Annotated in this window: 80 protein-coding genes and 1 pseudogene; 50 read left to right on the top strand and 31 right to left on the bottom strand. The window is 63.9% G+C overall.

All coding sequences use genetic code 11. The features are described 5' to 3' along the window. From ACIP1G_RS21800 to ACIP1G_RS21790, 3 genes and pseudogenes are all read right to left on the bottom strand, one after another. Positions 1 to 224, bottom strand: a pseudogene (locus ACIP1G_RS21800) (DotU family type IV/VI secretion system protein); the annotation flags it as partial. 241 nt (positions 225 to 465) lie between these two features. Further along, complete coding sequence (locus tag ACIP1G_RS21795; RefSeq protein WP_400740685.1) at positions 466 to 1,284, bottom strand: phosphatase PAP2 family protein; 819 nt, start codon at positions 1,282 to 1,284, stop codon at positions 466 to 468. Between the two features lie 2 nt (positions 1,285 to 1,286). After that, positions 1,287 to 1,976: a histidine phosphatase family protein gene (locus ACIP1G_RS21790; protein WP_400740683.1), complete on the bottom strand. Its 690-nt coding sequence runs from the start codon at positions 1,974 to 1,976 to the stop codon at positions 1,287 to 1,289. Between the two features lie 271 nt (positions 1,977 to 2,247). Between ACIP1G_RS21790 and ptxS the strand changes: the two genes are divergently transcribed. The 5 genes from ptxS (at position 2,248) to ACIP1G_RS21765 (ending at position 7,395) form a co-directional block, all read left to right on the top strand. Further along, positions 2,248 to 3,267 carry a transcriptional regulator PtxS gene (ptxS, locus tag ACIP1G_RS21785; protein WP_400740681.1) on the top strand — a complete coding sequence of 340 codons (1,020 nt, stop codon included), beginning with the start codon at positions 2,248 to 2,250 and terminating at the stop codon, positions 3,265 to 3,267. A gap of 66 nt (positions 3,268 to 3,333) precedes the next feature. Continuing rightward, the gene (locus ACIP1G_RS21780) at positions 3,334 to 4,116 is read left to right on the top strand and encodes an AP endonuclease (RefSeq protein WP_400740680.1); all 783 of its coding nucleotides are present in this window, start codon (positions 3,334 to 3,336) and stop codon (positions 4,114 to 4,116) included. Further along, positions 4,109 to 5,059 (top strand): sugar kinase, encoded by a 951-nt coding sequence (locus ACIP1G_RS21775; RefSeq protein WP_400740679.1) that lies wholly within the window; start codon positions 4,109 to 4,111, stop codon positions 5,057 to 5,059. Before ACIP1G_RS21780 ends, ACIP1G_RS21775 begins: the two co-directional genes overlap by 8 nt. Before the next feature lie 58 nt (positions 5,060 to 5,117). Further along, the gene (locus ACIP1G_RS21770) at positions 5,118 to 6,410 is read left to right on the top strand and encodes an MFS transporter (RefSeq protein WP_400740678.1); all 1,293 of its coding nucleotides are present in this window, start codon (positions 5,118 to 5,120) and stop codon (positions 6,408 to 6,410) included. Positions 6,411 to 6,420: 10 nt separating this feature from the next. After that, complete coding sequence (locus ACIP1G_RS21765) at positions 6,421 to 7,395, top strand: 2-hydroxyacid dehydrogenase (RefSeq protein ID WP_400740676.1); 975 nt, start codon at positions 6,421 to 6,423, stop codon at positions 7,393 to 7,395. 36 nt (positions 7,396 to 7,431) lie between these two features. Here ACIP1G_RS21765 and ACIP1G_RS21760 read toward each other — a convergent pair whose 3' ends face one another. The 3 genes from ACIP1G_RS21760 to ACIP1G_RS21750 form a co-directional block, all read right to left on the bottom strand. Beyond that, a complete protein-coding gene (locus ACIP1G_RS21760; RefSeq protein WP_400740675.1) occupies positions 7,432 to 8,397 on the bottom strand; it encodes an endonuclease in 966 nt (321 codons plus the stop codon). A 13-nt stretch (positions 8,398 to 8,410) separates the two neighbouring features. Continuing rightward, a complete protein-coding gene (locus ACIP1G_RS21755) occupies positions 8,411 to 8,800 on the bottom strand; it encodes a hypothetical protein (RefSeq protein ID WP_400740673.1) in 390 nt (129 codons plus the stop codon). A gap of 104 nt (positions 8,801 to 8,904) precedes the next feature. Continuing rightward, positions 8,905 to 9,840, bottom strand: a complete 936-nt coding sequence (locus ACIP1G_RS21750; protein WP_400740671.1) for a LysR substrate-binding domain-containing protein — start codon at positions 9,838 to 9,840, stop codon at positions 8,905 to 8,907. 146 nt (positions 9,841 to 9,986) lie between these two features. On the opposite strand from ACIP1G_RS21750, the gene ACIP1G_RS21745 reads away from it, so the two are divergent. Continuing rightward, complete coding sequence (locus ACIP1G_RS21745; RefSeq protein ID WP_400740670.1) at positions 9,987 to 11,363, top strand: L-serine ammonia-lyase; 1,377 nt, start codon at positions 9,987 to 9,989, stop codon at positions 11,361 to 11,363. 232 nt (positions 11,364 to 11,595) lie between these two features. On the opposite strand, the gene ACIP1G_RS21740 is transcribed toward ACIP1G_RS21745, so the two are convergent. The 4 genes from ACIP1G_RS21740 to ACIP1G_RS21725 form a co-directional block, all read right to left on the bottom strand. Continuing rightward, the gene (locus ACIP1G_RS21740; protein ID WP_400740668.1) at positions 11,596 to 12,276 is read right to left on the bottom strand and encodes a DUF3313 domain-containing protein; all 681 of its coding nucleotides are present in this window, start codon (positions 12,274 to 12,276) and stop codon (positions 11,596 to 11,598) included. A 203-nt stretch (positions 12,277 to 12,479) separates the two neighbouring features. Next, complete coding sequence (locus ACIP1G_RS21735) at positions 12,480 to 13,775, bottom strand: NAD(P)/FAD-dependent oxidoreductase (RefSeq protein ID WP_400740666.1); 1,296 nt, start codon at positions 13,773 to 13,775, stop codon at positions 12,480 to 12,482. 13 nt (positions 13,776 to 13,788) lie between these two features. Further along, positions 13,789 to 14,877: a polyamine ABC transporter substrate-binding protein gene (locus ACIP1G_RS21730; protein ID WP_400740665.1), complete on the bottom strand. Its 1,089-nt coding sequence runs from the start codon at positions 14,875 to 14,877 to the stop codon at positions 13,789 to 13,791. A gap of 172 nt (positions 14,878 to 15,049) precedes the next feature. Further along, the gene (locus tag ACIP1G_RS21725; protein WP_400740663.1) at positions 15,050 to 16,408 is read right to left on the bottom strand and encodes a glutamine synthetase family protein; all 1,359 of its coding nucleotides are present in this window, start codon (positions 16,406 to 16,408) and stop codon (positions 15,050 to 15,052) included. Positions 16,409 to 16,560: 152 nt separating this feature from the next. On the opposite strand from ACIP1G_RS21725, the gene ACIP1G_RS21720 reads away from it, so the two are divergent. Together ACIP1G_RS21720 and ACIP1G_RS21715 are read left to right on the top strand one after the other, a co-directional pair. Further along, on the top strand, positions 16,561 to 17,460 hold the full coding sequence (locus ACIP1G_RS21720) for a helix-turn-helix domain-containing protein (protein ID WP_400740661.1): 900 nt from the start codon (positions 16,561 to 16,563) through the stop codon (positions 17,458 to 17,460). Positions 17,461 to 17,649: 189 nt separating this feature from the next. Further along, positions 17,650 to 19,560, top strand: a complete 1,911-nt coding sequence (locus tag ACIP1G_RS21715; protein WP_400740659.1) for a hypothetical protein — start codon at positions 17,650 to 17,652, stop codon at positions 19,558 to 19,560. A 38-nt stretch (positions 19,561 to 19,598) separates the two neighbouring features. Here the strand turns inward: ACIP1G_RS21715 and ACIP1G_RS21710 are convergent, their stop codons facing one another. Continuing rightward, positions 19,599 to 20,984, bottom strand: a complete 1,386-nt coding sequence (locus ACIP1G_RS21710) for an aldehyde dehydrogenase family protein (protein WP_400740657.1) — start codon at positions 20,982 to 20,984, stop codon at positions 19,599 to 19,601. A 107-nt stretch (positions 20,985 to 21,091) separates the two neighbouring features. Between ACIP1G_RS21710 and ACIP1G_RS21705 the strand changes: the two genes are divergently transcribed. The 4 genes from ACIP1G_RS21705 to ACIP1G_RS21690 all read left to right on the top strand — a co-directional run bounded on the left by ACIP1G_RS21705 (position 21,092) and on the right by ACIP1G_RS21690 (position 24,023). Further along, a complete protein-coding gene (locus ACIP1G_RS21705) occupies positions 21,092 to 21,958 on the top strand; it encodes a LysR substrate-binding domain-containing protein (protein WP_400740655.1) in 867 nt (288 codons plus the stop codon). A gap of 124 nt (positions 21,959 to 22,082) precedes the next feature. Continuing rightward, positions 22,083 to 22,526 (top strand): carboxypeptidase regulatory-like domain-containing protein, encoded by a 444-nt coding sequence (locus ACIP1G_RS21700; RefSeq protein ID WP_400740654.1) that lies wholly within the window; start codon positions 22,083 to 22,085, stop codon positions 22,524 to 22,526. Between the two features lie 57 nt (positions 22,527 to 22,583). Next, complete coding sequence (locus tag ACIP1G_RS21695) at positions 22,584 to 23,330, top strand: phytanoyl-CoA dioxygenase family protein (RefSeq protein ID WP_400740652.1); 747 nt, start codon at positions 22,584 to 22,586, stop codon at positions 23,328 to 23,330. Positions 23,331 to 23,501: 171 nt separating this feature from the next. Beyond that, a complete protein-coding gene (locus ACIP1G_RS21690; protein ID WP_400740650.1) occupies positions 23,502 to 24,023 on the top strand; it encodes an acyloxyacyl hydrolase in 522 nt (173 codons plus the stop codon). 87 nt (positions 24,024 to 24,110) lie between these two features. Here ACIP1G_RS21690 and ACIP1G_RS21685 read toward each other — a convergent pair whose 3' ends face one another. Both ACIP1G_RS21685 and ACIP1G_RS21680 read right to left on the bottom strand, forming a co-directional pair. Further along, positions 24,111 to 26,243: a TonB-dependent siderophore receptor gene (locus tag ACIP1G_RS21685; protein WP_400740648.1), complete on the bottom strand. Its 2,133-nt coding sequence runs from the start codon at positions 26,241 to 26,243 to the stop codon at positions 24,111 to 24,113. A 245-nt stretch (positions 26,244 to 26,488) separates the two neighbouring features. Next, entirely contained in the window at positions 26,489 to 27,379 is an 891-nt protein-coding gene (locus tag ACIP1G_RS21680) for a universal stress protein (RefSeq protein WP_400740646.1), read from the bottom strand. Between the two features lie 147 nt (positions 27,380 to 27,526). Between ACIP1G_RS21680 and hisN the strand changes: the two genes are divergently transcribed. From hisN to ACIP1G_RS21665, 3 genes are all read left to right on the top strand, one after another. Beyond that, positions 27,527 to 28,318 (top strand): histidinol-phosphatase, encoded by a 792-nt coding sequence (hisN, locus tag ACIP1G_RS21675; protein ID WP_400740644.1) that lies wholly within the window; start codon positions 27,527 to 27,529, stop codon positions 28,316 to 28,318. A 224-nt stretch (positions 28,319 to 28,542) separates the two neighbouring features. Then, entirely contained in the window at positions 28,543 to 29,274 is a 732-nt protein-coding gene (locus ACIP1G_RS21670; RefSeq protein WP_400740689.1) for a hypothetical protein, read from the top strand. Positions 29,275 to 29,467: 193 nt separating this feature from the next. Further along, positions 29,468 to 30,223 carry an RHS repeat-associated core domain-containing protein gene (locus ACIP1G_RS21665; protein ID WP_400740642.1) on the top strand — a complete coding sequence of 252 codons (756 nt, stop codon included), beginning with the start codon at positions 29,468 to 29,470 and terminating at the stop codon, positions 30,221 to 30,223. A gap of 16 nt (positions 30,224 to 30,239) precedes the next feature. Here the strand turns inward: ACIP1G_RS21665 and ACIP1G_RS21660 are convergent, their stop codons facing one another. Beyond that, positions 30,240 to 31,124 carry an alpha/beta hydrolase gene (locus tag ACIP1G_RS21660; RefSeq protein ID WP_400740641.1) on the bottom strand — a complete coding sequence of 295 codons (885 nt, stop codon included), beginning with the start codon at positions 31,122 to 31,124 and terminating at the stop codon, positions 30,240 to 30,242. A gap of 216 nt (positions 31,125 to 31,340) precedes the next feature. Then, the gene (locus tag ACIP1G_RS21655) at positions 31,341 to 32,321 is read right to left on the bottom strand and encodes a LysR family transcriptional regulator (RefSeq protein ID WP_400740639.1); all 981 of its coding nucleotides are present in this window, start codon (positions 32,319 to 32,321) and stop codon (positions 31,341 to 31,343) included. A 360-nt stretch (positions 32,322 to 32,681) separates the two neighbouring features. Here ACIP1G_RS21655 and ACIP1G_RS21650 point away from each other — a divergent pair, with 360 nt between their 5' ends. The 4 genes from ACIP1G_RS21650 to ACIP1G_RS21635 all read left to right on the top strand — a co-directional run bounded on the left by ACIP1G_RS21650 (position 32,682) and on the right by ACIP1G_RS21635 (position 37,084). Further along, positions 32,682 to 33,842, top strand: coding sequence for a glycine betaine/L-proline ABC transporter ATP-binding protein (locus tag ACIP1G_RS21650; RefSeq protein ID WP_400740637.1), 1,161 nt, complete (start codon positions 32,682 to 32,684; stop codon positions 33,840 to 33,842). A 22-nt stretch (positions 33,843 to 33,864) separates the two neighbouring features. Beyond that, on the top strand, positions 33,865 to 34,818 hold the full coding sequence (gene proW, locus ACIP1G_RS21645) for a glycine betaine/L-proline ABC transporter permease ProW (protein ID WP_400740635.1): 954 nt from the start codon (positions 33,865 to 33,867) through the stop codon (positions 34,816 to 34,818). Between the two features lie 69 nt (positions 34,819 to 34,887). Next, positions 34,888 to 35,916, top strand: a complete 1,029-nt coding sequence (gene proX / locus ACIP1G_RS21640; protein ID WP_400740634.1) for a glycine betaine/L-proline ABC transporter substrate-binding protein ProX — start codon at positions 34,888 to 34,890, stop codon at positions 35,914 to 35,916. Positions 35,917 to 36,028: 112 nt separating this feature from the next. Continuing rightward, positions 36,029 to 37,084 carry a GlxA family transcriptional regulator gene (locus tag ACIP1G_RS21635; RefSeq protein WP_400740632.1) on the top strand — a complete coding sequence of 352 codons (1,056 nt, stop codon included), beginning with the start codon at positions 36,029 to 36,031 and terminating at the stop codon, positions 37,082 to 37,084. Positions 37,085 to 37,378: 294 nt separating this feature from the next. Here the strand turns inward: ACIP1G_RS21635 and ACIP1G_RS21630 are convergent, their stop codons facing one another. The 3 genes from ACIP1G_RS21630 to csiR all read right to left on the bottom strand — a co-directional run bounded on the left by ACIP1G_RS21630 (position 37,379) and on the right by csiR (position 40,325). Further along, positions 37,379 to 38,773 (bottom strand): sensor histidine kinase, encoded by a 1,395-nt coding sequence (locus ACIP1G_RS21630; protein WP_400740630.1) that lies wholly within the window; start codon positions 38,771 to 38,773, stop codon positions 37,379 to 37,381. Beyond that, on the bottom strand, positions 38,751 to 39,431 hold the full coding sequence (locus tag ACIP1G_RS21625) for a response regulator transcription factor (protein WP_012272507.1): 681 nt from the start codon (positions 39,429 to 39,431) through the stop codon (positions 38,751 to 38,753). Before ACIP1G_RS21625 ends, ACIP1G_RS21630 begins: the two co-directional genes overlap by 23 nt. Positions 39,432 to 39,629: 198 nt before the next feature. Next, positions 39,630 to 40,325, bottom strand: coding sequence for a DNA-binding transcriptional regulator CsiR (gene csiR, locus ACIP1G_RS21620; RefSeq protein ID WP_400740628.1), 696 nt, complete (start codon positions 40,323 to 40,325; stop codon positions 39,630 to 39,632). Positions 40,326 to 40,522: 197 nt separating this feature from the next. On the opposite strand from csiR, the gene glaH reads away from it, so the two are divergent. The 5 genes from glaH to hemB all read left to right on the top strand — a co-directional run bounded on the left by glaH (position 40,523) and on the right by hemB (position 46,597). Beyond that, positions 40,523 to 41,500, top strand: a complete 978-nt coding sequence (glaH, locus tag ACIP1G_RS21615; RefSeq protein ID WP_400740626.1) for a glutarate dioxygenase GlaH — start codon at positions 40,523 to 40,525, stop codon at positions 41,498 to 41,500. A gap of 114 nt (positions 41,501 to 41,614) precedes the next feature. Next, the gene (gene lhgO, locus ACIP1G_RS21610; RefSeq protein WP_400740625.1) at positions 41,615 to 42,865 is read left to right on the top strand and encodes an L-2-hydroxyglutarate oxidase; all 1,251 of its coding nucleotides are present in this window, start codon (positions 41,615 to 41,617) and stop codon (positions 42,863 to 42,865) included. 150 nt (positions 42,866 to 43,015) lie between these two features. Next, positions 43,016 to 44,407, top strand: coding sequence for a GABA permease (gene gabP, locus ACIP1G_RS21605; RefSeq protein ID WP_400740623.1), 1,392 nt, complete (start codon positions 43,016 to 43,018; stop codon positions 44,405 to 44,407). Positions 44,408 to 44,494: 87 nt separating this feature from the next. Next, the gene (locus tag ACIP1G_RS21600; RefSeq protein ID WP_400740622.1) at positions 44,495 to 45,388 is read left to right on the top strand and encodes a PA4780 family RIO1-like protein kinase; all 894 of its coding nucleotides are present in this window, start codon (positions 44,495 to 44,497) and stop codon (positions 45,386 to 45,388) included. A gap of 234 nt (positions 45,389 to 45,622) precedes the next feature. Next, the gene (hemB, locus tag ACIP1G_RS21595) at positions 45,623 to 46,597 is read left to right on the top strand and encodes a porphobilinogen synthase (RefSeq protein ID WP_201203840.1); all 975 of its coding nucleotides are present in this window, start codon (positions 45,623 to 45,625) and stop codon (positions 46,595 to 46,597) included. A gap of 147 nt (positions 46,598 to 46,744) precedes the next feature. Here the strand turns inward: hemB and ACIP1G_RS21590 are convergent, their stop codons facing one another. Both ACIP1G_RS21590 and ACIP1G_RS21585 read right to left on the bottom strand, forming a co-directional pair. Then, a complete protein-coding gene (locus ACIP1G_RS21590) occupies positions 46,745 to 48,079 on the bottom strand; it encodes an MFS transporter (protein ID WP_400740620.1) in 1,335 nt (444 codons plus the stop codon). A 60-nt stretch (positions 48,080 to 48,139) separates the two neighbouring features. Continuing rightward, positions 48,140 to 49,459, bottom strand: coding sequence for an NAD(P)/FAD-dependent oxidoreductase (locus ACIP1G_RS21585; protein WP_400740618.1), 1,320 nt, complete (start codon positions 49,457 to 49,459; stop codon positions 48,140 to 48,142). 423 nt (positions 49,460 to 49,882) lie between these two features. Between ACIP1G_RS21585 and proP the strand changes: the two genes are divergently transcribed. Next, a complete protein-coding gene (gene proP / locus ACIP1G_RS21580; RefSeq protein ID WP_400740616.1) occupies positions 49,883 to 51,385 on the top strand; it encodes a glycine betaine/L-proline transporter ProP in 1,503 nt (500 codons plus the stop codon). On the opposite strand, the gene ACIP1G_RS21575 is transcribed toward proP, so the two are convergent. The 3 genes from ACIP1G_RS21575 to treS all read right to left on the bottom strand — a co-directional run bounded on the left by ACIP1G_RS21575 (position 51,386) and on the right by treS (position 55,138). Continuing rightward, the gene (locus tag ACIP1G_RS21575; protein ID WP_400740615.1) at positions 51,386 to 52,087 is read right to left on the bottom strand and encodes a YoaK family protein; all 702 of its coding nucleotides are present in this window, start codon (positions 52,085 to 52,087) and stop codon (positions 51,386 to 51,388) included. 9 nt (positions 52,088 to 52,096) lie between these two features. Continuing rightward, positions 52,097 to 52,726: a riboflavin synthase subunit alpha gene (locus tag ACIP1G_RS21570; RefSeq protein WP_400740613.1), complete on the bottom strand. Its 630-nt coding sequence runs from the start codon at positions 52,724 to 52,726 to the stop codon at positions 52,097 to 52,099. Positions 52,727 to 53,071: 345 nt separating this feature from the next. After that, positions 53,072 to 55,138 carry a maltose alpha-D-glucosyltransferase gene (treS, locus tag ACIP1G_RS21565; protein WP_400740611.1) on the bottom strand — a complete coding sequence of 689 codons (2,067 nt, stop codon included), beginning with the start codon at positions 55,136 to 55,138 and terminating at the stop codon, positions 53,072 to 53,074. 117 nt (positions 55,139 to 55,255) lie between these two features. Here treS and ACIP1G_RS21560 point away from each other — a divergent pair, with 117 nt between their 5' ends. Next, complete coding sequence (locus ACIP1G_RS21560; protein ID WP_400740687.1) at positions 55,256 to 56,485, top strand: 3-hydroxybenzoate 6-monooxygenase; 1,230 nt, start codon at positions 55,256 to 55,258, stop codon at positions 56,483 to 56,485. Positions 56,486 to 56,895: 410 nt separating this feature from the next. On the opposite strand, the gene dmpG is transcribed toward ACIP1G_RS21560, so the two are convergent. The 4 genes from dmpG to ACIP1G_RS21540 all read right to left on the bottom strand — a co-directional run bounded on the left by dmpG (position 56,896) and on the right by ACIP1G_RS21540 (position 60,516). Further along, positions 56,896 to 57,918, bottom strand: a complete 1,023-nt coding sequence (dmpG, locus tag ACIP1G_RS21555) for a 4-hydroxy-2-oxovalerate aldolase (RefSeq protein WP_400740609.1) — start codon at positions 57,916 to 57,918, stop codon at positions 56,896 to 56,898. A gap of 10 nt (positions 57,919 to 57,928) precedes the next feature. Continuing rightward, positions 57,929 to 58,852, bottom strand: coding sequence for an acetaldehyde dehydrogenase (acetylating) (locus ACIP1G_RS21550; RefSeq protein ID WP_400740607.1), 924 nt, complete (start codon positions 58,850 to 58,852; stop codon positions 57,929 to 57,931). Positions 58,853 to 58,873: 21 nt separating this feature from the next. After that, on the bottom strand, positions 58,874 to 59,665 hold the full coding sequence (locus ACIP1G_RS21545; protein ID WP_400740605.1) for a fumarylacetoacetate hydrolase family protein: 792 nt from the start codon (positions 59,663 to 59,665) through the stop codon (positions 58,874 to 58,876). Between the two features lie 77 nt (positions 59,666 to 59,742). Next, complete coding sequence (locus ACIP1G_RS21540) at positions 59,743 to 60,516, bottom strand: glucose 1-dehydrogenase (RefSeq protein ID WP_400740603.1); 774 nt, start codon at positions 60,514 to 60,516, stop codon at positions 59,743 to 59,745. Between the two features lie 199 nt (positions 60,517 to 60,715). On the opposite strand from ACIP1G_RS21540, the gene ACIP1G_RS21535 reads away from it, so the two are divergent. The 5 genes from ACIP1G_RS21535 (at position 60,716) to ACIP1G_RS21515 (ending at position 67,536) form a co-directional block, all read left to right on the top strand. Further along, positions 60,716 to 61,903 carry an acyl-CoA dehydrogenase family protein gene (locus ACIP1G_RS21535; RefSeq protein ID WP_400740601.1) on the top strand — a complete coding sequence of 396 codons (1,188 nt, stop codon included), beginning with the start codon at positions 60,716 to 60,718 and terminating at the stop codon, positions 61,901 to 61,903. Between the two features lie 26 nt (positions 61,904 to 61,929). Beyond that, positions 61,930 to 62,952 carry a 2Fe-2S iron-sulfur cluster-binding protein gene (locus ACIP1G_RS21530; RefSeq protein WP_400740599.1) on the top strand — a complete coding sequence of 341 codons (1,023 nt, stop codon included), beginning with the start codon at positions 61,930 to 61,932 and terminating at the stop codon, positions 62,950 to 62,952. A gap of 20 nt (positions 62,953 to 62,972) precedes the next feature. Further along, positions 62,973 to 64,565 (top strand): FadD3 family acyl-CoA ligase, encoded by a 1,593-nt coding sequence (locus tag ACIP1G_RS21525; RefSeq protein WP_400740597.1) that lies wholly within the window; start codon positions 62,973 to 62,975, stop codon positions 64,563 to 64,565. A gap of 71 nt (positions 64,566 to 64,636) precedes the next feature. Next, positions 64,637 to 66,277, top strand: a complete 1,641-nt coding sequence (locus ACIP1G_RS21520) for a DUF1302 domain-containing protein (protein ID WP_400740595.1) — start codon at positions 64,637 to 64,639, stop codon at positions 66,275 to 66,277. 29 nt (positions 66,278 to 66,306) lie between these two features. Continuing rightward, positions 66,307 to 67,536 (top strand): NADH:flavin oxidoreductase, encoded by a 1,230-nt coding sequence (locus ACIP1G_RS21515; RefSeq protein ID WP_400740594.1) that lies wholly within the window; start codon positions 66,307 to 66,309, stop codon positions 67,534 to 67,536. Positions 67,537 to 67,626: 90 nt separating this feature from the next. On the opposite strand, the gene ACIP1G_RS21510 is transcribed toward ACIP1G_RS21515, so the two are convergent. Continuing rightward, positions 67,627 to 68,460, bottom strand: a complete 834-nt coding sequence (locus ACIP1G_RS21510; protein WP_400740592.1) for an alpha/beta fold hydrolase — start codon at positions 68,458 to 68,460, stop codon at positions 67,627 to 67,629. A 238-nt stretch (positions 68,461 to 68,698) separates the two neighbouring features. Between ACIP1G_RS21510 and ACIP1G_RS21505 the strand changes: the two genes are divergently transcribed. From ACIP1G_RS21505 to ACIP1G_RS21495, 3 genes are read left to right on the top strand one after another with little or no spacing between them, the layout of a single operon-like run. Further along, on the top strand, positions 68,699 to 69,433 hold the full coding sequence (locus ACIP1G_RS21505) for an SDR family NAD(P)-dependent oxidoreductase (protein ID WP_400740590.1): 735 nt from the start codon (positions 68,699 to 68,701) through the stop codon (positions 69,431 to 69,433). Positions 69,434 to 69,447: 14 nt separating this feature from the next. Continuing rightward, on the top strand, positions 69,448 to 70,218 hold the full coding sequence (locus ACIP1G_RS21500) for an SDR family NAD(P)-dependent oxidoreductase (protein ID WP_400740589.1): 771 nt from the start codon (positions 69,448 to 69,450) through the stop codon (positions 70,216 to 70,218). A 5-nt stretch (positions 70,219 to 70,223) separates the two neighbouring features. After that, positions 70,224 to 70,856 carry a nuclear transport factor 2 family protein gene (locus ACIP1G_RS21495; RefSeq protein WP_400740587.1) on the top strand — a complete coding sequence of 211 codons (633 nt, stop codon included), beginning with the start codon at positions 70,224 to 70,226 and terminating at the stop codon, positions 70,854 to 70,856. Positions 70,857 to 71,062: 206 nt separating this feature from the next. Here the strand turns inward: ACIP1G_RS21495 and ACIP1G_RS21490 are convergent, their stop codons facing one another. Next, positions 71,063 to 72,253, bottom strand: a complete 1,191-nt coding sequence (locus ACIP1G_RS21490; RefSeq protein ID WP_400740585.1) for an acyl-CoA dehydrogenase family protein — start codon at positions 72,251 to 72,253, stop codon at positions 71,063 to 71,065. Further along, a complete protein-coding gene (locus ACIP1G_RS21485; RefSeq protein ID WP_400740584.1) occupies positions 72,250 to 73,410 on the bottom strand; it encodes an acyl-CoA dehydrogenase family protein in 1,161 nt (386 codons plus the stop codon). Before ACIP1G_RS21485 ends, ACIP1G_RS21490 begins: the two co-directional genes overlap by 4 nt. Positions 73,411 to 73,715: 305 nt before the next feature. Here ACIP1G_RS21485 and ACIP1G_RS21480 point away from each other — a divergent pair, with 305 nt between their 5' ends. From ACIP1G_RS21480 to ACIP1G_RS21420, 13 genes are read left to right on the top strand one after another with little or no spacing between them, the layout of a single operon-like run. Next, positions 73,716 to 74,606: a VOC family protein gene (locus ACIP1G_RS21480; RefSeq protein ID WP_400740582.1), complete on the top strand. Its 891-nt coding sequence runs from the start codon at positions 73,716 to 73,718 to the stop codon at positions 74,604 to 74,606. A 13-nt stretch (positions 74,607 to 74,619) separates the two neighbouring features. Further along, a complete protein-coding gene (locus tag ACIP1G_RS21475) occupies positions 74,620 to 75,495 on the top strand; it encodes a CoA transferase subunit A (protein ID WP_400740580.1) in 876 nt (291 codons plus the stop codon). Between the two features lie 11 nt (positions 75,496 to 75,506). Then, on the top strand, positions 75,507 to 76,304 hold the full coding sequence (locus ACIP1G_RS21470; protein WP_400740579.1) for a CoA-transferase subunit beta: 798 nt from the start codon (positions 75,507 to 75,509) through the stop codon (positions 76,302 to 76,304). A gap of 10 nt (positions 76,305 to 76,314) precedes the next feature. Then, positions 76,315 to 77,232 carry an enoyl-CoA hydratase gene (locus ACIP1G_RS21465; RefSeq protein WP_400740577.1) on the top strand — a complete coding sequence of 306 codons (918 nt, stop codon included), beginning with the start codon at positions 76,315 to 76,317 and terminating at the stop codon, positions 77,230 to 77,232. Then, a complete protein-coding gene (locus ACIP1G_RS21460) occupies positions 77,229 to 78,353 on the top strand; it encodes an NAD(P)H-dependent flavin oxidoreductase (protein WP_400740575.1) in 1,125 nt (374 codons plus the stop codon). Before ACIP1G_RS21465 ends, ACIP1G_RS21460 begins: the two co-directional genes overlap by 4 nt. Then, positions 78,350 to 79,102 carry an enoyl-CoA hydratase family protein gene (locus ACIP1G_RS21455; protein ID WP_400740574.1) on the top strand — a complete coding sequence of 251 codons (753 nt, stop codon included), beginning with the start codon at positions 78,350 to 78,352 and terminating at the stop codon, positions 79,100 to 79,102. Before ACIP1G_RS21460 ends, ACIP1G_RS21455 begins: the two co-directional genes overlap by 4 nt. A gap of 9 nt (positions 79,103 to 79,111) precedes the next feature. After that, positions 79,112 to 80,275: an acyl-CoA dehydrogenase family protein gene (locus ACIP1G_RS21450; RefSeq protein WP_400740572.1), complete on the top strand. Its 1,164-nt coding sequence runs from the start codon at positions 79,112 to 79,114 to the stop codon at positions 80,273 to 80,275. A gap of 10 nt (positions 80,276 to 80,285) precedes the next feature. Further along, positions 80,286 to 81,344, top strand: a complete 1,059-nt coding sequence (locus tag ACIP1G_RS21445; RefSeq protein WP_400740571.1) for an acyl-CoA dehydrogenase family protein — start codon at positions 80,286 to 80,288, stop codon at positions 81,342 to 81,344. Between the two features lie 3 nt (positions 81,345 to 81,347). Beyond that, a complete protein-coding gene (locus ACIP1G_RS21440) occupies positions 81,348 to 82,499 on the top strand; it encodes an acetyl-CoA C-acetyltransferase (protein WP_400740570.1) in 1,152 nt (383 codons plus the stop codon). 35 nt (positions 82,500 to 82,534) lie between these two features. Further along, positions 82,535 to 83,413: an SDR family oxidoreductase gene (locus tag ACIP1G_RS21435; RefSeq protein ID WP_400740568.1), complete on the top strand. Its 879-nt coding sequence runs from the start codon at positions 82,535 to 82,537 to the stop codon at positions 83,411 to 83,413. Positions 83,414 to 83,447: 34 nt separating this feature from the next. Then, entirely contained in the window at positions 83,448 to 84,233 is a 786-nt protein-coding gene (locus tag ACIP1G_RS21430) for an SDR family oxidoreductase (protein ID WP_400740566.1), read from the top strand. Between the two features lie 11 nt (positions 84,234 to 84,244). Next, positions 84,245 to 84,715 (top strand): MaoC family dehydratase, encoded by a 471-nt coding sequence (locus ACIP1G_RS21425; RefSeq protein WP_400740564.1) that lies wholly within the window; start codon positions 84,245 to 84,247, stop codon positions 84,713 to 84,715. A gap of 6 nt (positions 84,716 to 84,721) precedes the next feature. After that, on the top strand, positions 84,722 to 85,930 hold the full coding sequence (locus ACIP1G_RS21420; protein ID WP_400740562.1) for an acetyl-CoA C-acyltransferase: 1,209 nt from the start codon (positions 84,722 to 84,724) through the stop codon (positions 85,928 to 85,930). A 411-nt stretch (positions 85,931 to 86,341) separates the two neighbouring features. Here the strand turns inward: ACIP1G_RS21420 and ACIP1G_RS21415 are convergent, their stop codons facing one another. Continuing rightward, positions 86,342 to 87,259 carry a LysR family transcriptional regulator gene (locus tag ACIP1G_RS21415; protein WP_400740561.1) on the bottom strand — a complete coding sequence of 306 codons (918 nt, stop codon included), beginning with the start codon at positions 87,257 to 87,259 and terminating at the stop codon, positions 86,342 to 86,344. 120 nt (positions 87,260 to 87,379) lie between these two features. Between ACIP1G_RS21415 and ACIP1G_RS21410 the strand changes: the two genes are divergently transcribed. The 3 genes from ACIP1G_RS21410 (at position 87,380) to ACIP1G_RS21400 (ending at position 90,084) form a co-directional block, all read left to right on the top strand. Further along, positions 87,380 to 88,138 (top strand): 5-oxoprolinase subunit PxpA, encoded by a 759-nt coding sequence (locus ACIP1G_RS21410; protein WP_400740559.1) that lies wholly within the window; start codon positions 87,380 to 87,382, stop codon positions 88,136 to 88,138. 90 nt (positions 88,139 to 88,228) lie between these two features. Beyond that, complete coding sequence (locus ACIP1G_RS21405) at positions 88,229 to 89,116, top strand: allophanate hydrolase subunit 1 (protein ID WP_400740557.1); 888 nt, start codon at positions 88,229 to 88,231, stop codon at positions 89,114 to 89,116. Continuing rightward, a complete protein-coding gene (locus ACIP1G_RS21400; RefSeq protein WP_400740555.1) occupies positions 89,113 to 90,084 on the top strand; it encodes a biotin-dependent carboxyltransferase family protein in 972 nt (323 codons plus the stop codon). Before ACIP1G_RS21405 ends, ACIP1G_RS21400 begins: the two co-directional genes overlap by 4 nt. Positions 90,085 to 90,517: the final 433 nt, after the last annotated feature.

The following is a 90,517-nucleotide window of genomic DNA, read 5'->3' as shown; positions in this document are numbered from 1 at the left end:
AGGCGGATGACCAGGCCGAACAGCTGGGCTGCCGCGTCGAGCATCAGGTTGTCGTAACAGCCGCGCAGGCGGAATTCGGGGTCGGCCGGGTAGCCGGGCAGTTCCGTTACCTGCTCCGGGGCAGTACCGGTGCGAGGTTGCGGGGTTACCTTGAGGTCCTCAAGCAGGATTGGCTTTTTCTTGGCGGGCACTGGTTGGTCAGTGCCATCGATCGGTCTGGACATCCGTAATCCTCGTCTATTGCCAGGTCAAACTTACGCAATGGCCGCGGACTTGCAATACGGTTGGGCGCAAGTAATGAGTGAAGACCTGAAGACTAACGAGAATTAAACTTTCATGGGAGCTTGGAACTTCCTAAAAAGCTGTAGGAAGTTTCGCTGCAAGTTATTTTATAATTATTATATGCAGCCAAAAGTGTGCAGCCATCGGGCCGCTTTGCGGCCCTGTCGCGAGGCAAGGCTGCCCTTACAACGGCTGCGCCAGGGCAGATGCTGGTGTGGCTGGGCTGATCTCCGGCGCCTGCAATGCGACGCGCCCATAGAAGAGCAATGCGGTTGCCCAAGTAGTAAACCAGACAAAGATCCCGGCCCAGAACGTGTGGGACATATAGTGCCAACCCTGCAGCACCCGGGTAGTGCCATACACGAACCCGATCAGCAGAATTGCCACCAACAGCTTGCGGGCATGCACCCAGCGGTGGCGCAAAGACACGAAATACAGTGCCAGCAAAGTAAACCCGCTGGAAGCATGGCCACCCGGCCAGCAACGGCCATCACCCGCCTTGTTCCACCAGGAGAAGTTCTCGAACCATTCGACCCGGGCCTGCGAGCCGCCGTAAAGCGTGGTTTCCACCGGGCAATACACGCTGGTATGGCTTTTCAGGTAGTGAATCACGGTGGTGCTCAGTGCGAACGCCACCACCACGAACAGCAGGTCGCGGCGCTGTTGGGTCGTAAAACGTAGTACCGGTGCAATCCGGGTCTTTTCCAGAAACCGGGTCAGGCCCAGTTGGGGGTGGTTGGCCAGGCGTGGCCAGATGAAAGACAGCAAGCTGCCAATGACCGCCAGCTCACCGGTCCAGTCCGGCAGGATGCGTGGCCACTTGTGGGTGACTTTCTCGAACCACCGGTCGTGCAACAGCGGGAACTGGCCAGTGGCCGGGTCGAGCAGCAAATTGCTGATCCAGCGATCGAGTTCTGTGAGGTCGAATGCCACGAACACAATAGCGGCCAGCAACAGGGGCAGCAGCAGGTTGTTACGGTAGAAGGCGGCGCGGGGCTGCATGTTCATTTCTCCTTGGCATCGACAAGTTTGCGCCACTCACTGGCAGGAATCTGGCCCAGCAGTTCCGCTTTGCCATCACTGCCCTGGGTGATGAACAGGGCGCTGGCATAGTTATTCGAACTCATGTAGGTAGGCACTTCAAGCGCCTGTTCCAGCTGTTCCATGCAGCCGCTGTGGCTGACCAGCACCAGGTTGTGGCCGCTGCGCTTGTGGCTAAAGACATGTTCGGCAAAGTGGTCTTCACACTGGTTAAGCCAGTCTTGCGTGGCAATGGCTTTACCGAACATGGCTTGCGCGGTCTGCTGGGTGCGCACCTCCGGGCTGGCCCACACATCGGCTGTGGCCAGGCCAAGCCGTTGCAGGCCGCGGCCTACCTCGGCGGCCACCTGGCTGCCTGCGACCGTGATGCCGCTGGGGTCAGCCAGGCAGGCGTTGCTGGAGCGATCGCAGCGTTCGGCATGGCGCAGCACGACAATCACCGAACCTTTCGACCACTCGGTATAGAGCCCGCTGCGTTGCAGATGCTGGGGGTTCCCCAGGTTGGGAATCGCCAGGCGGCTATGGGCCCAGACTGCCGCCACACCCAGTGTGAGCAGCAGGCACAAAACCGCAAAAAGCGCCGTGCCGTAAGGCAACCGGTGTAGCTGCGCAAGCCTTGAGGCGGGGGACTTGCCGAAAACGCCGTGCAGCATATTGCTACTCCACTCAGCTCGTTACATACGAGAGCGTCGGCACTTTAGGGAGCAGGATGTCGGTAGAGAGTGAGGCAGATGTGAAAAAAACCTTCAGCAACATGGGCCCCTTGTAGGAGCGGGTTTATCGAGGCGTCGAACCGCCGCGAATGCGTCGGCACATGCAACATCGCATTCGCGGGTAACCCGCTCCCACAGGTTGACAAGCGCTCACGTTTTTGCTGTATTGAAACCGGTTTCATCGCTATCACAATAATCACAAGGACAGCCCATGACCGCCGCGCCTATCCATGCCCGCGAACGGGTCACCATCAGCGAAGTAGCGCGTGTCGCTGGCGTTTCCAAGGCCACCGTCTCCCGTTACATCGGTGGCGATCGCCAGTTGCTGGCCGAAGCCACTGCCAAGCGCCTGGCGGAGGTCATCGAGCGCCTCGGTTACCGCCCCAACCAGATGGCCCGCGGCCTGAAACGCGGCCAGACGCGGCTGATCGGCATGCTGGTAGCTGATATCCTCAACCCCTATTCAGTGGCCGTGATGCATGGCGTGGAAACCGCCTGCCGCCAACACGGGTACAGCCTGGTGGTGTGCAACACCAACCGCGACGACGAGCAGGAACGTCACCACCTGGAGGCCCTGCAGTCGTACAACGTCGAAGGGCTGATCCTGAATACGCTTGGCCATCACCCCGGCGAACTGCTCAACCTGCAGCGTGACATCCCCATGGTGCTGGTCGACCGCCAGCTGCCCGAGCTGAATGTCGACCTGGTGGGCCTGGACAATGCCGACGCGGTCGAACAGGCCCTCGACCACCTGCAAGCGCAAGGCTACCGCGACATCCTGGCGGTCAGCGAACCCCTCGATGGCACCAGCTCGCGACTGGAGCGGGTGCAGGCATTTGGCGCATCCATCAGCCGTCGCCCTGGCATGCGCCAGCAAGTACTGGAAATCAGCGCCGGGCTGGCTGGCCAGCTGGCAGCGTTCCTCGCTGCCAGCGGCCAGGGTCCGCAAGCGATCTTCACTTTCAACGGCGTTGCCACCCTGGCGGTGACCCGGGCCCTGCACGAAGGCGGGCGCAACCTGTTCGCAGACGTTGGGCTGATCGCACTCGATGACCTCGACTGGTACCCCTTGGTCGGCAGTGGCATTACTGCACTGGCCCAGCCCACCGAGCGTATTGGCGTGGCAGCATTCGAGAGCCTGCTCAGCCGCTTGCGCGGCGACAGCGGCGCAGCCCGGCGCATCGACTTCAAGGCCGACCTGATCATCCGCGGTTCAACCCACCCACAATAACCAATTGCAGGCGCAAGCCTGCTTGTGTGGATCAAAAATGAAACCGGTTTCATAAGGACAACAACAATGCATGCGAACCCCGTTTCCATCAGCCTTTCCAGCTTCGGCGCCGACTTTGTGCGGCAACGTGGCCAGGGGCAGTTTCTTGACCTGCTGGCAGCCGCTGGCGTTACCCGTGTGGAGCTGCGCGAAGAGTTGTTTGCCAGTGCACCGGACACTGCTGCGCTGAACGCCGCCATGGCTGCACTGCGCCTGGAGTGTCTGTACTCGACACCCCTTGAACTGTGGACCGCGCAAGGCGTACCCGACCCGCTGCTGGTGCAGAAGCTGGAGATCGCCCAGGCGCTTGGCGCGGTAGCGCTGAAGGTTTCCCTGGGCCACTACCATGAGCGCTGCGACGTCGCGGCCCTGGCGGCGCTGTTGCCTGCACACGGGCCGTTGCTGTTGGTGGAAAACGACCAGACCGCACAAGGCGGGCGCATCGAACCGCTGCAACAGTTCTTCCAGCGCGCCGACCAGCACGGCTTGAGCCTGGGCATGACCTTCGACATCGGTAACTGGCAGTGGCAGGGCGAGCCCGCCAGGCAAGCCGCACGTCAACTGGGCCGCTGGGTGCGTTATGTACATTGCAAGGCCGTGCAACGCCTGGCCGATGGTCGCCTGGCTGCCGTACCCCCGCAGGCTGCGGACCTGCAGGAGTGGGCCGCGCTGATGGCCGAATTCGTCCCCGGCGTGGTGCGCGCCGTCGAGTACCCCTTGGTCGCTGACGACCTGCTGGCATTGACCCGCGACCAGGTGCGCAGCCTGTCCGCGTTGGGCGCGGCGGCGCAGGAGGTGGCCCATGCATGAGCATGACGTGCTGTGTTTTGGCGAGACCATGGCCATGTTCGTCGCCGAGCAGGTCGGCGACCTGGCCAGTGTCAGCCAGTTTGGCAAGCGTATCGCCGGCGCAGACAGCAACGTTGCCATAGGCCTGGCGCGGCTGGGTTTCAAGGTGCGCTGGCTGAGCCGGGTAGGTGACGATTCGCTGGGTCGTTTCGTGCTAGACAGCTTGCGCCGCGAAGGCCTGGATTGCTCTGCCGTCGAGGTAGATACCAGCAGCCCCACCGGTTTTCAGCTCAAGGCACGCTGCGATGATGGCAGCGACCCGGCGGTGGAGTACTTCCGCCGTGGTTCGGCGGCCAGCCGCATGTCGCCAGCGCTGGTTCGCCCGGCCTGGCTACAGGCCCGCCACCTGCACGCTACCGGCATCCCGCTGGCGCTGTCGGAAGGCTGCCGGGCCTTGTCCCATGCGCTGGTAGACGGTATTCGCGCCGCCGGGCGCAGCATCTCGTTCGACCCCAATCTGCGCCCTTCGCTGTGGCCTGACCAAAGCAGCATGGTGCGTGAAATCAATGCCCTGGCAGCCAAGGCCAACTGGGTTTTACCGGGCCTGGAGGAGGGCCGCCTGCTGACCGGCCAGGATACCCCGGCGAACATCGCCGCGTTTTACCTCGACCAAGGGGTGGAGCTGGTGGTGATCAAGTTGGGCGATGCCGGTGCCTACTGGCGCAGCGCATACGGTGAAGGCCAGGTCGCGCCAGTGCCGGTCAGCCGTGTGGTGGACACCGTCGGTGCGGGCGATGCCTTTGCCGTGGGCGTGCTCAGTGCACTGCTGGAAGGCCGCGCAGTGTCCGAAGCGGTGGCGCGCGGCAACTGGTGTGGCAGCCGCGCCGTGCAGTCCCGCGGCGACATGGAGGGCCTGCCGCTGCGTCACGAACTGGAGGCCCACGAGCTGCGCAGAAGCGCGTGAAGGCCTGACCCCGAATTACCTGTTGCAACAAAAACAACAAGCTCAGGAGAAACAAACCATGCAAAGCCAAAGCCTGGCATCTCGCCGCTGGTGGTACATCATCCCGATTGTGTTCGTCACCTATAGCCTGGCGTACCTGGACCGCGCCAATTACGGCTTCGCCGCCGCCTCCGGCATGGCCGAAGACCTGCACATCACCCCCGTGCTGTCTTCGCTGTTGGGCGCACTGTTCTTCCTCGGCTACTTCTTCTTCCAGGTGCCCGGCGCCATCTATGCTGAAAAGCGCAGTGTGAAGAAGCTGATTTTCGTCTGCCTGATCCTTTGGGGTGGCCTTGCCACGCTCACCGGTATGGTCAGCAATGTCTACATGCTGATCGGCATCCGCTTCCTGCTCGGGGTGGTGGAGGCGGCGGTGATGCCGGCGATGCTGGTGTACCTGTGCCACTGGTTCACCCGCGCCGAGCGTTCGCGCGCCAATACCTTCCTGATGCTTGGCAACCCGGTGACCATCTTGTGGATGTCGGTGGTGTCGGGTTACCTCATCAAGCATTACGACTGGCGCTGGATGTTCATCATCGAAGGCTTGCCCGCAGTGATCTGGGCGTTCTTCTGGTGGCGCCTGGTGGATGACCGCCCGGCCCAGGTGAAATGGCTGAGCGAGCAGGAGAAGGCCGACCTGCAGCAGGCGCTTGCTGCCGAGCAGCAGGGTATCAAACCGGTGAAGAACTACCGCGAGGCGTTCCGCTCGCCGCAGGTGATCATCCTGGCGCTGCAGTACTTCTGCTGGAGCATCGGCGTGTATGGCTTCGTGCTGTGGCTGCCGTCGATCCTCAAGCAGGCAGCCAACGTCGATATCGTGCAGGCGGGCTGGCTGGCCTCGGTGCCTTACCTGGCGGCGGTGCTGGCCATGGTTGGCGTGTCGTGGGCGTCCGACCGCGTGCAGAAGCGCAAGCGCTTCGTCTGGCCGCCGCTGCTGCTCGCCGCCGTGGCGTTCTATGGCTCGTACGCCTTGGGCAGCGAGCATTTCTGGCTGTCTTACGCGTTGCTGGTGGTTGCCGGTGCCTGCATGTACGCACCTTACGGCCCGTTCTTTGCGATCGTGCCCGAAATCCTGCCGGCCAACGTTGCTGGCGGTGCCATGGCGCTGATCAACAGCATGGGCGCGCTGGGTTCGTTCGGTGGCTCGTGGCTGGTGGGTTACCTCAATGGTGCTACGGGCGGGCCGGGTGCCTCTTACCTGTTCATGTGCGGCGCGCTGCTGACCGCCGTGGCGCTTACCGCCGCACTCAACACTTCCCAGTCGTCCGGCCGGACCAAGCGCGGCAGTTCGCGCCTGGCCATGAACCCTTAGGAAACCTGCAATGAAAAAACGCATTGTCCTTTACAAGCGCCTGTCCGACGACTTGATGGCACGCCTGCACGAGCGTGTCGACGTGACCTGGGTGGACACCGCCCAAGCCGATGGCCTGGCTCGCCTGCGCGACGCCTTGCCGGGTGCGCACGGGCTGCTGGGGGCCAGCCTGCGCCTGGATGCCAGCCTGCTTGACCTGGCGCCACAGCTGGAAGTGGTTTCCAGCGTTTCGGTGGGCGTGGACAACTACGATATCGCTGAGCTCACGCGGCGTGGCGTGATGTTGACCAACACGCCCGACGTGCTGACCGAAACCACCGCCGACACCGGTTTCGCCCTGATCCTGGCCACTGCCCGGCGGGTTGTGGAATTGGCGAACTGGGTACGTGACGGCCATTGGCAAGCCAACCTGGGCCCTGCGCATTTCGGCAGCGATGTACATGGCAAGACGCTGGGCATCGTCGGCATGGGCCGCATCGGCGAAGCCTTGGCCCGGCGCGCAGCGGCCGGCTTTGGCATGCGTGTGCTGTATCACAGCCAACGCAGCAAGCCCGAGGTGGAGGCGCGCCATGCTGCACGCCAATGCAGCCTGGATGACTTGTTGCAGCAGGCGGATTTCGTTTGCCTTACCGTGCCGCTGAGTGCCAGCACCGAGGGCCTGATTGGCGCGCGGGAACTGGCGTTGATGAAGCCGGAGGCGATACTGGTGAACATTTCCCGCGGGCGGGTAGTGGACGAAACCGCGCTGGTGGAGGCGCTGCGCGCCCGGCGCATACGCGGTGCCGGCCTGGATGTGTTCGTGCAGGAGCCGTTGCCGGTGGATTCGCCGCTGTTGCAGCTGGACAACGTGGTGGCGACCCCGCATATCGGCTCGGCGACCGAGGAAACCCGCCAGGCCATGGCGCGCTGCGCGGTGGACAACCTGCTCAGTGCGCTGGCCGGGGAACAGCCGGCGAATCTGGTGAATGAGGTGTGTAGACCTTGAGTGCAAGGGGCTGCGTAGCAGCCCCCATTTCAGCGCTTAGCGGCAATTACCCGCCTTGCGATAACCCGCCGCCTGCGCCTCACCTTCGGTGGCAAAACTGACCTGGTTCTTCGCCGCAACCTGGTTGTAACCCGGGCAACCGACCGACAGGTGATAGACATGGCTGTTGCGGTTGCCAAGCACCGCACCCACCGACTCGGTGCTGGCCAGGCTCGGCTTGGCCTCTGCCTTGGCCGCTTTCGCCGGCACCGCTTGCACCACACCACTGCCAACCGGCTTGTAGTCGGCGGTCCATTTGCGTTCCCCGGTCACGAACGGGTTGGCATGCCCCATGATCGCCGCAATGCGTCGGTCACGCTCCTTCTCCCAGGCCGACACCGGGTGCTGTTTGTCCCAAGCCATCAGCAGCTGTTGCTGCTGGCGCGACATGCTCAGCTGGTAGCGGTCGAACATGTAGAACGTGGTACGCGCCACCAGGCCTTTGACTTCGTCACGCGGCTCGGCGGCACGCTGGACGAAATCGACCTTGGTGGTGCACTGGCCATATTCGCCGGCATTGCCGGCAACCATGCCGTAGTTGAAGTTGCTGCGGTCGCCGTTGACCTCACCCACGGCCGGGTACAGGTTGAACAGGTCGGCTTCCATGGCGCGGAACACCGGGTCGTCATCCACGCAATGCTCTCGACCGCCGTTCTTCCAGCACTGGCGCTGGTTGCCGAAGGTGTAGGCAGGCACGATGTGTTCCCACTCGGTGCGTTCGGCACGGTTTTGCTGCTTGCGGGTCTGGTAACCGCACGAGGCAGCATCGATACGCCCGCCCGACTTGCCCACCCAGGTCCACTTGCAGCCACAGTACAGGTCGCCCATGGCACTGCTGGCCTGGTCCATGTACACCTTCTGCTTGGCAACCACCTTGGCCTCGGTGAAAGTTGCTGGCGGGCTTGCCAAGGCTGGCAGGGTGAAGGAAAACAGTAACGTTACGGCGTAAAGCAGTGATTTCATGGGAAAAACATATTTAGAGAGGGGCGCGTATTGTAATCGTTTCCCCAGGGCTGACCAGTTCGCTGATCCATACCAGCGTCCGGCCTGGATCGTCGCCACCCATCTGGCTGAAGGTGGGCGAGTCGAACATGCCCCCAAGCTGAGCGCCCATGCGCAGCAGGCGATCGATGAACCCGGCGCTGACGTTGCCGTTTTCCTCCAGGGACACGCCGCTCTGGTTATGCTGAATGGCCAGGTGGTAGTGGCTAACCCCGGTGCCATTGCCGTTGCCGCTGCCAGCCAGCAGCACTGTGAAGCGTGAGCCAAGCAGGCTGGCCAGGCGCTGCTGAATCAGGTCCAGCAGCGCTACCGGGATTTCTTCGTGCATCAGTGCAGTGGGGAAGCAAGGTGTAAACGGCGGCATGGGCATGTCCGGCTTGGCGTGGTTCGAAGGGTGGCCAGCTTAGACAAGGGGACTGTCAACTTGGGTTAAGCGAGGGTAAAAGCGGGTAATGTGCAAAGGCCTGCTCAGCCCATCGGGTGCAACTCCCTGAACCCGCGCGCTTCCTCCACCAGCCAGTCATGCACCGCCCGTGCCCCGGGCTGGTTCAACCCGCCCGGCGGGTAATGCACCACATAGCGTTTGTGATTGGCGATCGGCACGCCGAACGGCACGATCAACGCGCCGCGCTCCAGTTCATCATTGAGCAGCGTGCGCCGGGCGATCGCCACACCAATGCCGGCAATCGCCGCCTCGATCGTCAGGTGGTTGCGGTTGAAGGTGTGCCCACGCCGCACATCCAGGCCTGGGGCGCCGATGCCCTCCAGGTAGAACTCCCACTCTGCATACTCCGAGCTGCCGCGCCAGGCAGTGATGTCATGCAGCAGGGGGTAATGCGCCAGGTCTGCCGGGCCGTGCAGCGGCGGGCGCCCACGCAGCAAGGTGGGCGAGCAGACAGGGAAGATCTGCTCGTCCAGCAGCGGCGTCGACAGCATGCCGGGGTAGCTGCCATCGTTCAGGTCGATGGCCAGGTCGAAGTCGCCCGGGTGCAATGCCTGGGCACTGTCTTCGGCCACCAGGCGCAGCTCGATGTCCGGGTAGCGCTGTTGAAAGCGTGGCAGGCGTGGCGTGAGCCATTTGGCCAGGAACGACGGGATCGAGCGCAGGCGCAAGGTGCCGCGGATTTCACCCGCGTCCAGGCGCAGCAGTTCGGCTTCGATGCTGCCGTAGGCCTCGGCCACCGTCTGCGCCAGGCGTTGCCCCTCGGCACTCAGCTCCACGCCGCGCGCCCGGCGCAGAAACAGCCGATAACCCAGGCGCTCTTCCAACTGGCGCATCTGCTGGCTGACCGCGCCTGGGGTGATGTGCAGCTCTTCGGCGCAGCGGGTAAAGGACAAGTGCCGGGCTGCACAAGCGAATACATGCAGCCAAACGAACATCTGGCCATTGAGTTGTCGTCTCATCGTTTAGTACCACTAAAGCCTTGCTTAGGAAGTTTCGTTGGTCATCCGTGAGTCAGCACGGCAGTATCGCGCAAAATCGCATTATCGCTCAATTTATCCAGATAACCGTGCTGCGGCTTCATCCCCGGGCACGCTAAGGTATTAGCATGGCTATCAGTGTCTTCGACCTCTTCAAAATCGGCATCGGGCCGTCCAGTTCCCACACCGTCGGCCCTATGCGGGCAGCGGCTACCTTTGCCCAGGCGCTGCGTGAGCAAGGGCTGTTGGCCCAGGTAAACCGTGTCGAAGTGCGGCTTTATGGCTCGTTGTCGGCCACCGGGGTAGGCCATGCCACTGACCGCGCCTGCCTGCTCGGCCTGATGGGACAGTGGCCAGACCGTATCGACCCGGCCACCATCGACTCGCGCATCGGCCAGGTGATGCAAGAGCATTGCCTGATGCTTGACGGCAGCCATCCGCTGGCCTTCGACTACAGCCGCGACATGCTGCTGCTTGACGAAAACCTGCCGTATCACCCCAATGCCATGAGCCTGGAGGCCATGGACGGGCAGGGTAGCCTGTTGTGCCAGACCTACTATTCGGTAGGCGGTGGTTTCATCGTCGAACAGGCGGAGATCGATGCTCCAGCCAGTACCTTGAACGCGGTGGTACTGCCCTACGAGTTCGACAGTGGCGCCCAGTTGCTCAGTTTGTGCAAGGCCCATGGTTTGAGTGTGGCGCAGCTGATGATGGCCAACGAATGTGCCTGGCGCCCGGAGACCGAGGTGCGTGAAGGTTTGCTGCGCATCTGGGCGGCCATGCGTGACTGCGTTGACAATGGCCTGCGCAACGAGGGCATCCTGCCTGGCGGGTTGCACGTGAAACGCCGTGCGGCGAAGTTGCACCGCAGCCTGCAGGAACTGGGCAAGCCCAACGTGATCGGCTCGACCCTCAGTGCGATGGAATGGGTCAACCTGTTCGCCCTGGCCGTCAATGAGGAGAACGCCGCGGGTGGTCGTATGGTCACCGCGCCCACCAATGGCGCGGCGGGCATCATTCCAGCTGTGCTGCATTACTACATGAAGTTCAACCCTACCGTTTGCGATGCAGATGTAGTGGACTTCTTGCTGGCGGCAGCGGCTGTCGGCATCCTGTGCAAGAAGAACGCGTCAATTTCGGGGGCCGAAGTCGGTTGTCAGGGGGAGGTGGGCTCGGCCTGCTCGATGGCGGCCGCCGGCCTGGCCCAGGTGCTGGGTGCCACGCCGCCGCAGCTGGAAAATGCCGCCGAAATCGCCCTGGAACACAACCTGGGGCTGACCTGCGACCCGGTTGGCGGCCTGGTGCAAGTGCCGTGCATCGAGCGCAATGCAATCGCTGCGGTGAAGGCGATCAACGCCGTGCAGATGGCGTTGCGGGGGGACGGCGAGCACTTTATCTCGCTCGACCGGGTGATCCGCACCATGCGTGATACCGGCGCGGACATGCATGCCAATTACAAGGAAACCTCGCGCGGCGGGTTGGCCGTTGCGTTTGTCGAGTGTTGAACAAAGTCACCGGCTGACGCGGACTGTTGTGGGGGCAACTGTCTTGCTCAATTGCTAAAAGCAGACGCGACCCCTGTGGGAGCGGGTTTACCCGCGAATACGATGGTGATTTAACCGCCGCATTCGCGGGTAAACCCCACAAGGTCTGCAGTACGCTTGCGGGCCCTGTTCTCTGCGCGACAGCGCAGCCTGAAGGGCTGGGTGATCTCCCACAAGTTCTGAGTTCAGGCTGCTATTTTGGGGCTTTTTGCTTGGCCGCCAGGAAGCTCGCACGCATGTCCTTGGCCCAGCCATCCAGCACCGGCTTGACGTCTTTCAGGGTCAGCTTCGTTTCCTTGTTCTCCAGTTCCTGGCCGGTACCTTTGCGCACCACCTGGGCCAGCACCTTCTGGTTGGCACCATCGAGGAATGCCGCTTCTACCCCGACATCCACTTCCTGGTCTCGGCCCCCCATGGCAGTGTTCACCCCTGCCGAAATCAGCGCGATAGGGATCACCTCATAAGGCTTGAGGCCCTCATTGCTGGTCGACACCGCCGTAATGGCCGGGCGCACCACGATCACGCCTGGGCCTGGGCCTTGGGCCAGGGGCACTACGCTGCCCATTTCACGGCGCAGGGCTTCATTGAAATAGCGGGTGATTTCCCCCAGTGTCTGCTGCGAGATGACCGCTGTCGGCTGCGGCTTGGGGTAGAACTGGCTGGGTTCGATGAACACCTGGCTGTACTGGTTGATGTTGACCTTGGGGTCGATCCAGCGCATCACCGGGTCACCCGAAGGGCTCTTGGCTTCTTGCAGCCGGCTGTAATCCTTGAGGAAGCCTGAGTAGTCCTCGGGGTCCACGCGATTGCTGGAGCAGGCGGCCACAGTAAGCAGTGCTGCGCACAACAGAGTAAGGCGGGGCAATGATTTCATGATGAATGCGCATCCATGATAGGTCGGCCAGAACAACGCTAGCAGGTGCGCGACAGATGGCCAGTGGCTGAGTTCAATCCTCTGTGTAAATTAGAAAAATTGGGTGCTGAAAGGTGCCCGCCTTGGATCAACCGGCACCTTGCAGATCGAGCGCCGCCCGCGCGGCGCTCGATCTGCAAGGCACCGCAAAATCTGCGGCGAACTCAACCCAACGCTTCGCGTAGCCGATACCACAACATCCCCAACGCCAGCAGTGGCGAGCGCAGTGCCTTGCCGCCTGGGAAGGTCAGGTGCGGCACGGCGCTGAACACATCCAGGCCGTGGCTGTGGCCGAGGGCGATGCTTTCGGCCAGCAGTTTCGCCGTCCAGTGGGTCACGTTCAGCCCATGCCCGGAATAACCCTGGGCGTAGTACACGTTGGGGTGCTGGTTAAGGCGCCCGACCTGGGGGAAGCGGTTGGCGGTGATGCCGATCATGCCGCCCCACTGGTAGTCGATGCGCACATCGGCCAGTTGTGGGAACACTTTCAGCACCTTGGGCCGCATGTAGGCCGCGATGTCCTTGGGGTCGCGGCCGGAATAGTGGCAGGCGCCGCCGAACAGCAGGCGGCGGTCCGCGGTGAGGCGGTAGTAGTCCAGGCCGACTTTCTGGTCGCACAGCGCCATGTTCTGCGGGATCAGGCTGCTGGCCAGCGCTTCGGGCAGGGGTTCAGTGGCCACCACGTAGCTGCCGGCTGGCAGCACCTTGCCGCTCAGGCGTGGCTCCAGTTCATCGAGGTGGGCGTTGCAGCCCAGCACCAGGCTGCTCGCCCGCACCTTGCCGCGGGCTGTGTACAAGGTCACGCTGGGGCCGTGCTCGATGCGCAGCACCGGGCTCTGCTCGAATATGCGCACGCCCAGGCCGTGGGCGGCGCGGGCCTCGCCCTGAACCAGGTCGAGCGGGTGCAGGTGGCCGGAGCCCATGTCCACCAGGCCGCCGGCGTATTGGTCGCTGGCGACGATCTCGTGCAGCTGATCGGCGCCGACCAGGCGGGTTTCAGGGCGATAACCCAATGTGGCCAGGTCATCTTGTTCGTCCTTGAAGGCGGCGAACTGGGCGGCTGTGTTGGCCAGTTCGCAGAAGCCCCAGCGCAGGTCGCAGGCAATGCCGTAGCGGGCGATGCGGCTGGCCACCAGCGCCACCGAATCGATGCCAGCCTGCTTCAGGTAGCGTACGCCGTCCTGGCCGACATAGCGGGCAAAGCCGCTGACGTCATGGCCGATGCCACGAATCAGCTGGCCGCCGTTGCGCCCGCTGGCGCCCCAACCGATGCGCCGGCCTTCCAGCAGCACCACTGAGAGGCCGCGCTCGGCCAGCTCCAGGGCGGTGTTGACCCCGGTCAGCCCACCGCCGACCACGCACACGTCGGCTGTCAGTTCGCCGTCCAGGCTGGGGTAGGGCGCTGCATCGCGTGCCGTGGCCGCATAGTACGAAGCGGTATGTTGGGTATTGAAAGACATGGGCGTTCTCGGCTCAGCGGTTGGACTTGATCTTGCTCCAGGAGCGGGTCATGACGCGCATGATCTTCGGGCTCGGGGTGCTGGAGATGTACAGCTTGTCCAGCACGTCCTGGGGTGGGTAGATCTCGGGGTTTTTTACCAGCGATGCATCCATGTAGGCCTGGGCATCGGGGTTGGCGTTGGCATAGCCGACCGTGGCGCTGACCTTGGCGATCACCTTGGGGTCGAGCAGGTAGTTGATGAAGGCCAGGGCCTGCTCAGGGTTGTTGGCGTCCTTGGGGATGGCCAGCAGGTCGAACCACAGGTTGCTGCCTTCCTTGGGAATGCTGTAGGCGATTTGTACCCCGTTTTTGGCCTCTACGGCGCGGTTGGCGGCCTGGAACACATCGCCGGAATAGCCGAAGGCCACGCAGACGTCGCCGTTGGCCAGGTCTGAAACGTACTTGGAGGAGTGGAAGTAGGTGATGTACGGGCGCAGTTCCAGCAAGCGCGCTTCGGCCTTGGCGTAGTCGGCCGGCTTTTCGCTGCGCGGGTCCATGCCCAGGTAGTTGAGCATGGCCGGGAACAGCTCGTCGGGCGAGTCCATGAATGCCACGCCGCACTGCTTGAGCTTTTTCAGGTTCTCGGGCTCGAACAGCACCGCCCACGAGTCGATATGGTCGACGCCCAGTGCCGCCTTGACCTTGTCGACGTTGTAGCCGATGCCATTGGTGCCCCACAGGTAGGGCACGGCGTACTGGTTGCCGGGGTCGTTCTGTTCAAGCTGCTTGAGCAGCTTGGGGTCCAGGTGCTGCCAGTTCGGCAGCTTGCTGCGGTCCAGCGGCAGGAAGGCCCCGGCCTGGGCCTGGCGCGCCAGGAAGTGGTTGGAGGGCACCACCACGTCATAGCCGGTACGGCCGGCAAGCAGCTTGCCCTCCAGGGTTTCGTTGGAGTCGAACACGTCATAGACCACCTTGATCCCGCTGCTGGCCTGGAAGTCGGCCAGGGTGGTGTCACCGATGTAGTCGGTCCAGTTGTACACACTGACCGAAGGCATGGCCTGGGTGGCGGTGGCGAACAGCAGGGTGAATGCAGAGGGGATCAGGGCTTGCAGATGACGCATGGGGACACCTCGTTGGTCTTGTTCTTCGAGTTCGGTGTTTCGGAGCGCGATGCGTTCCTTGTAGGAGCGGGTTTACCCGCGAACACCGGCGAAGCCGGTGCCATGCACCGCGCCGCATGCTTCGCGGCTAAAGCCGCTCCTACACAGGTATTTACACAGGTACTGCGAAAAGTCAGACGCTCATCATCAGGAACTCACGCTCCCACGAACTGATGACCCGCTTGTAGTTCTCATGCTCGGCGCGCTTGACCGCCACGTAGCCCTGGACGAACTGCTTGCCCAGGTACTGCTGCACGGTCTCGCAGTCTTCCATGTGCTGCAGCGCGTCTTCGATGGTGATCGGCAGGCGCAGGTTGCGCCGCTCGTAGGCGCGGCCTTGCACCGGGGCGCTGGGGTCGATCTGCTCGATCATGCCCAGGTAGCCGCACAGCAGGCTGGCGGCAATGGCCAGGTACGGGTTGGCATCGGCGCCCGGCAGGCGGTTTTCCACGCGCATTGCCTCGGGGCTGGAGGTAGGCACGCGCAGGCCAGCGGTGCGGTTTTCCTCACCCCACTCGACGTTCACCGGTGCCGAAGTGTCCGGCAGGAAGCGGCGGAACGAGTTGACGTTGGGCGCGAACATCGGCAGCAGCTTGGGGATGTACTTCTGCAAGCCGCCGATGTGGTGCAGGAACAGCTGGCTCATGCTGCCGTCTTCGTTGGCGAAGATTGGCTTGCCGGTGGCGATGTCGACCACGCTCTGGTGCAGGTGCATGGCACTGCCCGGCTCGTCGGTAATCGGCTTGGCCATGAACGTGGCAGCAACGTTGTGCTTGAGCGCCGCCTCGCGCATGGTGCGCTTGAACACGGTGATCTGGTCGGCCAGGTCCAGCGCGTCGCCGTGGCGGAAGTTGATCTCCATCTGCGCCGGGCCGTCTTCGTGGATCAGCGTGTCCAGGTCCAGGCCCTGGATCTCGCACCAGTCGTAGACGTCTTCGAACAGCGGGTCGAATTCGTTGGCGGCATCGATCGAGAACGACTGGCGGCCGCTTTCGGCACGGCCGGAACGCCCCAGTGGCACCTGCAGTGGCAAGTCCGGGTCTTCGCAGCGCTTGGTCAGGTAGAACTCCATCTCCGGCGCCACGATCGGCTGCCAGCCTTGGTCGGCGTAGAGCTTGAGTACCTTCTTCAACACGTTGCGCGGCGACAGTTCGATGGGCTTGCCTTGTTTGTCGAAGGTGTCGTGGATCACGATCGCGGTCGGCTCGATTGCCCACGGGATCTGGTACACCGCAGTCGGGTCAGGGCGGCAGACCATGTCGATGTCGGCGGCATCGAGCAGGTTGTAGTAGATGTCATCGTCAACGTAGTCGCCGGTGACCGTCTGCAGCAGGACGCTCTCGGGCAGGCGCATGCCACGCTCGTGGAGGAACTTGGCAGTGGGCGCGATCTTGCCGCGGGCGATGCCGGTCAGGTCGCTGATCACGCATTCGACTTCGGTGATCCGGTGTTCTTTCAGCCAGGTGGACAGCTGATCGAAGGGGGCGTTCATACAGACCTCTTGGTTGGGTTTTTATGTGCGCGGCAGGTGCCGGTGACTTCCCAGGTGACGCGCTGGAGACTATCTTGGCCTCAGGCCCACACAGCCATCTATCCACTTTCTTCGGCAATGAATGCACCAAAAGAGTGCAACTAGGACCAAGCGTGACAACGCCCAATGCCTTGCAGGTTCAAGCTTTCCATACCTCGGATGTAACCGAACAGGTCCGCGCCACCCCCGGCTGGCAGCAGCAATACCGGCAAATGTCGCCAGGGCATTTCAGCGGCCAGCTGCGCTGCCTGGGGCTTGAGGGCGTGCAGGTTTACGAGGAACGGCTCAATACCCGCGTGGAGCAATTCTTTCGCGCGCCCAGCGGATCGCTGGCGTTCTGTTTCGACCAGAGCGAAAACAGCCTTTATCTGCTCAATGAGCAGAGCCGCAACATCTGGATCACACCCGAGAACTATCAGGAAGTGGCCGTGGTGTTCGACCAGGCCTTTCTCGCCAGCCATGGCCTGGACCCGCAACGCCTCGACGGCTTGTTCATGGTGCCGCTGGGCAGCGGCCAGAATGCGCTGTTCGGCAGTTGGCTGAGTGCCACCCTTACCCGCCTGGGCGAGGCCGATTGCCCGCTGCAAGGGCAGGCCTTGGCAGAGCAGTTGCTGGAAGATTGCCTGTTCATCCTCGACAACGCCTGCCAGCGATTGCAGGGCGTGGCTTTGGGCCGGCGGGACGAGGAGCGGGCGATCATGCGTCGGGTCAGCGAATGGGCGGCCGACTGCCCGGAGGAGACGCTGAACCTGGTGGAGTTGGCGGATGTCGCCGGGGTTTCACTGCGCCAGTTGCAGCAGGCGTTCAAGGCGTTTACCGGTATGCCGCCGGCGCATTGGTTGCGGTTGCGCAGGCTCAACGGTGCGCGGCGTGATTTGTTACGCGGTGGCGGGGTGACCGTGGCCGAGGTGGCGATGCGCTGGTCGTTCTGGCATTTGGGAAGGTTTTCAGAGAGTTACCGGCAGTTGTTCAAGGAGTTTCCCAGTGAGACCTTGAAGCGGGGCAGGGGTTGAGGTTGGGCGGTGGGGCTGCTGGCCTCTTCGCGGGTAAACCCGCTCCCACAGGGGGCCTCACAATCTTGAGCCTGAGGTGATCCTGTGGGAGCGGGTTCACCCGCGAAGAGGCCAGCCCAGGCAACACTGAACCCAGCATCCAACGCCGAAAATTGCTATCGTGCCACCCTGTTTCCACCCGAGGTGCCGATGTTCTACCTGCCTTTGCCCAGCGACCAGGCCGACCGCCTCGCCAGCGAGCCCACCACCGAATTCTTCACCATCGCAAGCGTCCTTGACGCCGCCACCGTGCTGTTCGTGCAAAACCTGCCCCGCCAGCCCGCCACAGCTTCGGCCGACGCACAAGAGCGGCGTTTCGCCGAAATCGTGCGTATCGCCAATGAAGTCGAAAGCGCTGCCCCCGGGCGCTTCCAGGGCCAGGTAGCGCAGCACTTCGACCGTGAGGCCTTCGCCATGGGCCTGGGCATGCTGGGCGAAAACGGCATCGCATTGCTGGCCAGCGAAGTGGAGTACAAGGCCGACGAGCTGGTGGATGCCGAAGGCCAGTGGAACTTCCAGTTCGCCGACACCTACCGCCAGCGGGCAACGCCATTGCACCCGGTGTACCTGCCGTCGCTGGCCAGCGACCTGCTGCTCAGCGACCAGCAGAACCGCCTGTTGCGCGAGTTCCTCAGTGGCATCGACGAGTCGGTGGCCGTGCAGGGCTTCGCCGGCACCGGCAAGACCTTCCTGATTCACCAGTTCGCCCGCCTGCTTGAGCCGCAACGTACCTTGCTGCTGGCACTGACCGAGGGCCAATTGCGCGCCCTGCAGGCACGGGTGAAGGATGCCGCAGCCTATACCGCACTCACCTTCGGCCAGCTGGCAGACGAGCTGCTCAACCGCGACCTTACCAGTAACGGCTGGCGCCTGCGCGACCCATACCGCACCAAGCTGTCATGGCGGCCGCAGGACGCGCAGGTGGTGCGCTGGCTGGCCATCCCCGACATCGGGCCGCTTGCCGCACGCGATGTGGTTGCCCTGTGCATCCGTGCCGTACGCACCTTCTGCCACAGTGCGGACACCCAACTGCAGCTGCACCACCTGCCATGGGCCGGGCCGGGCACCTCGCCGCTGGATCAGGAAGTGCTGCTGGAAAAGGCCCGCCTGTACTGGCAGGAGCTGATCCGCCCGTCAGCGCGGGAAATTCAGTTGCCGGTACGCGACTACCACCGGGTCAAGCTGTTGTCGTTGACCGGCTATGTGATCGACAGCCGCTACACCCATGTGATTGTCGACGAGGCCCATGAACTGTCGGCCCCCATGCTTGCCGTGCTCGACCGCAGCCCGCAGTCGATCATTGCCCTGGGCGACGAGCTGCAAAACCTTAACGGCCTTAGCCCGCACCATGGCAGTTTCATCCGCCAACGCTGCATCGACCATTCCCTGCGCGCAGGGCCGGCGATGGACAATGTGCTCAACCCGCTGATCCAGGCACACCCGGCGGCAATCCAGGCGGCCTTCAGTGGCAGTGCCGAGCATTACACCCGGGTCAGCTTCTTCGACGCGGTGACGGTGCCTGAACAGCCCACGGCGCTGATCGTCGATGACGAATGGGGCCTGTTTGGCTGGTTCCAGCGCCTCACTCACCAAGGCGTACCGTTCATATTGCTGAAAAGCGCGCGCAAGGACTTCGAACTGTTCGTCGAGGATTGCATCGAGTTGTACCGCTATGGCACCCGGGCGCGCCATCCGATGCTGTTTCGCTACCCCAGCTGGCAGGCGCTGGAGCAGGACAAGGGGGACGACAAAGCGTTTCTCGCGGTGGCCAGCATGCTGCGCAAGGGTTACACGCCGGAGCACTTTGCCAAGGCCAAGAGCCGTTACCGCTGGGACAAGGCGCCCAAGTTGTTCCTGGGCCGGGTGCGGGATGTGAAGAACATGGAATTCGCCCGGGTGATGGTATCGCCGGAGCTGATGGTGGCGCCGCAGGTGGCGGGTAACCGCAATGAACGGGCGCGGATGCTGGCGGGGTTGTATACCGCCTGTTCGCGGGCGCGGCATGAACTGATCGTGCCGGGGGGGATGCTGGACTGGGTCAAGGATCAGGTTCGGGATTGATATTTTTGGGGCTGCAAAGCAGCCCCAAATTTTTCAAATCAGTTACGGTCCAGCCACACGGTCTGGGCATTGGTGAACTCACGCACCCCAAAGTGCGACAGCTCACGGCCGAAGCCGCTCTTCTTCACGCCACCAAATGCCACACGGGGGTCGGAAGCGCAGTAGCCGTTGATGAACACACCACCGGTATCCAGCGCCGTGGTCATGCGCTCGGCCAGTGCATAGTCGGCGGTGTAGATGGTCGCGGCCAGGCCGAATTCGCTGTCGTTGGCCAGCTCCACCGCATGCTCGGCATCACGGGCGGTAATGATCGCCGCCACCGGCCCGAACAGCTCCTGCTTGAACGCGGTCATGTCCGGGGTGACGTTGGCGAACACGGTCGGTGCGTAGAAGTTGGCCACGCCTTCCACCTTGTTGCCGCCCAGCAGCAGGGTGGCGCCTTCGGCGAGGGTCGCCCGCACCTGGCCATCCAGCTCATCACGCAGGTCGTAACGGGCCATCGGACCGATGTAGGTATCGTCCTCCAGCGGGTTGCCGACCTTCAGCTCGCGAGTGGCCTCGACGAACTTGCGGGTGAATTCTTCGACGATGCTTGCTTCCACGATCAGGCGCTTGGCAGCCGCGCAGACCTGGCCGGTGTTCTGGTAACGGCCGATCACGGCAGCCTTCACGGCAGCATCCAGGTCGGCGTCGGCCAGCACGATGAACGGGTCGGAACCGCCCAGTTCCAGCACACACTTCTTCAGTGCGGCGCCGGCTTGCGCACCAATCGCCATACCGGCACGCACGCTGCCGGTCAGAGTCACGGCGGCGATGCGTGGGTCGTTGATGGCACGGGTGACGCCGTCCGGGGTCACGTTCAGCACTTCGAACACGCCTTGCGGCAGCCCGGCGTCCTTGAACAGCTCGCCCAGCAGGTAAGCGCTGCCCATCACGTTCGGCGCGTGCTTGAGTACGTAGGTGTTGCCCGCCAGGATCGCCGGTACGGCGCCGCGCAGTACCTGCCAGACCGGGAAGTTCCACGGCATCACTGCCAGGATCGGGCCCAGCGGGCGGTATTCGATACGGGCTTTTTCAACCTGGGTCGGTTCGGCGGCGAGCATGGCCGGGCCATGTTCGGCGTACCAGCGGCACAGACCGACGCACTTGTTGACCTCGCCACGGGCCTGGGCGATCGGCTTGCCGATTTCACGGCTGATCATTTGCGCGAAGGCTTCGGCCTTGGCTTCGAGGGTGCTGGCCAGGGCGAGCAGGTACTCGCTGCGCTGACCCAGCGACACCTGGCGCCATTGGCTGTAGCCAACCTTGGCACGTTGCAGCGCCGCTTCCAGTGCGGCGTCGGTGTCGAACGGGTAGGCGCCAATCTGCTCGCCGCTGTACGGGTCGAGGGAGATGGCGTGGGTCAGGCTGCTGATCGCGCTCATGGCGGGACACTCTCGTTGTTGTTAATCAGTGACGCCAGACTAGTGGGCTATGGCTTTAATGAAAACTGAATAATAATGAGCGAAACATTCACGTTTGGAGAAAGGCTGTGGACCTGGTGCAACTGGAGATCTTCAAGGCCGTGGCAGAGCAGGGCAGCATCAGTGCCGCCGCGCAGCACATCCATCGGGTGCCGTCGAACCTGACCACGCGCATCAAGCAACTGGAAGAAGACTTGGGCGTGGAGCTGTTCATTCGTGAAAAAAGCCGCCTGCGCCTGTCGCCTGCGGGCTGGAACTTTCTTGAATACACCCGGCGTATCCTCGACCTGGTGCACGAGGCACGCTTGACCGTGGCCGGTGAAGACCCGCAGGGCACCTTCGCCCTCGGTTCGCTGGAAAGCACCGCAGCTGTGCGCATCCCGGCCTTGCTGGCTGCGTACAACCAGCGCTACCCCAAGGTTGACCTGGACCTGTCCACCGGTCCTTCGGGGACCATGCTTGAAGGGGTGCTGTCTGGCCGCCTGGTAGCGGCGTTCGTCGATGGGCCGGTGCTGCACCCGACGCTGGAAGGCATGCCGGTGTTCGAGGAGGAGATGATGGTGATTGCCCCGCTCAACCATGCGCCGGTGACCCGTGCCCAGGATGTGAACGGCGAAAGCATCTACGCCTTCCGCGCCAACTGTTCGTATCGCCACCATTTCGAGAACTGGTTCGTGAAGGACCAGGCGGTACCGGGCAAGATTCACGAAATGGAGTCGTACCACGGCATGCTGGCCTGCGTCAGCGCCGGTGCTGGCCTGGCCATGATGCCGCGCAGCATGCTCGATAACATGCCGGGGTGCAGCACCGTCAGTGCCTGGCCGATGTCGGAGGACTTCCGCTACCTGAAAACCTGGCTGGTATGGCGGCGGGGCACGGTATCGCGCAGTTTGAGCATGTTTGTGAAACTGCTTGAAGATGCACGTACAAGTTGATGTTTCAGATAAAGAAAATGCTCCATAAAGCGAATTTCATCCAATGACCATGCATCAGCACGAACACCGTTGCAGCAGGAGGATCAGATAATAGGTAAGCCATCCTCGAAAGGAGGGTCGTACCATGCGTAACCATCACTATGCTCTCGGCGCGGCACTGTTGATCACCTTGGCCATGCCATGGACCCTGGCGGCCGCAGCCGACCTCAATGCCCCCATCAACATGCAGGCTGTGCAGCTGCAACCGCAGGAACAGAACGGCGTGCGCTATGTGCAAGGCGGTATCGGCCAGGATGAAGCCAATGCCCTGCGCAAGACCCCGGGCTACGACCTGCACGTCGAGCTCTCGACTGGCCCTGGCGGCGAATTCGAGAGCGGCGCAAACGTCGACATCTATAATGCCCAGGGCAAACCGGTACTCAGCGTCCCGGATGCCGGGCCGCTGCTGTATGTGCAATTGCCACCGGGCCAGTACAAAGTCACGGGTAACGCCCAAGGTGAAACGCGGCAGCAAATGGTGACCGTGAACGGCAAGACACCTGCCACCGTGAACCTGAACTGGCGTTGATGATGAAAAGGCAGGCGGGGGTACAGATGTGCTCTCGCCTGAATGGAGCGCATCGCCATGAGCCTGGACCTTCAGCTGGAGATGTTGGACGAGCGGGGCTATGTGTTGCTCCCCGGTGTGCTCGAACCCCTGCGTATCGCCTTGTTGCGCTGCGCCATCGATGACCTGCAGCCCATCCACTGGGACTACCAAGGGCTGCTGGAACACTACAAATGCGTGTTCAACCGCAACCCGTTGTGGTTGCCTTTTCTCGACCTGCCACCCCTGATTGCGCTGGCTGAAGCGGCACTGGGCGCCGACTGCCATGTGATCGGGCAAACCGCCTGGCGCAGCCACCCCGGTTACCCCGGCGTGGCCCTGCATCTTGACCACCTGCCCATGCAGTTGCCCGGCTGGCTTAGCGAGCGGGGCGACTTTACCCAGCCCATGCAGATCCTGACGGCACAGTTGTACCTCAGCGATATCGACCATCACATCGGGCCGACCTGGATCGTGCCTGGTAGCCACCGCGCCGCGCGCCCACCCCAAGCCGGTGAAGACCAGTGGCAAGGCCGCGAAGCCCACCCGGTGTTGTGCAAGGCGGGTGACGCACTGGTGTTTCGCAGCGATGTCTGGCACAGCGGCGGGGCCAACTGCACACAGTCACGCGAGCGCGACATGCTGCAAGTGCACTATGGCCGGCGCATGGTTGCGCAAAAGTTTTCACCGTATTTGAACTGGCAATTCAACCCACACGTACTGGCAGAGGCCACGGCCCGGCAGAGGCGCTTGCTTGGCGAGCACGAAGAAGCGGAATACGACTGAGGGTGCTGCACGGAATTTAGCCAATAGTGGCAATTAACTTTCAACTTTCTGTTTAACTGGACAATAATCAAAAGATTATTACTTCGTATGACCGGGTGGGATGCACCGGTCAGCGCATAAAACGAGGGGCCCAAGCCCCCGCTGCCGTGTAGACCATCAGGAGAGTCGTTGATGAAAACCCGTCTAGCAGCTTCGCTGGCCGCTGCAGTGCTGGCCTTTGCCGGGGCGAATCTGGCCCAGGCCATGCAAGTGTCCGGCGCCGTTGGCGCTACTGGCCAAGGCGACATGACCTACCGTATTGGCATGTCGTTCGAATGGGACAAGAAATGGCTGGAAAGCAGCACAGGCCATGTGACTGGTTACTGGGATGCGGCCTACACCTACTGGGAAGGCGGTGATGCCAGTGGCGCGCATTCGCTGTCGTTCAGCCCTGTGTTCACGTATGAGTTCAGCGGTTTTACCTACACGCCATACATCGAGGCCGGCATTGGCCTGGCGGCGTTTTCCAAGACCGACGTGGGCGACCATCGCCTGGGCTCGGCGGTCAACTTCGAAGACCGCATCGGCTTTGGCCTGAAGTTGCCAGGGGCACAGAAGGTGGGGATCCGAGCGATGCATTACTCCAATGCCGGGCTCAAGCAGCCTAACGACGGGATCGAGTCGTACTCGCTGTTCTACAGCAAAGGCTTCTGAGATTTTGGGGCCGCTCCTACAGGGAATCGCATACCCCTGTAGGAGCGGCCTTGTGTCGCGAAAGGGCTGCACAGCAGCCCCGGCAATTCAGAAGGTATAGGAAATCCCGGCCTGTACGGTCCGCGGAGCGCCCGGGTAGACGTAGCTGTTGAACGCGCCCTCGTCATAACCCTTGTTGAACACGTTCTTCACATCCAGGTTCAACCGCACGTGCTCGTTGACCTTGTAGAAGCTCAACAGGTCGACCACGCTGTAGCGCTCCATGGTGTAGGTAGTCGCCTGGGTCTGCCCGGCGCGGTCATCCACATACTTCACGCCAACCCCCAAGCCCAGCCCCTTGGCCAGGCCATCCTGGAACTCGTAGGTGTTCAGCAAGCTGAAGGTGTTGCGCGGGATGTTGGCCAGGCGCGTGCCGGTGGGAATGTTGTTGTCCTCGGTCACTTCGGCATCGACATAGGCATAGCCACCTATCACCCGCCACTCTGGGGTCAGGTTGCCCGCGATATTGATGTCCAGGCCCCGGCTACGTACCTCGCCAGCCGCTACCTTGAAGGTGCCTGTAGGGTCGTTCGGGTCGTTGGTCAGCACGTTTTCCTTGACGATGTGGTAGATGGCCGCGTCGATGCTCAACTGACGATCCAGCGCCTCCCATTTCACACCCAGCTCGTAGGACTTGCCTTTCTCCGGGTCAAAGCCACCGCCGCCGCTGGCAGGCGTGCCGGTGTTGGGCTTGAAGGAACGCGCGGTGTTGGCATAGACCGCCACGGTGTCGGTGAGGTCGTAGATCAGGCCAAAGCGCGGGGTGACGCCGTTTTCGCCCTTGCTGAAGTCGCGGTTGGTAGGACGCTTGTCGTCATAGTCGTGCTCGAATCGTTCGAAGCGCACGCCGGCCAATGCCTTCAGGCGCTCGGTCAGTGCTACCTGGTCCTGGATGAAGTACGCCCAGGTCTGCAAGTTTTCCTTATCCCAAGTGGTGGGGGCTGCAGCCAACGTCGGCCTTGGCTGGCCCAGCACCGGATTGTAGATGTCGATCGGGTAGGACGCCGTGGAGCGTCGGATAATCGAGTTGTAATCGTAATTCTCGTACTCGACACCCGTCAGCAAGGTGTGGCTGAACGTACCAGTATCGAAATGCCCGGTCAGGTTCAATTGCCAGTCGCGGTCGGTCCACTCCAACTTGCGGTAGTTGAAGTTGCGCTGCAGCGTGCGGCCGTCTGCTGGTGCACCATTGGCTTCGACCGCATTCCCCTTGAGGCTACCATCCAGGAACTGGAACCCACCCCCCAACGTCCAGTTGTCGTTGAGCAGGTGCTCGAAGCGCACCTGGGCCATGTTGTTGTCGTTGTGCAGCAGGTTGTCGCTGCCTTTTTCCCAGATGTAAGTGTCACGCGAGGCGCTGCCGGTCTGGGTGGGGTAGCGGGTCAGGCCGCGGTCCAGTGGGTGGTTGTTACGCATGAAGTCGCCTTCGAAGACGATCTTCGTGCTGTCGTTGACCTGCCAGCTGACCACCGGCGCCACGTCATAGCGCTCGCTTTCCACGTCATCACGGAAGCTGTCGCCGCCTTCACCAAGCACGTTCAGGCGGTAGGCCAGCGAGCCGTCCTGGTTCAGCGGCCCGGTGGCGTCGAGGGTGGCGCGGTGCATGCCCTGGTCATCGAACTGGCTGCCCAGGGTGACCTTGGATTCCGGCAGCGGCTGCTTGCTGACCACGTTGAAGGTGCCTCCAGGGTCGCCACGGCCGTACAGGCTGCTGGCCGGGCCACGAATCACCTCCAGGCGTTCGACGGTGTTGGCGTCCGGGGCGTTGGGGTAGCCACGGTTGATCGGGAAACCGTTGCGGTAGAACTCGCCGGTGGTAAAGCCACGCACGGTAAAGGTGGTCAGGCCCTGGCCGCCAAAGTTGTTGGCGCGGCCGACGCCGCCGGCGTAGTCCAGGCCGTCCTGCAAGCGTGTAGCGCCGGTGTCTTCCAGTACATCCTTGGGTACCTCGCTGACCGATTGCGGCGTTTCGTGCAGTGCGGTGTCGGTGCGGGTGGCACTGGCCGAGCGGGTGGCCTTGTAGCCAACTACCTGGCCATCGGCGCGTTCGCTGTCGGCGCTGCTGGTGATGTTCAGGGCCTGGAGCTCTATCTGAGCGGGGTCGCTGAGCGGTTCAGGCTCGGCAAAGGCCAGCGGGGAGACGGCATGAAGCACACAAAGCGAAACGAACGTGCGACGCATCGACGGTACGATCCTGGAGTAGGGCGCTGAAGGAAGGGTGGGGACGCGCCGCGAAACTACTACGAATCATTATCAAATGCATTCTTTTTAAGTGGTACTGGTGTACCAGATACCAAGCAGGTTTATCGGCGCTGGATTCTTCGCGGGTAAACCCGCTCCTACAGGATCATCACAGGTCCAAGCTTTGTGGAGTACCTGTAGGAGCGGGTTTACCCGCGAAGAGGCCAGTCCAGGCTACCCAGCCTTCAGCGAACCGCCTTGATCGCCAGCACATTGCACAGCGGATGCTCCAGCACATGCGCCGTGGTCCCGCCCAGGAACGTCTGCATGGCGTCATGCCGGTGGCTACCCATCACGATCACATCGGCCCGGCTATGGCCAACGAACTGGGCAATCGCCCTGATCGCCGCCCCTTCCATGAAGTGCCTGCGCTCCAGCGGAATCTGGTGATGGTCGCCCAGCCGGTTGAACGCCGCCCGCTGCGCAGTCCGCACGCTGCCATCAAAGCCCGGCATGGTCACCGTTCCGGCACCAAAGTCGGCAATGTGGGTCTTGGCCGCGTCGCACACATGCAGCAGGTGCAATTCGGCATTGCACTGCAGGGCCAGGGCATGGGCGCAGTGGATCACTTGCTCATCCAGGTGCTCGCCAGCGCCATGGCTGTTCAGGTCTACGGCAGCGGCGATCTGCCGGGGCAAGGGCAGGCGGATGTCGCTGACCAGGTGCACGGCGACTGGGCTGTCCTTGAGCAGTTGCCAGTCCAGTGGCGTCACCAGCAGGCGCTTGAGCACAGGTTCGTGCTGCACATCCTTGACCAGCAAGTCGCAGCCCAGCCGTTCGACCCGTTCCAGCACGCTGCGCAGCGGGTCACGGGTCAGCAGAAGTTCGGTGGACACGTCCAGGCCGGCATTGCCCAGCTGTTCGGCTTCGTCCGCCAGCCATTGGCGGTTGTCGCTGAGCAGCCGCTCACGTTCGCGGCCATCGCTCATCAAGCCAAAGGTATCGACATCGTCGACGAACACGTTGATATCCAGCAGGGCACCGCAGGACTCTGCCAGCGCCGCAGCGCGTTGCAACGCCGGCGTATGGCGCATCTGCGGGCCGAGCATGACGAACAGACGCTTGAACTGGCTCATCTCACACCTCCACGTGTGGCAGCCCCCCGGTGATCTGGTCTTGTTTAGTCTAGACCGCACTGGGCTGCATGAGCACCTGACAGAGGCTGGCGCGGCGCGGCGGGTCGGGTATCATGCGGGCCCCACCATTTTCACGAGGCCCGTCCCATGTCCCTGAGTGCTGAACAGATCGGCGAATTCCGCGCCTTCGCCGAGCAGTTGGCCGATGCTGCCGCTGTGGCGATCAAGCCATATTTCCGTGCCAGCCTGGATGTCGAGGACAAGGGCGGGCGCCTGTACGACCCGGTGACCGTGGCCGACAAGGCGGCCGAGGACGCCATGCGCGAGCTGATCCAGGCCCATTACCCCGCGCATGGCATTCTCGGCGAAGAAGCCGGCGTAGCCGTTGGCAGCAGCCCGCTGACCTGGGTGCTCGACCCGATTGACGGCACCCGCGCCTTCATCACCGGCCTGCCGCTGTGGGGCACGCTGATTGCCCTGAACGACGGCACGCGCCCGGTAGTCGGGGTGATGAACCAGCCGTTCACCGGCGAGCGCTTTGTCGGCACCCCGGCAGGTGCCTGGCGCAGCGGTACGCCACTGAAGGCCCGTGCCTGTACTGACCTGGCTTCGGCCACGCTGATGTGCACCACGCCGGACATGTTCGATACTGCCGAGCGCAAGGCCGCGTTCGAAGCCGTTGCCGGCAAGGCGCGCTTGATGCGTTACGGTGGCGATTGCTATGCCTACTGCATGTTGGCTTCGGGCTTTGTCGACGTAATCGTCGAGGCGAGCTTGCAGCCCTATGACGTGCAGGCGCTGATGCCGATCATCGAAGGGGCGGGTGGCGTGATCACCGCCTGGGATGGCAGCAGTGCGCAGGATGGTGGGTGCGTGGTGGCCTGTGGTGACCCGGCGCTGCATGCGCAGATGGTGGAGATGTTGCGTCACGCCATGTGATCTTGTGTTGCCTGTGCCGGCCTCTTCGCGGGTAAACCCGCTCCTACAGGATCACCACAAATTCTGAAACCTGTGCAATCCCTGTAGGAGCGGGTTCACCCGCGAAGAGGCCGGCATAGGCATCCAGAATCTCCAACCACCGCACTTTTTCCCATTTACGGGCTCTATGTTTGGCCAGGCCGCTCTGATCCCCAGTGCAGCCACCGAATATCGACCCGGTGCCGATGGTTGCAAGCTACCCAAATTTCTTCCCCCGCCTGCTGCTGGCAGGCGCCCTCACATGCCTGTGCGCCTGCACCCAGGAGCAAGGCCGCGACATGGTCAACCAGTTCAATAACGGCAAACCCAGCGAGTTGTTCCAGACCAGCGTCGACCGCCTGGCCACCCTGTCCATGCGCGACAACCTGCAAAGCCTGTACCTGCTGATGAACAAGCTGTACCTGCGTAACCCCAACCAGTGGAAGATGTCCGGCTATGTGGATGCCGCCACTGCCGAGCGGCAGATCCGCATCGCCATCGAACAGCGCCAGCCGTTGGCGCAACTGGGTAACCGCCGCGACCTGGCGGCGTTGAGCTACGCCTTGAGCCCGGAGTTTCGCGGCGACCGGGTCGGAGCGTTCATCTACGCCATCGGCAGCATGCTGATTACCGCGCACAGCGGGCGTACCGAGTTCTACATGACCGATACCCTCGACCCGCTGTTCATCAACAACGCCGCACGCAATATCGAAAAGGCTACCTGGATGCTAAGCCAGCGGCAGGATGCCAATGGGGTGCTGCTGCTGTTCTCCAATGAGATTTCGGAGGAGGGCAGCAACCTGAGTTTTGCCGTAGAGTTCGGCAAGATCGTGGCGCGGCTGGATTTGTTGGCGGAGTTGCTGGATGAGCGGTATCGGCGGATTGGGCTCAACTATGCCCAGAGTCTGCTGCTGATGAATTTCCTCCCAGTACAGTGACATTGACCGTTGCGCCGCCCCGCCCCTATAGAACCCTTCGCCTCAGCGAGAATTGTAAAGCCCGTATGCTGCGCCGATAGCGCTAATTTCAAGGCATGTAAACTAATAAATTTGCCAGTTGTAAAAGGGAAGATATTTTGGGAGTGTTAAATTTATCGCTGTCGTGCGAATGAATGATATGTGGAGGTGTGACTTGAATATTTATACGGTATATGGGTTTTCGGAGGGCAGAGGTGGTGGGTTTCTAAAATTTAAGGGCGAGTATTTGGATGTCGCTTCCGAATCGTATTTTTTGGGCAACGGATACAGAATGTATAGTCCAATTTTGATGCGATTTCATAGCGCAGATAGCCTCAGTCCTTTCGGCGAAGGCGGTTATAATGCTTATGCATTTGTCTCAGGTGACCCTGTTAATTACGGAGACCCGTCAGGGCACATACGCGTTCAACCGAAAATCTACGACTACAGCGGGAAGGGTAAAACCATCAATGGAGTAGACGTATTTAGAGGGCCGGATCCAGAAAGGCCCGGAAAGAAGATAACCACTATCTTTGCGCATGGATCACCATCTGGTATCTCAATGGAAATTGATGGCAAACCGACTCTTGTGCCTGGTAAAAGATTTATTCCAATGCTGGAAAAAGAAGGTATAAAGTTGAAAGGTCGGACAACGCATATGGCGTTTTGCTACTCATCAACCGCACTTGAGCAATTCCCGGGTACGTCGCTGGCACAACTGATGGCCAATCATACTGGAAAACCATCTATTGGTTATAAGGGAGTCATGCCATTTAACCATTCTCCGCCGCGTCTGATGTCATCAAAAGCGTCAGGAGTCCAGATGGGGTACTTTGTGCAGAGAGTAGGCGAAAAACAGCGTGAGGTTTTAAATCCTCCTCCAGCTACAGGGGTGCGAGCAGTTATCAACCGTATTCGCCGTTTGTTTTAGAAAAACTTCTCGCGGGTCATAGTAGCTGCAGGATAGCCCGCCGATAACGCTGCCCGGCCAAGCTCATGCTGTTGTTGTGGCTCGCCCCCGGCACCAGCAGCAATGTCTTGGGTTCCTGTGCGGCCTCGAACAACTGTTGGCTGAAACGCGGCGGCACGAAGCGGTCATCCAGCCCGTGCACCAGCAGCACGGGCAAGCCAACATCCTTGATCTTGTCCAGCGAGTCGAACTTCTGCGACATCAACCAGCGCACCGGCAGGGACGTGTTGGCCACCGCTGCCGCAACATCGCCCAGAGAAGTGAAGGTCGATTCCAGTATCAACCCACGTGCCGGTGCTGCAGCACCGCTCTTCTGTGCTTCAGCCGCCAACTCACTGGCCAGTTCCACCGCCACGGCACCGCCCAGCGAATGGCCAAAGATGAGGCGCTTGCCGGCATCCGGCTGCAATTGGGCGAAGCGCTCCCAGGCGATGCGTGCATCTTCATACACCGTGGCCTCTGAGGGCAGGTCACCACGGCTCTGGCCAAAGCCGCGGTAATCCACGGCCAGCACCGAATAGCCCATGGCATGCAGTTGCTCGATGCGGAACAACTGGCCGGCCAGGTTCCAGCGCACGCCATGCAGGTAGAGGATGGCCGGGGCATTGGCGCGCTTGGCCGGCCACCTCCAGGCGTGCAGGCTCTGGTTGGCGCTAAAACTGCGCGGGCGCAGGTCGAGCTCCTGCACGTCGCCGGGCAGGCCACGGAACCAGCTGGCCTGGCCGGGCTCGATGCGGAACACCAACTCGCGCTCCTTGTGCTGGAGGACGGCGCAGCCGGTGGGCAGGCCGATGACCAGCAGGGTGGCGCACAGCCAGGCGAGCCAGCGGCGGCGCAGGTGGGTGAGGAGGAGGGTAGGCATGGGGGCTTTTTTAGCAGATGCAGGCGGTTTGATGTGGGAAAGTGGCCGAATGGCTGGGTGGTTTGATAACAAGTTGTTTCTGGGGGTTATGGTTTTTCTGTGCGGGCCTCTTCGCGGGTGAACCCGCTCCCACAGGTACATCACAGGTTCTGATAGCTGTGCAGGACCTGTGGGAGCGGGTTTACCCGCGAAGAGGCCCGCACAGGCAACCGCAAATCACCGGCCGCCCAACGACTCAAGCAACGGCCTGAACTCATCCAGCAACCAATCCCGCAACCGCCGGCAACTGGACTCATGCTCCTTGTCTTCATTGAAGGCCAGGAAGTGGAAGGTGTCCTTGAGCACCAGTTCTTCTTCCACCGGCCTTACCAGCAGCCCCTGCGCAACCAGCGGCGCCACCAGGTGGTGCCAGCCCAGCGCCACGCCCTGGTTGCCCAGGGCCAGTTGCACCAGCAGGTTGTAGTCGTTGGCATTGAAAAAATGCGGCGCCGTGTTGGCGCGGCTTTTCAGGTCGATGTCATGGAAGGCCAGCCACACGTTCCAGTCCACATGCTCGGCCACCTGTGATCGGCCATAGGGGCTCAGGTTCAGCAGGGTGCCATCACGCAAGCCTTGCAGGGTGCGTACTTCCGGGTGCTGGGCCAGGTACTGCGGCGTGCACACCGGGTAGATCACGTCATGGTTGAGCGGGTGGCAGCTGTAACCTGCCTGGATCTTGCCCAGCTTGGTGATGTAGATGTCCGGGCGCACCCCCGGCTCCATCGACAGGAAGTTCTGCGTGGTGACCAGGTTGATGTCGATGTCCGGGTTCTCGTCGAAGAACCGGGGCATGCGCGGGCCCATCCACAAGGCCGCGAACGCCGGTGAACAGCACAGGGTGACCACGTGCTTGGTGTTGGTGTTGCTGCGGATGCGCTCGGCGGCCTGGGAAATGTTGACGAACGACAACTGCACCGCATCGAAGAAGATCGAGCCAGCCACGGTCAGCTCTACCGCACGCCCCACGCGGGTGAACAACTCGGCGCCCAGGTAGGTCTCCAGCTCACGGATCTGCCGGCTGACGGCGGCCTGGGTCACGCACAACGCCTCGGCGGCACGGGTGAAGTTCTGGTACTTGGCGGCGGCGACGAAGACTTTCACCGCGCGCAGCGAGGGCATCTTGATCAACGTCTGATCGGGTTCGGAGTGTCTGACCATGGGGCGGGGCGAGGTCCTTCGTCTAGCCAATCGACCCACTCTAGCTTGTTCCACGCCTGCTGGTAAGTGCGCAGGGGCTCTGGGGCCGGGCTTCGGCGCCGATTGATAACTTCAGGTAATGGTTTGCGCCATGCAAATGTCGTTGGACCCGCTCTGGATCAGGGCCTAACGTTAATCACACGGCGCGACATTCGAGACATCGATGTCGAACAACTTTTTGAAGCAGGACATTCTGCGTGCCGGTTTCGACTCACGTTCGATTTTGAACGGACTGCCAAGCGTACTCGCACTGATCTCTACCCGCCTTATTGAAAGTGCGATGTTGAAAGATTGGTTAATAAGCATAATAAAGAGGGTCGTATGAGCCATGCCGATGAGATTCTTTCGGTAAAAAACATCTTCAAAGTGTTCGGTCCCAACCCGAACATGGCCATGGAGATGCTCCGCAAGGGTGCCGACAAGAACGAAATCTTCAGCAAGACCGGCCACGTCGTCGGCGTGTTCGATGCAAGCTTTTCCGTCAAGCGTGGCGAGATCTTCGTCATCATGGGCCTGTCCGGCTCGGGCAAGTCGACCATGGTGCGGCTGTTCAACCGCCTGATCGAGCCCACCTCCGGCAGCATTCACCTCAACGGCAAGGAAATCACCGGGCTCTCCGACAAAGACCTGCTGGACGTGCGCCGCAAGGAAATGGGCATGGTGTTCCAGTCCTTTGCACTGATGCCGCACATGAGCGTGCTGGAAAACACCGCCTTCGGCCTGGAAATTGCCGGCGTGCCGGAAAGTGAGCGCCACAGCCGCGCCCGTGAAGCCTTGAGCCAGGTTGGCCTGGCCGGCCACGAGCACAGCTACCCGCACCAGTTGTCTGGCGGCATGCAGCAGCGTGTGGGCCTGGCCCGGGCGCTGGCCAACGACCCGGCGATCCTGCTGATGGACGAAGCGTTCTCGGCCCTCGACCCGCTAATCCGCAGCGAAATGCAGGGCGAGTTGATTCGCCTGCAGGCCGAGCAGCAGCGCACCATCATCTTCATTTCCCACGACATCGAGGAAGCCATCCGCATCGGCCATCGCATCGCCATCATGGAAGGCGGCCGCGTGGTGCAGATCGGCACCCCGCAAGAGCTGATCAACGAACCGGCCAACGACTACGTGCGCACCTTCTTCAAGAGCTTCGACAGCTCGCGGGTGCTCAAGGCCGGTGATGTGGCCAAGTTCGACCCGGCGGTGGTGTGCAAGGTCAACGGCAAGGCACCGAGCTTCCAGGCGGGTGTACCGTTTGGCTATCTGGTCGATGACCGCGGGCAGCTGCTGGGCGTGGTTGACACCGACGCCAACGGCGCCAGCGCCAGTGACCGCTACAGCCTGCACGAGCAGCGCCCGGTGTACACCGATACGCCGCTGCACGAGGTGCTGGGCATTGCCGCCGACCTGCCGTACCCGGTACCGGTGCTCGACCGCCAGGGGGCCTTCAAGGGCACGCTGTCGAAGAACGAGCTGCTGCAGACCCTGAGCCGCAATTAAAACAACAAAGAGGTAAGCCCTCATGTCCGAATTCAGCCTTCTCGATCCGTTCCAGGCGGCCACCATCCCGTTGGGTGACTGGGTTACCGCCACCCTGAACTTCCTGGTGCACAACTTCCGCGAGGTGTTCCGCGCCATCCGCTGGCCGATCGACCAGGTGCTCAATGGCATCGAGTTCACGCTGCAGAGCATCCCCCCGACCATCGGCATCATCCTCTCGTCGTTGCTGGGCTGGCAGCTGGCGGGCAAGCGCATGGCGGTACTGTGCTTCATCACCCTGACCTTGCTCGGCTTGATCGGTGTGTGGTCGGAGTCGATGACCACCCTGGCGCTGGTACTGACCTCGGTGTTCTTCTGCGCGGTCATCGGTATTCCGCTGGGCATCGTCTGCGCCCGCAGCAACCGCCTGGAAAGCATTATCCGGCCGCTGCTCGACGCCATGCAGACCCTGCCGGCATTCGTTTACCTGGTACCGGTGGTGATGCTGTTCGGCATCGGCAACGTGCCCGGGGTACTGGTGACCATCGTCTTTGCCCTGCCGCCGCTGGTGCGCCTGACCAACCTGGGCATCCGCCAGGTGCCGGAAGACAAGATCGAAGCCGCCCGCGCCTTTGGCTGCACCCCACGGCAGATGCTGACCCGCGTGCAACTGCCGCTGGCCACCTCGACCATCATGGCTGGCCTTAACCAGACCCTGATGCTGTCGCTGTCGATGGTGGTGATCGCCTCGATGATTTCGGTTGGCGGCCTGGGCCAGATGGTACTGCGCGGCATCGGCCGCCTGGACATGGGCCTGGCCACGGTCGGTGGCGTGGGGCTGGTGCTGCTGGCGATCTTCCTTGACCGCCTGACTCAGGCCATGGGCGCCCGCACCAGCGCCGACCCGAGCCTGCGCTGGTACCACACCGGCCCGGTAGGCGTGGTGATGCGCCTGTGTGGCGCGGCACAACCGCAAGGGCGGCGCAAGACCGCCTGAGCACTGCAAGACTTTTGAGACGTTCGATCTGCCGCACTCAAGATAAAAACCAGAAGAAGGTAAGCGACGATGTACGAATCCAAGTTCTCCCGCAGCATCCTCAAATGCGCCACGGCGCTGACTCTGGTGGCCGCCGCGCTGGGCGCACACGCCTCGGCGGAAAAGCCCGGTGACGGCGTGAAGGTAACGCCGATCTTCCCCTCCATCGCTGAAGAGCGCTTCCGTGGCGAAGTGGCCATGGAAGGCCTGCGCGAGCTGGGCTACAAGGTACAGGAGCCGAAGGAGACCGAGTACGGGGTGATGATGGTGGCGCTGGCCAACGGCGACGCCGACTTCACCGTGCACCTGTGGGAGAAGCTGCACAACCAGTTCTACCAGCAGGCCGGTGGTGACGATGTAATGGTCAAGACCGGCAACATCCTGCCGGGCGTGGCCCAGGGCTACCTGATCGACAAGAAAACCGCCGATCAATACAACATCAAGTACATCACCGACCTGAAGAAGCCCGAAATCGCCAAGCTGTTCGACACCGACGGCGACGGCAAGGCCGACATGACCGGTTGCAACCCGGGCTGGGGCTGCGAGCTGGTAATCGCCCACCATATGAAGGCCTACGACCTGGACAAGAGCATTACCGTCAACCAGGGCTCGTATTTCGCGCTGATGGCCGACACCATCACCCGCTACAAGGAAGGCAAGCCGATCTTCTACTTCACCTGGGTACCGCAGTGGATCGCCAGTGTGCTGGTTGAAGGCAAGGACGTGGTCTGGCTGGAAGTGCCGAAGACCGACCTGCCAGACGGCAAGAACGACGTCGATACCATGTACCACGGCAAGAACCTGGGCTTTGCCATCGATAAGGTGGTGGCCGTGCTGAACAAGGATTTTGCCGAAAAGAACCCGGCGGCGCTTAAGTTCCTGTCGCTGGTACAGATCAGCACCGACGACGAGAGCAACCAGAACCTGAAGATGCAGCAGGGCGAGAAGAAGCCTGCCGACATCACCCGCCATGCCAAGGAATGGGTAGCGGCGCACCGCCAGCAGTTTGACCAGTGGCTGCAGGCCTCGCGTGATGCTGCGGCCCAGGCCGGCAAGTAACCTGATCCATCAGTGTTGGCTTCTTCGCGGGTAAACCCGCTCCTACAGGCCGTTGTAGGAGCGGGTTTACCCGCGAAGAAGCCAACGCGATTTCCGCTGTTGAGTTAAAGCCATGAGCCATTTCGAAAGCATCCTCAAGAACACCAACCTGGCCCACCTGGACCCCGCCATCCGCACATCCCTTTCAATGCCGTGCCAGCGCGTGGCTTTCGTTCTGCGTGAGCACTTCTCGATGATGGCCTTCACCGCCGCCATGGACAGCCTGGTCACCGCCAACCTGATGAGCGCCACGCCGTTGTTCCAGATTTACGTAGTGGGCGAGGGCGAGCAGGTGATGAGCGACCTGGGTATCGCCTTGCCGGTAAACACCCAACTTGCCGACCTCGACGTACAGGGCCTGGACTGCCTATTGGTGTGCGGTGGCTTCCGCGTTCGCCTGGAAACCGCCCCCCAGCTGCGTGCCAAGCTGCGCCAGGCCGATCAGCACGGCTGCCAGTTGGGCGGCTTGTGGAACGGTGCCTACTTCCTCGCCGAAGCCGGTTTGCTCAACGACCACGACTGCGCCTTCCACCCCGATGGCCGGGCGATGATGAACGAGTTGTTCCCCAAGGTGCGTATCAGCCGCCAGGCCCATGTGCTGGACCGCCGCCGCATGAGCTGTGCAGGTGCCAGCAGCGCGCTGGACATGATGCTGGCCTTGCTTGAACACTGCGGTGGCGCGCCGCTGCGCCGCGCCGTGGAGCAGATGCTGGCCTGTGACCGCGCGCGGGTGATGAGTGACGCACCGGCCAGCGCGCCGGAAATCGACCCCAGCCTGCCCAAAGGCGTGCGCCTGGCGCTGGAGCTGATGCACGCCAATATCGAGGACCCGATCGGCATCGACGAAATTGCCGAGCATGCCGGCTTGTCCCGCCGGCACCTGGAGCGCCTGTTCCGCCGCCATGTGCAGGCCACGCCACCGCGTTATTACCTGGAACTGCGCTTGACCCATGCACGGCAGTTGCTGCAGCACACCAGCAAGTCATTGACCGAAGTGGCCGTGGCCAGCGGGTTTGTCAGCTTCCCGCATTTCTACCGGCGTTTCCGTGAGCTGTTTGCCATTGCGCCAAGGCAATACCGGGCCCGTAGCCAGGGCTGGGCGGGGCGGCAGGAAGTGGCGGTGCATTGAGTGCTTGTCACAAGATTTTCAGCGCCTGTGAGATCGAGCGCCGCCCGCGCGGCGCTTCGCGGGGCAAGCCCGCTCCCACTGTCTATTTCGGGCCAGTCACTTCTGTGAAGTCACCGCTGTCCGCCTTGTTTGTCCCATTTGATATCGAAGGGGACGCAGTTGCTCTTCATCGATCTCCAGCCATGCACCAAGGCTGCCACCCACCTGGCACAGGAATAACTGGCCCGAAACAGATGTGGGAGCGGCCTTGTGCCGCGAAGCGCCGCGCGGGCGGCGCTCGATCTTCGCATCAACCTAAACTCCAAGACATGCGGCCAGCGGGCAGTGCATCACCAACTTAGCCCCCCCAAACTCGCTTTCGCCAATCTCCAACCCGAACCCGTGCAAGTCGACGATTGCCGCAACGATCGACAAGCCCAGCCCGAACCCGGCATGCCGGTGGCCTTCGTCGCTGCGGTAGAAGCGTTTCAGCACTGCAGTGCGTTCCGCTTCCGGAATACCCGGCCCACTGTCCTCGATGGCCACATGTACGCCGTTGTCGTCCTGGGTTGCGGTGATCCGCACCTGCCCACCTTCAGGCGTGAACTTGATAGCGTTGCCCACCAGGTTGGCCAGTGCCTCGAACAGCAGTTCGCGGTCACCGTGCAGCGCGGGTAGCTGGGCAGGCTGGCGCAGCGCCAGGCGAATAGCGCCATCTTCAGCCAGCGGCAGGTAGAAGTCGTGCAACTCCACCAGCAGTTCGTGCGGGTCAAGCTGGACGAAGCCCGCTCGGCGCTGGCGGTCTTCCAGTTCGCTGATACGCAGCAACCCGCGAAAACGCGCCATCAGGGTGTCGGTTTCACCAATGGCCTGGTCCAGCGCCTCGGCTTGCGCAGAGTCCACGTCACTCTGCTGGCGTATCCGGTACAGCTGGGCGCGCAAGCGGGTCAGCGGGGTGCGCAGGTCATGGGCAATGTTGTCGCACACGCCTTTGACCTCATGCATCAGCCGCTCGATGCGGTCGAGCATGGCATTGACGATGGCCGCCAGCATGTCCAGCTCGTCGCGCCGGGCCGACAGTGGCAGGCGGTGCGTCAGGTCGCCAGCGACGATCAGCTCGGCCTGGGCCTGGATCGCGCGGATTCGCTTGAGCGGCCGGCGCCGTAGCAGGTACCAACCGGCAAAGCCCGGGATCAGGGTCAACGAGATGCCCCAGAGCAGGGCATCGAGAATGATACGGGTAACCACGAACAGTGAGCCATTATCGCGGAACAGCACCAACCAGCGGCCATCCTGGACCTTGATGGCGACCGCGTCGCAGCTGTCGCGAGGCATGCGCGGGTCGTCGGCATCCAGGCAACGCTTCAGCTCATGGATTTTGCCGTCCAGGCGCAGCTCTGGGGGCAGGGTACGAACACTGCCGCCAATCGGGTTGAGCTGGGGGTCGAACAGGCCGTAGGCGTCAAAGCTGCGTTCTTCGAAGGCCTGGCTGGCGATCAGGGCGTCGTCCAGCTGTTTTCCACTCATGTGCGCGAACAGGTGCTGGCGCTGCAGCATGGAATGGCGGGTGAGTTTGTTCAGGTAGCTGGATACCTCGAAATACAGCACCCCCATGAGGATGCTGCTCCAGGCCACGAACAGAAAGCTGTACAGCGCCAGCAGACGGCTGGTCGAAGAGCTCCAGCCCTTAGACGGGTTCAGCAATGGCATAGCCGGAGCCCCGTACGGTACGGATCAGCGGCGACTGGCCGGGTGAGTCGATTTTCTTGCGCAGGCGGCCGATGTGCACGTCGATCAGGTTGGTGCCGGGGTCGAAATGGTAGCCCCAGACTTCCTCGAAAATCATCATCCGCGTGATCACCTGGCCGCTGTGGCGCATCAGGTACTCCAGCAGCTTGTACTCGGTCGGCAGCAAATTCAGCGTATTGTCACCGCGCCGCGCCTCGTGGCTGATCAGGTCCAGTTGCAGGTCGGCGACCTGCAGGCGGGTCTGGGTCATGGGCACGCTGTTGCGGCGCAGCAATACCTCGACCCGTGCGGCCATTTCGTCAGAGGCAAAGGGCTTGGTCAGGTAGTCGTCACCGCCGGCACGCAGGCCACGCACTCGCTCGTCGACGTCGGAGAGGGCGCTGATCATCAGGATCGGCGTGGCGATCTTGAGGCTGCGCAGGGTGGTGACGATGGTCAGGCCATCGACCTCGGGCAGCATGCGGTCGAGGGTGATCAGGTCGTAACCGCCGGCTATGGCCTTGGCCAGGCCTTCTCGGCCATTGTCGGCCCAATCCACCTCCAGGCCGTGGCTGGTAAGTTCGGCGACGATTTCCTGGCCGGTGACGGCGTCGTCTTCGATGGTCAGTACGCGAGGCATGCTGGATCCTGGGCATCTAATAGAGACTTGATTGTGCCAAAGAATAGCCAACCGGCGATTTAAGAAAAATTCATCTAGGGTGTTTGCCTGGTCTGGCCTCTTCGCGGGTAAACCCGCTCCTACAGGGATATCACCGCCCTTGAGGCCGGCGCTGTCCTGTAGGCGCGGGTTTACCCGCGAAGCAGGCGCCGCGGTGTTTCAGCGTGCGCCTATCCCTTCAGCATGCATGATCTGCGCAATGATCGGCACCGGGGTCATCAGGTGCGAGCGCATCATCGCACTGGCACGCTTGGCGTCGCGGGCCAGGATCACCTCGACCAGCGCCGCATGCTCCTGGCGCTTCAGTTCCAGCGCCTGTTCGGAAAACACCGTCTGCGTCAGCCACAGGTGGCGGTAGCGCTCAGCCTGGTCGAACAGGTAGGTGCGCGCCTGCAGCAGGTGCTTGGAGCCACAGCCCGAAGCAATGGCGGTATGGAATGCCTTGTGGCGCTCGTCCCACACATCCAGGCGCTGCTCGCGGGTTTTCACTTCCACCACCTTGGCCAGGGTATGCGAGTGAGCCAGCACCGACGCCTCCCAGGCGTCATCGCCGCGCTCAATGGCCAGGGCGATGATCATCGCCTCCAGGTTGGCGCGGGCATCGTAGATGTCGTTCATCTCGTCCAGCGACATGGGCGCCACGCGGTAGCCTTTCTGGCTGATGGCGTTGACCAGGTGCTCGGCCACCAGTTGCGACAGCGCTTCGCGCAGCGGGCCCACGCCCAGGTCGTAGCGTTCCTTCAGGGTGCTCATCAACAGCTTTTCACCGGGCTTGAACACGCCGCGGATGATGTCCTTCTTGAGCCTCTCATACCCGCTGAATGCTGAGTTTTGTCGGGGGGCGAGCGCTTCCAAGATCCTGTTCCTCAAAACGTTTTGCCGATCATACCGAAACCCTCTGCTGACGAAAAACAATGGACAATCACGACAAGTATCGTCGAAACATAAAAATGTAGACATTTTGCGTGAGTGGCGATATTTTTACTTCGCCCGCACTGATCCAGGTCACACCACCGGACGGCGCCACCCACCTTTTAAGCCAGGACACTGCCATGAACGCCTTTACGCAGATCGACGAACTTGTGATGCCGCTGCCGCTCGAACCGCGTGGTTACACCATCGCCCCCTCGAAACAATCGCCGCGCCTGCTGCAACTGACCTTTGCCCAGGAAACCGTCGAAGCGTTCGTCAAAGCCGTGGCCGAGTGGCCGGTGCAGGCGCTGGAGTACAAGTCGTTCCTGCGTTTCCGTGTCGGCGAAATCCTTGACGAGCTGTGCCAGGGCACCTTGCGCCCGGTGCTGCTCAACACCATCCTCGACCGTGCCAGCGGCGGCATGCTGATCACCCCGCTGGGCCTGGATGACGTGAGCCAGGCCGAGGACATGGTCAAGTTCACCACCGCCTGTGCGCACCTGATCGGCCGCTCCAACTACGACGCCATGAGCGGCCAGTTCTATGCGCGTTTCGTGGTGGTCAACAGCGACAACTCCGACAGCTACCTGCGCCAGCCGCACCGGGTCATGGAGCTGCACAACGACGGCACCTTCGTGAACCAGATCACCGACTACGTGCTGATGCTGAAGATCGACGAAAAGAACATGGAAGGCGGCAACTCCCTGCTGCTGCACCTGGACGACTGGGAGCAGTGCGAGGAATTCTTCCGCCACCCGATGGCACGCCGGGAAATGCGCTGGACCGCACCGCCGAGCAAGAAAGTTGCCGAAGATGTGTTCCACTCGGTATTCGATACCGATGCCGAAGGCCGCCCGACCATGCGCTACATTGACCAGTTCGTGCAGCCGGAAAACTACGAGGAAGGCATCTGGCTGAACGCCTTGTCCGATTCGCTGGAAGGCAGCGAGAAGAAGGTTTCGGTGCCGGTGGGGGTGGGCAGCTTCCTGCTAATCAACAACCTGTTCTGGCTGCATGGTCGCGACCGTTTCACCCCGCACGATGGCCTGCGCCGTGAACTGATGCGCCAGCGTGGTTACGTCGCCTTCCCTAAACCGCTGTACCAGCGCGGGCAATAATGACAGGACGCGGGGCGGGCGCCCGCCCACGCGTCGTTGCACAAAACAATGCCACCAGGGCCCGCGCGGGCCTTGGTGAGCCAGCCAGGCAATGCCTGCGTGTGAGGTAAGGCTGTGTACGATTTCATCATTATTGGCGGCGGCATTGTGGGCATGTCCACGGCCATGCACCTGATCAAGGTCTACCCGGACGCGAAGATTCTCCTGCTGGAGAAAGAGTCCGGCCCGGCCCGCCACCAGACCGGCCACAACAGTGGCGTGATCCACGCCGGCGTCTACTACACCCCCGGCAGCCTCAAGGCGCGCTTCTGCCTGGAAGGCAACAAGGCCACCAAGGCCTTCTGCACCGAGCACGGCATTCGCTTCGATGAGTGCGGCAAGCTGCTGGTAGCCACCAACGACCTGGAAATGCAGCGCATGAAAGCGCTGTGGGAGCGCACCGAGGCCAACGGCCTGGAGCGCTACTGGCTGTCGGCAGACGAGTTGCGCGAACGCGAGCCCAACATCGTCGGCATGGGGGGCATCTTCGTGCCGTCCAGCGGCATCGTCAATTACGCGCAGGTGACCGCGGCCATGGGCGCCCAATTCCAGCGCGCTGGCGGCGAAATCCGCTATGGCGCCGAGGTGGTCGGCCTGCAGGAGCAAGCCAGCGAAGTGATCGTGCGCACGCAGCGCGACGAGTTCCGCAGCCGCTTCCTGGTGACCTGCTCGGGGTTGATGGCCGACCGTGTGGTGAGCATGCTGGGCCTGCGCACCGAGTTCGTCATCTGCCCGTTCCGCGGCGAGTACTACCTGCTGCCCAAACAGCACAACCAGATCGTCAACCACCTGATCTACCCGATCCCCGACCCGTCGATGCCGTTCCTGGGCGTGCACCTGACCCGCATGATCGACGGCACCGTCACCGTCGGCCCCAACGCGGTGCTGGCGATGAAGCGCGAGGGCTACCGCAAGACCGACGTCAGCCCCAGCGACCTGTTCCAGACCTTGACCACCCCCGGCATCCTCAAGGTGCTGGCGAAGAACTTCCGCCCGGGCATGATCGAGATGAAAAACTCGCTGTTCAAGGGTGGCTACCTCAAGCAGGTGCAAAAGTACTGCCCGAGCATCACCAAGGCCGACCTCACGCCATACCCGGCCGGCGTGCGTGCCCAGGCGGTGTCGCGCGACGGCAAGCTGATCGACGACTTCCTGTTCGTCAACACCGCGCGCAGCGTCAACGTATGCAACGCACCATCGCCCGCCGCCACCTCGGCCATTCCGATCGGCGCCTACATCGTCGACAAGGTGCGTGAGCAAGTCAGCCTGCAGGGCGGCAGCTTTCCCAAGGCAGATCTAACGGCCAGCCAGCGGGCGGCCAGCTGACACCCCGGTAACACCTTCTGCGGTTTCGATTTACTCAACCCGATCTGCCCTACTCACCATCTAGGGCAGGGCGGGCTTTTTCGCGCCCGCGTCGGTGACGTGCAGCCGGCGGCCCCAGCGTGGGCATGACAAAAACAACAAGGTAGCGCCATGCAAACCCACAAGAACAATTTGAGTCATGGATTGAAATCACGGCATGTCACCATGCTGTCCATTGCCGGCGTGATTGGCGCCGGCCTGTTTGTCGGCTCCGGCCGCGCCATCGCCGAAGCAGGGCCGGCTACCATCCTGGCCTATATCCTGGCGGGCGGCCTGGTGGTGCTGGTGATGCGCATGCTGGCTGAAATGGCCGTTGCATCGCCGGACACCGGCTCGTTTTCCACCTACGCCGACCTCGCCATCGGCAAATGGGCCGGCTACACCATCGGTTGGCTGTACTGGTGGTTCTGGGTACTGATCATCCCCATCGAGGCCAATATCGCCGCCACCATCATCAACTCCTGGGTTCCGCAGCTGGAAATCTGGGTATTGTCGTTGGTGATTACCTTGCTGCTGACCGCCACCAACCTGTTCAGTGTGAAGAACTACGGCGAGTTCGAGTTCTGGCTGGCACTGGTCAAGGTGGTGGCCATCGTCAGCTTCATCGCGCTGGGTGTTTGCGCCATTTTCGGCCTGCTGCCAGGTTCCGGCGTCAGCGGTGTCTCGCGCCTGTGGGATAGCGGTGGCTTCATGCCCAACGGCTTTGGTGCGGTACTGAGCGCCATGCTGATCACCATGTTCTCGTTCCTCGGCGCCGAGGTGGTAACCATTGCCGCGGCCGAGTCCGACGAGGCGGGCAAGCATATTTCCAAAGCCACCAACTCGGTGATCTGGCGGATCACGCTGTTCTATATCCTGTCGATTTTCATCGTCATTGCACTGGTGCCGTGGACTGACCCGCGCCTGGCCACCGAGGGTTCCTATTTCGCGGTGCTGGACACCCTGGGTGTGGCCAATGCCAAGGCCATCATCGACTTCGTGGTGCTGACTTCGGTAACCAGCTGCCTCAACTCGTCGCTGTACACCGCCTCGCGCATGGTCTATTCGCTGAGCCGCCGCGGTGACGCCCCGGCCTGTGCCCAGGTGACTAGCCGCAGTGGCACGCCAGTGGTGGCGGTGTTGCTGTCCACGGGGGCCGCATTCCTGGCCGTGATTGCCAATTACCTGGTGCCGGCCAAGGTGTTCGGCTTCCTCATGGCCAGCTCGGGCGCCATTGCCTTGCTGGTGTACCTGGTGATTGCCATTAGCCAGCTACGCCTGCGCCAGCGCCTGACCGCACAAGGCAAGACGCTGGACTACCGCATGTGGCTGTTCCCATGGCTGACCTGGGGGGTGATCCTGTTCATCAGCAGCGTGCTGGTATTGATGTTGTTCCGACCGGACCACCGCCTGGAAGTGGTATCGACCATGGTGTTGGCGGTACTGGTGGTGTGTTCCGGCCTGCTGGTCACGCGCCGTCGGTCGCGCGGGGTGGCAGTTGGCAGCGTAGGGCAGGGTGCCTGATTCGCTTGGCCTGAAGACAGACGAGCAAGTCGCAGCAGGCTGTGAGAGGATGTCCGCCATTACAGCCAGGACCCCGAACGCAGCCTGATGAAGACACCCAAAAGAATCGAACCCTTGATCGAAGACGGCCTGGTCGATGAAGTACTGCGGCCGCTGATGAGTGGCAAGGAAGCCGCCGTGTATGTGGTGCGCTGCGGCAGCCAGGTACGCTGCGCCAAGGTCTATAAAGAAGCCAACAAGCGCAGTTTCCGCCAGGCCGCCGAGTACCAGGAAGGCCGCAAGGTGCGCAACAGCCGCCAGGCCCGGGCCATGGCCAAGGGCAGCAAGTACGGCCGTAAAGAGGCCGAAGATGCCTGGCAGAACGCCGAAGTGGCGGCACTGTTCCGTTTGGCCGGTGCTGGTGTTCGGGTGCCCAAGCCCTACGATTTCCAGGACGGCGTGTTGTTGATGGAGCTGGTGACCGATGCCGACGGCGACGCGGCCCCGCGCCTGAATGATGTGCACCTTGAAGCCGAGGATGCCCGCGACTTCCATGCTTTCGTCATCCGCCAGATCGTGTTGATGCTGTGTGCCGGGCTGGTGCATGGCGACCTGTCCGAGTTCAACGTGCTGCTCGGCCCCGATGGGCCGGTGATCATCGATTTGCCCCAGGCAGTGGATGCGGCAGCCAACAACCATGCCTTCAGCATGCTGCAGCGCGATGTGGACAACATGGCCCACTATTTCGGGCGCTTCGCCCCGGAGCTGAAAAGCACCCGGTATGCGCAGGAGATGTGGGCGTTGTATGAGGCCGGCAAGTTGCTGCCCGATACCGCATTGACCGGGTTGTTCGAGGAAGATGAGCATGAAGCTGACGTGGGCGGGGTGATGCGCGAGATCGATGCCGCCCGGCTGGATGATGCCCGCCGCCGTGCCGCTCGCGCCGAGGCCGAACATGGGCCGGCCAAGGCAGAGGAGCCGACGCCGCCTTGGCTTCAGTAATATGTTGCCTGTACGGGCCCTTTCGCGGGTAAACGCGCTCCTACAGGATTACCTCAGGCTCGAATGCTGCGGGGTCCTTGTAGGAGCGGGTTCACCCGCGAAGAGGCCGGCACAGGAGAACTATGCCTCAGGCCAGTCATTGCCTTTGATGCAAGACAATATCTCGTCATTTGCCCTTTTCACTGGCGCGCCACAGGCATAAGGTATACGCCGTTCAAATTCCCTGGAGCTGTCATGTCCAACCAATTCCCGTCCGTTCGTCCCCGCCGCCTGCGCCAGAACGAGTCCCTGCGCACGATCTTCCAGGAAACCGAGTTCCGCCTTGAAGACCTGATCCTGCCGATCTTCGTCGAAGAGGGCATCGATGACTTCGTGCCGATCACCAGCATGCCTGGGGTCAACCGCATTCCCGAGAAGCTGCTGGCCCAGGAAATCGAGCGCTATGCCCGCGCCGGTATCAAGTCGGTGATGACCTTTGGCGTGTCGCACAACCTGGACGCCGTTGGCAGCGACACCTGGAACGAAAACGGCCTGGTGGCGCGCATGTCGCGTATCTGCAAGGACACCGTGCCGGAAATGGTGGTGATGTCCGACACCTGCTTCTGCGAATACACCAGCCATGGCCACTGCGGTGTCATGCACGACCACGGCGTGGACAACGACGCGACCCTGGCCAACCTGGGCAAGCAGGCAGTGATTGCCGCTGCTGCCGGTGCCGACTTCATTGCCCCATCGGCAGCGATGGACGGCCAGGTACAAGCGATCCGCAGCGCGCTGGATGGCGCCGGCTTCCACGACACCGCGATCATGGCCTATTCCACCAAGTTCGCCTCGTCGCTGTATGGCCCGTTCCGTGAAGCCGGCGGCACTGCCCTGAAGGGCGACCGCAAGAGCTACCAGATGAACCCGATGAACCGCCGCGAAGCCGTGCGCGAGTCGCTGCTCGACGAGCAGGAAGGGGCGGACGTACTGATGGTCAAGCCGGCCGGTGCCTATCTGGACGTGATCGCCGACATCCGCGCCGCCTCGCGCCTGCCGCTGGCGGCGTACCAGGTAAGTGGCGAGTACGCGATGATCAAGTTCGGCGGCCTGGCCGGCGCCATTGATGAAGGCCGGGTGGTGCGTGAAAGCATTGGCGCAATCAAGCGTGCCGGCGCCGACCTGATCCTGACCTACTTCGCCATGGACCTGGCCCGCGAAGGTATCTGATCCTCCAAACCATGCACAGGCCCTGTAGGAGCGGCCTTGCGTCGCGATGGGCTGCGCAGCAGCCCCGGCGATTTGTGCATGGTCCGAGATCTCGGGGCTGCTGCGCAGCCCATCGCGACGCAAGGCCGCTCCTACAAGGGTCAGCGTTTAAAGGGCCGCCGCTTCCTGCAGGCTCATCGACTTGGTCTCCGGCGCCAGCACCAGCGACACGGCCAGCCCCAGCATGGTAATGGCGGTAGCCGCGAACAGGGTGTTGGCAATGCCGAACTGCTCCAGCGAAATCGGCACCAGCCAGGTACCGATGGCCGAGCTGAACGCCGCCAGCGAGGCACCCATGCCCACCGCGAAGGCGCGGATTTCAGTAGGGAACAGCTCGTTCGGGTAGACGAACTCCAGCACCTGCGCGCCGCCGATAAACAATGCGTAAGCGCCAAATAGCGACAGCACCACCCAGCCCTGGGCATCCGGGAACAGCCCCAGGCCCAGCAGTGCCAGCCCCGACCACAGGAAGCTGTGGATGATGATGGTGCGCCGCCCCAGATAGTTGATCAGCCACGTCGCGACGCAGCAGCCGAACACCAGGATCAGGGTGATCCCTATCGAGCCGTAGGCAGCCAGGTTGCCAGTCAGCTGCAGTGCCTGGAACAGCTTGGGCACGAAGGCATACACGGCGAACAGCGGGATCACCGCGCAGGCCCAGAACATCACCACGAACAGGATGCGCTTGCCATAGCCGGCACGCAGGGCGTCGATGAACGACATGGCTTCACCCGAGGCGCCGTCATCGCTGATATTGCGCAGCGAGAAATTCCGGCCATAGACCTTGCGGATCACCCGTTCAGCCTCTTTGCGGCGACCTTTGCTCAGCAGCCAGCGCGGTGATTCCGGGGTACCCAGGCGCGCCATCAACAGCAGGCCGGCAATGATCGCCGGGCTGGCCATGACCGTGCGCCACTGCTCGGGGCCGGCATCGGCCAGCATGAAGTTGCCGGCAATGTACGCCAGCGCGGCGCCGACGAACCACAGCACGGTCAGCAGCGACAGCCGCGAACCCCGCGATTTCTGCGAAATGAACTCGGTCAGCAGCGAGCCGGCAGCGGTGTATTCGATACCGACAGCCAAGCCGCACAGCAGGCGCAACAACGACAGGGCCAGCGGGTCCTGGACCCAGAGCATGGCTACCGAAGACAGCATGACAATGGCCGGGGCGACGAAAAACAGCTTCTGCCGGCCCACGCGGTCGGTCAGCCAGCCGCCGAAGAAGCCACCGGCGAACACGCCAAGCAGCGCCATGGCGGCGACCATGCCTTGCCAGAAGCCGCTCAATTGCAGCGAGGCCGACATGGGAATTGTGGCTACGCCAATGATGCTGAGGATATAGCCGACCATCACCCAGCCCAGCCCGGTACGCAGGGTGAGCAGTTGATGGAAGCTGTTGATTTCAACGTCGTCAATCATGACGGGTGGTGCAGTGGAACGCATGATGCTCTCTTGATCTGTTGGTAATGCGGTGCAGCAGGGGCGGGCACAAGGCCCGCAAGCTCAGACTTCCAGGCCGGCGCGGAACTGGCCCCACTTGAGCACCGAGTTCACGCCGATGGACAGGAACGGCTGCGGCGGGGTCTTGTTCGGGCCCGGCGACGCCAGCAAGAAGTCGATGTGCTCGTTGCGCTCGCCGGCCAGCCAGTCGGCCAGCAGCTTGCCGGTGGCGGTGCCGCGGGTGATGCCCAGGCCGTTGCAGCACAGCGCGCCATACACGTTCGGCGCCAGCTGGCCGAAGAAGCCTTCGTGGTTTTCCGACAGGCAGATGGCGCCGCTCCAGGAGTATTCGAACTCGACATTGCCGAGCATCGGGAAGCGCCGCTCGAACGACTTGCGGTGGGTGGGCAGGTGGCCCTGCAGGGCGTTGGCCCGTGGGCGGCCGTCCGGGTAGAAGTTGAAACTGTTGCGGATCAGGATGCGGTTGTCGGCGGTGCGGCGCACGGTGCTGCCGAACGGGTGCGCAGGGATTACGCCCCACACGGGCTGGCCACCCAGGCGGGCCTGCTCTTCGGCCGTTAGCTGGCGGCTAAGGCTGGCGTACAGGAAGGTTGGCAGCAGGCGGCCCTTGAGGAAGCCGAACGCCGAGGCGAAGCCGTTGTTGGCCAGGATCAGCTTGTCGGTGACGATGCTGCCACGCTCATGCACCAGGGTGATCTTGCCGCCCTGGTCGATCGAGGTGATCGGCGTGTTTTCGTACAGGGTGACATTGGCTGGCAGGTTGTCGGCCAGGCCCTTGACCAGTGCCGAGGGCTGCAGCAGCAGGGTGCCAGGGATGTGCAGGGCCTTCTTGTAGTACGAGGTGCCGATGTGCGCCGGCAGGTCTTGCTCGTCGATCAGGGTGGAGCTGCAGCCGATCTTCTCCAGGCCACTGCGGTAGGCCTCTAGGATGGCAATGCCCTTGGCACCGACGGCGGCCTGGTACTTGCCAGAGTCGGACATCTGGCAATCGATGCCGTTGCGCTCGACGATGTCGCGCAGGTAGTCCTGGCCGAGGGTGTTCAGGCGCAGGATCTTGGTTGCCGTGGTGACGTCGCCGATGTAGTCCTTGGCACCGATATCGTGCGGCACATCAATGGCAAAGCCGGCGTTGCGGCCGGCGGAGCCAAAGCCGACTTCCTGGGCTTCGACCAGCACGATCTCTTCATTGGGGAAGTTCAACGCCAGCTGGCGCGCCGCTGCCAAACCGGTCAAGCCAGCGCCGACGATGGTCCAGCGCGCTTCCTTGCGACCCGTATGGCCCGGGCGCGGTTGACGCTTGGGGCTGGTGTGGTACCAGCCCGGACGGGCGTCATCACCAGGTAACGAAGTGATTTTTTGCATTTTTATACTCCGATAAACGAACTAGCACGGTGCATGCCGCAGGTGGCACATCGGCCGTCGAGTGCGACATTTCGTCATTGTCTATCGGTGTTATACATATTGTCTACTATGCGTTGAGTGGCACCTTCTCCTCTGTAGGAGCGGCCTTGTGTCGCGATGGGCTGCGCAGCAGCCCATGATCTCGGTTACTGCACAGATTGCCGGGGCTGCTGCGCAGCCCATCGCGACACAAGGCCGCTCCTACACAGGTACAGCGTGAGCCCGAAACCTGCACAGTACCTATGTAGGAGCGGCTTTAGCCGCGAAGAGGCCAGTGCAGGAGACCCCACACCAACACCCCACACAAAAATTCAGTAAGCGCTGAATTATTTAGCGCCCCGTTGTATCTGAACCCTTACAGCATTCATCGACAGGGACACGGGCATGAAACCTCGCAAGAAAAGCCTCCAGCCAATCGGCCTGAAGGACATCACCATCGTCGACGACGCCAAGATGAAGAAGGCGATCACCGCCGCCGCGCTGGGCAATGCCATGGAGTGGTTCGACTTCGGCGTGTATGGCTTTGTCGCCTTCGCCCTGGGCAAGGTGTTCTTCCCCAACGCCGACCCCAGCGTGCAGATGATCGCGGCGCTGGCCACATTCTCGGTGCCATTCCTGATCCGGCCGCTGGGCGGGCTGTTCTTCGGCGCCTTGGGCGACAAGTTCGGTCGGCAGAAAATCCTCGCCGCAACCATCGTCATCATGTCGCTCAGCACCTTCGCCATCGGCCTGATACCGTCGTATGCCAGCATCGGCATCTGGGCGCCGATCCTGTTGCTGCTGGCCAAGATGGCCCAGGGCTTTTCGGTGGGCGGCGAGTACACCGGCGCATCAATCTTCGTCGCCGAGTACGCCCCCGACCGCAAGCGTGGCTTCCTTGGCAGCTGGCTGGACTTCGGTTCGATTGCCGGCTTTGTGCTAGGCGCAGGCGTGGTGGTGCTGATTTCCACCATCCTGGGCGAAGCGCAGTTCCTTGAATGGGGCTGGCGCCTGCCGTTTTTCCTGGCCCTGCCGCTGGGCATCATCGGCCTGTACCTGCGCCATGCGCTGGAAGAAACCCCCGCGTTCCAGCAGCACGTCGACAAGCTGGAGCAGGGCGACCGCGAAGGCCTGGCCTCGGGGCCCAAGGTGTCGTTCAAGGAGGTGGCCACCCAGCACTGGCGCAGCCTGGTGACCTGCATCGGCGTGGTGATCGCCACCAACGTCACCTACTACATGCTGCTGACCTACATGCCCAGCTACCTGTCGCACAACCTGCATTACAGCGAAGACCATGGCGTGCTGATCATCATCGCGATCATGGTCGGCATGCTGTTCGTGCAACCCATCATCGGGCTGATGAGCGATAAATATGGCCGTCGCCCATTCATCGTGGTGGGCAGTGTCGGGCTCTTTGCCCTGGCCATCCCGGCTTTCATGCTGATCAACAGTGGTGCGCTTGGGCTGATCTTCTCCGGATTGCTGATCATTGCCGTGCTGCTTAATTTCTTCATCGGTGTGATGGCGTCGACCTTGCCGGCGATGTTCCCCACGCACATCCGCTACAGCGCACTGGCCGGTGCCTTCAACATTTCGGTGCTGATAGCCGGGTTGACCCCGACGATCGCCGCCTGGCTGGTGGAAAGCAGTGGCAACCTTTACATGCCAGCCTACTACCTGATGGTGATCGCCGTGGTCGGCCTGGTCACCGGCCTGACCATGAAGGAAACCGCCAACAAGCCATTACGCGGCGCGGCACCGGCGGCGTCGGACATTCAAGAGGCGCGTGAACTGCTGCAAGAGCACCACGACAACATCGAGCAGAAGATCGAGGACATCGATGCACAGATCGCCGAACTGGAAGCCAAGCGCAAGCTGCTGGTGCAACAGCACCCGCGCATCGAGTGATCAGCGCGGCATGTAGCCCCGCTGCCAGGCGCGCGGGATAAACCGCGACACCAGGGCCAGCACACAGGCCAGCGCAGAGCTGCCGGCCAGCGCCTGCAGGCCCAGGTGTTGCTGCAACCAGGCACCCAGTGCGGCGCCCAGCAGCATGCCGGCCCAGGGCACCAGCTGCACCCGCCAGCCATTACGCCGCTCGCCCAGCAGCCAGCGCCCCAGGCCACGGCCGAAGCGCGAAAGGGCGCCGGTGACGTAGGTCAGGCCGATGGGCAAGCCGTTTACCTGCTCGACCACGGCATTGATCATGCCCATGGCCAGGGTGGCGGCCAACAACGCCGGGAAGGTGGCCTGCAACGGCCATGCCGCGGCGAAGGCCAGCAGTGCTGCGACTACCAACAACACGGGCCAGGCCCGACGGCGGAAGCCACGCGCCAGCAGCACGCCCAGCGCGTTGCCAGCGACGAAGCCCAGTACTGCGCCACTCAGGCGCAGCACCAGGGCCAGGTCTGCTTCACTGATGGCCACCGCCAGGCGGGTGGTATTGCCACTCATGAACGACACGAAATCGCCCAGCGCCAGCAGGCCGATGGCATCGGTCATGCCGGCTAGCACCGACAGGCCGGCGACTAGGCCGAGGCCGACACGGCCACGCAAAACCTGCAGGCGCAGCCGCCTGGCCGTGCGCGCGGGGAGGGCGTTGGGCAGCACGAGCAGGCCTCAGCGCAACAGTTGTTCGCGGGCCAGGGTGCCTTTGATGGTGCGCTCCACCACATCCACCAGCACCATGGTCTGGTGGTCGACCTCGATATTGAGCAGCTCGCCTGCCTTGTAATTGGCGAAGGTGGTCTGGCGCAGGGTTTCCGGGATCAGGTTGATGGTGATCACGTTGTCCTCAACGTCGGCGACGGTCAGGCTGCAGCCGTTGACCCCGATGAAACCGCGCGGGAACACGTACTTGCCCCATTCTGGCGGCATGCGGAACTTGATGAAGGCGCCGGTTTCCTTGATCGATAGCTCGACGATTTCGGCGGTGCTGGCGATGTGGCCGGCCATCAGGTGGCCGCCGACTTCGGCGTTCATCTTCGCCGAGCGCTCGATGTTGACGCCCTGGCCAGCCTTGAAAAAGCGCAGGTTGGTGCGTTCGAGGGTGGCGGTCATGGCGTCGAACCTGACCTGGGTGCCGTCGATTTCGGTGACCGACAGGCAGGTGCCTTCGACACTGACGCTGGCGCCGATCTTCAGCTCGTCGAGCAGTTCGGGGGTGAGGTCGATGGTGAACTGGTTGTGGCCCGGGTAGGTGGTCACATCAAGCAGAGGGCGGACGGCCTGGACGATGCCGGTGTACATGGAGTTGCTCCTGGGCACGGATAGGGAAAACATCAGGAAGCTATGCCCGTGGAGCTGCAAATGCAAGTTGCCTGTACTGGCCTCTTCGCGGCTAAAGCCGCTCCTACAAGGGACTGCACGGGATTTGGAACCCGTGCAGTCCCTTGTAGGAGCGGCTTTAGCCGCGAAGAGGCCAGCCCAGCCAGTGAAGATCTAGAACTTCAACTGCCACTGCCCAACCATCGATGCTGCCATAGATCGACCTTGCCATAGCTGCCCAGTTTTACCGCGCCGGCGGCGCTCGATCGAACAGTGTCTGCTAGCGCTTCGCAGACCCTGTTGGGAGCTATGCAGGGCAATATCAGCTCACACATGCCCGCTACTGTTGACGATCCGCAGGCACAGCGCCTCATACGGGTCGAGGTTCACCAGCAACCGCCCATCCTCGGTCAAGTCGCCTTCGACCGTCTCGTTGATCATGTCCACCACCGGCCCCGGCGTGAACCCGGTCAGCAGCAGCTCCTCGGCAATCACCTCCTGGCCAAAGTTCAGCGCACTGATCTGGATGCCGCGCCCGGCCGGCAGTTCGTGCACCATCACCAGCAACCCCGGGCTGCTGACCTCGGGCACCAGCACCTGGCGGCTGGTGGCAATGCCATAGGCCTGGCGCACGGCCAGCAGCTTCTTCACCTTGCTGGCGAACGAATCAGCCTGCTCCAGCTGCTGGTCGAGGCTGCCATAAAGCGCCCGGGCACGGGGCATGCCACGCACCGACAGATCAGCCTGCGGGTCGAGCCCGGCCAGGTCGTAACCGCCGCGATGAATCCAGCGGGTATCGCCATCGGTCATCCGCTCTGCAACCAACTCGGCAGGCAAGGGCAGGGCGCCGACCAGGTCCCAGCCGGACAGCGCGACCACCCCCGGCTGCATGGCGTTGTACATGACCAGCAGCAGGTGCACCTTCTGGATCAGCTCGATTTCCGCTGCACCCACCTGTTCAAGGTTGCGCATGCCCAGTGCCGCCGCAATCAGGCTGGCGGTGGTGCAGGCAATGCCATTGGTGACGAAGCGCAAGTTGTACGGCGCATGTTCGCCCGATAGCCGCTCGTATATTTCTTCACGAATGTGCTCACGCAGAATGCCGCCGGGCAGGGTCTGGCCCTTGTACAGGTACATGTCGTGGGCGTGCAGGGTCCAGAAATGCACCAGTTCCACGGTCAGCTCGTCGTGGTTCTGCAGGGCATGGATCAGCGAGGCCGGGTCGATGCCGAAGGCGTGCATCTCCTTGAGCATCAGGCGCAGGAACTCGGTATCGCCAGTCAGCAGTGCATGCTGGTAAGCCGGCCGGGTGATGAAGTCGTAGGACAGGTCGGCACCGCCCTTGGACATCTGGGCGATATCGTCCAGGGTCAGGTTCAGCTCCTGGAAGCTGAAACCGCCGGCCTTGCGGATCATGCCGCCAAGCAACTGGTTGCCAACGATCGACAGTGGGTGGCTTTCCGACCAGGCGGTGCCGCTGGCGCGTGTTTCCACGCCGAGAAAACCGTTGGCATCCAGGCGCAGGCCGCGCGCGCCCAGGCAGTCCAGGGCATGCAGGGCATCGCCAATGATCATCTGCTGGGCGGCAAAGGTCGGGTCCAGCCAGTTCAGCGACGGCTGGCCTTCCTTGAAGTAGTGCAGGTACACCCAGCGCCTGGTCTTGCCGTCGACACCAGTGATGGGCGCGGTGGCGCTCCAGTCGGTTTCCTTGACCCCCGGCTCGAAGAAGATCACCCGTTGCAGTTGGCCGACAATGTAGTGGCGGGCCTTGAGTTCATCGCACTGGGCGGGCAGCAGGTTGACCGCATCGCGGCCGGCGGGCACTTCGGGCAGCAATGGCCAGTCTTCCTCGCGGATTTCGACCATGTGGTACAGCCCAGGGTAGGGCCCGTGGGCCATCTCTGCCAGGCGGAAGTCGGCGCCCTTGCCGGTGTGCGAGGGGATCAGGTCGTCGATGGTCACGGCGTTGTGCGCGGCGGCCATGCGGCTCATCTGGATCAGCTCCGGCTCGCTGCCGTAGAGCGGGTCGATGTCGAAGCTGATCCGGTCGAAGTTGCCGTCCACACTGGGGGTAAGCTCGCGACCGCGGATGCCGCCGGACAGCTTGATCGGGCCGGTGTGCAGGCCCTGGATGCCGATCTCCGACAGGCGCTTCCACAGCGCTTCATGGGCCAGGGCGCCGAGTACCGAGCAGCCCTCGGGGGCGATGATGGCGTCGGGGTAGACCGTCAGCCAGACCGAGGCGATTTCGGTGGCGCGGCGGGGCTGGGCTTCGGCGTAGGGCTGCTGCCACAGGCGTGACTGGCCCGAGTAAAGGCTGGCACGTTCCTGGGAAGCCTTTAGCATGGCGCGGTCTTCAAGCCATTTGGCGTATGACGGGTCGGGTTTGGTCATTTCGCGTCCTCTTTGCGTGTCGGCACCGGCTCAGGTTATGACGGCATTGTGCTCTGATCGTTCGACTCTGACCTGTGATGGCCTCTTCGCGGGTGAACCCGCTCTCACAGGTACAGCATTTCCCTCAGGTGCGGTCCCTGTAGGAGCGGGTTCACCCGCGAAGAAGCACAGAAAATCATCATCGTCGGCGGCGGCATCGGTGGCCTCGCCGCCGCCCAGGCCCTGACCGCTCAAGGTATCCAGGTGCTGCTGCTGGAGCAGGCCGACCATATCGGTGAAATCGGCGCCGGCTTTCAGCTTGGCCCCAATGCCTATGCCGCGCTGGATGCCCTGGGTGTTGGCGATGCGGCGCGCAACCGCTCGGTGTTCACCGACCACCTGATCATGATGGACGCCATCGATGCCCATGAAGTGGGGCGCATCGAAGTGGGTGAGCGCTTCCGCCAGCGTTTCGGCAACCCTTATGGCGTGATCCACCGCGCCGATATCCACCTGTCGATCCTTGAGGCGGTGCAACAGAACCCGTTGATCCGCTTCCAGACCTCGACCCATATCGCCGGCATGGAAATGGACGAGCATGGCGTCACCCTGACCGACAGCAAGGGTAACCGCTACCAGGCCGATGCGGTCATTGGCTGTGACGGCGTCAAGTCGGTGATTCGCGAACGCATGGTCGGCGACCCGGCGCGGGTCACCGGGCATGTGGTGTACCGCGCCGTGGTAGACGTGCAGAACATGCCCGAGGACCTGCGCGTCAATGCGCCGATGCTGTGGGCCGGCCCGCGCTGCCACCTGGTGCATTACCCGCTGCGTGGCGGCCAGCAGTACAACCTGGTGGTGACCTTCCACAGCCGTAACGAGGAGCAGTGGGGTGTGACCGATGGCAGCAAGGAAGAGGTGCTGTCGTACTTCGAAGGCATTCACGAGCGGCCGCGGCAGATGCTTGACCGGCCGACCTCCTGGCGCCGCTGGGCTACCGCCGACCGCGACCCGGTGGCGCAGTGGGGCGAAGGGCGGGCCACCCTGCTGGGCGATGCCGCGCACCCGATGACCCAGTACCTGGCCCAGGGCGCGTGCATGGCGCTGGAAGATGCCGTGGTGCTGGGGCAGGCGGTGAAGGCCTGCGAGCACGACTTGCAGGCGGCGTTCCGTTTGTACGAGTCGATCCGCATTCCGCGTACGGCGCGGGTGCTGTGGTCGGCGCGGGAAATGGGCCGGCTTTACCATGCCAAGGGCGTTGAGCGGCTGGTGCGTAACCAGCTGTGGGAAGGGCGCTCGCAGGCGCAGTTTTACGATGCGGTGCAGTGGTTGTATGGCTGGAATATTGATACCTGCCTGAAACACTGAGCCCAGGCTCGGCCTCAATACTTTGTGGGAGCGGGCGAGCCATGATGCCGGTCAGTCAAGAAAAGGCAAGGTGTTCTCCGTGCCTTTAGCAGCGCCTATTCGATCGAGCGCCGCCCGCGCGGCGCTTCGCGGCTAAAGCCGCTCCTACGTTTGTTTCGGGCCAGTATCGCCTGTACCAGGCGCGCGCGACCGCCTTGTTTGTACGACGCGATATCGAGCCATGCGCCAAGGCGTTCGCGCGCAAATCCCACAGGAATAATTGGCCCGAAACAAACGTAGGAGCGGCTTTAGCCGCGAAGCGCCGCGCGGGCGGCGCTCGATCTCACAGGCAACCAAAATCCCAAGGCAAGCCCCCGTCAGCCCTTACCGCTTAACTGACTGGCAATAGGGCTTGTCCCGCAAAAGGCCCTTCAGGCCCTGCGCTTGGCCAAGGTCATCGCGGTGTCTTCGATCATGTCCTCCTGGCCACCCACCATCCCGCGCCTGCCCATCTCCACCAGAATTTCCCGCGCCGACACGCCATACTTCTGCTCGGCGCGCTTGGCGAACAGCAGGAACGAGCCATACACCCCGGCGTAGCCCATGGTCAGCGCATCGCGGTCACTGCGGATCGGGAAGTCCATGATCGGCACCACCAGGTCCTCGGCCACGTCCTGAATGGCGAATACATCTACCCCGGTCTCGATGCCCATGCGCTTGCACACCGCCACCAGCACCTCCATAGGCGTGTTCCCGGCCCCGGCGCCTAGCCCCGCGCAGGCCGCATCGATACGGCTGGCCCCGGCCGCGATCGCGGCAATCGAGTTGGCCACACCCATCGACAGGTTGTGGTGGCCATGGAAACCGATCTCGGTCTCCGGGCGCAGCGCAGCACGCATGGCCGCCACCCGCTCACTCACCTGGTGCGGCAACAGATAGCCCGCCGAATCGGTCAGGTAGATACAGTTGGCACCGTAGCTCTCCATCAGCTTGCCTTGGCTGGCCAGGCCCTCGGGGCTGTTCATGTGCGCCATCATCAGGAAGCCCACGGTGTCCATGCCCAGGTGCCGGGCATGGGCGATGTGCTGCTCGCTGACATCGGCCTCGGTACAGTGGGTGGCCACCCGCAAGGTGCTCACGCCCAGGCCATGGGCCATTTTCAGGTGCTCCACCGTGCCGATCCCCGGCAGCAGCAACGCCGAAACCTTGGCCTGCTTCATCAGCGGGATCACCGCCGACAGGTAGGCCTCGTCACTGTGCGCCGGGAAGCCATAGTTGACCGAGCTGCCGCCCAGGCCATCGCCATGGGTCACCTCGATCAGCGGCACCCCGGCGGCATCCAGGCCGCAGGCGATGCGCTGCATTTCATCCAGGCTGATCTGGTGCCGCTTGGGGTGCATGCCATCGCGCAGGCACATGTCATGTACGGTAATGCGTTTGCCGTTGAGGTCCATGCTCAGCTCCTTAGGCCAGGGCAGTGGGGGCAGGGTGCAGCACCAGCTCGCCCTTGAGGATTTCCTCGGCGAACAGCTCGGCAGTACGCGCCGCTGCCGCCGTCATGATGTCAAGGTTGCCGGCATAGCGCGGCAGGTAGTCGCCCAGGCCTTCCACCTCCATGAAGATCGACACGCGCTTGCCGTCGAACACCGGCCCGTTGACCAGCCGGTAGCCCGGTACATAGCGCTGCACCTGGGTGATCATTGCCTCGATGGCAGCGCGGATCGCGTCCTGGTCGGGTTCGTCGTCGGTCAGGCAGTGCACGGTGTCACGCATGATCAACGGCGGCTCGGCCGGGTTGATGATGATGATTGCCTTGCCCTGCCTGGCGCCGCCCACCTGTTCCACTGCACTGGCGGTAGTGCGGGTGAATTCGTCGATGTTCTTGCGCGTACCCGGGCCTACCGATTTAGACGCAGCGGTGGCGATGATCTCGGCATAGGCCACCGGCTGCACGCTGGACACCGCTGCCACCAGCGGGATGGTCGCCTGGCCGCCGCAGGTGACCATGTTCACGTTCATCACCCCCAACCCGAGGTTGGCCTTGAGGTTGACCGGTGGCACGCAGTAGGGGCCGATGGCCGCCGGCGTGAGGTCGATCATCAGCACGCCAAGGGCATTGAGCTTGTGGCTGTTCTGCGCATGCACGTAGGCCGAGGTGGCATCGAAGGCGATCTGGATGTTGTCGTCGAGCACATGCGGCAGCAGGCCATCCACGCCGTCTGCGGTGGTTTTCAGGCCCATTTCGCGGGCGCGTGCCAGGCCTTCGGAGCTGGCATCGATGCCAACCATCCACACCGGCTCCAGTACCTCGCTGCGCTTGAGTTTGTACAGCAGGTCGGTGCCGATGTTGCCCGGCCCGATCAATGCACATCGGATCTTCTTGCTCATGTTCATGGCTCCAGGGAAAAGTCAGGGCACGAAGCGCAGGCTGGACTGGCCCAGCCCGCTCATGCTCAGGCTGATACGGTCGCCGGCGGTGACCGGCACCAGCGGCGCCAGGGCGCCGGAAAGGATGATTTCGCCGCGGCGGAACGGGATGCCCAGCTCGCCGAGGGTGTTGGCCAGCCAGGCCACCGCCGCGCAGGGGTGGCCCTGTACCGCCGAGCCCAGGCCGCTGCCGGCCGGCTGGCCGTTCTTCAGCAATTGCATCTGCACCTTGGCCAGGTCCAGCGTGCGCGGGTCCAGGCGTTGCTTGCCAAGGGCGAACACGCCGCACGAGGCGTTGTCGGCCACGGTGTCCTGGATGCGGATCTGCCAGTCGTCGATGCGTGAGTCGACGATCTCGAAGCAGGGCATCACCCACTGCGTCGCGGCCAGCACGTCCTCGGCGGTAATGCCTGGGCCGTGCAGGTCTTCGCCGAGCATGAAGGCAATCTCACCTTCGGCGCGCGGCTGGATCAACTGGTGCCGGGCCAGGCTGACCTCGCTGCCATCCTCCACCTGCATGGCGTCGGTGAGAAAGCCGAAATCCGGCTGGTGCACGTCGAGCATTTCCTGCACGGCGCGGCTGGTGACGCCGATCTTCTTGCCAACCACGCGCTCGCCCAGGGCTTCGCGCCGTTGCAGGAAAGCCAGCGAGATGCGGTAGGCCTGGTCGAGGGTCAGGGCCGGATAGCGGCGGGTCAGTGGTTGCAAGGTCTGGCGGCCGCGCAGGGCGTCGAACAGCTCGTCGCCGAGCGCTTGGATCAGATGGGCGTCCATGGCGGGGGCTCTCTGTGGGAGGGAATAAAAAAAGCCGGCCCGAGCAAAAGGGAGGCCGGCTTGAGAAAACGGGAATGTCAGCCGACCCAGACGCTGGAATCGGCACCACCGTCGACGTCGATGATCTTGCCGGTGACCCAGGCGGAAGCCGGCGAGGCCAGGTACAGCACAGCGGCGGCGATATCTTCGGGGCTGCCCAGGCACTGCAGCGGGGTGTTGGCTTCCATGGTTTGGCGCATGGCGGCCGGCATCACGCTGTTCAGCGCGGCAGTCAGGGTAGGGCCGGGGGCCACCGCATTGACCCGCACCTGCGGCGCGAAGTCCTGGGCCAACAGGCGGGTCAGGTGGCTGAGCGCCGCCTTGGCCGTGCCGTAGGCGCTGAAGTGGCGCTGCGAGTAGCGCGCCGCCACCGAGCTGATGTTGACGATGTTGCCGCCACCGGCGTCGCGCATCAGCGGTACGCACAGCTGGCAGAACGCATAGGCACTGGAAACGTTGAAGCGCAGGATCTCGTCGAACAGCTCCGGGCTCAGGCTGAGCGGGTCGTTGGGGCCACCGCCGCCGACATTGTTGACCAGGTGGGTGATACGGCCGAGGTGCTCGTGGCTCTGGCGGACCAGGGCCTGGCGCTGCTCGCTGTCATTGACATCACAGGCGAACGCCAGTGCATTGCGCCCCAGCGCGCGAATTTCCTCGGCCACTGCCTGGACATCATCCAGCGAACGCGCAGCGCATACCACATCGGCGCCGGCTTCGGCGTAGGCCAGGGCAATGGCGCGGCCGATGCCACGGCCACTGCCGGTGACGATGGCGACGCCGCCGTCGATACGGAATCGTTGCAGGATGCTCATGGCGGTTTCTCCTCTTTGGGGCTCAGGGCACTGGATGGGGCTGACTATGGTCATGCCAGCGCGGGCGTACATCGTCTCAACGGACTAGCGCCCAGGGCGCGCCAGCACTAGTCCGCTTTGACGATGAACGATCGCCTGGCCGCCTTGATGATCGTTCCCAGCTCGCGCAGTGGCGCAGCGAGACCGGGAGAGACCAGTGATGCACAGCTTGCGAGAAAAGACCCAGGAAGAAGTCGAACTGATCGAACGAGCGCGGCGCTTGCTGCCACAGCTCAAGGCCCGCGCGGCACAGGCCGAGCGCGACCTGCGCATTCCCGACCAGACCATCGACGATCTGCAGGCGGCGGGTTTGCTGCGCGCCCTGCAGCCGCGCGCCTTTGGCGGCTACGAAGTCGACCCGCGGACCTTCTTCGAAATCCAGATGATCCTCGCCGAAGGCTGCATGTCGACCGCCTGGGTCTATGGCGTAATGGGCGTGCACCCCTGGCAGGTGGCGCGCTACCCGATCGAGGCGCAGCGCGAGGTCTGGGAGCAGGACCATGGCGCGCTGATTTCCTCTACCTACATGCCGGCGGCCAAGGTCAGCGTGGTGCCGGGTGGCTACCGCATCAGCGGGCGCTGGGGGTTCTCCAGTGGCAGTGAACATTGCCAATGGGTGTTGCTGGGCGGCATCCTGCCGGCCGATGGCGACTTTGCCAGCGAGCATGGCACCTTCCTGCTGCCGCGCGCCGACTACCGTATCGAACCCAACTGGGATGTGCTGGGCCTGCGTGGCACCGGCAGCCACGACATCGTGGTCGAAGATGCCTTCGTCCCGGCCCACCGCGTGCAACGCACCAACAACTGGCAGATCGAAGCGACCCCGGGGCGCTTGGTGAACACCAACCCGATCTATGCCATCCCGTTCGCCCAGGTGTTCTCCCGCGCGGTCTCGACATCGGCCATTGGCGCCTTGCAAGGGGCAATCAATACCTTCCGCGAGAACGCCGCCCAGCACATCGGCAAGCACGGCGCGCGCACCGCCGACGACCCGGTCGCGCAAACGGCGGTGGCCGAGGCGGTGATCACCGTCGACAGCCTCAAGCTGGTACTGGAGCGCAACTACGAGCACCTGATGCAACTGGCCCGTGCCGGCGAGTACCCAGACACCGAAACCCGCCTGCTGTACCGCTACCAGTCGTCCTACGTCACCAATATCTGCGCCGAGCGGGCCAGCGACCTGCTGCGCAGCATGGCCGCGTCGGGCTTGTACAACAGCAACCCGGTGGCGCGGCTGTTCCGCGACCTGCACCAGGCGCGCGGGCACATCGCCAACAACTTCATGGCCTACGGGCGCAGCTTCGGTGCGGTGCAGCTGGGCCTGCCCAACCCCGATCCATTCGTCTGAGCCGGGTGACAGCGAGTACCTGAACCATGAATGACTATCTTGCCTTGCGCGTGGCGCGGGTGATCGAGGAAACCGCCGACGCCCGTTCGCTGGTGTTCGACGTGCCCGAGTCGCTGGCCGAGCGCTTTCGCTACAAACCGGGGCAGTTCCTGACCCTGCGCGTGCCGTTCGACGGCGGCTGGCTGCCGCGCTGTTATTCGCTGTCGAGCACGCCGCTGCTCGACGAGCCACTGCGGGTGACCATCAAGCGGGTGCGTGACGGGCGCGCTTCGAACTGGCTGTGTGAGCAACTGCAGGAAGGCCAGACCCTGGAGGTACTGCCGCCGGCCGGGGTGTTCGTGCCGCGCGACCTGCAAGGCGACTTGCTGCTGTTCGGTGGCGGTAGCGGGGTGACGCCGGTGCTGTCGATCTTGCGTTCGGCGCTGCTGGCCGGGCAGGGGCGGGTGCTGCTGATCTATGCCAACCGCGACGAACACTCGGTGATCTTCCGCGATGAGCTGCGCATGCTGGCCGCCGTCCACCCACAGCGGTTGCAGGTGGTGCATTGGCTGGACTCGCTGCAAGGCGTGCCGAGCGTGGCGCAACTGGCCGAGCTGGCCCGGCCAATGCTCGATGCCCAGGCCTTCATCTGCGGCCCGGCACCGTTCATGGATGCCGCCGTGCAGGCGCTGGCCAGCCTCGGCATGCCTGCTGGCCGGGTGCATGTGGAGCGCTTCGTGTCGCTGCCGGGTGAAGGCGAGTTGCCCCAGGCCAGCCAGAGCGAGGCGGCAATGGCTGCGCAGCTGGCGGTACGGCTGGATGGCGCCGACCACAGTCTGGACTGCGCCAGCGGCGAGACGCTGCTCGATGCCATGCACCGCGCCGGCCTCAACCCGCCCAGCGCTTGCCGCGTGGGCGGTTGCGCCTCGTGCATGTGCACCCTGGAGAGCGGCGAAGTCGAGTTGCTGCACAACGATGCCCTGGATGCCGGCGAACTGGCCGAAGGCTGGATCCTGGCCTGCCAGGCGGTCCCCACCAGCCCCGTGCTGCGTATCCGCTTTCCCGAGTGATGCCGATGAGCGAACTTCGCATGAATCCGATTCTGAACACTGCTGCGCCTGCCACCATTGCCCAACTGCTGTTCGCCAGTGCGCAGCGCTTTGCCGGCCATATCGCCATCGAAGAAAACGGCGAGCGCCTGGACTACGCCGACCTGCCAGGGCAGGTGCTGCAAGTTACCCGCGGCCTGATGGCGCTGGGCATCCAGCCGGGTGACCGGGTTGGCCTGTGGGCCCCCAACGGCCGCGAGTGGATCCTGGCGGCGCTGGGCATTCATTGCGCCGGCGCAGTGCTGGTGCCGGTCAACACCCGCATGAAGGGCGCCGAGGCCGCTGATGTGCTGGGCCGCAGTGGTTGCCGGGTGCTGTTCGTGCAGCAGCGTTTCCTGGAGGTCGATTACCCGGCATTGCTGGCGCCGCATCGCCCGGCCACCCTGGAGCATCAGGTGATCTTCGCCTGCGAGCAACCAGCAACCACGCAGGACCTGAGCTACGCGCAGTTTCTGGTCGGCGCCGCGACCATCGAGAAGCTCACGGCCGAGCGCAGGGCCCTGAGCATCCAGCCCGAGGCCATCTGCGACCTGCTGTTCACCTCGGGCACCACCGGCAAACCCAAGGGGGTGATGAGCGCCCATGGGCAGAACCTGCGCGCATTCTCCGAGTACGTGCGGGTGCTGGGGCTGGTGCCGGGCGACCGCTACCTGATCGTCAACCCGTTCTTCCATGCCTTCGGCTACAAGGCCGGCTGGCTGACCTGCCTGATTGCCGGGGCAACCATTCTGCCGCACGCGGTATTCGATGCCGAGGCAGTGTTCCAGCGTATAGCCCGCGAGCGCATCAGCGTGCTGCCGGGGGCGCCGACCTTGTACCTGTCGCTATTGGCCCACCCGCGCCTGGCGCAAACCGACCTGTCGAGCCTGCGCATTGCCGTGACCGGCTCGGCGAGCATCCCGCCCAGCCTGATCGAGCGCATGCGCAGCGAGCTGGGTTTCAGCGTGGTCACCACCGCCTATGGCCTGACCGAGTGCGGTGGCCTGGCCACCCTGTGCGACCCGCAGGCCCCGGCCGAAGTCATTGCCGGCACCAGCGGGCGGCCCCTGCCAGGCACCGAAGTGAGCATCCGCGACGCGGCCAACCGCGCCTTGCCCCAGGGCGAGACCGGGGAAATCTGCCTGCGCGGCTTCCACATCATGCAGGGGTATTTCCAGGACCCGGCCGCCACCGCCGAGGCCATCGACGCCGAGGGCTGGTTGCACACCGGCGACGTCGGGCGCCTGGACCCGCAGGGCAACCTGGCCATCACCGACCGCCTCAAGGACATGTACATCGTCGGCGGCTTCAACTGCTACCCGGCAGAGATCGAAGCCGCGCTGCTGGCGCACCCGGCCATCGCCCAGGTGGCGGTGATCGGCATAACCGATGCGCGCATGGGCGAGGTGGGTTGTGCCTGTGTGGTGCTGCGCGAGGGGCAGCAGCTGGACGAGCAGGCGCTGATCGGCTGGAGCCGCGAGCGCATGGCCAACTACAAGGTACCGCGCCAGGTACGGTTCTTTCCGGCGCTGCCGCTGAACCCGTCGAACAAGGTCGCCAAGAACGACTTGAGGGCTGTGGTGGCCCAGGTATGAGCGCCGCCGTGGCCCAGGCCTGAAGCTTCAGCAAACGGACCAACAAAACAATAACAAAAAAGGAGAGCAGCATGTCTACGTCGAACACGGGCCTGGCCCGGCGCCGCTGGCTGGCCGTGGCCATCGGCCTGGCCAGTGGTGGCGCGAGCGCCGGGCCAACCCTGGAGCTGGGGGAGGACACCACCCTGGACTCATCGCTCACGGTCAACTACACCGCGTCGATGCGTACCGCCAAACAGGCCAACCAGTACCTCAACGACATCAACAACGACGACGGCACGCGCAACTTCAAGCGCGGGTCGTTGATCACCAACCGAGTCAGCCTGTTCGGTGAACTGCGCCTGCGCCATGACAACGTGGGCGCCGTGGTACGCGGCAGCCACTTCTACGACGATGTCTACCACGAGCGCAACGCCAACGACTCGCCGCAGACGGTGAACAAGGTCGGCCGGCCGGATGCTTTTGTCGAGGACACCCGGCGCCTGAGCGGCAGCAAGGCGCGGCTGCTCGATGCCTATGTGTATGGCAACTACGAGCTGGGCGAAACCCAATATCTGTCGGTGAAAGCCGGCCGCCACCTGGTGGCCTGGGGCGAGAGCCTGTTCTGGGCCAACATCAGCCAGGGCCAGGCGCCGGTGGACGCGACCAAGTTCAACGTGCCGGGCACCGAGGCCAAGGACGCCTACTTGCCGGTAGGCCAGGTGTCGGCCTCCTGGTCGTTGAACGAGGACCTGGCGCTGGTCGGCTTCTACCAGTACGAGTGGGAAAAGACCCAGCTCAACCCGGTCGGCGACTACTTTGGCAGCGACACCTTCGGCCCCGGTGCCGAGTTCTTCCGGCTCAATGCCGGGGTGATCGACAGCCTGCCCGACAAGACCTTCACCGGCGTCAACTATGCCGGCGAGGTCAAGCCCCGTGACGGCGGCCAGTGGGGCATGGGCGTGCGCTACCGGGTCACCGAGAACACCGAGGTGGGGCTGTTCCACTACCGCTATCACGAGCGAGTTGGCTCGCTGTACTTCGACTTCACCGGGCAGACCCAGTACTCGTCGAACTCCCGCATCAGTGCGCGCTCCAACACCGGCGCGGCGCCGGCCTACCGCCTGGGCTACTTCGAGGACGTCGAGCTGACCGGGGTGAGCTTCAGCTCCAAGGTTGGCGATTCGGTGCAGTACGCCGGCGACCTCAGCTACCGCAACGGCGCCTCGGTGTACCTGAACAATGGCGCGCCGACCACCGGGCAGATCTGGCAGGGCAACCTCAACGCCTCGTACATCCTCGGCCCGAGCTGGCTGGCCCAGCAGACCACCTTCATGGGCGAAGTGGTGCACCAGTACATCGAGGGGGTCGACACCCTGGTCATCAGCGGCGGCGGAGCCGGCGTCGATGGCCGTTTCGACAAATTCCAGTCCAGCACCCAGACCCGTGGCTCGACCCTGCTTGGCGTTGGCGCCTACATGGACTACCCGTCCATCGCTGACGGCCTGGACCTGACCACCCGGGTGGTCTGGCAGCAGAACGTCGACGGCAGCGCCTACCAGGGCCTGGGCCGCAACGAGAAGCGCCTGACCGTGGGTGGCGATTTCAAGTACCTGGGCAACTTCCAGGTCGGCCTCACCTACGTCGCCTACCTGAGCTCGCCGGACGTCGCCCAGGGCCGCCTGCTGGCGGACCGCGACTACCTGTCGTTCAACGCCAAGTACACCTTCTGAGCCCTATTGCACCGAGGACAAGGCCTGCCATGAACCAGCCCCTTAACCGATCGCCGTTCAGCCCGGTCACTGTCGGCCCGCTGACCCTGAAAAACCGCTTCATCAAGGCCGCCACCAACGAGGGCATGAGCGCCCAGGGCGTGCCGTCCCGGCAACTGGCCAAGTTGCACGCCGGCCTTGCCAGCGGCGGTGTGGCGCTGACCACGGTGGCCTATTGCGCGGTCAGCCGCGACGGCCGCACGCTGCCCAACCAGCTGATCCTGGAGCGTGAAAGCCTGCCGCACTTCAAGGCGCTGACCGACGCGGTGCACCGCGAAGGTGGGCTGGCCAGTGCGCAGATCACCCACGGCGGTTGTTTTACCTTCATTCGCGAGCGTTCCACCCCCAGGCCGCTGTCGGCCAGTGGCGGCTTCAACAAGATCGGCATGATGAGTGGCATGTTCCTCAAGCAGGCCATGAACGAAGCCGACATGCAGCAAGTGGTGCGCGACTTCGCCCAGGGCGCGCGCCTGGCCCGCGAGGCCGGTTTCGATGCGGTGGAAATCCACATGGGCCATGGTTACCTGCTCAGCCAGTTCATCTCACCGCTGTACAACAAGCGCCGCGACCAGTACGGCGGCAGCCTGGAGAACCGCCTGCGCTTCCCGCGCCGGGTGCTGCGCGCGGTGCTGGACGCGGTTGGCCAGGAGCTGGCGGTGGTGTGCAAGTACAGCATCACCGAAGGCGTGCGTGCGGGTAACAGCGCCGAGGACGGCGCGCAGATCGCGCGCATGCTGGAGCAGGAGGGCGCGCACTTGCTGGTGCTCAGCGCCGGGATGAACGCCGAGTCGATCACCACCATGTTCGGCTCGTCGTTCCCCAAGGAAAACCGCGTGCAGCAGAAGAACCCGGTGATTGCCCTGGCCATGGCGCTGCAGCGGCGCATGGACCCGGTGGTGGAGTTTCGCGAGTTGTACCTGCTGGAACATGCGCGCAAGGTGCGGGCGGCAGTGAAAATGCCGCTGGCGTACCTGGGCGGTGCCAAGAGCCTGGCGAGTATCGAGCAGGTCATGGCCGAGGGCTTTGACCTGGTGGCCATGGGACGGGTGTTGATCGCCGAGCCTGACTACGTGAACAAACTGGCCAGTGGCGCCAGCCGCAACTCGATCTGCACCGCGTGCAACCGCTGTGTGGCGATGATGTATACCCCGGGTGGCACATCCTGTGTGCTCGGCCAACCGGGTGATGCCCAGCTCAACAGCCAGCGCGCCGGAGGGTAAGGCGACAGACTGTGGGAGCGGGTTTACCCGCGAATGCGTCGTTTTAGCCAATGGCGCATTCGCGGGTAAACCCGCTCCCACAGGACCGTATCACCCGTGCTGCAGGAACTCCAGGCAGCTACGGTTGAACAGCTCGCGATGCTCCACCTGCACCCAGTGCCCGCAACGGTTCAGCACAATGAACCGTGCCTGGCGTGCGCCATCGATGATGTGCTGGGCGCCACTGACCGGGTTGAAGTTGTCGTTGCTGCCCCAGAACCCGAGGATCGGGCATTCGATCTCACCCAGGCGCGTGCGCATGTTCGGCACCAGCATGGTGCTGAACAGGTTCTTCGGTTGCGTCACCGCCACCGCCACCCGCTCCAGCAGCAGTTCTTCGGGCAGGATCGAGTCATCGAACAGCTGCAGGCGCATCATGCTGCGCATTTCCTCAAGGCCGATGGGGCCGGCATTGAACAGCCCGACCATGCGCAGGATGCCGGGCATCTGGAAGTAGGTTTCCCGCTCCTCCACGCCCCCCGGAGCCAGCAGGATCAAGCGTTCCGCCAATTGCGGCAGGCGCAGCGCCAGGCCCAGGGCAATGGCACCGCCCAGCGAGTTGCCGAGCAGGGTGCAGCGGCTGATGCCGAGTTGCTCGAGCAATGCCGCCACGCAATCGACAAAGAACCCCAGCTCGTAGCGCACGTCTTCGGGCTTGTCCGAACGGCCGAACCCGGGCAGGTCGAGCAGGATGTTGCGGTAGCCGGCCGCGACCAGCGCTGGGTAGTTGCCCTTGAAGTTGCTGAAACCGCTGGCGCCCGGGCCGCTGCCGTGCAGCCAGAGCACCACCGGGCCCTGGCCTTCGTCCAGGTAGTGCAGGCGCAGGCCGTTGGGCAAGGTGGCGTAGTGGCCGGTGGGCAAGGGCAAATCGACGGGTTGGTTCATGCCGGTTCTCCAGTTCTTGGTGGGGTGAGGGCACGCCGGGCAGGCCATCTTGCCGCCTGAAGGGGAAGGCCAGGCCGGCCCGGAATGCGTCCCCCGATCCTGTGCCGCCTGGGCCCGGCCGGCATCGTCCATCCGGACCACGACGCGCGCGCAGCGCTAGTCCTATCGGACGATGTTCGGCACGGGCCGGCGGCCAATGATGGTGGAAGACCAACGGGCTTCAACCAAGGAGAACGCTATGAAACTGCAGAACAAAGTGGCCTTCGTCACCGGCGCCGGGCAGGGCATGGGCCAGGCCATCGTGCGCCGCTTCGTCGCCGAAGGGGCGAAGGTGGTAGCTGTCGACCTCAACCAGGCCGCGCTTGCCGCCAGCCTGGCCGACCTCGGCGAGCAGGTGCTGGCGCTGGGCTGCAACGTCGCCGATGGCGCGTCGGTGGCCGATGCCATGGGTCAGGTCGAAGCGCATTTCGGCGGCCTGGACATCGTCGTCAACAACGCAGGCGTCGGCGCCCTCGATGCCTTCCTCGACACACCGGACGACAGTTGGGCACGGGTTATCGGGGTCAACCTGAGTGGCACTTTCCTGTGCTGCCGCGAAGGCGCCCGCTTGATGCTCAAGGGCAAGCGCCAGGGCGTGCTGATCAACCTGTCGAGCACCGCCGCGCTGACCGGCGAAGGGCCAAGCCACTACTGCGCCTCGAAGGCCGCAGTGATGGGCCTGACCCGCTCGATCGCCCGTGAACTGGCGGCCCAGGGCATCCGCGTCAACACCCTGGTGCCGGGCCCGACCAACACGCCGATGATGGCCGGCATCCCCGATGAGCACATGCAGGCGCTGCTGAAGAACGTGCCCCTGGGGCGCATGTGCGAAACCGACGAGATCGCGCGGGTGGCGGTGTTCCTGGCCAGCGATGACGCCAGCTTCATCACCGGGCAGAACATCGCCGTCAACGGCGGCATGGCCTTTATCTGACAGGAGATCAACCGATGAGCAAACGTCTGAAAGGCAAGATCGCCTTCGTCACCGGGGCCGGCTCGGGCATTGGCGAGGCGACCGCATTGCGCTTCGCCGAAGAGGGCGCCCTGGTGGTGCTGTGTGGGCGGCGCCGCGAGCCGCTGGAAGGGGTACGTGAGCAGATCCTGGCCCGTGGTGGCTGCGCCGAAGTGGCGGTGGCCGACGTCAGTGACGAACAGGCCTACGTGGCGGCACTGCAAGCCACCGCCCAGCGCCATGGCGGCCTGGACATCCTGGTCAACAACGCCATGGCCTATACATGGGGCGGCATCGACAACATGAGCACCGCCGACTGGCACGCCAACTTCGCCACCACCGTGGACGGCACCTTCTGGGGCACGCGCACGGCGATGCAACTGATGAGGGGCAAGGGCGGCTCGATCGTCAACATCGCTTCCATCTGCGGGCTGTTCGGTACCTCCTGGATGGCCGGTTATTCCGCCGCCAAGGCTGCGGTGATCAACTTCAGCCGCGCGGCGGCCAGCGAAGGCGCGGCGGACAATATCCGTTGCAACGTGATCATTCCCGGCGTGGTCGACACGCCGGCGACAGCGGGCATGCTGAGCGACGCCAAGGCCCGGGCCAATACCGAGAAGGTCATCCCCATGCGCCGGGTCGGCCTGCCGCAGGAGCTGGCCAACGCCATCCTGTTCCTGGCCAGCGACGAGGCGTCGTACGTGACCGGGGCAAGCCTGGCCGTGGACGGCGGGCGCGGTTCGGACCTGTACACGGTGCTGGAGTGACGGCCATGGAGAGCAGCACCACGCTGCTGCAGCGCATCGACCGCCTGGAGTCGCTGGACGCGATTCGCCAACTGGCCGGCAAGTACGCGTTGGCCCTGGACATGCGCGACATGGACGCCATGGCCAACTGCTTCGCCGCAGATGTGCGGGTCGGCCGCGACAAGTATGGCCGCGCCCACCTCAAGGCCTGGCTGGACGAGACCATGCGCAAGCAGTTCCATGGCACCTCGCACCACCTGGGCCAGCACATCATCGAGTTCAGCGATGCCGACCATGCCACGGGCGTGGTGTACTCGAAGAACGAGCATGAGACCGGGCCGGAGTGGGTGATCATGCAGATGCTGTACTGGGATGACTACGAGCGTATTGACGGGCGCTGGTGTTTCCGCCGCCGCCTGCCGTGCTACTGGTACGCCACCGACCTGAACAAGCCACCGATCGGTGGCCTGAAGATGCGCTGGCCAGGGCGTGAGCCTTATGCCGGGAGCTTCCACGAGCTGTTCCCGTCGTGGGATGCGTTCTGGGCCCAGCGGCCGGACAAAGATGCCTTGCCGCAGATTGCCGAGCCGGCGCCGCTGGAGGGTTTTCTGCAAGCGATGCGGCGTGGGGCAGGAGACCCGAAGATTCGCGTTCGCTAGCTACTGCTGCCAAGGCAGGTGCCCCTGCCTTGCGCAATTTCCAAGGGCTGGCGCGATCCTTGTGGTAGCGGGTTCACCCGCGAACACCGGCTACGCCGGTGCCATACACCGTGTTGCCTGCTTCGCGGGTGAACCCGCTCCCACAAGGATCGCGCCAGTAATCAGACATTGGGCAAGATAGTTGATCCCATGATTCAAAAAGGGGCTCAGCGCCCCTTCACCTCCCGCGGCATGCCCAGCGCCCGTTCGGCAATCACATTGCGCTGGATCTCGTTACTGCCGCCATAAATCGTGTCGGCCCGGGTAAACAGGAACAGCGACTGCAACCGGCTCAACCCATACGGCGCGCTCTCCAGCACTTCGGCCGCATCCCCCAGCACATCCATGGCCAGCTTGCCCAGCTCGATATGCCAGTTCGACCAGGCCAGCTTGTAGATCATCGCTTCACGCGCGAGGCTGCCATCCTGCGGCCCGGACAGCATGCGCAGGGAGTTGTAGCGCAGTACCTTGAGCCCCGACCAGGCCTGGGCCAGGCGCTGGCGTAGCAGCGGGTCGTGGGCAGCGCCGTTGGCACGGGCTATGCGCAGCACTTCTTCCAGCTCGTTGTGAAACTGCATCTGCTGGCCCAGCGTCGACACGCCGCGCTCGAAACCCAGCAAGGCCATGGCGATCTTCCAGCCTTCGCCGGGCTGGCCGACCAGGTTGTTTGCCGAAGTCTCGGCCTGGTCGAAGAACACCTCGTTGAACTCGCTGGTACCGGTCAGCTGCTGGATCGGCTGAACGCGGATGTTCGCCTGGGCCATCGGCACCAGCAGGAACGACAAACCCTGGTGGCCGACGCTGCCAGACTCGGTGCGCGCCAGCACGAAACACCAGTCGGCCTCATGGGCCAACGAGGTCCAGACCTTTTGCCCGCTTATCAGCCAGCGCTCACCGTCGGCATCGAGGCGGGCGCGGGTTTGCACGTTGGCCAGGTCCGAGCCGGCGCCGGGTTCGGAGTAACCCTGGCACCAGAACGCCTCGCCCTTGAGGATCCCCGGCAGCAGGCGCTGGCGTTGCTCGGGCGTGCCAAAAGCAGCAAGGGTAGGGCCGACCAGCCCCTCGCCGATATGGCCCATGCGCCCAGGGCCACCGGCCCGTGCGTATTCCTCGTGGAAGATCACTTGCTGGCTGATGCTCAGGCCGCGGCCACCGTCTTCAGGCTGCCAGCCCACGCCCACCCAGCCACCGGCTGCCAACTCGCGCTCCCAGGCTTTGCGCTCGGCGGGGAAGCTGTGCTCGTCGCCAGGGCCGCCGCGAAAGCGCAGCGGCTCGAATTCGCCTTGCAGGTGCGTCGCCAGCCAGCGGGCAATCTCTTGGCGGAAGGCTTCGTCCGCCGTACTGAAGCCGATTTTCATGGTCGTTCTCCCAATAACTCGCTGGCCAGGCATTCACGGTGCCACGCCGGGTTGCCGAGCAGCTGTTCACTGGCCCTGGCGCGCTTGAAATAGAGGTGTGGGTCGTATTCCCAGGTGAAGCCGACCCCCCCGTGCAGCTGGATCGACTCGGCCGCGCAGTGGAAGAACGCTTCGCTGGCATGCGCCTTGGCCGTGGCCGCCGCGGCCAGCAATTCGCTGCGCACGGCCGGGTCGCCGTCTTCGGCCAGGTACTCGCGGGCCACGCAGGCGGCGTACCACACGGCCGAGCGGGCGCATTCGACTTGCAGCATCATGTCGGCGCAGCGGTGCTTGATGGCCTGGAAGCTGGCCACCGGGCGGCCGAACTGGTGGCGTTCGGCTGTGTAGGCCAGGGTCAGGTCCAGTGCCTGCTGGGCACCGCCGAGCTGTTCGGCGGCCAGGCCAATGGCTGCGATACGCTGGGTGGCCTGCAGCAGTGGCCAGGCCCGATCAATGGCGCCCAGGCGCTGTGCTTCGCTGACCTCGACCTGGCGCAGCTCGATACGCGCCAGGCGCCGGGTCTGGTCAAGGGTGGGTAATGTAGTACGTACTACGCCTGGTGTGTTGGCCGGCACGGCGAACAGGCTGACGCCGTGTTCGCCAACGCTGCCTGGGCGGCGCACGGCGATCAGCAGCAGGTCAGCCTGGGCGCCGTCGATGACCTGGGCGTGGCAGCCATCAAGGCGGTAGCCATCGCCATCGGGCCGCAGTTCGACCTGCAACTGCCCGGCCTGCAGTGGGCAGGCCAGGGTAGCGTGCAGCTGGCCTGCGGCGATGGCCGGCAACCAGTCGGCTTGCAGTACCGGGTTGTCGGCCAGCAGCAGGGCCGGGGTAGCCAGGCAACTGGTGGCGAACAGCGGCGAGCCGAGCAGAAAGCGCCCGCATTGCTCCAGCAACACGGCCAGCTCGACAAAGCCAAGGCCCATTCCGCCGTAGGCTTCGGGCACCATCAGTGCGGGCCAGTAAAGCGCCTGGCCGATCTGCCGGTACAGCTCGGGGTCGTAGCCGTCGTCACGGCTCATGCCCGTGCGTACTGCATGCGAGTCGCTGGCCTGGGCGAGAAAACGCTCGGCACTGTCGCGAATCATCAACTGTTCCTCGGTGAAAGCGAACTCCATAGTGGGCATCTCTAGGTTGGTGGGGCAGCGTTGCCGCCCTTCGCGGGCAAGCCCGCACCTACAGGGGTAGCAGCGAGCCTGTGGGAGCGGGCATGCCCGCGAAGGGCTGCAGCGCAGCCCCAGGATTCAGATAAACAACAACCCGAATCTAGGGCCGGGCCACTCACCGCGAATCATTGAAACGGACTAGGCGCGCAGCCCGCCGCGCCACGCCTTGCGCTTAGTCTCAACGGACGATGAGCGCAGGCGTGGCGCTTTGCACAATGTTCCCCAAGGCAACCCCTTGAGCCAGGAGGAACATGGGCATGATCGACATACGTGGTTTGAGCTATTTCGTCTCGCAGATCGAGAACCTCGGCCAGTGGCAACGCTACGCCGAGGATGTGCTCGGCATGCAGGTACAGGCGGCACCCGGCGGCGGCCTGTACGTGAAGATGGACGAGCGGCCCTACCGCATGCTGGTGGTCGAGGGCGACTCGCCGCGCTACCTGGCCAGTGGTTGGGAGCTGGCCAATGAGCAGGCATTCAACCAGGCCCTGCAACACCTGGACCGCTGCGGCGTGGCCTGGCAGGCCGGCAGCGCCGAAGCCATCGAGCAGCGCGGCGTGCAGGCGCTGGTGACGCTGACCGACCCGTCCGGCAACGCGCATGAGCTGAGCTGGGGCCACCGCTCCGACTGCCTGCCGTTCGTGTCGCCGCAGGGGGTGCCGCGTTTCATTACCGGCGACATGGGCCTTGGCCACACCGTGCTGCCCGCACCCAACTTCGACGCCACCCTGGCGTTCGCCAAGGACGTGCTCGGCTTCGGCCTGTCGGACATCTTCAATTTCCGCCCGGACCCTGCGGCGCCGCCGGTGCGTATCCACTTCCTGCACTGCGCCAATGCCCGCCACCACAGCCTGGCACTGGCCGAGTACCCGGTGCCGTCCGGCTGTGTGCACGTGATGGTCGAGGTGGACTCGATGACCGAAGTCGGCCGTGCCCATGACCGCCTGCAGGCCCAAGGCGGGCAGCTGTCGGCCACCCTCGGCCAGCACCTGAACGACGGCATGACCAGTTTCTACATGAAGACACCGTCCGGCTTCGACCTGGAGTACGGCTATGGCGGGTTGCAGGTCGACTGGGCCGAACACTCGGCCTTCGAGTTCACCCGCGTCAGCATCTGGGGCCACGACTTCTCGGTCGGCCGCCAGTAAGGAGCAGTTGAGCATGAACAAGCAAATGACCAGTGCCGATGCCGTCGCCCAGTTGCGCGATGGCATGACCATCGGCTTCGGCGGCTGGGGGCCGCGGCGCAAGCCGATGGCCATCGTCCGGGAAATCCTCCGCTCGCCGGTCAAGGACCTGACCGTGGTCGCCTACGGCGGCCCGGAAGTGGGCATGCTGTGCGCCGCCGGCAAGGTGCGCAAGCTGGTGTTCGGCTTCGTCACCCTCGATGCCATCCCGCTTGAACCGTATTACCGCAAGGCCCGCGAGGCCGGCGAGCTGGAGCTGATGGAACTCGACGAAGGCATGTTCCAGTGGGGCCTGCGCGCCGCGGGCATGCGCCTGCCGTTCCTGCCTACCCGCTGTGGCCTGGCCACCGATGTGACGCGGTTGAACCCGTCGCTGAAGACCGTCCGTTCGCCCTATGACGACGGCGAGGTGCTGCTGGCCATGCCGGCGCTGGAGCTGGATGTGGCGTTCCTGCATGTGAACGTCGCCGACCGCCTGGGCAACTGCCTGGTCACCGGCCCCGACCCGTATTTCGACCACCTGTTCGCCCGCGCGGCCAAGCAGTGCTTCGTCTCCTGCGAGCGCCTGGAACAGCGCCTGCAACTGGATGCCGAGCAGGCCCGCTTCAACACCTTCGAGCGTTACCTGGTGACAGGCGTGGTGCATGCCCCGCTCGGTGCCCACCCGACGTCGTGCCCGTCGGACTACGGCTGGGACCTGGAGCACCTCAAGGGCTATGTCGCCAGCGCCCAGGAAGAGGGCGGTTGGCAGCGCTACGTCGAGGCCTGCGTGGCCGGCGGCGAGCAAGCTTATCAAGCGCACAACGGCGGCGCCGCGCGCATGGGCGCCTTGCCCTTACCTGTGTTTTGAGGAGTCCGAGCATGACTGCCACCTGTGAATTCACCCTTGCCGAACTGCTGATCGTCGCCGCTGCCGAAGCCTGGCGTGGCAACGGCGAGGTCATCGCCTCGGGCCTGGGCGTGATCCCGCGCCTGGGGGCGAGCCTGGCCAAACTCACCCACAGCCCCGAACTGCTGATGACCGACAGCGAGGCGTTCCTGGTCGAGGAACCGATCCCGCTGGGCCCACGCGGCGAGCAATCGCCTCGCTACAGCGGCTACCTGTCGTTCGAGCGGGTGTTCGAGTGCGTCTGGGGCGGCCGCCGCCACGCCATGATCGGGCCGACCCAGGTCGACCGCTGGGGCCAGACCAACCTGTCCTGCGTCGGCGACTACCACAAGCCGCGCACCGCCATGCTCGGCGTGCGCGGCCTGCCCGGCAACAGCATCAACCATATCAACTCGTTCTTCGTGCCCAACCACAACACCCGCGTGTTCGTCAGCGGCGAAGTGGACATGGTCTCGGGCGTCGGCTTCAAGGCCGAGCGCTGGCCGCAAGGCGCGCGCCGCGACTTGATGGACATCCGCCAGGTCATCACCGACCTGTGCACCCTGGATTTCGACGGGCCTGAGCGCGCCGTGCAGGTGCGCACCCTGCACCCGGGCGTGAGCTTCGACGAAGTGCAGGACAAGACCGGCTTCCCGTTGCTCAAGTCGGCGCAACTGCGCGAGACCGCGCACCCCAGCGCCGAGCAGTTGGCGCTGATCCAGCGTCTCGACCCCCATGGCTTGCGCGCCAGCGCGATCAAGGGCAACCCGCCCGGCATTCGCGCCGCCTGAGGACACCAGCATGCACAGCAGCGACAGCCAATTCGTCAGCCGCGAAGACTCGGCCGTTTACGAAACGCAAAGCCCGGTGCTTTATGCCGTGGCCGAGGGGATCGCCACGCTGACCCTGAACCGCCCGGCGTTCAACAACGCGCAGAACTCGCAGATGACCTACGCCCTGGACGCAGCCTTGCGCCAGGCGGTGGACGACGACAGCGTCAAGGTCATCGTGCTGCGTGGCGAGGGCCGGCATTTTTCCGCCGGCCACGATATCGGCACCCCAGGGCGCGACATCAACAAGCCCTTCGACCGCGCGCACCTGTGGTGGGACCACACCAACAAGCCCGGTGGCGAGCAACTGTATGCCCGCGAGCAGGAGGTGTACCTGGGTATGTGCCGGCGCTGGCGCGAACTGCCCAAGCCGACCATCGCCATGGTCCATGGCGCCTGCGTGGCGGGTGGGCTGATGCTGGCGTGGGTATGCGACCTGATCGTCGCCAGCGACGATGCGTTCTTCCAGGACCCGGTGGTGCGCATGGGCATCCCGGGGGTGGAGTACTTCGCCCACCCCTATGAGCTGAACCCACGCATCGCCAAGGAATTCCTGTTCTGTGGCGAGCGCATGAGTGCCGAGCGTGCCTACCAGATGGGCATGGTCAACCGCGTGGTGCCGCGTGAGCAATTGCAGGCGGTGACCTATGCGCTGGCGGCCAGCATCGCCCGGCAGCCGCGCATGGGCCTGGCCCTGACCAAGCAGGCGATCAACCACGTCGAGGACCTGCAGGGCAAGCGCACGGCCATGGATGCGGCATTCGCCTGGCACCACTTCGCCCATGCCCATAACGAGCTGCTGTCGGGCGACAAGCTCGGCGGCTTCGACGCCAAGGGCATGGCCCAGGCCAACAAGCAGGCGCTGCAGGGCGAAGGGGGCGAGCGGTGAGCCGCTGGATGAACACGCCACTGACCGAGGCGCTGGGCTGCCGCTACCCGGTGGTGCAAACGGCCATGGGCTGGGTGTCCGATGCCAACCTGGTGACCGCGACCACCCAGGCTGGCGGGTTCGGCTTCCTGGCCGGGGCGACGATTGCTGCCGATGCCCTGGAGGGCGAGATCCGCAAGGTGATCGAGGCCACCGGTGGCAGCAACTTCGGCCTCAACTTCCACATGTTCCAGGACAACGCGGCGCAGTGCGTCGACCTGGCCATCCGTTATCGCCTGCGTGCGGTCAGTTATGGGCGCGGGCCGGATGCACAGACCATCGCCCGCTTCAAGGCCGCCGGGGTGTTGTGCATTCCTACCGTCGGCGCCCTCAAGCATGCGCTCAAGGCCCAGGAACTGGGCGCCGACCTGATTACCTTGCAGGCGGGCGAGGGCGGCGGCCATACCGGCGGCGTGCCGGGCTCGATCCTGTTGCCGCAGGTACTGGCGGCAGTGCGCGTACCGGTGATTGCCGCCGGTGGCCACTCCACCGGGCGCGGCCTGGCCGCGGTGCTGGCGGCCGGTGCCAGCGGCATCGCCATGGGCACGCGGTTCCTGATGACCCGCGAATCGCCGACCCCGGCCACCACCCTGGCGCGCTACCTCAAGGTCGACGACCCGCAGCAGGTACGGGTAACCACGGCGGTGGACGGCATGCGCCACCGCATGATCGAAAACCGTTTCATCAATCGCCTTGAACAGGCCGGGCCGTTCGGCCGCCTGCGCATCGCCCTGGCCAGCGCCTGGCAATGGAAGCAGCACACCGGCATGAGCCTGGCGCACATGGGCGCGGTGTTCCTGCGTGCCCTGCGCGAAGACCCGGCGGCCTTGTCGCAAGTGGTCATGGCCGCCAACCAGCCGGTGCTGTTGCAGCGCTCGATGGTCGATGGCCAGCCCGACGCCGGCATCCTGCCCAGCGGCCAGGTGGCGGCGGCGATCAGCGAGCTGCTCAGCTGCCGCGAGGTCATCGAAGGCATCGTCGCCGAAGCCAACCAGTGCCTCGACGCCTTGCTCGCGCGCTGCCCGGCCGAGCCTGCGGCAACCCCCAACGACAGACTTGCCCTTAGCGGAGAACGCTCATGAACCAGGCTTTCACCACCCAGATCGACCAGGGCATTGCCGAACTGGTGATCGACAAACCGCCGGTCAACGCCCTCGACAGCCAGCAATGGCGCGCCCTGGCCGCGCAAATCAACAGCCTTGGGGCCAACCCCGAGGTGCGCGTCATCGTCATTCGCGCCGAAGGGCGCGGCTTCTGTGCCGGCGTCGACATCAAGGAACTGGACGCCCACCCCGAGCGCATCGTCGAGGTCAACGCCGGCAACTATGAAACCTTCAAGGCTGTGCACCGCAACCCGGTGCCGGTGATCGTCGCCGTGCATGGCTTTGTGCTGGGCGGCGGCATCGGCATCACCGGCGCTGCCGACATTGTCGTGGCCGCCGACTGCGCGCGCTTTGCCCTGCCGGAAGTGGACCGCGGCGCCATGGGTGGCGGCGCGCACCTGCAGCGGCTGTTCCCGGTGCAGAAGGTGCGCTACCTGTTTTTCACCGGCGACAGCATTGGCGCCCAGCAGGCCCAGGCTTACGGCTTTATCGAGCGTGTGGTGCCCAAGGCACAGCTGCGTGAAACGGCACTGGAGATCGCCGCGCGCATCGCCGCCAAGAGCCCGGGCATGATCCGCATCGCCAAGGAAGCCTTGAACGGCATCGAGGACGGCAACCTGGAAGACAAGTATCGCTGGGAGCAGGGCTTCACCCTGCAGGCCTACACCAGCCCCGACTCGGCGGAGACCCGCCGGGCGTTCGTCGAAAAACGCGACGCCAAGTTCTGAGGGAGCGCCATGCAACTGACCTTTACCCCCAAACAGCTGGCGTTTCGCGCCGAGGTGAGGGCCTGGCTCGCGCATAACCTGCCGCGCCAACCGCTGGCCAGCTACGACACCCGCGAAGGCTTCGAGCAGCACCGAGCCTGGGAGGCCAAGCTGTTCGAAAGCCGCTGGTCGATGGTGATGTGGCCTGCCGAACTGGGTGGGCGCGGCTGCGACCTGATCGAATGGCTGATCTTCGAGGAAGAGTACTACGGCGCCGGGGCGCCGATGCGCGTCAACCAGAACGGCCAGTTGTTGCTTGGCCCGACCCTGATGGAGTTCGGCACCGCCGAGCAGAAGCGCCGCTTCCTGCCGCGCATGGCGGCCAGCGTGGACATGTGGGCGCAGGGCTGGTCAGAGCCCAACGCCGGCTCCGACATGGCGGCGATCACCAGCAAGGCGCTGCTCGACGGCGACCACTATGTGCTCAATGGCCAGAAAACCTGGTCGACCCGGGCGATCTTCGCCGACTGGCTGTTCGGCCTGTTCCGCAGCGAGCCTGGCTCCAGCCGCCACCATGGCTTGTCGTTCCTGATGGTGCCGCTTGATGCACCGGGGGTGAGCATTCGCCCGATCAAGGCGCTGAACGGCAAGGACGCCTTTGCCGAGGTGTTCTTCGACGACGTGCGGGTGCCGGTGGCCAACCGCATCGGTGCCGAGGGGCAGGGCTGGCACGTGGCAATGGCCACCGCCGGTTTCGAGCGCGGCTTGCTGCTTCGCTCGCCCGCGCGCTTCCAGTACACCGCGCGCAAGCTGGTCGAGCTGTTCAAGGCCAGCCCGGAAAGCGCCGCCCGCGACCCAGGGCTGGGCGAGGCGGTCGGCGACTGCTGGATGGGCGCCGAGGCCTACGCATTGTCGGCCTACCACACGGTCGGGCGGCTGTCCCGGGGTGAACAGATCGGGGCCGAGTCGAGCATCAACAAGATCATCTGGTCCGAGCTCGACCTGAAGATGCACGAAACCGCCATGCGCCTGCTGGGCGCGCGTGGCGAACTGTTGGCCAACGCACCGGCGGCAGTAGAGGCGGCGAACTGGCTGGAAGGCTTCCTGTTCGCCCAGGCCGGGCCGATCTATGCCGGCACCAACGAGATCCAGCGCAACATCATCGCCGAGCGCATGCTCGGCCTGCCCAAGTAAGGACCAGGCCATGGACTTCACCTTTACCGATGACCAGCTGTCGTTTCGCGAAGCCATCAGCCGTTTCCTGATGACCGAAGCCGCCCCGGAAATGCTCCGGGAAATCTGGGAAACCGACGCCGGCCGCTCGCCCGACCTGCGCAACCGCATTGCCGCCCAGGGCCTGACGGCGCTGTCGGTGCCCGAGGCCGAGGGCGGCCTGGGCATGGACGATGTGGCCTGGGCCCTGATGACCCAGGAGCTGGGCTATTACGGCATCCCTGATTCACTGGCCGACACTGCGTATGTGGCCGCCGGGCTGCTGGCCGGCCTCGACCCCGGCAACCCGGCGCGCGTCGAACTGCTGCCGCGCATCGCCGAAGGCAGCGTGCGCCTGGCGATCAGCCACGCCATCAACCCGCTGGTCAGCGACGCCCAGCTGGCTGAGGTGCTGATTTTACCGGCGGGCGATGAGCTGCACCTGGTGCCGCGGGCGGCAGTGGATGTGCTGGCCAACCCGAGCATCGACGCCTCGCGGCGCCTTGGCCAGGTGAGCTGGAACCCGTCAGCGCAGACTTTGCTGGCCACTGGCGAGCAAGGCCGTCGCCTGCAGGCGCAGCTGCTCGACCGCGGCGCGCTGTCGGTGGCCGGGCAGTTGCTCGGCCTGGCCCAGCGCATGCTCGACCTGTCGGTGGACTACGTGGCCCAGCGCAAGCAGTTTGGCCGGCAGATCGGCAGTTTCCAGGCGGTCAAGCATCACCTGGCCGACGTGGCGCGCCAGATCGAGCAGGCCAAGCCGGTGCTGTACCGCGCCGCCCATGGCCTGGCGCGCGGCGCGGCGAACGCCTCGGTGTGGGTCTCGCAGGCTCGCCTGGCCTGCTGCGAGGCCAGTTGGCTGGCGGCGCGCCACGGCATCCAGGTGCATGGCGCCATGGGATACACCTGGGAAGTCGACCTGCAGATGTTCATGAAGCGGGCCTGGGCGCTGGATGCGTCCTGGGGTGACCGCGGTTTTCACAAATCCCGTGTCGGCGCTTACCTGTTCGCCGACGGCACCCGGCTTGGGCCAGGGCATACCTTCGAGGAGTAGAACATGGCAGAGGCATATATCGTCGATGCGCTGCGCAGCCCCACCGGCAAGCGCAAGGGCGCGCTGGCCGAGGTGCATGCCATCGACCTGGGCGCACATGTGCTCAAGGCCCTGGTGGCACGCAACGCCATCCCTGCCGAGGATTACGACGACGTGATCTTTGGCTGCGTCGATACCATTGGCGCCCAGGCCGGTGACATTGCCCGTACCAGCTGGCTGGCCGCCGGCTTGCCGCTTTCGGTACCGGGCACCACGGTCGACCGCCAGTGCGGGTCGTCGCAGCAGGCGCTGCACTTTGCAGCCCAGGCCGTAATGAGCGGCACCCAGGACGTGGTCGCCGTAGGCGGCGTGCAGACCATGACCCGCATTCCGATTTCTTCGGCGATGCTGGCTGGCCAGCCACTCGGCTTTGCCGACCCGTTCAGTGGCAGCGAGGGCTGGCGCGCGCGCTTCGGCACGCAGCCGGTCAACCAGTTCTTTGCCGCACAACGCATCGCCGATCACTGGCAGATCAGCCGCGAGCAGATGGAAGTGTTCGCTCTGGAAAGCCATCGCCGGGCCTTGGCGGCCATTGCCAGTGGGCGCTTTGCCCGCGAAATCGTCAGCTACCAGGGGTTGGCCGTGGACGAAACCCCGCGCCAGACCAGCTTGGCGAAAATGGCCGAGCTGCAACCGGTCGACCCGCAGTTTGCGTCGATCACGGCGGCGGTTTCCAGCCAGACCTGTGACGCTTCGGCGGCCTTGCTGGTGGTCTCGGAAGCGGCGCTCAAACGCTACGACCTGACGCCCCGGGCGCGCATCCACCAGCTGACGGTGCTTGGCGACGACCCCATCTGGCACCTCACCGCACCCATTGCCGCCACCCGCAGGGCCTTGCAACGCAGCGGCCTGCGCATGGCCGATATCGACCGGGTGGAAATCAACGAAGCCTTCGCATCGGTGGTCATGGCCTGGAGCAAGGAGCTCGACTACGACCCGGCGCAGACCAACGTCAACGGCGGCGCCATCGCCCTCGGCCACCCGCTGGGCGCGACCGGTGCCCGCTTGACCACCACGCTGCTCAACGAACTGGAATGCAGTGGCGGCCGCTATGGCTTGCAGACCATGTGCGAAGGCGGTGGCCAGGCCAACGTAACCATCATCGAGCGCCTGTGAAGCGCGCTCTTCATTACCGGTAAAAGGATTCAGACATGGCGATATGTGAAGGCCGTACGGTGATCATCACCGGTGCCGGCGGCGGATTGGGCCGCGCTTATGCGCTGGCATTCGGCGCCGAGGGCGCCCAGGTGGTGGTCAACGATATCCGTGCCGAGGCGGCGCAGGCGGTGGCCAGCGAGGTCCGCGCCAATGGTGGCCAGGCCATTGCCAACAGTGACGACATCACCAGCCTGGCCAGTGCCCAGGGCATCGTCGACGCCGCGCTTGCAGCGTTCGGCGAAGTGCATGTGCTGGTCAACAACGCCGGGGTGCTGCGCGACCGCATGTTCATCAGCCTGGATGAAGACGACTGGGACCTGGTGATGCGCGTGCACCTCAAGGGCCATTACTGCCTGGCGAACATCCTTGGGCGCCGTTGGCGCGACCTGGCCAAGGCCGGCACGCCGGTTGCCGGGCGGATCATCAACACCAGTTCCGGGGCCGGCCTGCAGGGCTCGATCGGTCAGTCCAACTACGCCGCAGCCAAGGGCGGGATTGCTGCGCTGACCCTGGTGCAGGCGGCAGAGCTTGCACGCTACGGGGTCACGGCCAACGCCCTGGCACCGGCCGCGCGCACGGCGATGACCGAAAGCGCGATGCCGGACGTGGTCAAGGCGCCGGAGGACGGCAGTTTCGATGCCTGGGCGCCGGAAAACGTGGCGCCGCTGGTGGTGTGGCTGGGCAGTGTCGAATCGGCCCAGGTGACCGGGCAGGTGTTCGAAAGCCAGGGCGGGCGGATATCGCTGGCCGATGGCTGGCGCACGGGTACCACCGAGGACAAGGGCGGGCGTTGGCAGGTAAAGGAAATCGGCCCGGTGGTGGCGCAGATCCTTGCCCAGGCGCCGGCGGCACAACGGGTCTGGGGCAGCTAGGCCGCGCCAGAACATCGACTATAGGAAACCGCACATGAAGCAAGCTCCCCCTTATGTACCTGGCCACCAGTTGCTGGCCGGCAAGTCCGTGTTGATTACCGCCGCTGCGGGTGCCGGTATCGGTTACTCGGCAGCCCGGCGTAGTGCCGAAGAAGGCTGCCGCGCGCTGATGATTTCCGATGTGCACCCACGCCGCCTGGAGGAGGCGGTGGAGCGCCTCAAGGCCGAAACCGGGCTGCAGGCCATTCATGGCCAGTTGTGCGACGTTACCGTGGAGGCCGATGTGCAGGCATTGGTCGACCGCGCCGAGGGCCTGCTGGGCGGCGTCGATGTGCTGATCAACAACGCCGGGCTCGGCGGCCAGAAGGCCGTGGTCGAGATGACCGACCAGGAATGGTCGCGGGTAATCGACGTGACCCTGACCGGCACCTTCCGCATGACCCGGGCCATGCTGCCGCACATGCAGCGGCGCGGTGCCGGTGCCATTGTCAACAACGCTTCCGTGCTGGGCTGGCGGGCGCAGAAGGAGCAGGCGCACTACGCCGCGGCCAAGGCCGGGGTGATGGCGCTGACCCGCTGCAGCGCCCTGGAAGCGGCCGAGCATGGCGTGCGCATCAACGCGGTGTCGCCGTCGATTGCCCTGCACGACTTTCTCAAGAAGGCCTCCAGCGAAGCGTTGCTGGCCAGCCTGGCCAGCCGCGAGGCCTTTGGCCGCGCCGCCGAGGTCTGGGAAGTGGCCAACGTGATGATGTTCCTGGCCAGCGACTATGCGTCGTACATGGTCGGTGAAGTGTTGTCGGTCAGTTCACAGCAAGCCTGAGGAGCCCCACCATGAGCCATGTGTTCAACAGTGCCCAGGCCTTGCTGGCCGCCGAGGGTACCGACCTGGGCTGCAGCGAATGGCTGACCATCAGCCAGCAGCGCATCGACCTGTTCGCTGAAGCCACCGGCGACCACCAGTGGATTCATGTCGACCCTGAGCGGGCTGCGCAAGGCCCGTTCGGCGCCTGCATCGCCCACGGCTACCTGAGCCTGTCGCTGGTCAACCTGTTCCTGCCGCAGCTGCTGACCATCGGCAACCTGGCGATGGGCGTGAACTACGGCAGCGACCGTGTGCGCTTCCCGGCACCGGTGCGCGTTGGCGCGCGGGTGCGCGGCCGTGGCCAGGTGCTGCGCGCCGAGCAGGTGGCCGACAGCGTGCAGCTGGTGGTGCGGGTCAGCGTCGAAATCGAAGGCGAAAGCCGCCCCGGCTGCGTGATCGACACCATCAGCCGTTACACCTTCAACCCTGTAGCCGAGTGAGCCGTCATGGACCTGAATGAAGCAGTCATCGTTGCCACCGCACGTACCGCGCTGGCCAAATCGTTCCGTGGGTCGTTCAACGACACCGAAGCACCGGTACTTGGCGGGCATGTGGTCCGCGCCGTGGTCGAGCGTAGCGGGGTGGAGGCCGACGCCATCGACGATGTGATCATGGGCGCGGCCGTGCAGCAGGGCACCCAGGCCTACAACATCGGCCGCCTGTGCGCCTATACCGGCGGGCTGTCGCACAGTGTGCCGGGCATGGCCGTGGACCGCATGTGCGCCTCTGGGCTGATCAGCATCGGCATGGCCGCCAAGGGGATTGTCAGCGGCGAGCTGAACATAGCCATTGGTGGCGGCGTGGAGTCGCTGTCGCTGACCCAGACCAAGCACAAGAACACCTACCGCGCGCAGTCCCAGGCGGTGCAGGCGGTGATGCCGGATGCCTACATCCCGATGCTGGAAACCGCCGAGATCGTCTCGCGCCGCTACGGCATCAGCCGCGCCGCGCAGGATGAGTATTCGTTGCAGAGCCAGTTGCGCACGGCGGCCGCCCAGCGCGACGGGCTGTTCGACGAGGAGCTGGTGCCGTTGGAGGTCGACAAGCTGCTGTTCGACCAGGACGGCCAGCCTGCCGGGCATCAGCGGGTGCGGGTGGAGCGCGACGAGTGCAACCGCCCGGATACCCGGCTGGAGGACCTGGCGGCGTTGAAGCCGGTATGGAAGGACGGCAAGTGGGTGAGCCAGGGGGAGTTCGTCACGGCGGGCAATGCCTCGCAGTTTTCCGATGGTGCCTCGGCCAGCCTGTTGATGAGCCGTGGCGAAGCGCGTCGGCGCGGCCTGGCGCCGCTGGGTATCTACCGGGGTATCGCCTTGGCCGGATGTGCGCCGCAGGAGATGGGTATCGGGCCGGTGCTGGCGGTGCCCAAGCTGCTCAAGCGCTTTGGCCTGGGTGTGGCGGATATCGGCTTGTGGGAGATCAACGAGGCGTTTGCCTGCCAGGTGCTGCATTGCCGGGATGCGCTGGAAATTCCGCCCGAGCGGTTGAACGTGAACGGCGGGGCGATCTCGATCGGTCACCCGTTCGGCATGTCGGGTGCGCGGATGGTGGGGCATGCGTTGCTCGAAGGGCGCCGGCGTGGCGTGCGCTACGTGGTGGTAGCGATGTGTATTGGTGGCGGGATGGGGGCCGCGGGGTTGTTCGAGTTGCCTTGATAGCCGCGTGATCGCTCCCACAGGATTTGCGCAGCCCCCGAGCCTTGTTGGCAGGCGCTGCGCGTACTCTGTGGGAGCGGGTTCACCCGCGAAGAATCCAGCGCGGTGCATGGCACCGGCTATGCCGGTGTTCGCGGGTAAACCCGCTCCCACAAAGTGGCCAGACTTGCATCAGCTTTCCACCCCCAACAGCTGGTCAATCCTCCCGGCAAACCGCTGCAAGGCCGGCAGGTACTTCACCACCGCTTGCTCTTTACACCGTCAGGTTGTGGTGATGGCTGAAACTGCGCTACCTGCATGAATAGCTGAGGCAGTGCCGGCCCTTTCGCGGGTGAACCCGCTCCTACAGGGATATCACCGGCTTGTAGGAGCGGGTTCACCCGCGAAGAGGCCGGGCCTGCAAAAAACAGGTCAGCGCCGCGCCGACAACTGCTGCGGTGCCAGAAACGCATCATGGAAGTAATTGCGCACAGCCTGCATCGCCGGGCTGAACGCCCGCTCCCGGTGCCAGGCCAAGCCCACGCTCATGGGTGTCACCGGGTCGCTGATGGTCACCGTCTCGATGCGCTTGCCCTCCAGCGACCAGGGCCGGTGCACCAGGTCCGAGAGGATCGCCACGCCGCTGCCATTGGCGACCATGCTGCGCACGGCCTCCACCGAACTGGTGCGCACCCGCACGCTCGGCCATTGCCCGGCCTGTTCCCAGTAGCGCATGGCGCTTTGCTCGGCCTCGTCCACGGTCAGCAGGATAAAAGGCTCGCAGGCCACGTCGGCCAGGCTCACCGACGAGCGCTCGCACAGCGGATGGTGGCCGGGCAGCCACAGCCGGCGCTCGGAGTTGAACAGCGTTTCCGAGACGATGTCCGCATGGGTGAGGTTGGCGGTGAGCACTACCGCCATGTCGAAGCGCCCCTCCAGCAGGCCCTGCTCGATGGCGCTGCGCTCCTGTTCGTACAACTCCAGGGTCACGTCCGGGTGCCAGTGCTCCAGCCGCTGCAGGTGATGCGGCAGGAAGTAGCCGATCACCGTATAGCTTGCCGCCAAGCGCAGCAGGCCGCTGGCGCGTACGTCCGGTAGCGGGCTGTTCAGCGCATCGTCGACGCTGCGCAGGATCACATAGGCGCGGTTCAGAAAGTGCCGGCCGGCCTCGGTCAGGCTCATGCCCTGGGCCGAGCGCTGGAACAGCAGCACGCCGAGCATGGCCTCCAGCTCCTTGATGGCCGTGGTCACCGCCGACTGGGAGATGTTCAGGTGGATCGCCGCCTGGGAAATCTGGCCGATTTCGGCGGTGGCGACGAAGTAACGGACCTGGCGCAGGGTCAATGACACGGTAGGCTCCATGGGTATCTGATTTTCAGAAGGTACCCTATCTGTTTATAGATCTTCCCAAGGGGGTGCGGAGAATCTAACGTGGCTTGCATGCAGCCACAAGCGCCAGGAGATGTAGCCATGCAAGCAGTGGATTTCAATTCGGACATGGGTGAGGGCTTTGGCCCGTGGACCATTGGTGATGGCGTCGACAACGAGCTGATGGCTTTCATCAGCAGCGCTAACATTGCCACGGGCTTCCATGCCGGCGACCCCGGCACCATGCGCCGCACCGTCGAGCGGGCCAAGGCCCTGGGCGTTGCGGTGGGTGCGCACCCGGGCTTCCGTGACCTGGTCGGTTTCGGCCGCCGGCACATCAACGCCCCGGCCCAGGAACTGGTCGACGACATGCTCTACCAGTTGGGTGCGCTGCGCGAAATTGCCCGTGCCCAAGGCGTGCGCTTGCAGCACATCAAACCGCACGGGGCGTTGTACATGCACCTGGCGCGTGACGAACAAGCCGCCCGCCTGCTGGTGGAAAACCTGCGGGTGATCGAGCCTGAGCTGCTGCTGTACTGCATGCCGGGCTCGGTGATCTGCCGCATTGCCCAGCAACTGGGCCAGCCGGTAGTTCGCGAGTTCTACGCCGACCGCGAGTACGACCTGAGTGGCTCGATCGTGTTCACCCGTAATGTGCGGGGCTACGAGCCCAAAGCGGTCGCCGAACGCGTGCTGCGCGCTTGCCAGCAAGGCGTGGTGCGCACAGTCGAAGGGCAGGACCTGGCCATCGAATTCGATTCCATCTGCCTGCACAGTGACACCCCGGGCGCGCTCGACCTGGTCGAGGCCACGCGCAAGGCTCTGGACGCGGCCGGTATCGTGGTGCGTACACCGCGTTGAGTTCGTGAGGCAGCCGGCACGCACAAGCCGGAGCCCGTGCATTTTGTTTTCGCCTGCCTTTCTATAAAGATTCCAAGAAAAGGAACAGTCATGGCCGAATCGCTTGCTACAACCCCGATCCGCTACAGCTTCGGCGCCGACGAGCACCTGTTTGCCGAAGTCAGCGACAGCATGTCGCTGGAAGCCTTTTTCAAGGGCATGGCCGTTACTCGCGCAGTGGAGCGGCTGGCGCTGGATGGCGTGTTGGATGTGTGCCTGGCCAACGCGTCGTTCCAGATCCGCTTCGACCCCGACCGCATCGCCCCCGAAGCACTGCTCGAAGCCGTGCGAGGTGCCGAAGCGCAGGCGGTGGCCGAGCGTTCGTTGCACACGCGGATCATCGAAATCCCGGTGCTGTACAACGACCCCTGGACGCACGAAACCTTGATGCGTTTTCGCGACCGCCACCAGGACCCGGCCAGCACCGACCTGGAGTATGCCGCGCGCATCAACGGCCTGGCCGATGTCGAGGCGTTCATCGCCGCGCACAGCGGCGCGCCGTGGTTCGTTTCCATGGTCGGCTTCGTTGCCGGCCTGCCGTTCATGTTCCAGATGGTCGAGCGCGAGCGGCAACTGCAGGTGCCGAAATACCTGCGCCCACGTACCGACACGCCCAAGCTCACCCTGGGCCATGGCGGCTGCTTCGGCTGCATCTACTCGGTGCGCGGCGCCGGGGGGTACCAGATGTTCGGCGTCACCCCGGCGCCGATCTACGACCCGCAGCAGACCTTGAATTACCTGAAGGAGCACATGGTGTTCTTCCGCCCAGGTGACATCGTGCAGTTCAAGCCGATTGACCGGCGCACCTACGACCAGGCGGTGGCGGATGTGGAGGAGGGCCGTTTCGACCTGCGCATTCGCCCGGTGGAATTCTCACTGGATGCCTTCCTCGCCGAACCGGTCGGCTACCCGAAATCGCTGCAGGAGGTGCTGGCATGATCAAGGTACTCAAACCGGGCCTGGCGACGTCCGTGCAGGACCTTGGCCGCGAAGGCTACTACCACCTGGGCATTCCGCCGTCCGGTGCACTCGACCAGTATGCGCTGAGCGCGGCCAACCACCTGGTGGGCAACCCGGCGGGCGCCGCAGGCCTGGAGTGTGCGCTGGTGGGGCCGGAGCTGGAGTTCCTGCAAGATACATTGGTGGCGATATGTGGCGCACAGATGCCAGCGTTGCTCGATGGCCGTGAACAGCGCCCCGACACGGCCTTTGCCGTGCGCGCCGGGCAGGTACTGCGCTTCGGTTTTCCCACGGCAGGTGCGCGTGCCTACCTGGCGGTGGCTGGCGGCATCGATGTGCCCGAAGTGCTCGACAGCCGTTCCACTTATGCGCTGGGGGCGTTGGGTGGCTTCCATGGGCGCAAGCTGATGGCCGGGGACCTGCTACCGGTCGGTGTGCCCAGCGGCAAGACCCGCGCCGGTGCAAGCCTGCCCATGGCCCTGCGCCAGGCCCTGGGCGGCGAGGTGGTGTTGCGGGTGGTGCCGGGGCTGTACTTCCACCGCCTGACCGAAGCTGCGGCGCAAAGCTTTTTCACCGAGGCGTGGACAGTCGGCTCCGAAGCGGACCGTATCGGTTACCGCTACAAAGGTGGCAGCGCCTTGAGTTTCCAGCCGCGCGAGCAGCCATTCGGTGCCGGGTCGGATCCGTCGAACATCGTTGACAGCTGCTATCCGATCGGCTCGATCCAGGTGCCAGCGGGGCTGGAGCCGATCATCCTGCACCGCGATGCAGTGTCGGGTGGCGGGTACGCCATGATCGGCACGGTGATCAGTGCCGACCTGGATTTGATTGGCCAGATGCAGCCTAACCAGCAGGCGCGGTTCCTGGCGGTGAGCCTGGAGCAGGCGCTGGAGGCGCGGCGCTCGTACAAGAAAAAGCTCGGCTGCCTGGCCAGGCTTTTCAGCTGACCTGCATACGAAGCCGTGCTTTTTTGTGGGAGCGGCATGTGCCCGGGATCCCTGTAGGAGCGGGTTTACCCGCGAACACCGGCGCAGCCGGTGCCATGCACCGCGTCGCCTGCTTCGCGGGACAAGCCCTAATGCCAGTCAGTTAAGCGGTAACGGCTGACAGGTGCTTGCCTTGGGATTTTGGTTGCCTGTTGGATCGAGCGCCGCCCGCGCGGCGCTTCGCGGCACAAGGCCGCTCCCACTGTCTGTTTCGGGCCAGTCCATCCTGTTAAGTCACCTCTGTCCGCCTTGTTTGTTCCCTTCGATATTGAAGGGGGCGCCGCTGCTCTTCATCAATATCCAGCCATGCACCCAGGGTGCGAGTGCGCAGGTGGCAGGAGTAACTGGCCCGAAACAGATGTGGGAGCGGCCTTGTGCCGCGAAGCGCCGCGCG

This window comes from Pseudomonas sp. NPDC089392, from assembly GCF_044749595.1.
GTDB lineage: Bacteria > Pseudomonadota > Gammaproteobacteria > Pseudomonadales > Pseudomonadaceae > Aquipseudomonas.
This window is presented reverse-complemented; position numbering and strand designations above follow the sequence as displayed.

Coding starts and splice junctions, on each gene's coding strand:
- ACIP1G_RS21630 (WP_400740630.1), bottom strand. CDS start 38,773: ATGCCATTGCTGAACCCGTCTAAGGGCTGGAGCTCTTCGACCAGCCGT.
- ACIP1G_RS21540 (WP_400740603.1), bottom strand. CDS start 60,516: ATGAGCATCCTGCAACGATTCCGTATCGACGGCGGCGTCGCCATCGTC.
- ACIP1G_RS21570 (WP_400740613.1), bottom strand. CDS start 52,726: ATGTACACCGGCATCGTCCAGGCCGTCCGCCCTCTGCTTGATGTGACC.
- ACIP1G_RS21480 (WP_400740582.1), top strand. CDS start 73,716: ATGATCGACATACGTGGTTTGAGCTATTTCGTCTCGCAGATCGAGAAC.
- ACIP1G_RS21505 (WP_400740590.1), top strand. CDS start 68,699: ATGAAACTGCAGAACAAAGTGGCCTTCGTCACCGGCGCCGGGCAGGGC.
- ACIP1G_RS21500 (WP_400740589.1), top strand. CDS start 69,448: ATGAGCAAACGTCTGAAAGGCAAGATCGCCTTCGTCACCGGGGCCGGC.
- ACIP1G_RS21685 (WP_400740648.1), bottom strand. CDS start 26,243: ATGCGTCGCACGTTCGTTTCGCTTTGTGTGCTTCATGCCGTCTCCCCG.
- ACIP1G_RS21730 (WP_400740665.1), bottom strand. CDS start 14,877: ATGCGTCATCTGCAAGCCCTGATCCCCTCTGCATTCACCCTGCTGTTC.
- dmpG (WP_400740609.1), bottom strand. CDS start 57,918: ATGGACCTCAACGGCAAACGCATTACCGTACATGACATGTGCCTGCGC.
- ACIP1G_RS21660 (WP_400740641.1), bottom strand. CDS start 31,124: ATGCCTACCCTCCTCCTCACCCACCTGCGCCGCCGCTGGCTCGCCTGG.
- ACIP1G_RS21470 (WP_400740579.1), top strand. CDS start 75,507: ATGACTGCCACCTGTGAATTCACCCTTGCCGAACTGCTGATCGTCGCC.
- ACIP1G_RS21775 (WP_400740679.1), top strand. CDS start 4,109: ATGCATGAGCATGACGTGCTGTGTTTTGGCGAGACCATGGCCATGTTC.
- ACIP1G_RS21735 (WP_400740666.1), bottom strand. CDS start 13,775: ATGTCTTTCAATACCCAACATACCGCTTCGTACTATGCGGCCACGGCA.
- hisN (WP_400740644.1), top strand. CDS start 27,527: ATGTCCCTGAGTGCTGAACAGATCGGCGAATTCCGCGCCTTCGCCGAG.
- ACIP1G_RS21515 (WP_400740594.1), top strand. CDS start 66,307: ATGAACCAGCCCCTTAACCGATCGCCGTTCAGCCCGGTCACTGTCGGC.
- ACIP1G_RS21535 (WP_400740601.1), top strand. CDS start 60,716: ATGCACAGCTTGCGAGAAAAGACCCAGGAAGAAGTCGAACTGATCGAA.
- ptxS (WP_400740681.1), top strand. CDS start 2,248: ATGACCGCCGCGCCTATCCATGCCCGCGAACGGGTCACCATCAGCGAA.
- ACIP1G_RS21740 (WP_400740668.1), bottom strand. CDS start 12,276: ATGAAATCATTGCCCCGCCTTACTCTGTTGTGCGCAGCACTGCTTACT.
- ACIP1G_RS21690 (WP_400740650.1), top strand. CDS start 23,502: ATGAAAACCCGTCTAGCAGCTTCGCTGGCCGCTGCAGTGCTGGCCTTT.
- ACIP1G_RS21750 (WP_400740671.1), bottom strand. CDS start 9,840: ATGAGACGACAACTCAATGGCCAGATGTTCGTTTGGCTGCATGTATTC.
- ACIP1G_RS21520 (WP_400740595.1), top strand. CDS start 64,637: ATGTCTACGTCGAACACGGGCCTGGCCCGGCGCCGCTGGCTGGCCGTG.
- ACIP1G_RS21695 (WP_400740652.1), top strand. CDS start 22,584: ATGAGCCTGGACCTTCAGCTGGAGATGTTGGACGAGCGGGGCTATGTG.
- ACIP1G_RS21475 (WP_400740580.1), top strand. CDS start 74,620: ATGAACAAGCAAATGACCAGTGCCGATGCCGTCGCCCAGTTGCGCGAT.
- ACIP1G_RS21745 (WP_400740670.1), top strand. CDS start 9,987: ATGGCTATCAGTGTCTTCGACCTCTTCAAAATCGGCATCGGGCCGTCC.
- ACIP1G_RS21525 (WP_400740597.1), top strand. CDS start 62,973: ATGAATCCGATTCTGAACACTGCTGCGCCTGCCACCATTGCCCAACTG.
- ACIP1G_RS21795 (WP_400740685.1), bottom strand. CDS start 1,284: ATGCAGCCCCGCGCCGCCTTCTACCGTAACAACCTGCTGCTGCCCCTG.
- treS (WP_400740611.1), bottom strand. CDS start 55,138: ATGACCAAACCCGACCCGTCATACGCCAAATGGCTTGAAGACCGCGCC.
- ACIP1G_RS21425 (WP_400740564.1), top strand. CDS start 84,245: ATGAGCCATGTGTTCAACAGTGCCCAGGCCTTGCTGGCCGCCGAGGGT.
- proX (WP_400740634.1), top strand. CDS start 34,888: ATGTACGAATCCAAGTTCTCCCGCAGCATCCTCAAATGCGCCACGGCG.
- ACIP1G_RS21445 (WP_400740571.1), top strand. CDS start 80,286: ATGGACTTCACCTTTACCGATGACCAGCTGTCGTTTCGCGAAGCCATC.
- ACIP1G_RS21420 (WP_400740562.1), top strand. CDS start 84,722: ATGGACCTGAATGAAGCAGTCATCGTTGCCACCGCACGTACCGCGCTG.
- ACIP1G_RS21440 (WP_400740570.1), top strand. CDS start 81,348: ATGGCAGAGGCATATATCGTCGATGCGCTGCGCAGCCCCACCGGCAAG.
- ACIP1G_RS21760 (WP_400740675.1), bottom strand. CDS start 8,397: ATGAAATCACTGCTTTACGCCGTAACGTTACTGTTTTCCTTCACCCTG.
- ACIP1G_RS21495 (WP_400740587.1), top strand. CDS start 70,224: ATGGAGAGCAGCACCACGCTGCTGCAGCGCATCGACCGCCTGGAGTCG.
- ACIP1G_RS21790 (WP_400740683.1), bottom strand. CDS start 1,976: ATGCTGCACGGCGTTTTCGGCAAGTCCCCCGCCTCAAGGCTTGCGCAG.
- ACIP1G_RS21635 (WP_400740632.1), top strand. CDS start 36,029: ATGAGCCATTTCGAAAGCATCCTCAAGAACACCAACCTGGCCCACCTG.
- ACIP1G_RS21400 (WP_400740555.1), top strand. CDS start 89,113: ATGATCAAGGTACTCAAACCGGGCCTGGCGACGTCCGTGCAGGACCTT.
- hemB (WP_201203840.1), top strand. CDS start 45,623: ATGTCCAACCAATTCCCGTCCGTTCGTCCCCGCCGCCTGCGCCAGAAC.
- ACIP1G_RS21765 (WP_400740676.1), top strand. CDS start 6,421: ATGAAAAAACGCATTGTCCTTTACAAGCGCCTGTCCGACGACTTGATG.
- ACIP1G_RS21755 (WP_400740673.1), bottom strand. CDS start 8,800: ATGCCGCCGTTTACACCTTGCTTCCCCACTGCACTGATGCACGAAGAA.
- ACIP1G_RS21710 (WP_400740657.1), bottom strand. CDS start 20,984: ATGAGCGCGATCAGCAGCCTGACCCACGCCATCTCCCTCGACCCGTAC.
- ACIP1G_RS21430 (WP_400740566.1), top strand. CDS start 83,448: ATGAAGCAAGCTCCCCCTTATGTACCTGGCCACCAGTTGCTGGCCGGC.
- ACIP1G_RS21625 (WP_012272507.1), bottom strand. CDS start 39,431: ATGCCTCGCGTACTGACCATCGAAGACGACGCCGTCACCGGCCAGGAA.
- proW (WP_400740635.1), top strand. CDS start 33,865: ATGTCCGAATTCAGCCTTCTCGATCCGTTCCAGGCGGCCACCATCCCG.
- ACIP1G_RS21600 (WP_400740622.1), top strand. CDS start 44,495: ATGAAGACACCCAAAAGAATCGAACCCTTGATCGAAGACGGCCTGGTC.
- ACIP1G_RS21545 (WP_400740605.1), bottom strand. CDS start 59,665: ATGGACGCCCATCTGATCCAAGCGCTCGGCGACGAGCTGTTCGACGCC.
- ACIP1G_RS21670 (WP_400740689.1), top strand. CDS start 28,543: ATGGTTGCAAGCTACCCAAATTTCTTCCCCCGCCTGCTGCTGGCAGGC.
- ACIP1G_RS21450 (WP_400740572.1), top strand. CDS start 79,112: ATGCAACTGACCTTTACCCCCAAACAGCTGGCGTTTCGCGCCGAGGTG.
- proP (WP_400740616.1), top strand. CDS start 49,883: ATGAAACCTCGCAAGAAAAGCCTCCAGCCAATCGGCCTGAAGGACATC.
- ACIP1G_RS21585 (WP_400740618.1), bottom strand. CDS start 49,459: ATGCAAAAAATCACTTCGTTACCTGGTGATGACGCCCGTCCGGGCTGG.
- gabP (WP_400740623.1), top strand. CDS start 43,016: ATGCAAACCCACAAGAACAATTTGAGTCATGGATTGAAATCACGGCAT.
- ACIP1G_RS21770 (WP_400740678.1), top strand. CDS start 5,118: ATGCAAAGCCAAAGCCTGGCATCTCGCCGCTGGTGGTACATCATCCCG.
- ACIP1G_RS21650 (WP_400740637.1), top strand. CDS start 32,682: ATGAGCCATGCCGATGAGATTCTTTCGGTAAAAAACATCTTCAAAGTG.
- ACIP1G_RS21530 (WP_400740599.1), top strand. CDS start 61,930: ATGAATGACTATCTTGCCTTGCGCGTGGCGCGGGTGATCGAGGAAACC.
- glaH (WP_400740626.1), top strand. CDS start 40,523: ATGAACGCCTTTACGCAGATCGACGAACTTGTGATGCCGCTGCCGCTC.
- ACIP1G_RS21510 (WP_400740592.1), bottom strand. CDS start 68,460: ATGAACCAACCCGTCGATTTGCCCTTGCCCACCGGCCACTACGCCACC.
- ACIP1G_RS21455 (WP_400740574.1), top strand. CDS start 78,350: ATGAACCAGGCTTTCACCACCCAGATCGACCAGGGCATTGCCGAACTG.
- ACIP1G_RS21550 (WP_400740607.1), bottom strand. CDS start 58,852: ATGAGCAAGAAGATCCGATGTGCATTGATCGGGCCGGGCAACATCGGC.
- ACIP1G_RS21725 (WP_400740663.1), bottom strand. CDS start 16,408: ATGAACGCCCCCTTCGATCAGCTGTCCACCTGGCTGAAAGAACACCGG.
- ACIP1G_RS21485 (WP_400740584.1), bottom strand. CDS start 73,410: ATGGAGTTCGCTTTCACCGAGGAACAGTTGATGATTCGCGACAGTGCC.
- ACIP1G_RS21655 (WP_400740639.1), bottom strand. CDS start 32,321: ATGGTCAGACACTCCGAACCCGATCAGACGTTGATCAAGATGCCCTCG.
- ACIP1G_RS21465 (WP_400740577.1), top strand. CDS start 76,315: ATGCACAGCAGCGACAGCCAATTCGTCAGCCGCGAAGACTCGGCCGTT.
- ACIP1G_RS21410 (WP_400740559.1), top strand. CDS start 87,380: ATGCAAGCAGTGGATTTCAATTCGGACATGGGTGAGGGCTTTGGCCCG.
- ACIP1G_RS21490 (WP_400740585.1), bottom strand. CDS start 72,253: ATGAAAATCGGCTTCAGTACGGCGGACGAAGCCTTCCGCCAAGAGATT.
- ACIP1G_RS21715 (WP_400740659.1), top strand. CDS start 17,650: ATGTTCTACCTGCCTTTGCCCAGCGACCAGGCCGACCGCCTCGCCAGC.
- ACIP1G_RS21435 (WP_400740568.1), top strand. CDS start 82,535: ATGGCGATATGTGAAGGCCGTACGGTGATCATCACCGGTGCCGGCGGC.
- ACIP1G_RS21680 (WP_400740646.1), bottom strand. CDS start 27,379: ATGAGCCAGTTCAAGCGTCTGTTCGTCATGCTCGGCCCGCAGATGCGC.
- ACIP1G_RS21780 (WP_400740680.1), top strand. CDS start 3,334: ATGCATGCGAACCCCGTTTCCATCAGCCTTTCCAGCTTCGGCGCCGAC.
- ACIP1G_RS21405 (WP_400740557.1), top strand. CDS start 88,229: ATGGCCGAATCGCTTGCTACAACCCCGATCCGCTACAGCTTCGGCGCC.
- ACIP1G_RS21590 (WP_400740620.1), bottom strand. CDS start 48,079: ATGCGTTCCACTGCACCACCCGTCATGATTGACGACGTTGAAATCAAC.
- ACIP1G_RS21700 (WP_400740654.1), top strand. CDS start 22,083: ATGCGTAACCATCACTATGCTCTCGGCGCGGCACTGTTGATCACCTTG.